Annotated in this window: 90 protein-coding genes; 38 read left to right on the top strand and 52 right to left on the bottom strand. The window is 74.1% G+C overall.

Going from position 1 to position 95,897, the window contains the following annotated elements; all coding sequences use genetic code 11:
• The 4 genes from ABZ719_RS22805 to ABZ719_RS22820 all read left to right on the top strand — a co-directional run.
• Positions 1 to 314: alpha-glucosidase C-terminal domain-containing protein (locus tag ABZ719_RS22805; protein ID WP_366727014.1), on the top strand; the 314-nt coding region annotated here is incomplete at its 5' end.
• 31 nt (positions 315 to 345) lie between these two features.
• The gene (locus tag ABZ719_RS22810; RefSeq protein WP_037853841.1) at positions 346 to 1,734 is read left to right on the top strand and encodes a maltokinase; all 1,389 of its coding nucleotides are present in this window, start codon (positions 346 to 348) and stop codon (positions 1,732 to 1,734) included.
• A 4-nt stretch (positions 1,735 to 1,738) separates the two neighbouring features.
• Positions 1,739 to 3,964, top strand: a complete 2,226-nt coding sequence (gene glgB, locus ABZ719_RS22815; protein WP_366727015.1) for a 1,4-alpha-glucan branching enzyme — start codon at positions 1,739 to 1,741, stop codon at positions 3,962 to 3,964.
• 129 nt (positions 3,965 to 4,093) lie between these two features.
• On the top strand, positions 4,094 to 5,182 hold the full coding sequence (locus ABZ719_RS22820; RefSeq protein WP_366727016.1) for a glutamate--cysteine ligase: 1,089 nt from the start codon (positions 4,094 to 4,096) through the stop codon (positions 5,180 to 5,182).
• A gap of 1 nt (position 5,183) precedes the next feature.
• Here ABZ719_RS22820 and ABZ719_RS22825 read toward each other — a convergent pair whose 3' ends face one another.
• Positions 5,184 to 5,417: a DUF6480 family protein gene (locus ABZ719_RS22825; protein WP_366727017.1), complete on the bottom strand. Its 234-nt coding sequence runs from the start codon at positions 5,415 to 5,417 to the stop codon at positions 5,184 to 5,186.
• Between the two features lie 219 nt (positions 5,418 to 5,636).
• On the opposite strand from ABZ719_RS22825, the gene ABZ719_RS22830 reads away from it, so the two are divergent.
• Positions 5,637 to 6,071 (top strand): ATP-binding protein, encoded by a 435-nt coding sequence (locus ABZ719_RS22830; protein WP_366727018.1) that lies wholly within the window; start codon positions 5,637 to 5,639, stop codon positions 6,069 to 6,071.
• Between the two features lie 37 nt (positions 6,072 to 6,108).
• On the opposite strand, the gene ABZ719_RS22835 is transcribed toward ABZ719_RS22830, so the two are convergent.
• Positions 6,109 to 6,483: a PRC-barrel domain containing protein gene (locus ABZ719_RS22835; RefSeq protein ID WP_366727019.1), complete on the bottom strand. Its 375-nt coding sequence runs from the start codon at positions 6,481 to 6,483 to the stop codon at positions 6,109 to 6,111.
• Positions 6,484 to 6,710: 227 nt separating this feature from the next.
• Here ABZ719_RS22835 and ABZ719_RS22840 point away from each other — a divergent pair, with 227 nt between their 5' ends.
• The 3 genes from ABZ719_RS22840 (at position 6,711) to ABZ719_RS22850 (ending at position 11,147) form a co-directional block, all read left to right on the top strand.
• Positions 6,711 to 7,091, top strand: coding sequence for an STAS domain-containing protein (locus tag ABZ719_RS22840; RefSeq protein WP_366727020.1), 381 nt, complete (start codon positions 6,711 to 6,713; stop codon positions 7,089 to 7,091).
• 228 nt (positions 7,092 to 7,319) lie between these two features.
• Positions 7,320 to 8,693, top strand: coding sequence for an NAD(P)/FAD-dependent oxidoreductase (locus tag ABZ719_RS22845; RefSeq protein WP_366727021.1), 1,374 nt, complete (start codon positions 7,320 to 7,322; stop codon positions 8,691 to 8,693).
• Positions 8,694 to 8,924: 231 nt separating this feature from the next.
• Entirely contained in the window at positions 8,925 to 11,147 is a 2,223-nt protein-coding gene (locus ABZ719_RS22850) for an FUSC family protein (protein ID WP_366727094.1), read from the top strand.
• A 40-nt stretch (positions 11,148 to 11,187) separates the two neighbouring features.
• Here the strand turns inward: ABZ719_RS22850 and ABZ719_RS22855 are convergent, their stop codons facing one another.
• The 3 genes from ABZ719_RS22855 to ABZ719_RS22865 all read right to left on the bottom strand — a co-directional run bounded on the left by ABZ719_RS22855 (position 11,188) and on the right by ABZ719_RS22865 (position 13,459).
• On the bottom strand, positions 11,188 to 11,628 hold the full coding sequence (locus tag ABZ719_RS22855; protein WP_037853856.1) for a hypothetical protein: 441 nt from the start codon (positions 11,626 to 11,628) through the stop codon (positions 11,188 to 11,190).
• 272 nt (positions 11,629 to 11,900) lie between these two features.
• Positions 11,901 to 12,767, bottom strand: a complete 867-nt coding sequence (locus ABZ719_RS22860; RefSeq protein ID WP_366727022.1) for a SigB/SigF/SigG family RNA polymerase sigma factor — start codon at positions 12,765 to 12,767, stop codon at positions 11,901 to 11,903.
• Positions 12,768 to 13,021: 254 nt separating this feature from the next.
• Complete coding sequence (locus ABZ719_RS22865) at positions 13,022 to 13,459, bottom strand: ATP-binding protein (protein ID WP_366727023.1); 438 nt, start codon at positions 13,457 to 13,459, stop codon at positions 13,022 to 13,024.
• A gap of 450 nt (positions 13,460 to 13,909) precedes the next feature.
• On the opposite strand from ABZ719_RS22865, the gene ABZ719_RS22870 reads away from it, so the two are divergent.
• The gene (locus ABZ719_RS22870; protein ID WP_037853861.1) at positions 13,910 to 14,362 is read left to right on the top strand and encodes a cyclic nucleotide-binding domain-containing protein; all 453 of its coding nucleotides are present in this window, start codon (positions 13,910 to 13,912) and stop codon (positions 14,360 to 14,362) included.
• Between the two features lie 14 nt (positions 14,363 to 14,376).
• Here ABZ719_RS22870 and ABZ719_RS22875 read toward each other — a convergent pair whose 3' ends face one another.
• Positions 14,377 to 15,684 (bottom strand): MFS transporter, encoded by a 1,308-nt coding sequence (locus ABZ719_RS22875; RefSeq protein ID WP_366727024.1) that lies wholly within the window; start codon positions 15,682 to 15,684, stop codon positions 14,377 to 14,379.
• 259 nt (positions 15,685 to 15,943) lie between these two features.
• On the opposite strand from ABZ719_RS22875, the gene ABZ719_RS22880 reads away from it, so the two are divergent.
• Positions 15,944 to 16,198 (top strand): WhiB family transcriptional regulator, encoded by a 255-nt coding sequence (locus tag ABZ719_RS22880; RefSeq protein WP_366727025.1) that lies wholly within the window; start codon positions 15,944 to 15,946, stop codon positions 16,196 to 16,198.
• A gap of 270 nt (positions 16,199 to 16,468) precedes the next feature.
• On the opposite strand, the gene ABZ719_RS22885 is transcribed toward ABZ719_RS22880, so the two are convergent.
• The 6 genes from ABZ719_RS22885 to ABZ719_RS22910 all read right to left on the bottom strand — a co-directional run bounded on the left by ABZ719_RS22885 (position 16,469) and on the right by ABZ719_RS22910 (position 23,969).
• Positions 16,469 to 16,918, bottom strand: coding sequence for a DUF6098 family protein (locus tag ABZ719_RS22885; RefSeq protein WP_366727026.1), 450 nt, complete (start codon positions 16,916 to 16,918; stop codon positions 16,469 to 16,471).
• Between the two features lie 245 nt (positions 16,919 to 17,163).
• Complete coding sequence (locus ABZ719_RS22890) at positions 17,164 to 19,029, bottom strand: HAMP domain-containing sensor histidine kinase (RefSeq protein WP_366727027.1); 1,866 nt, start codon at positions 19,027 to 19,029, stop codon at positions 17,164 to 17,166.
• Positions 19,026 to 19,739: a response regulator transcription factor gene (locus tag ABZ719_RS22895; protein WP_366727028.1), complete on the bottom strand. Its 714-nt coding sequence runs from the start codon at positions 19,737 to 19,739 to the stop codon at positions 19,026 to 19,028. Before ABZ719_RS22895 ends, ABZ719_RS22890 begins: the two co-directional genes overlap by 4 nt.
• 92 nt (positions 19,740 to 19,831) lie before the next feature.
• Positions 19,832 to 21,295 (bottom strand): M1 family metallopeptidase, encoded by a 1,464-nt coding sequence (locus ABZ719_RS22900; RefSeq protein WP_366727029.1) that lies wholly within the window; start codon positions 21,293 to 21,295, stop codon positions 19,832 to 19,834.
• Between the two features lie 335 nt (positions 21,296 to 21,630).
• On the bottom strand, positions 21,631 to 23,304 hold the full coding sequence (locus ABZ719_RS22905; protein ID WP_366727030.1) for an FAD-binding dehydrogenase: 1,674 nt from the start codon (positions 23,302 to 23,304) through the stop codon (positions 21,631 to 21,633).
• Positions 23,241 to 23,969 (bottom strand): TetR/AcrR family transcriptional regulator, encoded by a 729-nt coding sequence (locus tag ABZ719_RS22910; protein WP_366727031.1) that lies wholly within the window; start codon positions 23,967 to 23,969, stop codon positions 23,241 to 23,243. The genes ABZ719_RS22905 and ABZ719_RS22910 overlap by 64 nt, the downstream gene beginning before the upstream one ends.
• Positions 23,970 to 24,263: 294 nt before the next feature.
• On the opposite strand from ABZ719_RS22910, the gene ABZ719_RS22915 reads away from it, so the two are divergent.
• Positions 24,264 to 25,010 carry an MBL fold metallo-hydrolase gene (locus ABZ719_RS22915; protein WP_366727032.1) on the top strand — a complete coding sequence of 249 codons (747 nt, stop codon included), beginning with the start codon at positions 24,264 to 24,266 and terminating at the stop codon, positions 25,008 to 25,010.
• 377 nt (positions 25,011 to 25,387) lie between these two features.
• A complete protein-coding gene (locus ABZ719_RS22920; protein ID WP_366727033.1) occupies positions 25,388 to 26,623 on the top strand; it encodes a DUF4032 domain-containing protein in 1,236 nt (411 codons plus the stop codon).
• Positions 26,624 to 26,638: 15 nt separating this feature from the next.
• Here the strand turns inward: ABZ719_RS22920 and ABZ719_RS22925 are convergent, their stop codons facing one another.
• Positions 26,639 to 27,511 (bottom strand): universal stress protein, encoded by an 873-nt coding sequence (locus tag ABZ719_RS22925; protein WP_366727034.1) that lies wholly within the window; start codon positions 27,509 to 27,511, stop codon positions 26,639 to 26,641.
• Between the two features lie 248 nt (positions 27,512 to 27,759).
• On the opposite strand from ABZ719_RS22925, the gene ABZ719_RS22930 reads away from it, so the two are divergent.
• From ABZ719_RS22930 to ABZ719_RS22940, 3 genes are read left to right on the top strand one after another with little or no spacing between them, the layout of a single operon-like run.
• Complete coding sequence (locus ABZ719_RS22930; protein ID WP_366727035.1) at positions 27,760 to 29,436, top strand: FAD-dependent oxidoreductase; 1,677 nt, start codon at positions 27,760 to 27,762, stop codon at positions 29,434 to 29,436.
• Positions 29,433 to 30,908: an ATP-binding protein gene (locus ABZ719_RS22935; RefSeq protein WP_366727036.1), complete on the top strand. Its 1,476-nt coding sequence runs from the start codon at positions 29,433 to 29,435 to the stop codon at positions 30,906 to 30,908. The genes ABZ719_RS22930 and ABZ719_RS22935 overlap by 4 nt, the downstream gene beginning before the upstream one ends.
• Positions 30,905 to 31,267 carry a UBP-type zinc finger domain-containing protein gene (locus ABZ719_RS22940; RefSeq protein ID WP_366727037.1) on the top strand — a complete coding sequence of 121 codons (363 nt, stop codon included), beginning with the start codon at positions 30,905 to 30,907 and terminating at the stop codon, positions 31,265 to 31,267. The genes ABZ719_RS22935 and ABZ719_RS22940 overlap by 4 nt, the downstream gene beginning before the upstream one ends.
• A 78-nt stretch (positions 31,268 to 31,345) precedes the next feature.
• Here the strand turns inward: ABZ719_RS22940 and ABZ719_RS22945 are convergent, their stop codons facing one another.
• A complete protein-coding gene (locus tag ABZ719_RS22945) occupies positions 31,346 to 33,145 on the bottom strand; it encodes a M4 family metallopeptidase (RefSeq protein WP_366727038.1) in 1,800 nt (599 codons plus the stop codon).
• A gap of 324 nt (positions 33,146 to 33,469) precedes the next feature.
• Between ABZ719_RS22945 and ABZ719_RS22950 the strand changes: the two genes are divergently transcribed.
• From ABZ719_RS22950 to ABZ719_RS22965, 4 genes are all read left to right on the top strand, one after another.
• Positions 33,470 to 34,723: a serine hydrolase domain-containing protein gene (locus ABZ719_RS22950; protein ID WP_366727039.1), complete on the top strand. Its 1,254-nt coding sequence runs from the start codon at positions 33,470 to 33,472 to the stop codon at positions 34,721 to 34,723.
• Positions 34,724 to 34,774: 51 nt separating this feature from the next.
• The gene (locus ABZ719_RS22955) at positions 34,775 to 35,452 is read left to right on the top strand and encodes an AIM24 family protein (RefSeq protein ID WP_366727040.1); all 678 of its coding nucleotides are present in this window, start codon (positions 34,775 to 34,777) and stop codon (positions 35,450 to 35,452) included.
• A 131-nt stretch (positions 35,453 to 35,583) separates the two neighbouring features.
• Positions 35,584 to 36,543 carry a threonine/serine dehydratase gene (locus ABZ719_RS22960; RefSeq protein WP_366727041.1) on the top strand — a complete coding sequence of 320 codons (960 nt, stop codon included), beginning with the start codon at positions 35,584 to 35,586 and terminating at the stop codon, positions 36,541 to 36,543.
• A gap of 41 nt (positions 36,544 to 36,584) precedes the next feature.
• Entirely contained in the window at positions 36,585 to 37,556 is a 972-nt protein-coding gene (locus ABZ719_RS22965; RefSeq protein WP_366727042.1) for an LLM class F420-dependent oxidoreductase, read from the top strand.
• Positions 37,557 to 37,601: 45 nt separating this feature from the next.
• On the opposite strand, the gene ABZ719_RS22970 is transcribed toward ABZ719_RS22965, so the two are convergent.
• The 7 genes from ABZ719_RS22970 to ABZ719_RS23000 all read right to left on the bottom strand — a co-directional run bounded on the left by ABZ719_RS22970 (position 37,602) and on the right by ABZ719_RS23000 (position 43,775).
• Entirely contained in the window at positions 37,602 to 38,102 is a 501-nt protein-coding gene (locus ABZ719_RS22970; RefSeq protein ID WP_037853896.1) for a DUF6328 family protein, read from the bottom strand.
• 156 nt (positions 38,103 to 38,258) lie between these two features.
• Complete coding sequence (locus ABZ719_RS22975; RefSeq protein ID WP_366727043.1) at positions 38,259 to 39,242, bottom strand: aldo/keto reductase; 984 nt, start codon at positions 39,240 to 39,242, stop codon at positions 38,259 to 38,261.
• 125 nt (positions 39,243 to 39,367) lie between these two features.
• Positions 39,368 to 40,597 carry an FAD-dependent monooxygenase gene (locus ABZ719_RS22980; protein ID WP_366727044.1) on the bottom strand — a complete coding sequence of 410 codons (1,230 nt, stop codon included), beginning with the start codon at positions 40,595 to 40,597 and terminating at the stop codon, positions 39,368 to 39,370.
• A 152-nt stretch (positions 40,598 to 40,749) separates the two neighbouring features.
• Positions 40,750 to 41,457 (bottom strand): ribonuclease H, encoded by a 708-nt coding sequence (locus ABZ719_RS22985; RefSeq protein WP_366727095.1) that lies wholly within the window; start codon positions 41,455 to 41,457, stop codon positions 40,750 to 40,752.
• Between the two features lie 42 nt (positions 41,458 to 41,499).
• Positions 41,500 to 42,297, bottom strand: a complete 798-nt coding sequence (locus ABZ719_RS22990; RefSeq protein WP_366727045.1) for a VOC family protein — start codon at positions 42,295 to 42,297, stop codon at positions 41,500 to 41,502.
• Between the two features lie 85 nt (positions 42,298 to 42,382).
• Positions 42,383 to 42,946 carry a TetR-like C-terminal domain-containing protein gene (locus ABZ719_RS22995; protein ID WP_366727046.1) on the bottom strand — a complete coding sequence of 188 codons (564 nt, stop codon included), beginning with the start codon at positions 42,944 to 42,946 and terminating at the stop codon, positions 42,383 to 42,385.
• Positions 42,939 to 43,775, bottom strand: coding sequence for an alpha/beta hydrolase (locus tag ABZ719_RS23000; protein WP_366727047.1), 837 nt, complete (start codon positions 43,773 to 43,775; stop codon positions 42,939 to 42,941). Before ABZ719_RS23000 ends, ABZ719_RS22995 begins: the two co-directional genes overlap by 8 nt.
• 260 nt (positions 43,776 to 44,035) lie before the next feature.
• Here ABZ719_RS23000 and ABZ719_RS23005 point away from each other — a divergent pair, with 260 nt between their 5' ends.
• Positions 44,036 to 46,582 carry a beta-L-arabinofuranosidase domain-containing protein gene (locus ABZ719_RS23005; protein ID WP_366727048.1) on the top strand — a complete coding sequence of 849 codons (2,547 nt, stop codon included), beginning with the start codon at positions 44,036 to 44,038 and terminating at the stop codon, positions 46,580 to 46,582.
• Between the two features lie 128 nt (positions 46,583 to 46,710).
• On the opposite strand, the gene ABZ719_RS23010 is transcribed toward ABZ719_RS23005, so the two are convergent.
• Complete coding sequence (locus tag ABZ719_RS23010) at positions 46,711 to 47,193, bottom strand: VOC family protein (RefSeq protein ID WP_366727049.1); 483 nt, start codon at positions 47,191 to 47,193, stop codon at positions 46,711 to 46,713.
• Positions 47,194 to 47,433: 240 nt separating this feature from the next.
• Here ABZ719_RS23010 and ABZ719_RS23015 point away from each other — a divergent pair, with 240 nt between their 5' ends.
• Positions 47,434 to 48,072 (top strand): ATP-dependent Clp protease proteolytic subunit, encoded by a 639-nt coding sequence (locus tag ABZ719_RS23015; RefSeq protein ID WP_366727050.1) that lies wholly within the window; start codon positions 47,434 to 47,436, stop codon positions 48,070 to 48,072.
• A 2-nt stretch (positions 48,073 to 48,074) separates the two neighbouring features.
• A complete protein-coding gene (locus ABZ719_RS23020; RefSeq protein ID WP_366727051.1) occupies positions 48,075 to 48,677 on the top strand; it encodes an ATP-dependent Clp protease proteolytic subunit in 603 nt (200 codons plus the stop codon).
• 22 nt (positions 48,678 to 48,699) lie between these two features.
• Here the strand turns inward: ABZ719_RS23020 and ABZ719_RS23025 are convergent, their stop codons facing one another.
• Positions 48,700 to 49,254: a helix-turn-helix domain-containing protein gene (locus ABZ719_RS23025; RefSeq protein WP_366727052.1), complete on the bottom strand. Its 555-nt coding sequence runs from the start codon at positions 49,252 to 49,254 to the stop codon at positions 48,700 to 48,702.
• Between the two features lie 178 nt (positions 49,255 to 49,432).
• Entirely contained in the window at positions 49,433 to 49,888 is a 456-nt protein-coding gene (locus ABZ719_RS23030; protein WP_366727053.1) for an ATP-binding protein, read from the bottom strand.
• 309 nt (positions 49,889 to 50,197) lie between these two features.
• Here ABZ719_RS23030 and ABZ719_RS23035 point away from each other — a divergent pair, with 309 nt between their 5' ends.
• Positions 50,198 to 51,409, top strand: a complete 1,212-nt coding sequence (locus ABZ719_RS23035; RefSeq protein WP_366727096.1) for a streptophobe family protein — start codon at positions 50,198 to 50,200, stop codon at positions 51,407 to 51,409.
• A gap of 7 nt (positions 51,410 to 51,416) precedes the next feature.
• Here ABZ719_RS23035 and ABZ719_RS23040 read toward each other — a convergent pair whose 3' ends face one another.
• A complete protein-coding gene (locus ABZ719_RS23040) occupies positions 51,417 to 51,827 on the bottom strand; it encodes a hypothetical protein (RefSeq protein WP_366727054.1) in 411 nt (136 codons plus the stop codon).
• Positions 51,828 to 52,139: 312 nt separating this feature from the next.
• On the opposite strand from ABZ719_RS23040, the gene ABZ719_RS23045 reads away from it, so the two are divergent.
• Positions 52,140 to 52,523 (top strand): nuclear transport factor 2 family protein, encoded by a 384-nt coding sequence (locus ABZ719_RS23045; protein ID WP_366727055.1) that lies wholly within the window; start codon positions 52,140 to 52,142, stop codon positions 52,521 to 52,523.
• Between the two features lie 267 nt (positions 52,524 to 52,790).
• Here ABZ719_RS23045 and mgrA read toward each other — a convergent pair whose 3' ends face one another.
• Positions 52,791 to 53,783 carry an L-glyceraldehyde 3-phosphate reductase gene (mgrA, locus tag ABZ719_RS23050; protein WP_366727056.1) on the bottom strand — a complete coding sequence of 331 codons (993 nt, stop codon included), beginning with the start codon at positions 53,781 to 53,783 and terminating at the stop codon, positions 52,791 to 52,793.
• A 135-nt stretch (positions 53,784 to 53,918) separates the two neighbouring features.
• Here mgrA and ABZ719_RS23055 point away from each other — a divergent pair, with 135 nt between their 5' ends.
• From ABZ719_RS23055 to ABZ719_RS23065, 3 genes are all read left to right on the top strand, one after another.
• Positions 53,919 to 54,842 carry a LysR substrate-binding domain-containing protein gene (locus ABZ719_RS23055; RefSeq protein ID WP_366727057.1) on the top strand — a complete coding sequence of 308 codons (924 nt, stop codon included), beginning with the start codon at positions 53,919 to 53,921 and terminating at the stop codon, positions 54,840 to 54,842.
• Between the two features lie 68 nt (positions 54,843 to 54,910).
• Positions 54,911 to 56,413: a carotenoid oxygenase family protein gene (locus ABZ719_RS23060; protein WP_366727058.1), complete on the top strand. Its 1,503-nt coding sequence runs from the start codon at positions 54,911 to 54,913 to the stop codon at positions 56,411 to 56,413.
• 27 nt (positions 56,414 to 56,440) lie between these two features.
• Complete coding sequence (locus ABZ719_RS23065; RefSeq protein ID WP_366727059.1) at positions 56,441 to 56,956, top strand: DUF664 domain-containing protein; 516 nt, start codon at positions 56,441 to 56,443, stop codon at positions 56,954 to 56,956.
• Here ABZ719_RS23065 and ABZ719_RS23070 read toward each other — a convergent pair.
• The 7 genes from ABZ719_RS23070 to ABZ719_RS23100 all read right to left on the bottom strand — a co-directional run bounded on the left by ABZ719_RS23070 (position 56,938) and on the right by ABZ719_RS23100 (position 61,878).
• The gene (locus ABZ719_RS23070; protein ID WP_366727060.1) at positions 56,938 to 58,008 is read right to left on the bottom strand and encodes an adenosine deaminase; all 1,071 of its coding nucleotides are present in this window, start codon (positions 58,006 to 58,008) and stop codon (positions 56,938 to 56,940) included. The genes ABZ719_RS23065 and ABZ719_RS23070 overlap by 19 nt on opposite strands.
• Before the next feature lie 103 nt (positions 58,009 to 58,111).
• Complete coding sequence (locus ABZ719_RS23075) at positions 58,112 to 58,507, bottom strand: VOC family protein (protein ID WP_366727061.1); 396 nt, start codon at positions 58,505 to 58,507, stop codon at positions 58,112 to 58,114.
• 366 nt (positions 58,508 to 58,873) lie between these two features.
• Positions 58,874 to 59,803 carry a M48 family metalloprotease gene (locus ABZ719_RS23080; protein ID WP_366727062.1) on the bottom strand — a complete coding sequence of 310 codons (930 nt, stop codon included), beginning with the start codon at positions 59,801 to 59,803 and terminating at the stop codon, positions 58,874 to 58,876.
• On the bottom strand, positions 59,800 to 60,171 hold the full coding sequence (locus tag ABZ719_RS23085; RefSeq protein ID WP_366727063.1) for a BlaI/MecI/CopY family transcriptional regulator: 372 nt from the start codon (positions 60,169 to 60,171) through the stop codon (positions 59,800 to 59,802). Before ABZ719_RS23085 ends, ABZ719_RS23080 begins: the two co-directional genes overlap by 4 nt.
• A gap of 143 nt (positions 60,172 to 60,314) precedes the next feature.
• Positions 60,315 to 60,869: an NADPH-dependent FMN reductase gene (ssuE, locus tag ABZ719_RS23090; RefSeq protein WP_366727064.1), complete on the bottom strand. Its 555-nt coding sequence runs from the start codon at positions 60,867 to 60,869 to the stop codon at positions 60,315 to 60,317.
• Between the two features lie 337 nt (positions 60,870 to 61,206).
• On the bottom strand, positions 61,207 to 61,290 hold the full coding sequence (locus ABZ719_RS23095; RefSeq protein WP_366727097.1) for a putative leader peptide: 84 nt from the start codon (positions 61,288 to 61,290) through the stop codon (positions 61,207 to 61,209).
• 117 nt (positions 61,291 to 61,407) lie between these two features.
• Positions 61,408 to 61,878: an SRPBCC domain-containing protein gene (locus tag ABZ719_RS23100; protein ID WP_366727065.1), complete on the bottom strand. Its 471-nt coding sequence runs from the start codon at positions 61,876 to 61,878 to the stop codon at positions 61,408 to 61,410.
• 195 nt (positions 61,879 to 62,073) lie between these two features.
• On the opposite strand from ABZ719_RS23100, the gene ABZ719_RS23105 reads away from it, so the two are divergent.
• Positions 62,074 to 62,340, top strand: coding sequence for a GlsB/YeaQ/YmgE family stress response membrane protein (locus ABZ719_RS23105; RefSeq protein WP_037853935.1), 267 nt, complete (start codon positions 62,074 to 62,076; stop codon positions 62,338 to 62,340).
• Positions 62,341 to 62,459: 119 nt separating this feature from the next.
• On the opposite strand, the gene ABZ719_RS23110 is transcribed toward ABZ719_RS23105, so the two are convergent.
• From ABZ719_RS23110 to ABZ719_RS23120, 3 genes are all read right to left on the bottom strand, one after another.
• Positions 62,460 to 63,239: a GNAT family N-acetyltransferase gene (locus ABZ719_RS23110; RefSeq protein WP_366727066.1), complete on the bottom strand. Its 780-nt coding sequence runs from the start codon at positions 63,237 to 63,239 to the stop codon at positions 62,460 to 62,462.
• Between the two features lie 119 nt (positions 63,240 to 63,358).
• Positions 63,359 to 64,216: a GNAT family N-acetyltransferase gene (locus tag ABZ719_RS23115; protein ID WP_366727067.1), complete on the bottom strand. Its 858-nt coding sequence runs from the start codon at positions 64,214 to 64,216 to the stop codon at positions 63,359 to 63,361.
• A gap of 337 nt (positions 64,217 to 64,553) precedes the next feature.
• Positions 64,554 to 65,204 carry a chaplin family protein gene (locus ABZ719_RS23120; RefSeq protein ID WP_366727068.1) on the bottom strand — a complete coding sequence of 217 codons (651 nt, stop codon included), beginning with the start codon at positions 65,202 to 65,204 and terminating at the stop codon, positions 64,554 to 64,556.
• 275 nt (positions 65,205 to 65,479) lie between these two features.
• Here ABZ719_RS23120 and ABZ719_RS23125 point away from each other — a divergent pair, with 275 nt between their 5' ends.
• Both ABZ719_RS23125 and ABZ719_RS23130 read left to right on the top strand, forming a co-directional pair.
• On the top strand, positions 65,480 to 67,159 hold the full coding sequence (locus ABZ719_RS23125; RefSeq protein WP_366727069.1) for an alpha/beta hydrolase: 1,680 nt from the start codon (positions 65,480 to 65,482) through the stop codon (positions 67,157 to 67,159).
• Between the two features lie 206 nt (positions 67,160 to 67,365).
• Positions 67,366 to 67,950 (top strand): DUF4232 domain-containing protein, encoded by a 585-nt coding sequence (locus tag ABZ719_RS23130; RefSeq protein WP_366727070.1) that lies wholly within the window; start codon positions 67,366 to 67,368, stop codon positions 67,948 to 67,950.
• On the opposite strand, the gene asnB is transcribed toward ABZ719_RS23130, so the two are convergent.
• Entirely contained in the window at positions 67,940 to 69,781 is a 1,842-nt protein-coding gene (gene asnB / locus ABZ719_RS23135) for an asparagine synthase (glutamine-hydrolyzing) (RefSeq protein WP_366727071.1), read from the bottom strand. The genes ABZ719_RS23130 and asnB overlap by 11 nt on opposite strands.
• 590 nt (positions 69,782 to 70,371) lie before the next feature.
• On the opposite strand from asnB, the gene ABZ719_RS23140 reads away from it, so the two are divergent.
• Both ABZ719_RS23140 and ABZ719_RS23145 read left to right on the top strand, forming a co-directional pair.
• Positions 70,372 to 71,472, top strand: coding sequence for a chemotaxis protein (locus ABZ719_RS23140; protein WP_366727072.1), 1,101 nt, complete (start codon positions 70,372 to 70,374; stop codon positions 71,470 to 71,472).
• An 85-nt stretch (positions 71,473 to 71,557) separates the two neighbouring features.
• Complete coding sequence (locus ABZ719_RS23145) at positions 71,558 to 72,580, top strand: Gfo/Idh/MocA family oxidoreductase (RefSeq protein WP_366727073.1); 1,023 nt, start codon at positions 71,558 to 71,560, stop codon at positions 72,578 to 72,580.
• Between the two features lie 25 nt (positions 72,581 to 72,605).
• Here the strand turns inward: ABZ719_RS23145 and ABZ719_RS23150 are convergent, their stop codons facing one another.
• Entirely contained in the window at positions 72,606 to 73,019 is a 414-nt protein-coding gene (locus ABZ719_RS23150) for an SsgA family sporulation/cell division regulator (RefSeq protein ID WP_366727074.1), read from the bottom strand.
• 412 nt (positions 73,020 to 73,431) lie between these two features.
• On the opposite strand from ABZ719_RS23150, the gene ABZ719_RS23155 reads away from it, so the two are divergent.
• A complete protein-coding gene (locus ABZ719_RS23155) occupies positions 73,432 to 74,679 on the top strand; it encodes a SpoIIE family protein phosphatase (RefSeq protein ID WP_366727075.1) in 1,248 nt (415 codons plus the stop codon).
• 33 nt (positions 74,680 to 74,712) lie between these two features.
• Here the strand turns inward: ABZ719_RS23155 and ABZ719_RS23160 are convergent, their stop codons facing one another.
• Entirely contained in the window at positions 74,713 to 76,206 is a 1,494-nt protein-coding gene (locus ABZ719_RS23160) for a hypothetical protein (protein WP_366727076.1), read from the bottom strand.
• A 234-nt stretch (positions 76,207 to 76,440) separates the two neighbouring features.
• Here ABZ719_RS23160 and ABZ719_RS23165 point away from each other — a divergent pair, with 234 nt between their 5' ends.
• The gene (locus ABZ719_RS23165; protein ID WP_366727077.1) at positions 76,441 to 77,580 is read left to right on the top strand and encodes an aminoglycoside phosphotransferase family protein; all 1,140 of its coding nucleotides are present in this window, start codon (positions 76,441 to 76,443) and stop codon (positions 77,578 to 77,580) included.
• A 783-nt stretch (positions 77,581 to 78,363) separates the two neighbouring features.
• Positions 78,364 to 80,364, top strand: coding sequence for an N-acetylmuramoyl-L-alanine amidase (locus tag ABZ719_RS23170; protein WP_366727078.1), 2,001 nt, complete (start codon positions 78,364 to 78,366; stop codon positions 80,362 to 80,364).
• Between the two features lie 70 nt (positions 80,365 to 80,434).
• On the opposite strand, the gene ABZ719_RS23175 is transcribed toward ABZ719_RS23170, so the two are convergent.
• From ABZ719_RS23175 to ABZ719_RS23200, 6 genes are all read right to left on the bottom strand, one after another.
• Positions 80,435 to 80,932 carry a hypothetical protein gene (locus ABZ719_RS23175; protein ID WP_366727079.1) on the bottom strand — a complete coding sequence of 166 codons (498 nt, stop codon included), beginning with the start codon at positions 80,930 to 80,932 and terminating at the stop codon, positions 80,435 to 80,437.
• Positions 80,933 to 80,997: 65 nt separating this feature from the next.
• Positions 80,998 to 81,612, bottom strand: a complete 615-nt coding sequence (locus tag ABZ719_RS23180; protein ID WP_366727080.1) for an ABATE domain-containing protein — start codon at positions 81,610 to 81,612, stop codon at positions 80,998 to 81,000.
• Between the two features lie 120 nt (positions 81,613 to 81,732).
• Positions 81,733 to 82,638 (bottom strand): universal stress protein, encoded by a 906-nt coding sequence (locus ABZ719_RS23185; protein ID WP_366727081.1) that lies wholly within the window; start codon positions 82,636 to 82,638, stop codon positions 81,733 to 81,735.
• A gap of 202 nt (positions 82,639 to 82,840) precedes the next feature.
• Entirely contained in the window at positions 82,841 to 83,083 is a 243-nt protein-coding gene (locus tag ABZ719_RS23190) for a DUF397 domain-containing protein (protein WP_366727082.1), read from the bottom strand.
• Positions 83,084 to 83,235: 152 nt separating this feature from the next.
• On the bottom strand, positions 83,236 to 83,949 hold the full coding sequence (locus ABZ719_RS23195; RefSeq protein ID WP_366727083.1) for an alpha/beta fold hydrolase: 714 nt from the start codon (positions 83,947 to 83,949) through the stop codon (positions 83,236 to 83,238).
• A 37-nt stretch (positions 83,950 to 83,986) separates the two neighbouring features.
• On the bottom strand, positions 83,987 to 84,850 hold the full coding sequence (locus ABZ719_RS23200; RefSeq protein WP_366727084.1) for an alpha/beta hydrolase: 864 nt from the start codon (positions 84,848 to 84,850) through the stop codon (positions 83,987 to 83,989).
• Between the two features lie 165 nt (positions 84,851 to 85,015).
• Between ABZ719_RS23200 and paaK the strand changes: the two genes are divergently transcribed.
• Entirely contained in the window at positions 85,016 to 86,308 is a 1,293-nt protein-coding gene (paaK, locus tag ABZ719_RS23205; protein WP_366727085.1) for a phenylacetate--CoA ligase PaaK, read from the top strand.
• On the opposite strand, the gene ABZ719_RS23210 is transcribed toward paaK, so the two are convergent.
• Both ABZ719_RS23210 and ABZ719_RS23215 read right to left on the bottom strand, forming a co-directional pair.
• Positions 86,280 to 87,002, bottom strand: coding sequence for a GNAT family N-acetyltransferase (locus ABZ719_RS23210; RefSeq protein WP_366727086.1), 723 nt, complete (start codon positions 87,000 to 87,002; stop codon positions 86,280 to 86,282). The two genes, paaK and ABZ719_RS23210, sit on opposite strands and share 29 nt — an antisense overlap.
• A 209-nt stretch (positions 87,003 to 87,211) precedes the next feature.
• A complete protein-coding gene (locus ABZ719_RS23215; RefSeq protein ID WP_366727087.1) occupies positions 87,212 to 88,720 on the bottom strand; it encodes an acyl-CoA synthetase in 1,509 nt (502 codons plus the stop codon).
• A gap of 231 nt (positions 88,721 to 88,951) precedes the next feature.
• Here ABZ719_RS23215 and ABZ719_RS23220 point away from each other — a divergent pair, with 231 nt between their 5' ends.
• Complete coding sequence (locus ABZ719_RS23220) at positions 88,952 to 90,748, top strand: serine hydrolase (RefSeq protein ID WP_366727088.1); 1,797 nt, start codon at positions 88,952 to 88,954, stop codon at positions 90,746 to 90,748.
• Positions 90,749 to 91,069: 321 nt separating this feature from the next.
• On the opposite strand, the gene ABZ719_RS23225 is transcribed toward ABZ719_RS23220, so the two are convergent.
• The 4 genes from ABZ719_RS23225 to ABZ719_RS23240 all read right to left on the bottom strand — a co-directional run bounded on the left by ABZ719_RS23225 (position 91,070) and on the right by ABZ719_RS23240 (position 94,649).
• Complete coding sequence (locus ABZ719_RS23225; RefSeq protein ID WP_366727089.1) at positions 91,070 to 91,261, bottom strand: DUF2795 domain-containing protein; 192 nt, start codon at positions 91,259 to 91,261, stop codon at positions 91,070 to 91,072.
• Positions 91,262 to 91,385: 124 nt separating this feature from the next.
• Positions 91,386 to 92,963: an NAD(P)/FAD-dependent oxidoreductase gene (locus ABZ719_RS23230; RefSeq protein WP_366727090.1), complete on the bottom strand. Its 1,578-nt coding sequence runs from the start codon at positions 92,961 to 92,963 to the stop codon at positions 91,386 to 91,388.
• An 87-nt stretch (positions 92,964 to 93,050) separates the two neighbouring features.
• Positions 93,051 to 93,962 (bottom strand): oxygenase MpaB family protein, encoded by a 912-nt coding sequence (locus ABZ719_RS23235; RefSeq protein WP_366727091.1) that lies wholly within the window; start codon positions 93,960 to 93,962, stop codon positions 93,051 to 93,053.
• Between the two features lie 294 nt (positions 93,963 to 94,256).
• Complete coding sequence (locus tag ABZ719_RS23240; RefSeq protein ID WP_037853968.1) at positions 94,257 to 94,649, bottom strand: ferredoxin; 393 nt, start codon at positions 94,647 to 94,649, stop codon at positions 94,257 to 94,259.
• A gap of 218 nt (positions 94,650 to 94,867) precedes the next feature.
• On the opposite strand from ABZ719_RS23240, the gene ABZ719_RS23245 reads away from it, so the two are divergent.
• Complete coding sequence (locus tag ABZ719_RS23245; protein ID WP_366727092.1) at positions 94,868 to 95,269, top strand: ChaB family protein; 402 nt, start codon at positions 94,868 to 94,870, stop codon at positions 95,267 to 95,269.
• A 111-nt stretch (positions 95,270 to 95,380) separates the two neighbouring features.
• Here ABZ719_RS23245 and ABZ719_RS23250 read toward each other — a convergent pair.
• Positions 95,381 to 95,897, bottom strand: a 517-nt coding sequence (locus ABZ719_RS23250) for a transposase (protein ID WP_366727093.1), incomplete at its 5' end; no start/stop codon positions are given.

Here is a 95,897-nt window from a genome sequence, read left to right on the forward strand (position 1 = left end):
TCGAGATCCGCAAGCAGAACCCCGCCTTCGGCCTCGGCACCTACACCGAACTCCCCTCCTCCAACCCCGCCGTCCTCGCCTTCCTGCGCGAGTACAAGGACGACCTGGTGCTGTGCGTGCACAACTTCTCCCGCTTCGCCCAGCCCACCGAACTCGATCTGCGCACCTACGACGGACGGCACCCGGTCGAGCTGATCGGCGGCGTCCGGTTCCCCGCGATCGGTGAACTCCCCTACCTGCTGACCCTCGCGGGCCACGGCTTCTACTGGTTCCGGCTCACCAGAGCCGCATCCCGGATCGGCCGACGAGTCTGACCGTATGGCCGAGACGAAAGGAGGCGTGACCATGACGAAGACCGCATCCCTCCAGCCGAGCAGCCCCGGCGTCGCCGACCCCATGGCCTCGCTCGGGTCGCTGCTGCGCGCCTGGCTGCCGCGGCAGCGCTGGTTCGCCGGCAAGGACCGGCCCGTCACCGATCTGCGGCTGCTGTCGATGACGGAGCTGTTCCCGGGCTGTCTGCATCTGCTGGTCCACGCCGAACACGCCGGGCTCGCCACCGGTCACGGCGGCGTCCCCGCCCCGGCTGGCATCTCGGCGCCGCCGCCGGCCGACTGCTACCAGTTGCTGCTCGGCGTACGGCAGGAGCTGTCCCCGCGGCTGCACCGCGCCTTCATCGGCCGGGCCGCCGAAGGGCCGCTGGCCGGTCACGCGATCTACGACGCCCTGTGCGACCCGCGGTCGGCGCAACTGCTGCTCGAACGGCTGCGCCACCCCGGCAGCGCGGGTCCGCTGCGCTTCGAGGCGGACCCGTCCGCGCTCATCCCCGGCGGCCTGGCGCCCCGGCTGCTGGACGCCGAGCAGTCCAACTCCTCCATCGTGTACGGCGACGAGTTCATCCTGAAGGTGTTCCGCCGCGTCCAGCCCGGTGTCAACCCGGACCTGGAGGTGCCCTGGGCGCTGGCCCGGCAGGGCTGCAGCCGGGTCCCCGCCCCGGTGGCCTGGCTGCGCACCACCCGGCCGGAGGAGGCCACACTCGGCGTGCTCCAGCCGTTCCTGCCCGACGCGGCCGACGGCTGGACCCTGGCCCTGCGGGCGCTGGCCACCGGTGACGACTTCACCGCCCAGGCGCACCAGTTGGGGCAGGCCACGGCGGAGGTGCACCTGGCGCTGGCCGACGCCTTCCCGACCGCGGGGCACCGTGAGGTCGCCCGTACGGCGGTGGCGATGACCGAGCGGCTGGAGGCGGCGGCCCAGGCGGTGCCCGCGCTGCGGCCGTACACCACCCGGCTGCGCACCGCGTTCGCCGCGCTGGCCAGCTGCGACGCCGGACCGGCCGCGCAGCGGGTGCACGGCGACCTGCACCTGGGCCAGGTGCTGCGGGCCGGACGCGAGTGGTTCGTCATCGACTTCGAGGGCGAGCCCTCGCGTCCGCTCGCCGAGCGCCGCATCCCCGAGTCCCCGGTGCGGGACGTGGCGGGCATGCTGCGCTCCTTCGACTACGCCGCCCGCCAGCGCCGCCCCTGGCGGCCGGAGTGGGCGCGCCGCTGCCGGGAGGCGTACTGCGCCGGCTACGCCTCCCGGGCCGGCTGGGACCCCCGTAAGAAACACGCCCTGCTGCGGGCCTACGAGACGGACCGTGCCGTGTACGAAGTGCTGTACGAGGCCCGGCACCGCCCCGACTGGCTCGCCGTACCGATGGCGGCGATCGAACGTCTCGCCGTGAGAGGAGGCTGAACCGGTGGCACTGCGCGACACGTCACTTCCCGAGCCGTCCGGCCCCGTCCCGCCCGCGGCGGGCCGGGCCCAGGCGGCCCCGCCCCTGGACCCCGCCGACCGTGAGCGCCTGCTGCGCGGCGCCCACCACGACCCGCACGCGCTGCTCGGCGCGCACCCGGTGCCGGGCGGGGTCGCCGTCCGGGCACTGCGCCCGTTCGCCTGCGCGGTGAGCGTGGTGACCGACGGCGGGCGCACCCCGCTGGTCAGTGAGAGCGACGGCCTGTTCTCGGCCGTGCTCCCGCTGGACGCGGTCCCCGAGTACACCCTCGTGGTCGGCTACGGGCAGGAGGAGTACGAGGTCCACGACCCCTACCGTTTCCTGCCCGCCCTCGGCGAGCTGGACCTGCACCTGATCCGGGAGGGCCGGCACGAGCAGCTGTGGAAGGCGCTCGGCGCGGAGCCCATGACCCACGAGGGCGTGGCGGGCACCCGGTTCACGGTGTGGGCGCCCAACGCCCGCGGGGTGCGCGTCGCCGGTGACTTCACGTACTGGGACGGCACCGCGTTCCCCATGCGCTCGCTGGGCGCGGCGGGGGTGTGGGAGCTGTTCCTGCCCGGCGTCGGCGAGGGCGCGCGGTACAAGTTCGAGATCACCTCGCAGTACGGCGGCCGGTTCCTGAAGGCCGACCCCATGGCGCGGCGTACCGAGGTGCCGCCGGACACGGCCTCCGTCGTGACGGCCGCGCACCACGAGTGGGGCGACGCCGAGTGGATGGCGCACCGCGGGGACACGCCCGTGCACGAGGCGCCGCTGTCGGTGTACGAGGTGCACCTGCCGTCCTGGCGCAAGGGCCTGACCTACCGGGAGCTGGCCGAGGAGCTGCCCGCGTACGTCAAGGACCTGGGCTTCACGCACGTGGAGCTGATGCCGGTCGCCGAGCACCCCTTCGGCGGCTCCTGGGGCTACCAGGTGACCTCGTACTACGCGCCGACCTCGCGGCTGGGTTCACCGGACGACTTCCGGTACTTCGTCGACGCCTGCCACCGGGCCGGGATCGGCGTGATCATGGACTGGGTGCCGGCGCACTTCCCGAAGGACGACTGGGCGCTGGCCCGCTTCGACGGGGACCCGCTGTACGAGCCCGGGAACGCGCAGCGTGCCGAGCACCCCGACTGGGGGACGTACGAGTTCGACTACGCCCGTACCGAGGTGCGCAACTTCCTGGTCGCCAACGCCGTCTACTGGTGCGAGGAGTTCCACATCGACGGGCTGCGCGTGGACGCGGTGGCCTCCATGCTCTACCTGGACTACTCGCGCGACTCCGGCCAGTGGACGCCCAACCAGTACGGCGGCCGGGAGGACCTGGACGCGATGGCGTTCCTCCAGGAGATGAACGCCACCGTGTACCGGCGGGCGCCGGGGGTGGTGACCATCGCGGAGGAGTCCACCGCCTGGGGCGGGGTGACCGCGCCGACCGACTGCGGCGGGCTCGGGTTCGGGCTGAAGTGGAACATGGGCTGGATGCACGACTCGCTCCAGTACATGAGCAAGGAGCCGGTGCACCGCAAGTACCACCACCACGAGATGACCTTCTCGATGGTGTACGCCTACAGCGAGAACTACGTGCTGCCGATCTCGCACGACGAGGTGGTGCACGGCAAGCAGGCCCTGGTGTCGAAGATGCCCGGCGACTGGTGGCAGCGCCGCGCGAACCACCGGGCGTACCTGGGCTTCATGTGGGCCCACCCCGGCAAGCAACTGCTTTTCATGGGGCAGGAGTTCGCGCAGGGCGGTGAGTTCTCCGAGGAGCACGGCCCGGAGTGGTGGCTGCTGGACGAGGGCGCCAACTGCGGGGCGGGCGATCACCGCGGGGTGCGGGACCTGGTGCGGGACCTGAACAGGCTGTACCGGGACGTTCCGGCGCTGTGGCAGCGCGACACCCGGCCGGAGGGCTTCCGCTGGGTCGCGGTGGACGCGGCCGACGACAACGTCTTCGCGTTCCTGCGCCACGACGCGGCGGGCGCCCCGCTGCTGGCGGTGTCGAACTTCTCCCCCGTGGTCCGCGAGGGGTACCGCCTGGACGTGCCCGTCGACGTCACCGCCTGGTGCGAGGTCCTGAACACCGACGCGGCGCGCTACGGCGGCGGGGACGTCACCAACCCCGACCCGGTCAAGCCGGAGGACGGGCACGTCCGTCTCACGCTGCCGCCGCTGGCCACCGTCTGGCTGACCCCGTATCCCGCCTGACGGCGCGGGGTCACCGGCCGGCCGCCGGACTCCGTCCACCGCACCGGGTGTCCGGCGGCCGCCTCGGGGCAGTCGGGGTCGTACGACCCCGGCACCCGGCCGGTGTCACGGGACGAAGGGCGGCACGAGGTGCGGACCGTCGGAGTGGAGGAGGAACTCCTCCTGGTGGACCCGGACAGCGGTGAGCCGAAGGCCCTGTCGGCCGCGGTGCTCGCCCGCGCGGAGGCGGCCGACGCGGAACAGGACGTGTTCGAGAAAGAGCTGTACGGGCAGATGCTGGAGTTCGCCACGCATCCGCAGACGGACATGGCCGAACTGGGCGCCGAGATCGTGCGCTGCCGCAAGGAGGCGGCCCGGCACGCCGGGGAGATCGGCTGCGCGGTGGCCGCGCTGGCCACCTCGCCGCTGCCGGTGAGCCCGTCCATCGGCATGAACCACCGCTACCAGTGGCTGGCCGAGCAGTACGGCATCGCGACGCAGGAGCAACTGGTCTGCGGCATGCACGTGCACGTGGCCGTCGACTCCGACGAGGAGGGCGTCGCGGTCCTGGACCGCATCCGGCCGTGGCTTCCGGTGCTGGTGGCGATCAGCGGGAACTCGCCGTTCTGGCAGGGCAAGGACACCCGCTACGACAGCTACCGCAGCCGCGTGTGGGACCGCTGGCCCTCGGCGGGTCCCACCGGGCTGTTCGGATCGGCGGAGCGCTACCACCGGCTGGTGGCGGACATGGTCGCCACCGGGGTGATCCTCGACGAGAAGATGGCGTACTTCGACGCGCGCCTGTCCGAGCGGTACCCGACCGTGGAGATCAGGGTCGCGGACGTGTGCCTGCACGCCGGTACGGCCCGCCTGGTGGCCACGCTGGCGCGCGCCCTGGTGGAGACCGCCGCCCGTGAGTGGCGGGCGGGCGTCGCGCCGGTGGACCACAGCGTGAGCCTGCTGCGGCTGGCCGCCTGGCAGGCCGCCCGGACCGGGCCGGGCGCGGAGCTGCTGCACCCGCACACCATGCGGCGGCTGCCCGCGCGGTCGGTGCTGGGGGCGCTGCTCGACCATGTCTCCGACGCCCTCGCCGACACCGGCGATCTCGAACAGGCGCGCGATTTGCTGGACACCCTGCTCACCCGCGGGAACGGTGCCCGCACGCAGCGCGAGCTGTTGGAGCGCACGGGCAGTCTGCGGGAGGTCGTCACCGAGTGCGTGCGGCTCACCCAGGAGTGATTCAGAAGATCAGGGCGAGGGCGTAGGCCAGGAAGCCGGCGGCGACCAGCAGGACGAGGAGCAGGATGAGGGTGAGCGGGGTCTTCGCCCACCCCCGGGAGGTGGCCTCCGGCTCACGGGGACCGGCCTCGGGCATGCTGCTCTCGGCGGGCGGGGTCTCCCCCGGTGGCACACCGCCGCCCGGCTCGAGCCCGGGCGTCCGGTCCGGGTCGGGATCTGGATTGACGTGACTCATGCCCTCCGAGTCCCCACTCCTGCGCGCGGGGTACCACCGGATCCGCGGCCTGATGCCGCCGTGGCGGACGAGCGGGGAGGCGACCGATGGTGCCCCTGCGCTGAGACGCGTGCCATGGTGCGGCGACGCGTAGCCTCCCCGCGCACGGGAACTAGACAGGGGACGAACGGAAGGGACAAGGACGACGACGCCCTGCGCACGCCGGGCAGGGAAGGCGAGATGGCAACCGATCCGCATGGGGAAGACACACTGGCCACCGAGGGCATTCCGAGCCGCACCGCTCGCTTCGCGGGCGAGCTGCACCATGTGACGGGCGCGCGGCTGGCCGCGGAGGAGTTCCTGGACGATCTCGCGCGCAGCGCGCTGCCGGCGGCCCCCGAGCACTGGGACGACATCCTGCTGGTGGTCACCGAACTCGCGGCGAACGCCGTGCAGTACGCTCCGGGGCCGTTCGTGCTGCGGATGCGCCGGACCTTCGACGGGGTGCACGTGACGCTGAGCGACACCAGCACCACGCCGCCGGCGCCGCGGCCGTTCCATCCCAGCCGGGGCGGCGGCGGGATCGGCTGGCACCTGATCCACACGCTGAGCGACCAGGTCAGCGTCGTCGTCACCGACCACGGCAAGGACGTGCACGTCTTCCTGCCCTGGTGAGCCCGCGACCGCCGCCCCGCGGGGCGCGCGGGTCCGGTCAGGCGGTGTCCGCCTCCTGGCGCGGCGGCAGCCCGTGGTAGTACTCCCCCACCCGCGTCAGGTAGCCGCGGTCGCCGGTCTCGCTGTCGGTGCGGAAACGCGGCGCCGCCTTGATCTCCGCCCGCGAACAGGAGACCTCTATCCTGCGCCCGGCCGGGTCGATTCGGCGGACCACGCCCGCCGGGACCAGGACACTGCGGCCGAAGACCCAGACGCCGGTGTCCACGACCAGGTGCCGCATCCCGAAGGTGTCGGCCTCCCGGTCCACGTGGCCGATGGTGCCGTCACCCGCCACGACGGTGAAGCCGGTCAGGTCCATGTCCCCGGTGCGGCCGGCCCGCGGCGGATACGCCCAGATTCCCTCGATGGTCACGCTGCCCCTTCCTCTCTGCGGCCGCACAGCCCTCCGCGGGCGGCTCCGCGCCCCCGTGGCGGTCCCCCGGCCGTCCCGGCGGGCCCGCGGCCTTCCCGATCACTCCACCGCACCACCTACCCTGCGCCGACGTCCGCATTCGACGGCCGGGCCGCTCACCCCGCACGTGTGCCGGGCCGGTACGGGGGTAGGCGCGCAGGCGCAGTCCGCACTCGTTGGAGGTACTCGTGTCCGTTGCCCAGAACCCGCTGTCCGTCGAGGTCACCCTGATCCGGGAGGACGTGGCCCTGTTCGCGGTCGAGGGCTACCTGGACGTCGACACCGCGACCGAACTCCAGGCGCACCTGGCCAACCAGCTCCACCACGGCCGGCGGCACTTCCTGCTGGACCTGACGGGGGTGCCGTTCATGGACTCCTCCGGCATGAACATCATCCTGCGCGTGTACCAGGAGGTCCGCGACCGTCCGGGCAGCGTCCACATCATCGCGCCGGTTCCGGCGGTGCGGCGGATCCTCGACCTCACCGGGGTCAGCCTCACCGTGCCGGTGTCCGACACCGCCGAGGAGGCGCTGGCCCGGGTCGACGAGCCGGCCGCGCGGCCTGAGTGAAGGACGGGGCACCCGGCCCGTGCCGTGCCGCCCGGGGCGGCCGGTGCGGTCCTTTCTGGTGCGCGCACGGCCCGGGGCGGGCATGGTGGTGATCGACACGTGTGTGCGGCCGTCGTGCCCGGCCGGGCGGAGGAGGACCGGCGGCACGGCGGGAGCGAAGAGGTGCGAAGCAGCGATCCAGGGGCAGGCGCTTGACGTCGAGGCATACCGCCTGGAGCCGCAGAAGGGATGAACACCGTGACACGACCCAGGATCCTGGTGGTCGGCGCAGGTTTCGCCGGCGTGGAGTGCGTCCGCCGTCTGGAACGCACCCTCTCGCCCAGCGAGGCCGACGTCACCCTGGTGACGCCGTTCGCCTACCAGCTGTATCTGCCGCTGCTGCCCCAGGTCGCCTCCGGCGTGCTGACGCCGCAGTCGATCGCCGTCTCGCTGCGCCGCAGCAAGAAGTACCGCACCCGGATCATTCCGGGCGGCGCCATCGGCGTGGACCTGAAGGCCAAGGTCTGCGTCATCCGTACCATCACCGACCGGATCGTCGACGAGCCGTACGACTACATCGTGCTGGCCCCCGGCAGCATCACCCGCACCTTCGACATCCCCGGTCTCACCGACCACGCCTTCGGCATGAAGACGCTCGCCGAGGCCGCCTACGTCCGCGACCACGTCATCACCCAGCTCGACCTGGCCGACGCCAGCGACGACCCGGCGGAGCAGGCCGCGCGGCTCCAGTTCGTGGTCGTCGGCGGCGGCTACGCCGGCACCGAGACCGCCGCCTGCCTGCAGCGCCTGACGCACGCCGCCGTCAAGCGCTACCCGCGGCTCGACCCGTCGCTGATCAAATGGCACCTGATCGACATCGCGCCCAAGCTGATGCCGGAGCTGGGCGACAAGCTGGGCCGCAGCGCCCAGGAGGACCTGCGCCGGCGGGGCATCGAGATCTCGCTGGGCGTCTCGATCGCCAAGGCGGGCCCGGAGGAGGTCACCTTCACCGACGGCCGGGTGGTGCCCACCCACACCCTGATCTGGACGGCGGGCGTGGTGGCGAGCCCGCTCATCGCCACCCTCGGCGCGGACACGGTCAGGGGCCGGCTCGCGGTGACCGCCGAGATGTGCCTGCCCGGGTACGACGGCGTCTTCGCGCTCGGTGACGCCGCCGCCGTGCCGGACCTCGCCAAGGACGACGGCGCCGTCTGCCCGCCGACCGCCCAGCACGCCTCCCGGCAGGGCAAGCGCGTCGCCGCCAACCTCGTCGCCTCGCTGCGCCACCAGCCCATGCAGCCCTACGAGCACAAGGACCTGGGCCTCGTGGTGGACCTGGGCGGCGCGGACGCGGTCGCCAAGCCGCTGGGTGTCGAACTGCACGGGGTGCCCGCCCAGGCGGTGGCCCGCGGCTACCACCTGGGGGCGCTGCGCACCAACGTCGCCAAGGTGCGGGTCGGCACCAACTGGCTGCTCAACGCGGTCGCCGGCGACGACTTCGTCCGCACCGGCTTCCAGGCCCGCAAGCCGGCCAAGCTGAAGGACTTCGAGTACACGGACGCGTACATGACGGCACAGCAGGTGCAGGAGTACGTGGAGAAGTCGCGCAGCCGGGCGCTGTGACCCGGCCGCCGCGGGGCGGCCCCGCTCGCGCGGCGGCCCGCCCCGGGCGGGGTGAAGCCACGCGGGCGGGGTGACACCACGCGAGCGGCGCACCGCCGCGCCCGGCCGGGCCGCGAGGAGCGGTCCGGCCGCGGCGTGCGATGCTGGAGAAACGGATCATCACGAAGATCCACGGGGATCGGGAGAGAGTACGGCGGCGTGAGTGCAGCGGAGGGGTCGGTCTGGGCACGGCTGCGGGATCGCGTCGCGGCGTCCGATCCCGGGCTGCTGAGGCTGGCCGCGGGGTCAAGGACGGCCGGATCGATAGCGCTGACCCTGGCCGTGCTGGGCGCGCTGCGCGTGCCGGTGCCGCACCTGGTGGCCGGCGCGATCGCGTCGATGGCGGCCACCTTCGCCATCCGTGAGAAACAGCGCTCGCAGCAGGCCGTGACGCTCGCGCTCGGCCTCCCGGTCGCGCTGGCGTCCGTGTCCCTGGGGGCGCTGCTCAACTCGCGCGTGATCGCCGGCGACGTCTTCTTCGTCGCGCTGATCTTCTGCGCCGTCTACAGCCGCCGCTTCGGCGACCGCGGCAACGCGCTGGGCCTGATCGGCTTCCAGGTCTACTTCATGTCGCTGTTCGTGGGCGCCACCGCGCACACGCTGCTGTCCCTGTACGTCGTCGTCGCCCTCGCGTTCGCCTCCAGCGCCCTGATGCGCTTCGTGATCGTCTACGAGACCCCGGCGGGCATCCTGCTGCGGCTGCGCGAGGCCTTCCGGGTGCGGCTGGCCCAGTTGGTGTCCGCCCAGCTGGAGCTGCTGGACGCCGGTCCCGGCGAGGCGGACAAGGCCCTGGAGGCGGTGCGCGAGGGCACCGCCCGGCTGCACGAGACGGCCCTCATGATCCAGGGCCGGCTGGAGCAGGGCACCTCCGACGAGGCCGTGGCCCGGCTGGTGCAGCGGCGCATCGCGGGCGCCGAGATCGCCGCCGAGCGGCTGGGGCTGCTCCTGCTGAACGCCCGCAGCAGCGAACGCACCGACACGCTCACGCTCCACCTGCCCGGCGCCCCCGTCCCCTCGCACGGCAGACTGCCGGTGCGCGAGGAGGCCACGGACACCCTGCGCCGGGACCTGGGGGCGCTGCGCATGCTGGTGCTGCGGCCCGTCGGCGAGGGCGGCGGCACCGCCATGACGCATGTGCGCAACCGGCTCCTGGGCTACCGGGAGGAGGAGAACCTGCCTGCCGCGTCGGCCGCCGTGCAGGACGTCTTCCGCGGCATCGGCGAGGCCGCCCGCGCGGTACTGGGCCTGCGGACCGCGCTGGGCACACCGCAGGACGAGTCAGACGACACCCCGGCCACCACCCGCTCGCGGGAGGAGCTGGACGCCGAGGACGCCGCCATCGAGGGCGCCGAGGCGGGCGAGGAGGCCATGGAGGAGGCCGCCACCGGTCTGCGGCGGCCCACCACACGGGCCGCGGTGCAGGTGGCGCTCGGCTCGTCGCTGGCCATCGTGGGAGGCGAGTTCCTCTCCAGCCAGCGCTGGTACTGGGCGGTGCTGACCTGCTGGATCGTCTTCATCAACACCTCGTCCACGGGCGAGATCCTGGTCAAGGGCTACCGCAGGCTGCTGGGCACCGTGCTCGGCGTGGTGGCCGGTATCGTGCTGGCCGGTCTGGTCGGGCCGCACACCTGGCCGGCGCTGGCCCTGGTGCTGCTCTTCGTCTTCGCGATGTTCTACACCGCGCCGCTGTCGTACACGCTGATGTCGTTCTTCGTCACGGCGGCGCTGGGCCTGCTGTACACGCTGCTGCACACCTACAGCCTGTCGGTGCTGCTGCTGCGCATCGAGGAGACGGCGCTGGGCGCGGCCTGCGGGATCATCGCGGCGGCCGTGGTCCTGCCGGTGCACACCGGCCGGCGTACGGACGAACTGCTCGTCACGGTCCTCGAACGGCTCTACGACGTGACCGGCACCGCCGTGGACCAGCTGAGCGGCGGCCGGCAGGCCGACCTCCTCGACCAGGCGCGCGACCTGGACCAGGCGCTGAGCGATCTGCGGGGGGCCGTCCAGCCGCTGACCCACCCGATCACGCCGCTGCGGGCGCGGCGCAACACCGCCCAGTACCTCCTGGCCCTGCTGGAGACGTGCGCCTACCACGCGCGGTCGCTGGCGGCGACGGCCGAGCTGCTGCCCACGCATCCCTCGATAGCGGCGGATCCGCGGCTGCGCCAGGCCTGCCGCCGGATCACGCACAACATCGCGGCGCTCACCGCGCACGTGGCGGGTGAGCAGCAGGCCCCCGAGATCGAGACCGGCCCGAGCATCGCGTCCCTCCTGGAGTCGGGCGCCGCTCCCGGCACGCCCCGCTACGGCCGGATCACCGACCGGGTGCTGCGGCACCTCCAGCGCCTGGACGAGGCTGTGGTGGGCCTCGCCCGGCCGCTGGGTGTCAAGGTGCCGACCTCCCAGCGGTGAGGACGGCAGCGGGGGCGCGGGAAGCGGTCGGCGGCGGGTCTCAGAAGTCGGTCGGCAGGTCACTGGCGGCGGCGATGCCGCGCAGTTCCTCGGTCTCCCGGTGCCGGTCGCGGATGTAGTCGGCGATCTCCGTCAGGCGGGCCGGGTCGGCGGCGGTGGTGGCGTCGGTGACGACCCGGACGGGGCCGGTCTCCTCGATGTCCAGGACGACCAGCTCGTTGTCCAGACGCCCCGTGACCGCGGTGGCGATGACCAGGGCCGCCTCGTCGCGTATCTGCTGCGGCAGCCCCTGTGTCTGCGGCCCGTCCAGCGGGAAGTCCGTGGTGGGCACGCCTTGCTCTCCCTGTTCGTGTATGGCGCGCAGCACCGGGTCGACGACGGTGAGCAGAAGCTCGTAGTCGTCCTCGGGCATCCGGATCCGCAGCAGGTCGAGGTACACCTCCACGGCCCGGTCGTCGGGCGGAAGCTCGTCTTTGTCCATCTCCCCCGTGTTCCCCGGGCGGGCGCTCTCAGACGCGGCCGGCGCTTTCCGGCCCCTGGCCTGCGGGAAAGCCGGGCGCGACCGCACGGAGCACCGCGCAGCACCCCGACGCAGCACCACGCCGCACGGCTGCGGGCCGTGCGGCGTGTGGCCGGGGGTCGGCGGTCGGTGGGCAGTGCGGCGGGACGGCGCGGGCCGGCCGGTCCGGAGGGACGCGACGCGGTCCCCGGCCGGGCCGGAGGTGACGCGACGCGGCCTTCGGGTCCGGCCGGTCAGCGGGGGGCGCCGGGGCGGGGGCCGTGCGGACGGCGGGCGGTGCGTTCGGCGAGGACCTCGTCCCGGACCCGGGCGCAGCTGCGGCTGATGAGCCGGGACACGTGCATCTGCGAGATGCCGAGCCGGTCGGCGATGCGGCTCTGGGTCATGTCCTCGAAGAAGCGCATGTAGAGGATGGCGCGTTCGCGTTCGGGAAGCCTGCGCAGCCCCTCCTTGGCCGACTCGCGGTCGACGACGACGTCGTACGAGGAGTCCGCCGCGCCCAGGGTGTCCGCCAGGCTGTAGCCGTCGGCCCCGGAGGACATCTCCGCGTCCAGGGAGAGGGTGCTGAAGCTGTCCAGGGCCTCCATGCCCGTGCTGACCTCTTCCTCCGTCAGCCCGGTGTGGGCGGCGACCGCCGCGATGGAGGGCTCGGGGCTGCCGGGGTTCTGGGTGAGTTCGCGGCGGGCCACGCGCACCTTGTTGCGCAGTTCCTGGACCCGGCGGGGCACGCGCAGCGCCCACATCCGGTCCCGGAAGTGCCGCTTCACCTCGCCGGTGATGGTCGGCACGGCGTAGCTCTCGAAGGCGCCCCGGTCCGGGTCGAACCGGTCGATGGCCTTGACCAGGCCCAGAGCCGCCACCTGCCGCAGGTCCTCGATCGACTCGCCGCGGTCGCGGAAGCGGCCCGCGATGCGGTGGGCCATCGGGAGCCAGGCGGTCACGAGCTCGTCGCGGACCGAGTCCCGTTCGGGCCCCTCCGGCAGAGCCGCCAGGCGTCGGAAGAGGGCCTCGGTCTCGGGTGCGTCGTCGTGCTGCCGCCGTGTGGGAGCGGCCTGGTCCTCGGGAATGCCGGAACGGCTTGTCGATATGTCGATCAGCATGCGGAATCGCTCCTGAACGGTGGTTTCAGGGATGTACCGCGGGAGGCGGGGCACTCGCCCGGGGCGATCCGAAGGGCCTCCGGAGCACCCGTGCCGCTCCCGCTGGCGCGCCTCCGGTCCGAAGCACGAAATTCCGTCTGCCCTGGGGTGGGAGGAACAAACTCCGCTTCACGGATTTCTTTGCAGCGGGCAACGCTCCCGGCGTGCGCGGGCGCTTTCGGCGACGGCCTGCGCGCCTGCCGGGCCCCGCGCCTTCAGGTCAGGGGCACCAGGACGCTGATGCACTTCCCGCCGGCGGGCAGGTCGCGGACCTGCACGTCACGTGCCAGCCGGCACACGATCGGCCAGCCGTGCCCGCCGCTGCGGAAGCGGCCCTGCGGATCCGTCGGGGGCCGGGCCACCGGGAGCCGGTCGCTGCGGTCGCTCACACAGACGCGGACCTCGGGTCCGACGACGTCGACGTGGAAGTCGGTCACCCCGCCGCCGTGCAGGATGGCGTTGGTCGTGAGTTCGGAGGCGACGAGCTGGGCGTCGGAGACGGCGTGCGCGTCGCACGGTGGATGGCCGGCGCGGCAGCACGCGGTGATCACGTCCACCACGGCCTGCCGGGCGTCGGCCGGCCTGCACGCCTCGGCCCGGGCCGCGCCGGACTGCGGCTCCACGACCGGGGTGGTCCTGTGCTTCTCGGGCATCTCTCCGCTCCCCTGTTCCTCGCTCCCTGCGTGGTGAGGGTTCTCCGTGCGGTACGCACTCCGCCGGCCTCACCGTCCGGCTAGCCCTCGCGGGCCGGACCAAACATCCGGCGGCGACGGGCGACCGGCCGGGCGTCCCTGTCCTGCGCGGCGGGCGCGTGGCGTGAACGTGCGGGTCACCGGGGGGATGAAAACGAGTGAAACCGGTCACTCGGACCCTTCTCGACCGAGGAGAACGACCGAAAATGGTTTACTGTTCATGCATACGCGGCGCCGGGGTCGACCCCACTGCGGTCTCCTGGACGCCGCCGCATACGGCCCTGGCTGGCCTCCCCCGTCCAGCCAGGGCTTTTTCACGTCCTCGTCCGCCGAGGTGCCCCACGTGCCCGCAGCCGCTGAAATGGGCGTAGGCAGATGCGCGGAACCGAACGCCGGTGAGGAGTCCCGGTCATGACCAAAGCGATAAAACTGCTCACCGCCCTCCCCCACAAGCAGCGCGACCGCCTGATGGAAGTCGCGCGGGAGGTGTCCTTCCCGGAGGACACCAGGATCTTCGAGGCGGGAGGCACCGCCGACCGCTTCTGGGTGATCCGTTCCGGCGCCGTCCACCTCGACCAGCACGTCACACCGACCCGCAGGGTCACCGTGGCGAGCCTCGGCGCGGGTGATCTGCTCGGCTGGTCGTGGCTCTTCCCGCCCTACGAGTGGGACTTCGGCGCCGAGGCGTTCAGCCGGGTGCGCGCCTACGAGTTCGACGGTGCGGCGGTACTGGCCCTGTCCGTGGAGGACCCGCTGCTGGGACTGTCCCTGGTGCGCACCGTCGCGGAGATCCTGGCCAACCGGCTGGAGACGACCCGCGGCAGGCTGCTGGAGCAGTACACGATCCCCCGGCGGAACGTCTAGGACGGCCTCCCGCCTCAGATGCGGTAGCGGCGCAGCGCCGGCGCGGCGGCGGCCAGTCCCAGCATCAGGACGACGACCAGCAGCCCGCCGCCGGCCACGGCCGCGCGCGGTCCGAACGCCGAGCCGGCCGTACCGTGCAGGACGTCGGCCAGGCGCGGCCCGCCCGCCACGACGACCGTGAACACCCCCTGCATCCGGCCGCGCATCTCGTCGGTGGCGGCGGAGAGCAGGATCGCGCCGCGGAACACCATGGAGACCATGTCCGCCACTCCCGCGGCGGCCAGGAACGCCACCGCGATCCACAGGTTGCGGCTCAGGCCCGCCCCCGCGACGGCCACGCCCCAGGCGGTGACCGCGCCGATCACCATCCAGCCGTGCCGGCGCGCCCGGGAGAAGGTGCCGGAGAACAGGCCCCCGGCCACCGCGCCGATGGGGACCGCCGCGAACAGCAGGCCCAGCGCGAGACCTTCCCCGTAGGGGGCGAAGGTCTCGGCGGCGAGCTGCGGGAACAGGGCGCGGGGCATCCCGAGGACCATGGCGATGATGTCCGCGAGGAAGGACAGCAGCAGCACCTTGTGCCCCGAGATGTAGCGGAACCCGGCCGCGATCTCGCGCACCCCCGCGCGCCGCCGGTCCGTGCCCGTCAGCGGCGGCAGCGACGGCAGGCGCCACACCGCCCACACCGTGACGCACAGGGCCACGGCGTCGGCGAGGTACAGCTCGGGCAGTCCGATGACCGGTATCAGCGCACCCGCCAGCAGCGGTCCCGCCACCAGTCCGGTCTGCATGACGGTGGAACCCAGGGCGTTGGCCGCGGGCAGCTCCTCCTCGGGCACCAGGCGGGCGATGGAGGCGTTGCGGGCCGGGGAGTTGAGCCCGAAGAAGGCCTGCTGGAGGGCGAGCAGCACCATGAGGACCGCCACCGAGTCCAGCCGGGTCAGGGCCTGCACCCAGAACAGCAGCGAGGTGACGGCGATGCCGCAGTTGGTCACGAGCAGCAGCTTGCGCCGGTCCACGGTGTCGGCGACGGCGCCGCCCCACAGCGCGAAGACGACCATCGGCACCAGACCCGCGAGGCTCGCGTAGCCGACCCACGCCGAGGAGCCGGTGATGTCGTAGATCTGCTTGGGTACGGCGACGGCGGTGAGCTGGCTGCCGACCGCGGTGACGATGGTGGAGGACCACAGCCTGCGGTAGGCGGGGCGGCGCAGCGGACGGGTGTCCATCGCCCAGCGGCGCCAGCCCCGCCGGGCCTCGCCGGCGTCCGGGCCGCCGCCGGTCCGGGCCGGGCTGCTGCTGTCGGTGGTCTCGCTGGTGTCCACGGGCTTCCTGGTTGCTCGTTACATCTTTCTGGTCGGACCCACTATCGCAGCACCGGCCACGCCTCTCGCACACGCGTTCCGGGCGACGGACACGGCAGACGGTTCCGGCCCGGTGCCGTCCCCCGCTCGGCTGTGTGCGGATTGTGCGAAGGTCCGCCGCCGGGCCGCGCACGCTGTTTCAGCGCGCGGCGGCGGGTGACCCGACGGCGAGCACGAAGTTGACGAGGCACGGACGACTTTCGATCGCAGGTGACATTTCATGGAGAACTGGCGCGAACACGCCGCGTGCCGCCACGAGGATCCGGATCTCTTCTTCCCGATCGGCACCACCGGTCCGGCGCTGGTGCAGACCGAGCAGGCCAAGTCGGTGTGCCGGCGCTGCCCCGTCCGGGACGAGTGCCTGGAGTGGGCGCTGGAGACGGCCCAGCCCCTCGGCGTGTGGGGCGGGACCAGCGAGAACGAACGGCGCGCGCTCAGGCGGCGCCGCGCCACGGCCCGCCACCGTTCCGGATGACCGGCCCGGGACCCGGACCGAGACCTGAACCGGCCTCGGTCCGGGTCTCGTGATCCGGACCGGCGTCGGTCCCGGTCTCGTGACCCGGACCGGCGTCGGTCGCGGTTCCGGACCCGAACTGGTCTCGGCCCGGGTTCCGCAATCCGCACCGGCGGCGGTCCCGGTCTCGTGATCCGCACCGGCGTCGGTCCCGTTCCCGGAATCCGGACCGGCGTCGGAGCACCGAATCCCGGTCGCGGCCTCGGCAAGGCCGCCCGCACGGCCGGGACTTCACCCGCCCGAGCGGCGGAGCGTGCCCCAGCGGGCCTCCTGCCGGGAGACCTCCGCCCGCGCGGCGTCGATGACCTCGGCGTCGATCCAGCACAGCGGCCGCACGTCGACGACCAGCGGCTCGTTGTCCGGGCCCCGGCCCGTCTCCCGGCCCGTGAGGACCCAGGGGCGGACTCCGGGGCCCTTGTCGTGCGGCAGGTGCGCGTAGTCGTACAGGCGGCGGGCCACCCACAGCTCCACGGACCGGTCCTGCCACCAGTCCTCCACGTCGAGCGGGTTGGCCGACAGGCCGGGCATGCGGACGCCGGTCAGCTCGTCGACGCTGGAGGCAGCCCCCAGATCGGTCGCCGGGCCCCGGGACCAGCGCACGTACAGGCCGGTGTGCCGCCCGACGAGGGTGGCGAGCCCGGTCAGCGAATGCACGACGGGCAGATCGTCCGGCGCGCTCATGTCGTGGTCTCCCTCCTGCCCCGCCCGGGTGAGCACGGCCGCCTCACCCCGGCGGGCGTTTCCGCCACCTCGGCGGGCGTTTCCGTCCCACCCGGCGAGCGCTTCCGTCCCGCCTCCGCGGGCGTTTCCGCCACCTCGGCGGGCGCTTTCCCTCTGACCCGGGTGTGCCGGGCCGCCTCTCAGCGGGCTCCGGCTCGCCTCAGCAGGCCCTGCGGCCTCGAGTCCGTAGGCGGGGGTACCCGGGATCAGCCCACGGAATCGGCCGGCTCCTCGCCGGGTGCGCCGGCCGGGGCCGCGGGCAGCCGGAGCGTGAAGACGCTCCCGGCGCCGAGTTCGCCGGCCGCGGTGGCGGTGCCGCCGTGGGCGTCGACCAGCTGGCGGACGATGGCGAGGCCCAGCCCGCTGCCGCCGGTGCGGCGGCTGCGCGACTTCTCCGCCCGCCAGAACCGGTCGAAGACGTGCGGCAGGTCCTCGGGTGCGATGCCGGTACCGGTGTCGGTGACGGTGAGCACGACCTCGTCGCCGTCGGCGCGGGCGGTCAGGGTGACGGTGCCGCCCGACGGGGTGTGGCGCAGCGCGTTGGACACCAGATTGCCCAGCACCTGCCGCATGCGCACCGGATCGGCGTCCAGGCACAGCCCGTCCTCGCACGCGGTGCGCAGGGCGACGCCGGCGGTGCGGGCGGCGACCCGGTGGGCCGCGGTGACCTGGTCGAGCAGGTCGCCCGCGACGAGCGGTTCCCGGTGCAGGCGCAGGGTGCCCGCGTCGGCGGCGGCGAGGTCCTGGAGGTCGTCGATGACGCGCTGGAGCACCAGCGCCTCGTCGTGCAGCGAGGCGAGCAGGGCGGGGTCGGGGTCGACGAGGCCGTCGCGGGCCACCTCCAGCCAGCCGCGGATGTTGGTGAGCGGGCTGCGCAGTTCGTGGGCGATGTCGCTGACCATCGCCTTGCGCTGGGCCTCCAGGCGCTCGCGGCGTTCGGTCAGCTCGTTGAAGGTGCGGGCGAGCAGACCGGTCTCGTCGCGGGTGGTGACCGGGACCCTCACGTGCTGGTCCGGCGGCTGCCGGGCGGCCTCGGTCAGGGCGCGCAGCGGCCGTACCAGTCTGCCGGCGACCAGCGCGGTGACGGCGACGGTGACGGCCAGCACGAGTCCGGCGGCTCCGACGACCTTGGCCTTGTTGCCGGAGGACATGACGAAGCGGGGTGCCGTCCGGACGCCGCCGCCGAGGAAGAGCTGGGCGGCGGGCGCCACATAGGGGTCGAGCTGCTCGCGGTAGGCGTCGTCGGCGCACTGCTGTCCCTTGCGCACCCGCTCGTCGTCGCCCTTGACGACCTTGCTGAAGGGGTAGTGGCTGCCGGGGCCCGCGGACGAGGGGCCGAAGGACAGGAACCGGACCAAGCCCGGGTCCAGCCCGGCGCGCACGAGACAGCCGCCGGCCCGCCGCCGCAGCTCGTCCAGGGCCTTGTGCTCGGTGGGCGTGGGACTGTTGAGGGCGCCGTCCGCGCACTCGTCGGGCACATAGGTGTCCGCCGTGCCGTCGGCACCGACGAGGTAGGGACGTCCGCTCGGGGTGTGCCGGATCGTGGCGGGTACGCCGTTGGTCTCGAAGCAGCGCCTGCGTTTCTCGGCGATCCGGTCGATCGTCGCGCGTTCGCCGGCCGGCAGCAGATAGGGGCCGACCGCGCGCGGGTCGACGCCGCTGAGCTGGGCTCCGCGCTGGGTGTAGGTGTCGGTGTGCAGCGGGTCGACGGTGGCGGCGGGGCTCGGCGGCAGCGGGCTGCCGTGCGGTGCGGAGTCGGCGACGGGGGTGCGGTCGCCGGTGGCGAGGGCGATCCGGCGGCCGGTTCGCGCGGCCAGTTCGCGGACGGCGGGCCCGACTCCCTTCCAGTCGGGGTGGGTGGCGGCGTAGCCGCTGAGCCGGGCGAGGATGGCCACGTCGTCGGCGAGGTCCTGGCCCTGTTCCTGGCGCAGGGCGCTGGTGGTGGTCTGCACGGCCAGCCAGGCCGTCGCGGCCACGGAGCAGCCGGCGATGAGGACGGAGGCGATCAGCAGGCGCACCAGCAGCCGCTTGCGCAGCGGTATGCCGCCCTGCGCCCCGGCGCCCCCGCTCATGGAGTGCCGCCGCCCGGTTCGTGGCCGCCGCTCAGTTTGTAGCCGACACCGAAGACGGTCAGCAGCCGGGCCGGTCTGCGCGGGTCGGCCTCCAGCTTCTTGCGCAGGTTCATGATGTGCACGTCGACGGCCCGTTCGGTCGAGGCCCGCTCCAGGCCACGCGTGCAGCGCAGCAACTGCCGCCGGGTGAAGACCCGTTCGGGTTCGGCGGCCATGGCGAGCAGGATCTCGAACTCGGCCGGGGTGCACTCCACCGGTCGCCCTTCGCAGCGCACCTCGTGCCGTACCGGGTCGACGGCGAGCCCCGCGGCACGCACGACGGGGTCCTCGCGCCGTTCACCGGCCCGGCCGCTGCGGCGCAGTACGGTGCGGACGCGGGCCATGAGTTCGCGCGGGCTGTAGGGCTTGGTCATGTAGTCGTCCGCGCCGAGTTCCAGGCCGAGCAGGATGTCGTCCTCGGTGGAGCGGGCGGTGAGCATCAGCACCGGGACGTCGCCGTCGCGGCGCAGCGCCCGGCACACCCCGAAGCCGTCGATCCGGGGGAGCATCAGGTCCAGGACGACCAGGTCGGGCCGGTGCAGCCGGGCCGCGTCCAGGGCGGCCCGGCCGTCGTGGACCACGGTCGCGGTGTGCCCCTCCCCCACCAGGGAGCGGCGTATGAGTTCGGCCTGCATCTCGTCGTCCTCGGCGACCAGCACATGTGCGCACACCTGGCGGATCCTAAGCGGTCGGCGGGCCGGGGACGGCACGGCGTCGTCGGGTGATCATGCGTCGACCTTGGCCGACGCATGTGAGGAACTCGTCAGGGCCGTGAGGTGGCCGGCTTTCCGCGGGTGTCCAGCCAGGTGCGGAAGAGTCCGTCCAGGTCCTTGCCGGAGAGGCGTTCGGCGAGTGCGGTGAACTGTGCGGTGGTGCCGTGTCCGGCGCGGTGGGACGCGGCCCAGGTGCGCAGGATCCGGAGGAAGGCCCGGTCGCCGACGGCCCTGCGCAGCTGGTGCAGGGTCATGGCGCCGCGGGCGTAGACGGGGGTGGCGAAGATGTTCCTGCCGCTGCCCGGGTCGCCGGGCGGGAAGGCCCACAGTCCGTCGCTCGCCGGCCGGGCGTACAGCGCGTCGAACTCCTGCTGGGCGCTCGGGCCGCCGTGCTGCTCGGTGTAGAGCCATTCGGCGTAGGTGGCGAAGCCCTCGTTGAGCCAGATGTCCTGCCAGCGGGTGAGGGAGACGGAGTCGCCGAACCACTGGTGGGCGCTCTCGTGGACGAGGGTGCCGAGGTCGGGTGCGGAGTCGTACAGGGGGCGGGTCTGGGTCTCCAGCGCGTACCCGACGTCCGGTGCGTGGTCGACGATCGCTCCGGCGGCCCGGAAGGGGTAGGGCCCGAAGAGCCGGCTCTCCCAGTCCAGGACCGACGGCAGTTGCTTCAGTACGGGTGCGGCGGCGGCCGCCTCGCGCGGGTCGACGGCGTTGTAGACCTGGACGCCGTCGCGGGTGGTGTACCGCTCGACACGGAACCTGCCGACGGTGGCGGTGGCCAGGTAGGCGGCCATGGGCTCCGACTGGCGCCAGCGGTAGGTGGTGCGGCCGTGGGCGGTGCGGCTGCCGAGGTAGACGCCGTTGGCCACGGCGGTGTGCCCCTGGGGGACGGTGAGGGTGAAGTCGTACGTCGCCTTGTCCAGCGGGTGGTTGTTCGCCGGGAACCAGGTCATGGCGCCCTGCGGTTCCCCGGCGACGAAGGCGCCGTCGTCGGTGGGGATCCAGCCGTCCGGGGAGCCGTCGGGGTCGGTGACCGGCGCGGGGGTGCCGCTGTAGGTGACGGTGACCTGGAAGCGGTGGCCCGGGCGCAGGGCGGTGCGCGGGGTGACGAGGAGTTCCTGGCCGTCGCGCCGGTGAGTTGCCCGGGCGTGGTCGACGGTGACGCCGGTGACCTTCAGGCCCTTGAGGTCGAGGTCGAAGCGGGTGAGCGGCTGGGTGGCCCGGGCGGTGAGGACGGCGGTGCCGTCGAGCCGGCGGCTGCCGGGGTCGTACCGGAGCGTCAGGTCGTAGTGGGAGACGTCGTAGCCGCCGTTGCCGGCGAGCGGGAAGTAGGGGTCTCCCGCGCCGGGGGCACCGGTCGTCGCGGACGCGGCGGGCGCGGGACGGGCGGGCGCGGCGGGGGTGGCGACGGGGCCCGCGACAGCGGGTCCGCCGGCGGCCAGCAGCGCCGCGACCGCGACGGGGACGGCGGCGGTCACGGCGCGTGGGGCGGGGCGGTGCTTGCCGGTTGGCGTCACGGTGTCTCCTCGGAAGGGGGCTGGGGCGGCGCGTGATCAAGCGCCCCCAGAGTAGAACCCTCCTGACGCGTCACGGCAGTGCTGTGCGGCGGCCCGCCCGTCGCCCTGGGGGAGGGCGGGCCACCGAGCCCGGCCAGGCGGACTGCGGGCCCGCGGTCCCGGTTCGGACGATCCGTCGGTCCTGCCGCCGCGTTCAGGCGATCCGTCGGTCCTGCCGCCGCGTTCAGGCGATCCGTCGATCCTGCCGCCTCGTTCAGACGGCCCGTCGATCCGGCCCCGTCCGGACGACTCGTCGGACGGGCCCCGCTCGGACGACCCGCCGGGACGGCCCCCGCTCAGACGACCTGTCCGGCCGCGGCGCGGCCGGCCGCGCGGCCCGAGAAGAGGCAGCCGCCGAGGAAGGTGCCCTCCAGCGCGTTGTAGCCGTGGAGGCCGCCACCGCCGAACCCGGCGACCTCGCCCGCCGCGTACAGCCCCTCGACGGGCTGCCCGTCGAGGCCGAGCGCGCGGGAGTCGAGGTCGGTCTGGATGCCGCCGAGGGTCTTGCGGGTGAGGATGTGCAGCTTGACGCCGATCAGCGGCCCGGCGGCGGGGTCGAGGACGCGGTGCGGGACGGCGACCCGGCCGAGGCGGTCGCCGATGTAGCGGCGGGCGTTGCGGATGCCCTGGACCTGGGCGTCCTTGCTGTACGGGTTGGTCATCTGGAGGTCGCGGGCGGTGATCTGGCGGCGCACCTCGGCGGGGTCGAGCAGCGGGCGGTCGGTGAGCCGGTTCATCTTGCCGACGAGTTCTTCGACGGTGTCGGCGACGACGAAGTCCGCGCCGTGCCGCACGAAGTCCCGCACGGGCCCCGGCGCCCCCTTGCCGAGCAGCCGCTCGCGCAGCAGGGCCTTGCGGTCCTTGGCGGTGATGTCGGGGTTCTGCTCGGAGCCCGAGAGCGCGAACTCCTTCTCGATGATCCTGCGGGTCAGCACGAACCAGGAGTGGTCGTGGGCGGCGATGTCCTCGGTGGTGCGCAGGTACCGCAGGGTGCTCAGCGTGTCGTACCCGGGCAGGCAGGGGTCGGGCAGGCGGCGGCCGAGCGCGTCGAGCCAGAGGGGGGACGGCCCGGACAGGACGCGGATGCCGTGGCCGGGCCAGACGGGGTTCCAGTTGCGCACCCCCTCGGTGTAGTGCCACATGCGGTCGCGGTTGACCAGGCGCACGCCGGCCGCGGCGCTGATGTCGAGCATCCGGCCGTCGACGTAGGCGGGGACGCCCGTGACCATGCGGGCGGGCGGGGTGCCGAGCCGCTCGGGCCAGTAACGGCGGACGATGTCGTGGTCGGCGCCGATGCCGCCGCTGGTGACGATCACGGCCTGGGCGGTGAGTTCGAACGCGCCCGTCTCCTCGCGGTTGGAGGCGACACCGCGGGGCGAGTCGTCCGGGGCGAGGACGGTGCCCCGTACGCCGCGCGCCGCGCCGCCCTCAACGACGAGTTCGTCCACCCGGTGCCGGTGGTGGAAGGTGAGCAGTCCCTTCCCGGCCGCCTCCACGGCGTACCGCGCGAAGGGCTCGACGACTCCCGTGCCGCTGCCCCAGGCGATGTGGAAACGGGGTACGGAGTTGCCGTGGCCGTCGGCCCGGAGACCGCCGCGCTCGGCCCAGCCGACGGTGGGCAGCAGCGTGATGCCGTGTCCTTCCAGCCAGGACCGCTTCTCCCCGGCGGCGAACTCGACGTAGGCGCGGGCCCAGCGCATCGCCCAGGCGTCCTCGTCGTCCGCCCGGTCGAACCCCGCGCTGCCCTGCCAGTCGTTCCAGGCGAGTTCGAAGGAGTCCTTGACGCCCAGGCGCCGCTGCTGGGGGGAGTCGACGAGGAACAGCCCGCCGAACGACCAGTACGCCTGGCCGCCCAGATTGGCGGCGTTCTCCTGGTCGACGAGGGCGACCCGGCGGCCCCGGCTGGTCAGTTCGTGCGCGGCGACGAGGCCGGCGAGGCCCGCTCCGACGACGATGACGTCCGCGTCCATGGTGTCCCGTTCCCTTCTCGGTGGGTGCGTGCGGCGGTGCCGCTGCCGTCGGTGAGCAGTGCGGTGAGCAGGTGCCGCAGCCAGGCGCGGGCGCCGTCCACGTCCTTGTCCAGCAGCAGTTGGACCGTGACCCCGTCGTAGGCGGCGACGACCGCGTGGGCGGCGCCGTCCGCGTCACCGAGGACGGCGGGCAGCGGGGTGCGGGGGTGCGCGCGGGCCAGCCGTTCGGCGATCGCCCCGCGCAGCCGCGCCCGGTGCTCGCGCAGGACGTCCGCCACGGCGGGGTCGCGGGCCGCGTGCACCAGGAAGTCCGTCTTCACGAGCAGCCAGTCGCGGTCGAGCAGCAGGACGTCGGTGACCCGGTCGACGGCGGCGGCCACGTCGAGGTCCGGTCCGTCGAGGGCGAGCGCTGTGGAGACCTGGCGGGCGATCAGTTCGGCGCGCTCGCGGTAGAGGGCGAAGAACAGCTCGTCCAGGGTGGTGAAGTTGGAGTAGAAGGCGCCGCGGCTGTACCCGGCGGCCTCGCAGACCTCCTCGATCGACACGCGCCCGAAACCCTTGGCGGCGAAGACCTCGAACGCGGCCCGGAGGAGGTCGGCGCGGGTGCGCGCCCGGCGCTTCGTGGCGGCCGGCCGCGTTCCCGGCTCCGGCCCCTGCTGTGTCATGCCCCTGCCACCTCCGTCCCGATACGTGAATGTATCCGATGCACCGGTGTATCGGAAGGCCTCACGCACCGCCCCGGCCCACCGCGCCGCACCGCTGGGGCACCCCGGAGGCACCGCGGGGGCACCCCGGGGCCACTGCGGGGCACTCCGGGCGCACCGCGGGGGCACCGCTGGCGCCGGAACGCCCGTCGCGGGCACCGGCCGGGGCGGGCCCGCGGGTTCCCCGTCGCCGGGCCGGTGATCACATCTGGTTTGCTGTCCCCCGCGGGGGCCATCCACGGCTTGGGGAGATCGATGACTGCGGACGTGCGGCAAGTGGCCGACGGCACCTACCTGGTGCACGGCAACAACACCAACTGGGTGATCCTCACCGAGGGTGACGCGCTCACCCTCGTCGACACCGGCTACCCGGGCGACCGACAGGACCTGCTCGACTCGCTGGCCGCGGTGGGCGGTTCACCGGAGGCGGTGGCGGCCGTGCTGATCACCCACGCGCACAACGACCACCTGGGCTCCGCCGAGCACCTCCGGACCGTGTACGGCACCCCGGTCCGCCTCCATGAGGAGGAAGTCCCGCACGCCCGGCGGGAGTTCCTGCACCAGGTGAGCGTCGGGACGGTGCTGCGCAACGGCTGGCGGCCGGGGGTGCTGCCGTGGGTGGTGCACGCGCTGCGCGTCGGCGGCACCGCGCACCTGCCCGTCGCCGCCCCCGAGCCGTTCCCCGTGGCGGGTCCGCTCGACCTGCCCGGGCGGCCGGTGCCCGTGCACACGCCCGGCCACACCCGCGGCCACACGGTGTTCCACCTGCCCGACGCGGGCGTGGTGATCTCCGGCGACGCCCTGGTGAGCGGCCACCCCACCTCCCGGATCACCGGCCCCCAGCTGCTGCCCGACATGTTCCACCACGAGCGTGCCCGGGCCCTGGCCTCGCTGGAGATACTCGAAGGACTCGAAGCGGACGTGCTGCTGCCCGGCCACGGCCCCGTCCACCGCGGCCCGGTGGACGCGGCCGCCCGACGGGCCAGGGAACACGCGCTCTAGGGCTGCGGACAAAAGGGGAGTCCGATCGGCGCGCGGCGTCCGGTGCGTGCGATCGCAAGGCGCTGGAAGGTCCTTGTGGCGGAGCTGTCAGGGCCTTTCGGCAACGCCGCGAGGGTGCGTGCCGGGCGTCGCGAGCCGGACACCCCTTTTCGTTCGCAGCTCTCAGGTCCTGTCATCGCGTTCCCGCCCGCCCCGCGGCGCCTGGCACGCTCCCCCGGGCTCTTCGAGCAGGGGCCCCGCTCGCCGCACCGGACGAAAGCCCGAGCACGCCGGTACGTGGACTTCCGTCCGGCGCACCGAGAGCACGCACCGGACGCCGCAGGGCCGCCCTGCGGGCGGCGACGGGAATGTGAACGACAGGATCTAGAGTTTCCGCCATGGCTTTGCAGATCAGCGCCACCAACCCGGAGCACCCCGCGCTCCTGCTCGAACTGCCCTGGGAGACGCCGCTGGAGGAGTGGCCCGAGGAGTACCTCGTGCCGCTGCCGCGCGGCATCTCCCGGCACGTCGTGCGTTACGCCCGGGCCGGCGAGGAGGTGATCGCCGTCAAGGAACTGGCCGAGCGCCCGGCGCTGCGCGAGTACGAGCTGCTGCGCGACCTGGACCGGCTCGCCATCCCCGCCGTCGACCCGCTCGCCGTGGTCACCGGCCGCACGGACCGCGCCGGGGCGCCGCTGGAACCGGTGCTCATCACCCGGCACCTGGGCGGCTCGATGCCGTACCGCTCGATGTTCGAGACGACCCTGCGGCCGGCCACCATGCACCGGCTGATGGACGCCCTCGCGGTACTGCTGGTGCGGCTGCACCTGGCCGGGTTCGCCTGGGGCGACTGCTCGCTGTCCAACACGCTCTTCCGGCGCGACGCGGGCGCCTACGCCGCCTACCTCGTCGACGCCGAGACCGGTGAGCTGCACCCGCGGCTCAGCGACGGGCAGCGGGACTACGACCTCGACCTGGCCCGGGTGAACATCAGCGGCGAACTGCTCGACCTGGAGGCCTCGGGCGCGCTGCACCCCTCGGTGGACCCGATCGAGTTCGGCACCGAGATCTGCGCCCGCTACGACGGGCTGTGGCGGGAGCTGACGCGCACCTCCGTGTACCCGGCGGGCAAGTACCACTACATCGAGCGCCGCATCCGCCGCCTCAACGACCTCGGCTTCGACGTGGCCGAGATGCAGATCGAGCACTCCTCCAACGGCGACACGGTCACCTTCGTGCCCAAGGTCGTCGACGCGGGCCACCACCAGCGGCAGCTGCTGCGGCTGACCGGCCTGGACACCGAGGAGAACCAGGCGCGGCGGCTGCTGACCGACCTGGAGAGCTGGATGGCCACCCAGGACGACTACGCCCCGGGCGACCCCCTCTCCGCCCGGCCCGAGGTGCTCGCGCACCGCTGGGTGCGGGAGGTGTTCCGGCCCACCGTGCGGGAGGTGCCGCGCGAGCTGCGCGGCGCGATGGACCCGGCGGAGATCTACCACGAGCTGCTGGAGCACCGCTGGTACCTGTCCGAGCGGGCGCAGCACGACATAGGCCTGGACACGGCGGTCGAGGACTACGTCAGGAACGTCCTGCCCAAGGCCCGCACGACGCTGGAGCCCACCGCGCCCGAGTAGGCGCCCCGGCCCGGCTCACTCGTGCGGGACGACGGCCACCGGGCACCCGGCGTGGTGCAGGACGCCGTGCGCGACGGAGCCGATCCGGGCGCCGACCGCGGTGCGGCGGGCCCGGCGGCCCACGACCACGAGCTGGGCGTGCGCGGCCGCCGCCAGCAGCACCTGGCCGGCGCTGCCCATCTCCACGTGCTCGACGACGGGCACGTCGGGGAAGCGCTCCCGCCAGGGCCGCAGCGCCTCGGCGAGGCCCTTCTTCTCGTACGGTTCCAGGCCCCCGGCCTCGTCGAGCAGCTTGAGCGAGCCGGGGCTGTAGGCGAAGACCGGCGGCAGGGTCCAGGCGCGGACCGCCCGGACCGCGGCCCCGCGGGCGGCGGCCGTCTCGAAGGCGAACCGGAGGGTCTCGGCGCTGTCGTCTGCGGTGCCGTGCTGGCCGACGACGACCTCGCGTCCCGCGGCCTCGGCGGCGGGTTCGTCCCCGGCCCGGACCAGGACGACGGGCCGTGCTGCCTCGGCGATCACCTGCTGTCCGACGGAGCCGACGAGGAAGCCGACGAGGGCGCCCTGGCCGCGCGAGCCGAGCACCAGCGCCTCGGCGTCCGCGGCGGCGGCGGTCAGCGCGTCCGCGGCGCCGTCCTCCACGATGTCCGTGGTCACCGTCAGACCGGGATGGCGTCCGGTGAGGGCGGCGACCGCCTCCTCGACCACCTCGCGCGCCTGCTGCCGCTGCGCGTCACGGCCGCCCAGGTCGAAGGCGTCGTAGACCTCGAAGCGCCAGGCGTGGACGACGCGCAGCGGCAGCCCGCGGCGCTCGGCCTCCCGCCCCGCCCACGCCAGTGCGGCGAGGCTCTCCCGCGTTCCGTCCACACCCGCCGTGATCGGCCGTGTCATGCCGTCCGCCTCCCTGGATCGTGGGCCCGTAGGTCGGTCCCAGTCTTCCCCGCGCCCCGGACGATCCTGCCATGCGGCCCTGCCGGGCGGGGGCGCGGGCGGTGACGGCGGGGCCGGGCGGTCCGCGGCGGGCGGGTGTCCCGCGCTCGCCCGGGCGAACGGCCGCGGACGCACCTACGATGGGCGCAAGTGGGCTCGAAGACGGGGGCACCGGGCCGCCCGTCGCGACCGCACGGGGTGGGAGACACATGACACAGGCCGCGGAAACCGCGCGGACCGTCATCATGACCGTGGACGACGATCCGGGAGTCTCCCGTGCCGTCGCCCGCGATCTTCGGCGGCGCTACGGCGAGTCGTACCGGATCGTGCGCGCGGAGTCCGGCGAGTCCGCGCTGGACGCGCTGCGCGAGCTGAAGCTGCGCGGCGACCTCGTCGCGGTCATCCTGGCCGACTACCGCATGCCGCGCATGAACGGCATCGAGTTCCTGGAACAGGCCCTGGACGTGTACCCGGGCGCGCGCCGGGTGCTGCTGACCGCGTACGCGGACACCACGGCGGCCATCGACGCCATCAACGTCGTCGACCTGGACCACTACCTGCTCAAGCCGTGGGACCCGCCCGAGGAGAAGCTGTACCCGGTCCTGGACGACCTGCTCCAGGCGTGGCGGCACAGCGACCACCGGCCGGTGCCGAGCACCAAGGTGGTGGGGCACCGCTGGTCGGCGCGGTCCTCGGAGATCCGTGAGTTCCTGGCCCGCAACCAGGTGCCCTACCGCTGGTACTCCTCCGACGAGCCGGAGGGGCAGCGGCTGCTGCGGGCGGCCGGGCAGGACGGGCAGCGGCTGCCGCTGGTGGTCACCCCGGACGGCACCCCGCTGGTCGAGCCGGAGGCCCCGCAGCTCGCCGCCCACGTCGGTCTGGCGACCACGCCGGCGGCCGACTTCTACGACCTCGTCGTGATCGGCGGCGGCCCGGCCGGGCTGGGTGCGGCGGTGTACGGGGCCTCCGAGGGGCTGCGTACGGTCCTGGTGGAGCGTTCGGCGACCGGCGGGCAGGCCGGGCAGAGTTCGCGGATCGAGAACTACCTCGGTTTCCCGGACGGCGTCTCCGGTGCCCAGCTGACGGACCGGGCGCGCCGGCAGGCCGCGAAGTTCGGCGCGGAGATCCTCACCGCGCGCGAGGTGACCGCTCTGGAGGTCAACGGCGCGGCGCGCACGGTGCGGTTCTCCGACGGTTCGGCCGTCGCCGCGCACAGTGTGATCCTGGCGACCGGTGTCTCCTACCGGCAGCTCCCGGCCGCCGGGGCGGACGACCTGACCGGCTGCGGCGTGTTCTACGGTTCGGCGCTGACCGAGGCGCCCTCCTGCCACGGGCAGGACGTGTACATCGTGGGCGGCGCCAACTCGGCGGGGCAGGCGGCGATGTACCTGTCGCGGGGGGCGAAGTCGGTGACGCTGCTGGTGCGCGGCCCGTCGCTGTCGGCGTCGATGTCGCACTACCTCATCCAGCAGATCGAGGAGTCGCCCAACATCGCGGTGCGCACCGGCACGGTCGTCGAGGCCGCGCACGGCACCGGCCGCCTGGAGCAGCTCACGCTGCGCGACCTGGGCAGCGGGCGCGAGGAACGGGTCGACGCGCAGTGGGTGTTCGTGTTCATCGGCGCCGCGCCGCTGACCGACTGGCTGGACGGGACGGTGCTGCGTGACGAGCGCGGGTTCATCCTGGCCGGTCCGGATCTGACCGCGGACGGACGGCCGCCGGCGGGCTGGGAGCTGGACCGCCCGCCGTACCACCTGGAGACCAACGTGCCCGGGGTGTTCGTGGCGGGCGACGCCCGGGCCCAGTCCGCCAAGCGGGTCGCGTCGGCGGTCGGAGAGGGAGCCATGGCCGTGATGCTGGTCCACCGCTACCTGGAGCAGTCATGAGCGGGCGGGTGATGCCCTGCAGCCCCAGGGAGATCGGTTCGCTGTTCCTGTTCGAGAAGCTGTCGGACGAGCAGCTGGGGCGGCTGTGCAGCGCCGGCCGGGTGGAGCGGTTCGAGCCGGGCCCGGTGTACACGGAGGGTGATCCGGCCACCTGCTTCTACGTGATGATCGAGGGCACGGTGGTGCTCTCGCGCCGGGTCGGGGCGGACGACGTGGAGGTCGCCCGCACCTCGCAGCGCGGGGTGTACACGGGCGCGATGCAGGCGTACATCGGCGACCGGGTGCGGCAGGTCTACACCAACTCGATGCGTGTCACGGAGCCGACGCGGTTCTTCGTGCTGCCCGCGGACACGTTCGCGAGCATCATGCAGGAGTGGTTCCCGATGGCGGTGCACCTGCTGGAGGGTCTGTTCTTCGGTTCGAAGAACACCCAGGCGGCCATCGGGCAGCGGGAACGGCTGCTGGCGCTCGGCTCGTTGTCCGCCGGGCTGACGCACGAGCTGAACAACCCGGCGGCGGCGGCCGTGCGGGCGACGGGGACGCTGCGCGAGCGGGTGGCGAAGATGCGCCACAAGCTGGCGGTCATCGCCGAGGGGCCTTTCACCCGGGAGCAGTTGGCGGACCTCATCGAGATCCAGGAGCGGACGGCCGAGCAGGTGGGCAAGGCCGTGGCGCTCAGCCCGCTGGAGGCCGCCGACCGCGAGGACGCGCTCACCGACTGGCTGGACGACCACGGCGTGCGCAACGGCTGGCAGCTCGCGCCCACGTTCGTGCAGGCGGGGCTGGACGTCGACTGGCTGGAGCAGGTGGCGGCGGCGGTCGGCGAGGACATCCTGCCTGGGGCGGTGGGGTGGCTCAACTACACGGTGGAGACCGAGCTGCTGATGGACGAGATCGCGGACTCCACCGCCCGCGTCTCCCGGCTCGTCGACGCCGCCAAGCAGTACTCGCAGCTGGACCGGGCGCCGTACCAGATCGCCGACGTGCACGAACTCCTCGACAGCACGCTGCTGATGCTGTCGGGCAAGAGAGGGCCGCGGATCAAGGTCGTCAAGGACTACGACCGGACGCTGCCGCGGATCCCGGCCTATCCGGCCGAGCTGAACCAGGTGTGGACCAACCTGATCGACAACGCCGTCTCGGCCATGGACGGCGCGGGCGGCGAGGGCACGCTCACCGTGCGGACGGCGCTGCACGGCGACCGGCTGCTGGTGGAGTTCCGCGACACCGGGCCGGGGGTGCCGCCGGAGATCCGCGGCCGCATCTTCGACCCGTTCTTCACCACCAAGCCCGTCGGCCAGGGCACCGGTCTCGGGCTGGACATCTCCTGGCGGATCGTGGTCGACAAGCACCACGGCAGCCTCGCCGTGGAGTCGGTGCCGGGCGACACGCGCTTCCAGGTCCTGCTGCCGCTGACCGCCGCGGACGGCGACGGCACGGCATCTGATTCCCTCCCCGAGGAGAAGGCATGAGCAGCGGCGGTTGCGAGGACACGTTCGTCGACCCGGCCGTACCGCCCAGCGGTGCGGGCTGTGCCGAGTGCGAGGCGTCCGGCGGCTGGTGGTTCCACCTGCGGCGCTGTGCGCTGTGCGGGCACGTCGGCTGCTGCGACGACTCCCCCGGCAAGCACGCCGACGCCCATTACCGGGCCAGCGGGCATCCGGTGATCCGCAGTTACGAGCCGGGCGAGGAGTGGTTCTGGAACTTCGCGACCCAGGAGCTGTACGACTCCGGTCCGCGGCTCGCGCCCCCGGTGGCCCACCCGGACGACCAGCCGGTGCCGGGTCCGGCGGGCCGGGTCCCGCACGACTGGGCCCGCACCCTGCGCTGAGCGGGGGCCGGCCGGGGGCCTGACGGGACGAGGATGCCCCGCCGGGGGCGGGGCATCCAGGTCACCTCCGGTGGTCCGTCAGGGACGGGCCGCCGGGGTGTTGGCGGCGGTGACGTTGACCGCCGCCCAGGCCGTGTCCACCGTCCGGTACTCGGTGCTGTCCGCTCCGTAGAGGTCCTTGGCCGCCTGCAGCGTCGCGACACGCGCGTCGTGGAAGTCGGTCGTGGAGACCATGTAGCGAGTCAGCGCCCGGTAGAAGACGGCGGTGGCCTTGGTGCGGCCGATGCCCTGCACCGGCAGTCCGCCGTAGGTCGGCGAGTCGTAGGCGACGCCGCCGATCGTCTTGCGGCCGCTGCCCTCGGCGAGCAGGTAGTACGCGTGCGAGGAGACACCGGAACCGGCGTGCACCTCGGTGTAGTACACCTGCGGCGACCAGTAGTCGATCGCGCCTTCGAGCTGGTCCAGGGAGGGGTGGTCGAGCCGGCGCAGGAACTTCTGCGCGAGGCCCAGCTTCTCCCCGAGGAGGTAGTTCGGCGGGTTCTTCGGGTTGTTGGCGAAGAACTCGACGCTGGAGCCGAAGATGTCGGCGAGCGACTCGTTCAGCGACCCCGGTTCGCCGTACTGGTTGCCGGCGGCGTCCACGCGGGTGGGCTCCAGCCGTGCGGTGGAGTCCACCACGCCGTGGGTCAGTTCGTGGCCGGTGACGTCGAGGGCGACGAGCGGCTTCTTGAACATGTCGCCGTCGCCGTCGCCGTACAGCATGCAGTCGCACGTCGGGTCCCAGAACGCGTTCGCGATCCCGTTGCCGAAGTGCACCATGGCCTTGGCGCCCTTGGAGTTGTTCTCGATGCCCTTGCGCCCGAAGGTCTTCTTGTAGAAGTCCAGCGTCTTGCTGATGCCGTACTGGGCGTCGACGGCGGCGGTGACGCGGTTGGAGACGCTGCCGTTGCCCCACCTGTTGTTCGTGCTGGTGATCTTCGTGCCGCGCGCGAAGTTCTCCTGCAGCTGGTTCCTGGCGTCGCGGGTCTCGGTGCCGTAGCGCGTGGGGTCGGTCAGCACGAAGCCGGTCCGGGCCGTCTGCGTGGTGGTCAGGGAGACCGGGCCGACGAACAGGGACGCGCCGCTGCCCGCGGTGGTGCGCGGGTAGCGCCCGGAGGAGGCGGAGGTGCCGCTGATCGTGCCGAGCGAGCCGGCCGGCGGGACGCTGCCCCGCGACGGCAGGGTTCCGCCCTGGCGGCTCAGGGTGGCGAGCAGCTGCGGTGACAGGAACTCGTCGCTGTCGGGCGTGTTGCTGCGCACCTTGCCGGTGACGGCGTCGATGACGACCGTCCGGGAGCGGGCCCCCTCGGTGGTGGCGCTGCCGGTGACCCGCACCTGGTAGGCGAGCGCCGAGGCGCCGCCGCGGGCGTCCACCACGAGCTGGGCGGTGCCCGCGTCGCCCTCGGCCACGGCGGCGGCCTTGGCGGCGGCCTGCGCGGGCGTCACCTCGGCCCGTGTGGTGGCGGGCCTGACGGTCCGGTCGGCGGCCCGGGTGACGCCGGTGTACGCGAGCTTGCGGTCGAGGTGGACGACGAGGTCGCCACCGAGCACCGGCATGCCCTGGTGGGTGCGGATGAACCGGACGTGACGGGCGCCCTCGGGGTCGGCCATCACGTCCTGGGCGCGCAGTTCGTCCCCCTGGACGACGCCGGTCGCCGCCGCGTGGGCGAAGGCGGCGGCGCGGGCGGCACCCACCACCGAGGCGGTGGAGGTGCGGACGGCCGACACCGTGCGGCCCGGCCCCTTGGCGGGGGCGGCCAGTGCCGGGCCGGCCAGGCCCGTGGCGGCCGTCGTCGCGGCGACGACGACCGCCACGTTGCGTATGTGGGGTCTGTGCACTCTTGAGGGTTCCTTCGTGGGTGAAGGCGGCCGGATCGCCAACCGCCCCGACGCATGACGCGGTTGCGCCATGAGGGCTGGTCGGGCCCCGGGAAGAAACCCTTGTGGGCAGGACATGCACATGTAAAGCACGAATGATCCATTCCGTGCCGCCCAGGGCAATCCTTTGCCAATTCAGTCCCGCTCGGTGATCAAGGAGTGATCAGCGAGTGACCAACTGTGTGTCGTTCCTGGAGATGTGACGCGGTACGAGATGGTTGCGTTGCCCGGCTGTGATCAATCTCGCAACGGACCACGCGCCGACGAAGACGGGAGCGGAATCGTATGGCCTCACGCACGAGGGGCACGAGCGCGGTGCTCGGATCGCTGGTACTGACCCTGCTCGCGGGACCCGCGCACGCGCAGGCCCGCCGCCCGGGGCCCTCGGCGCCCGCCGCGGCGGCCCGTGCGTCCGCCGCGCTGCCCGCCCCGGACACCGCGGCGCTGGACGCCCTGCTGCGGACCGCGCTCAGCGAGGGGGCGCCCGGCGCGACGGCGCGCGTCGAGGACCACCGCGCGTCCTACGACGACCACCCCACCGTCCACCAGGCCACCGAGGGGACCGCCGACCGCACCGACGCCCGGGCGATGGACACCGCCGACCGCTTCCGCATCGGCAGCGTCACCAAGACCTTCACCACGGTCGTCCTGCTGCAACTGGAGGCGGAGGGCCGGCTGCGGCTCGACACCTCCGTCGACCACTACCTGCCCGGGCTGCTGCCCGACGAGCGCATCACCGTGCGGCACCTGCTGAGCCACCGCAGCGGCCTGTACGACTACACCGCCGACATGTTCGCCCGCACGGTCCCCGGCTTCGAGGCCGTGCGCACCAAGGTCTTCACCTACCGCGAGCTGCTGGCCGAGTCCCTGCGCCACCCGCGCACGAACGCGCCCGGCGCCGCCTACGCCTACTCCAACACCAACTTCGTGGTCGCCGGCCTCCTCGTCGAGAAGCTGACCGGTCATCCGGTGCGCACCGAGTACGAGAACCGCATCATCAAGCCGCTCGAGCTGACCGACACCTTCTACGTCCACCCCGACACGCAGATCCCCGGCCGCCACGCGCACGGCTACCTCACCCCGGACGACGCCGAGGGCGCGCTGGTGGACGCCACCGACCAGACGGCGTCGTGGGCGCAGAGCGCGGGCGCGCTCATCTCCTCCACCCGCGACCTGGACACCTTCCTGTCCGCACTGCTCGGCGGCCGGCTGCTGCCCGCCGCCCAGCTGGCCGAGATGGAACGCTGGATGCCGGCCGGCACCGCTCAGGCCTACGGTCTCGGACTGCGCCGGCGCGACCTGTCCTGCGGGATCTCCGTGTACGGCCACACCGGGACGGTCCAGGGCTTCTCCACCTACGCGTTCGCGAGCGAGGGCGGACTGCGCAGTTACGCCGCCGTCGCCACCACCTCCAACAACGACACGGTGCACCGGACGATGCTGCGCACCCTGGAGGCCGTGTTCTGCGGCAGGCAGGCCCCGGCGCGCGGCGCCGCCCCGCGTCCGCGCGCGGGCTCGGCGCACGAGCGCACCGGGTGAGTCCGTCCGCCGATCTTGGCGGAACGACCGGCTCCGGGCCAGGATGCCTCCATGAAGGGTGATCTCTTTTCCAGTGAGCACGTGGTGCGGCCCGCGACCGCACCCGGCATGTACGTCGAGAACGCCAAGTGCGTCCGCTACGTGGTGAACGGCGAGATGCTGGCGCGCCAGGGCGCCATGGTGGCCTGGCGCGGCAGCCTCCAGTTCGAGCGCAAGGGCCAGGGCGTGGGCGGCATGCTCAAGCGCGCGGTCACCGGGGAGGGTCTGGCGCTGATGGCGGTGCGCGGGCAGGGCGAGGCCTGGTTCGCGCACGAGGCGCAGAACTGCTTCATCGTCCAGATCGACCCCGGCGACGAGTTCACCGTCAACGGGCGCAACGTGCTGTGCTTCGACGCCTCGCTGTCGTACGAGATCAAGACGGTCAAGGGGTCGGGCATCGCCGGGGGCGGGCTGTTCAACAGCGTGTTCACCGGCCAGGGCCGACTGGGTCTGGCGTGCGAGGGCAACCCGCTCGTCATCCCCGTCACCCCCCAGCAGCCGGTCTACGTCGACACGGACGCCGTGGTCGGCTGGACAGCCCGCCTCCACACCTCGCTGCACCGCTCGCAGTCCATCGGGTCGATGCTGCGCGGCGGCTCGGGTGAGGCCGTGCAGCTGATGCTCCAGGGCGAGGGACACGTCATCGTCCGCCCCAGCGAGGCGACACCGCACAAGACCCAGCAGCACTGAGCGGCCGGCCGCCCGCAGGGCCCGGCAGCACCGGGCACCGGACCACCGGACACCGGTTGACCCCCGGTGCCCGCTCGGGTGAGGGTCTGGGTGGCGCGGATCCCCGCCCCGCGCCGGAAGGACGGACCGCCTTGATCGGCATCACACAGATCGAAACCACGGCCGAGCGGATCGCCGGTCACGTCGTGCGCACTCCGACCGTGCCGAGCCCGGGCCTGTCCGCGCTGCTCGGTGCCCCGGTGACCGCGAAGCTGGAGCTGCTGCAGCGCACCGGTTCCTTCAAGGCGCGCGGCGCGACGGCGAAGCTGCTCTCGCTCGGCGAGGCGGAACGGGCGGCGGGCGTGGTCGCCGTCAGCGGCGGCAACCACGGGATCGCGCTCGCGGTGATGGCTTCCGCCCTCCATGTGAAGGCCACGGTGGTCATGCCGCGCTCGGCCCCGGCCCGGTCGCTGCGGATCGCGGAGGAGGCCGGAGCCTCGCTGCGGCTGACCGACGGCATGGACGAGGCGTTCGCGACGGCGGCACGGCTGCGGGACGAGGGGCTCACCCTCGTGCACCCCTTCGACGACCCGGTCGTCGTCGCCGGCCAGGGCACCGTGGGGCTGGAGTTCGCCGAGGACGCCGGTCCGCTCACGGACGTGATCGTCAGCGTCGGTGGCGGCGGGCTGATCGCGGGCGTCGCCGCGGCGCTGCGCGCGCTGCGGCCGGGTGTGCGGATCTGGGGTGTGGAGACCGAGGGCGCGCAGGCCATGTCGCAGGCACTGGCGGCGGGCGGCCCGGTGCCGGTCCCCCTCTCCTCGGTCGTCACGACGCTGAGCGCCCCGGCGGTGTCGCGGCTGACGTACGAGCACGCCCAGGCCCTGGTCGAGGACGTGCTCGTGGTGCCGGACCGGGCAGCCGTCCAGGGTGTGCTCGACCTCGCCGAGCACGCCAAGGTGTGGACCGAGCCCGCCGCGGGCTGTCTGCTGCCGGCCGCCCGGCAGGTGCTCGACCGGGTCGGCCCCGGCGCCCGGCTGGGGCTCGTCGTGTGCGGCGGCAACGCGGCGCTCACCGACGTCCTGGACTGGGCGCGACGGTTCGGGCTGCGCTGAGAGGGCCGTTTCCCGGGGCGCCGGCCGGGGACTCGGCCGTCATGGTGCAAATCGGATACACGATGATGACCGAGCAGGCCGGTCCGCGGGAGCTGGTGGACCACGTCGTACGGGCCGAGGAGGTCGGTTTCGACTTCTCGGTCATCTCGGACCACTACTTCCCGTGGCTGCGTGCGCAGGGTCACGCACCGTACGCGTGGAGTGTGCTGGGGGCGGCGGCGCAGGCCACCTCCCGCATCCCGCTGATGACGTACGTGACCTGCCCGAGCTTCCGCTACCACCCGGCGGTCGTGGCGCAGAAGGCCGCGACGGTGCAGTTGCTGGCGCAGGGCAGGTTCCGGCTGGGGCTCGGCTCGGGCGAGAACCTCAACGAGCATGTGGTGGGCGGCGGATGGCCGTCGGTGGACGTGCGCCACGAGCGTCTGGAGGAAGCCGTCGAGATCATCCGGGCGCTGTTCGAGGGCGGCCACGTCACCCGGCACGGCGCCCACTTCGACGTGGAGTCGGCCCGGCTGTGGGACCTGCCCGACGAGCCGCCGCCGATCGGCATCGCGGTCTCCGGCGAGCAGTCCTGCAAGCTCGCCGGGCACCTCGCCGACCTCGTCATCGCCACCGAACCGAAGCCCGGGCTGCTGGAGGCCTTCGACCGGCACGGCGGCGAGGGCAAGCCCCGGGTGGGCCAGTTGCCGGTGTGCTACGACACCGACCGGGACGCGGCGATCGGCCGCGCGCACGAGCAGTTCCGCTGGTTCGGCAGCGGCTGGAAGGTCAACTCCGAGCTGCCGCACCCGGACTCGTTCGAGGCGGCCACCCAGTTCGTCACCCCGGACGACGTCGCCGAGTCGATTCCCTGCGGCGACGACCCGGAGGCGTTCGTGGAGGCCGTACGTCCCTACGCCGAGGCCGGGTTCACGGAGGTGGCGCTGGTCCAGATCGGCGGTGCGGCGCAGGAGCCGTTCCTGGACTGGTCGGCTAAGAGCCTGCTGCCGGCGCTGCGGGACGCCTTCGGCTGAACCCGCCCTCACCCGGGCGCCGGCGCGGGCCGCCCCGGCCGGCGCTCACCGGGAGGTGTGGCGGCGCCTGGCCCACAGGGGCAGCACGAACCAGCACAGCAGGTACCAGGCGACGACCGGCGCGACCAGCCAGGGGACGAACCCGTCGTGCGTGGCCACTCTGAGGATCAGCAGCAGGGAGGCGGTCATCGTGGCCAGCAGCAGGATCAGCCCGACGAAGGTCATCCTGGACGCCCAGCGGACCGCCTGGGGTTTGACCCGGCGGCCGGAGACCAGGCGGTGCAGGGAGACGGGCCCGATCAGCGCGCCGGTCGCGGCGGCGCCCAGGACGACCGTCACGATGTAGATGGTCCGGTCGGCGGGCGCGAGGGTCGCGTACTTGGGCTGGAAGACCACGGTGAGCAGGAAGCCGAAGAGGATCTGCACCCCCGTCTGGGCGACCCGCACCTCCTGGATCAGCTCGACCCACATGCGGTCGGCCCGCTCCTCCTCGGTCTCGTCACGCCCCCGGCGCCGCCGGTCCTCCGCCGCCCGCTCCGTCGCCATCACTGCGCCTCTCCTGTCCCTGGCCCCGCCCCCGACGGGCCGGGCCTGTGCCAGGACGTGTTCCCGGGGAGGCGCAAAACCTGCCGTGCGCGTCCGGCGGGCCCGGCGCGCACGGCAGGGCGGACCGCCCCCAGCGGTCCGGCGGCGGGCGGCGGTCTACCAGCGACCCTCCACCTGGTCCTTGATCCGCCGCTCGTACAGGTCGCGGACGGCCGCCATGGTCTCCTCGGGCAGCGGCGGCAGTTTGCCGACGGCGGCGTTGGCGCGGGCCTGCTCCGGGGAGCGGGCGCCGGGGATGACGGTGGTGACGCCGGGCTGCTGGATGATCCAGCGCAGGGCGAGCTGGGCCGGGGTGCAGCCCTCGGGGGCGAGCGCGGCGAACTCGGCGGCGGCCTCGACGCCCGTGGCGAAGTCCACGCCGGAGAAGGTCTCGCCCTGGTCGAACGACTCGCCGTGCCGGTTGTAGGTGCGGTGGTCGTTGGCGGGGAAGACGGTGTCCTCGGTGTACTTGCCCGACAGCAGACCGGAGGCCAGCGGGACGCGCGCGATGATGCCGACGCCCGCCTCCCGCGCGGCGGGCAGCACCTCGCGCAGCGGCTTCATGCGGAACGGGTTGAGGATGATCTGCACACTGGCCACGTTCGGCCGGGCGATGGCGGTCAGCGCCTCGGCGCAGGTCTCCACGCTGACGCCGTACGCGGCGATCCGCTCCTCCTCGACGAGGGTGTCGAGCGCGTCGAAGACCTCGTCGGTGGAGTACACGGGCGTGGGCGGGCAGTGCAGCTGCACCAGGTCGATGCGGTCGACGCCGAGGTTGCGGCGGGAGCGGTCGTTCCAGGCGCGGAAGTTGTCCAGGACGTAGTTCTGGGGGATCTGCTCGACGCGCCGGCCCATCTTGGTCGCGACCAGGACGTGGAGGTCGGGGCGCCCGGCGAGGAAGGCGGCGATGGTCTGCTCGCTGCGCCCGTCGCCGTAGACGTCGGCGGTGTCGAAGAAGGTCACCCCCGCCTCGGCGGCGGCCTCCAGTACGGCGAGGGCTTCCTTGTCGTCGACGTCGCCCCAGTCGGCGCCCAGCTGCCAGGTGCCGAGACCGACGACCGACGCGTGCTGGTGGGACCTGCCGAATTCACGTTCGTTCATGCCGTCAGTCTGTCACCCGCCGCCCGGCGGGACGGCGTTCGAGCGGCCCGCGCGAACGGACGGCTTCCCGGCCCGGCGTCCCGTGCCCGGCGTGACCCGGCCGCGCCGCGCCCCCGCTCGGCGGGTCACCGGATCTGCGGGCGCTCCTGCGCGCGTTCCAGCGCGCGGGCCTGCACCGTGCGCGCGACCTTCGGTCCGAGCCACCTCTTCAGCCGTCGCGCCGCGGCAAGCCGGCCGGCCGCCTTGTCGATCCCGTAGTACACCTGCGGGGGGACGTAGGGCAGCAGCGGTGAGTGGCGCTGGCCGAGCAGCGCGAACATCCGGTGCGGGGGCAGGTGGATGTAGCGGGGCAAATTCTCGTACCACTGGGCGCTGTGCCGGGCCGCGCTCTGCACGGACAGCAGGGCCGCGCGCCGTTCGCGTTCGTAGGCGGCGAGGGCCGGGCGCGGGCCGGGGTGCGCGCGCAGGGCGCCGGCCAGGCAGATCGCGTCCTCCAGGGCGAGGGTGGTGCCGGCGCCGACCGAGTAGTGCGTGGTGTGGGCGGCGTCGCCGAGCAGCACGAGGCGGTCGCGGGACCAGGTGCGGTTGGTCAGGGTGCGGAAGGTGAGCCAGGGGGCGCCGCCCTCGCCCGCGGCGCGGCCGATGAGCCGGTGACCGTCGAGCACACCGGCGAAGAGGGTCTCCAGCAGGGCCAGCGCGTCCGCCTGGCCGAGCCGGTCGAGCCCGAGACCGGTGAAGGTCTGCGGGGAGCACTCGACGACGCAGGTGCTGTGCCCGCCGCCGTAGGCGTAGCCGTAGCACCAGATCCAGCCGTGCCCGGTCTCGACGAAGGCGAAGGTGAAGGCGTCGAAGACCTTGGTGGTGCCCAGCCACAGGTAGCGGTTGCGGCCGAGGTGGACCCGGGTCCCGAAGTGCGCGGCGTGCCGGGTGCGCAGCGCGCTGTGCACGCCGTCGGCGGCCACCACCAGGTCGGCGGCCGGCAGGTCCTCGGCGCTGACCTCGCTCTCGTACTCCACCCGTACGCCCAGTGCGCGGGCCCGGTCGGCGAGGATCTCCAGGAGCCGGTGCCGGCCGATGCCGAAGCCCTGGTCGCCTCGGTGGCGGGCCGTCAGATCACCGACGTGGGCCACTCCGTCGCGCCACCGCACGGAGTGCGCTTCGACGGCGGCGGCCGACTCGGGGTCGTGGGCGTGCAGCAGGTCGAGCAGACCCTGCCAGTAGGTGACGCCCCAGCCGTAGGCCGAGCCCTCCGGGTTGCGCTCGTGGACGGTGATGTCGTGGGACGGGTCCTGCCGTTTGAGCAGGATGGAGAGGTACAGGCCCGCGGGCCCGCCGCCGGCGCAGACGACCTTCACGCACACCCCTGATGACTACACAGAGCGGTCGATGGGCCACGAACGGTAACAGATCGCGAGCGTCCGGCCACGCACCGTGAGGCCGCTCCCCCGCGCCGTGAGGCCGCTTGCGCCTCGGGCGGCGGCCCGTCCCGCGGCGCGCTCCCCGCCGGTCAGGCGTCCGCGGTGCGGCACTCCGGGTGGCCCCAGCCCTGGGCGTTCTTGGCGATGGACTCGCCGGCGGCGTAGGAGCGGCCGCACAGGCAGCGGCCGGGGAACTTGGCCTTGATGGTGCGCGACGAGGAGGACGACGAGGACGAGGCGGAGCCGGTGCGGCGGGGTGCCTTGCGGCGCGGCGCGGCGGCCTTGGGGGTGTCGGGCGAGGGCGGGGGCTGCGGGGAGCCGAGCGCGCTGCCGGCCGCTTCCTGCACCCGGGCCGCCTGGCTGGCGGCGCGGTCGGCGAAGTCGTTGAGCGGGTCGCCGTCCGCCTGGTGGGCGGGGACGTAGCGGAAGTCGACGGAGCGGCCGTCGAGGAGTTCGTCGATCCGGACGACGAGTTCCTGGTTGGCGACGGGCTTGCCGGCGGCCGTCTTCCAGCCGTTGCGCTTCCAGCCGGGCAGCCACGTGGTGACCGCCTTCATCGCGTACTGGGAGTCCATGCGGACCTCGAGCGGTGTGTCCGGGTCGGTCGCGGCGAGCAGCCGCTCCAGGGCGGTCAGCTCGGCGACGTTGTTGGTGGCGGTGCCGAGCGCACCGGCCTCCCAGCGGGCCGCGGTCCGGGCGTCGTCCGAGAGGACCCACGCCCAGCCCGCCGGGCCCGGATTTCCCTTCGAGGCCCCGTCGCACGCGGCCACCACTCGTTCACGCATGGGCTCGATGATGCCACGGTCCGGCGGCCGCCCGTGCCCTCGTGGGGCGACCCCCTACGGGACGTTCTCGACCTGCGGCTTCTCGCCCTGGGTGGTGGTGATGTCGATCACGGAGAAGTGGGCGCCCTGCGGGTCGCCGAGCACCGCGAGCCGGCCGAAGGGGGTGTCGACCGGGCCGTAGCGCAGGGCGCCGCCGAGGCGGGTCGCGGCGGCGACGGCGGCGTCGCAGTCGGCCACCGTGAAGTACACGTTGAGGTAGGAGGGCACCTCGGGCGGGAAGTCGTCGGTCATCCGCATCCGGCCGAGCACCGTCTCGTCGTCGAGGCCGAACAGCCGGAAGTCGATCGCCTCGTCCTCGATCCGCTTCGTGGTGTAGCCGAAGACCGAGGTGAGGAAGGTGTCCGCGGCGCCGGGGTCGCGGGTGAGGAGTTCGGCCCAGCAGTAGGCGCCGGGGGTCTCGGTGGCCTCGAACCCCTGGTGGGTACCGGCCTGCCAGACGCCGAACACGGCGCCGCTCGGCTCCCGGGCCAGGCACATGGTGCCGAAGTCACCGACCCTCATCGGCTCCATGAGCACCTCGCCGCCGTGGTCGCGGATGCGGCGCGCGGTGGCCTCGGCGTCGGGTGAGGCGAAGTACAGGCACCACTGGGACTGCCCCTCCTGGCCGGGCACCGGCGGGACGACGGCCGCGACCGCCTTGCCGTCCGCGTAGGCCTGGGTGTAGTTGCCGTACTCCGTGGACGACTCGCCGAAGGTCCAGCCGAGGACCTCGCCGTAGAAGGTCTTGGCCTGCTCCAGGTCGGTGAACATCGCGTCGGCCCAGCAGGGTGTTCCCTCACGTCGTACCGCCATGGCTGCGGCCCTTCCGGTCGGTGGCGTGCTCCGGTTACACACGCTAGCCATCCGTGCGGCGGGGCGCGCGCCGGAGGCGGCGGTCTCATCCGGCGCGCAGCCCCCGGTCGGCGAAGGCGATCAGCCACTCGAAGCTCTCGTCGACGTCGGCGCTCCACCGGAAGCCGCCCGCCGACTGCAAGGTGGCGAACCCGTGGCAGAGGCTGCGCAGCGCGCGCAGGGCGTGGTCCACGTCGGACTCCGCGATCGGGTAGCCGCGCAGGACCGCCATGAACGCCTCCAGCAGCCGCTGCCCGGCGGCGGCCAGCGGGTCGTCGGGGCCGGACGGTTCCACGCCGATCGTCGCGGCGTACCGGCCCGGGTGGTCCAGGACGAAGGCGCGGAAGGCGCGTGCCGCCGCCGCCAGGGCGTCGCGGCCGGCGTACCCCTGGACCGCGCTGCCGACGGCGTCGGCCGCCTGGCCGAGTGCCAGGGCGGCGATCCGGCGGTTGAGGTCCTCCTGGCCGCCCACGTGCTTGTACAGCGAAGGGGTGCGCACACCGAGCCGTTCGGCCAGCAGGCCCATCGTCAGGCGGGCGAGGCCCACCTCGTCGGCGAGGGCGGCACCGGCCGCGACGACGGCGGCGGGGTCGAGTCCTGCCCTAGGCACGGGCGGCCTCCGAACCGAGGAAGTCGAGCACGAGCGCGGCCACTCGACCGGGGAACTGATCGTGCGGGTAGTGCCCGGCGCCTTCGATCATCTCCAGGCGGCCGGTTCCGGGCGGCAGGGCAGCGACGATCGCCGCGCCCTCGGCGTGCGGGTCGGCCCAGTCGGGGTCGAGCGTGCCCATGATGACCAGGACCGGGCTGCGGACCTCGCCGAGGCGGGCGCCGGCGTCGGCGGGGGTGGTGCGGCCCATGGCCTGGAACGCCTTCATGCGGCCCGGTTCGCGCAGCCGGGCCTCGATACGGCCGATCCGCTCCTCCCAGTCGGCCGGCTTCGCCCCGGGGTAGGCGACGTCGAGGTACGAGCGCCACAGGGGCAGGCTGCCGAACACGCCCGCGCCGAGCAGCCGCAGCATGCCCTGGCGGAAGCGCTTGACCCGCAGGTCGCCGAGGCGGACCGCCTGTCTGCGGGTGAAGGGGGCCAGTTCGACGACCGCGGTGACCAGCGAGGGTTCGAGGGCGGCGGCGATCGTGGCGGCGCCGCCGGAGACCGAGTGGCCGACGAGCACGGCCGGGCCGCCCAGGTGCCGGATCACGGCGAGCAGGTCGCCGGCGATGGCGGTGCGGCTCCACTCCTGCCAGTCGGTCCCGGACTCGCCGCAGCCGCGGAGGTCGACGGCGGCGACCCGGTAGCCGGCCGCCACCAGCCGCGGGATGACCGCCCGGTAGGCGGCGCGGCTGTCGCCCATGCCGTGCGCGAGCACCATCAGCGGGCCGGATCCGGCCACCTCGTACGCGATCGTGCCGCCGTCGACGGCCAGGTACTCGGTCATGTCACCCTCCCGTGGCTAATTCTGTTAGCCAAAAGCTAATCGCATTAGCCATAACCCGTCAACACCGGAGCCGCCCGCGTTGCCGCGCCCGGCCGGGGCGCACGGCCGGCAACTCGTTTCCCGCACACCCCTGTTGACATCACGCGTCCGCCCCCTAGCGTGGGGGCTGCACAGCATGTCGCACGTCATTCGGTATCTCGAACATGAGGGGTGGGGCGGAGGGACACCGCCGCACCCGTCACCGGCATGCGGAGGACTTCGTGACCCCACCTCTCGGCAGACGCGGCTTCCTCGCCGCCACCGGCACCGCGGCCGCCCTGGCCACCACCGGCGCGGTGCCCGCCCACGCCGCCTCCCGGGCGGCACCCGCGGGCGCCGCCCGCACGCCCGTCTCGGCGACCCGCCCCTTCCCGCTCTCCGCGGTGACCCTGCTGGACGGCCCCTTCCGCGACAACCAGCTCCGCAACGCGGCCTATCTGCGCTTCGTCGACCTCGACCGGCTGCTGCACACCTTCCGCACCAACGCCGGCCTGCCCAGCACCGCCCGGCCGTGCGGCGGCTGGGAGGCGCCCGGCGTCGAACTGCGCGGCCACTCCACCGGGCACCTGCTCTCCGGGCTCGCTCTGGCCGCCTCGGCCGGCCCGGGCGACGCCGGGCTGCGCGACAAGGGGCGCCGGCTGGTCGCCGCGCTCGCCGAGTGCCAGGCCGCCGCACCGGCCGCCGGCTTCGGCGCGGGCTACCTCTCCGCGTTCCCGGAGAGCTTCTTCGACCGGCTGGAGGCCGGTACCGGCGTCTGGGCGCCGTACTACACCATCCACAAGATCATGGCCGGGCTGGTCGAGCAGTACCGCCTGGCCGGGAACGAGCAGGCGCTCGACGTCGTGCTGCGCCAGGCCGCCTGGGTCGACGCCCGCACCGCGAAGCTCGGCCACGAGCGGATGCAGCGGGTGCTGGAGACCGAGTTCGGCGGCATGAACGACGTACTCGCCGATCTGCACGCCCTCACCGGCGACGGGCGGTGGCTGGAGGTGGCCGAACGGTTCACCCACGACCGCGTCTTCGACCCGCTCGCCCGCAACGAGGACCGGCTGTCCGGGCTGCACGCCAACACGCAGATCCCCAAGATGGTCGGCGCGCTGCGGCTGTGGGAGGAGGGCCTGTCCGACCGCTACCGCTCCGTCGCCGAGAACTTCTGGCGGATCGTCACCGGCCACCACACCTACGTCATCGGCGGCAACAGCGACGGCGAGACGTTCCACGACCCGGACGTGATCGCCGGCCAGCTGTCGAACAGCACCTGCGAGAACTGCAACAGCTACAACATGCTCAAGCTGACCCGGCTGATGCACTTCCACGCCCCGCACCGCACCGACCTGCTCGACTACTACGAGCGCACCCTGTTCAACCAGATGCTGGGCGAACAGGACCCCGACTCCGCGCACGGCTTCAACATCTACTACACCGGCCTGGCGCCGGGCGCGTTCAAGCAGCAGCCCTCGTTCATGGGCCCGGACCCCGCGATGTACTCCACCGACTACGACAACTTCTCCTGCGACCACGGCACCGGCATGGAGACGCAGGCGAAGTTCGCCGACACGGTGTACTCGCACGACGACCGCAGTCTGCTGGTGAACCTGTTCGTGCCCTCGGAGGTGACCTGGCGGGAGAAGGGCATCGTCTGGCGGCAGACGACCCGCGTCCCCGACGGCACCACGACGGCCCTGACGGTCACCTCGGGCCGGGCCGCCCACCGGCTGCTGGTCCGCGTCCCCTCCTGGGCGGCGGGCGTCCGGGTCCGGCTCAACGGGCGGACGCTGCCCGACCGTCCGGAGCCGGGCAGCTGGCTGGTGCTGGACCGCTCCTGGCGTACCGGCGACCGGGTGGAGGTCACCCTGCCCATGCGCACGGTGGTGGAAGCGGCCCCCGACGACCCGGCCGTCCAGGCGGTGCTGCACGGCCCGGTGGTGCTGGCCGGGGCGTACGGCGAGCGGTCACGGCCGTGGATGGCCCGCCTGGACGTCGGCTCCCTGCGGCAGCGCTCGCGCGATCCGCTGCGCTTCACGGCCCGCGCCGACGACGAGGAGGTGACGCTGCTGCCGGTGGCACGCGTGCACCACCAGCACTACAGCGTCTACTGGCTGACCGGTGAACCCCCGCCGCCGCCCCCCGCGTTCGCCGCCTGGCACCGCTTCGACGAGACCTCCGGCGGCACGGCGGCCGACGCGACCGGCAACGGCCGCACGGCACGCCTGGCGGGCGGCGCCTCCTGGTCGGCGTCCGGCCGCGCGGGCGGGGCCGTGGCCCTGGACGGGACCGACGGCCATGTGGTGCTCGCCGAGGACCTGCTGGCGGGCGCGTCGGCGTACTCGCTGGCCGCGTGGGTGCGGCTGGAGGGGCAGCCCGCCGCCTGGAGCCGGATCCTGGACATCGGCACCGGCACCACCGCCAACCTGTTCCTCACCCCGCTCAGCGGCGACGGCACGCTGCGGTACGCGATCACCGCGGGCGGCGCCGAGGGCGAGCAGCGCATCGACGCCGGGCCGCTGCCGGCGGGGCGCTGGGCGCACGTGGCGGTGACGTACGGCGCGGGCACGGCGGTGCTGTACGTGGACGGCGCGGAGGCCGGCCGCAACACGGCCGTCACCGTGGAGCCCCGGCACTTCGGCAACCATGTGCGCACCGGGTACGTCGGCCGGTCGCAGTACGCCGACCCGTACCTGAAGGGCGCGGTGGACGATCTGCGGGTGTACGGCCGCACACTGGACGCCGGCGAGGTGGCGGCGCTCGCGGCGGCCCCGGCCGTATAGGCCCTGTCGTCACGTTCCCGCCTGCCCCGGGCCGCCGTGGCCGCACGAGGTCCGGATCGCCGCGCCCCGGAAGGTCCGGACGGCCGGCCCACTCCCCCGGACGGGTGGGCCGGCCGCACGGCCGCCCGCTACTCTCCCGCGTGGGCCCTTTTCAGGGCGGCGATGTCGAGCTTGCCCATCGAGAGCATCGCGCGGGTGGTGCGGGCCGCTTTCTCCTGGTCGGGGTCGGTGATCATGTCGATCAGTTCGTCCGGGACGACCTGCCAGGACACGCCGTACTTGTCCTTGAGCCAGCCGCAGGGGCCCGGCTCGCCGCCGTCGTCCGTGAGCCTGGTCCAGTAGTGGTCCACCTCCCGCTGGTCCGCGCAGTGGATCTGGAACGAGATCGACTCGTTGAACGTGAACTGCGGGCCGCCGTTCAGCGCGAGGAACCGGTGGCCGTCGGCGGTGAACTCCACGGTGACCACCGACCCGGCCGGGCCGGGCCCCGCCTCGTTGGACCGGCCGATCCGTCCGATGCTGGAGTTCTTGAAGACGGAGACGTAGTAGTGGGCGGCCTCCTCGGCCGTTCCGTCGAACCAGAGGCAGGTGGTGAATCCCTGGGTGGCCACGGGGTCCTCCTTGGGTGTGGGACGCGGTCATCCGTGTCGACCGGTCCACGCGGTCATCCGTATCGACCGGTCCGCGCGGCAGAACTCATCGCTCGCCGGGAAATCCGTTGCGGCGCCCCCGCCACCGGCGCCGCCGGCTCTGCCCGTGGCAGATCTGCCACGGGCAGAGAAACGGTCCGGGCCGCCCCGGCACGGCCGACAGTGGAGCCGACGGCAACCACGCATCGACGAGGAGACGCGATGACTTCACTCACCGCTCGGCCACCGCGCGCCGAGGAGGGCGAGACGCCGCCCAGCCGCTTCGACGACCACCTGGCGAGCCTGCTGCTCGGGCAGCGGATCGTGTTCCTGGGCACGCAGGTCGACGAGGTCTCGGCCAACCGCGTGTGCGCCCAGTTGCTGCTGCTGTCGGCCGAGGACCCGCGCGCCGACATCAGCCTGTACATCAACAGCCCGGGCGGTTCGGTCAGCGCCGGTCTCGCCATCTACGACACGATGCGGCTCATCCCGAACGACGTGTCGACGCTGGCCATGGGCTTCGCCGCGAGCATGGGCCAGTTCCTGCTCACGGTGGGGACGCACGGCAAGCGGTTCGCCCTGCCGCACGCGCGGATCATGATGCACCAGCCGTCGGCGGGGATCGGCGGCACCACCGCGGACATCGAGATCCAGGCGGAGAACCTGGAGCACACGAAGCGGACCATCGAACGGCTCACCGCCGAGCACACCGGGCAGAGCGTGGAGACGGTCTCGCGGGACGGCGACCGCGACCGCTGGTTCACCGCGGAGCAGGCCAGGGAGTACGGGATGGTGGACCAGGTGGTGGAGTCGCTGGCCGACGTGCGCCCGGCCGCCGCGCGCCGACGGGCGGGGTGGTGAACATGGGGTCGTACACGGTTCCGTACGTGGTCGAGCGGACCGCGCAGGGCGAACGGTCCTACGACGTGTTCAGCAGGCTGCTGAACGAGCGGATCATCTTCCTCGGCACGGAGATCGACGACGGTGTCGCCAACGTCGTCATCGCCCAGCTGCTCCACCTGGAGTCGGCCAACCCCGAGCAGGAGATCGCGGTCTACCTGAACTCCCCGGGAGGCTCCTACACCTCGCTGATGGCGATCTACGACACGATGACGTTCGTACGCTCGCCGATCTCCACGTTCTGCGTGGGACAGGCGGCCTCCACGGCGGCGGTGCTGCTGGCGGGCGGGGACCAGGGACGGCGGTTCGTGCTGGAGCACGCGCGGGTGCTGCTCGGGCAGCCGGCCGCGGGCGGCCGGCAGGGCACCGTCTCCGACCTGGCGCTCCAGGCCAAGGAGATGGTCCGCATCCGCTCCCAGGTGGAGGAGGTGCTGGCCCGGCACACCGGGCACGACACCGCGGCCCTGCGCGCCGACATGGACCGCGACAAGGTGTTCACCGCCCGGGAGGCGGTGGCGTACGGACTGGCCGACGAGGTGCTGAGCCGGCGCCTCACGACGGTCTGAGGCGCCGGCCGGGCCGGCGGTGTCAGGCGGCCAGGCACAGCCCGTCGAAACGGGAGGCGGGTGCGGGCGCGGCGGACGACGCCGAGGACGCCGAGGACGCAGAGGACACGGACGAGGCGGTCGTGCCCCGGCCCCGGCCCGCGATGCGGCTCGTGACCCGCACCAGCTCGCCCTGGGCCAGGGCCAGCAGGTCGGCGAGGCCCAGCCCGAGGGCCTGGGCGGCGGCCGCGAGGACCTCCGAGGAGGCCTCCTTGCGGCCGCGCTCGATCTCCGACAGGTAGGGCATGGAGATACGGGCCGCTTCGGCGACGTCCTTGAGCGTCCGCTCCTGCGCCAGGCGTTCGCGGCGCAGGATGTCACCGACGAGGTCGCGCCAGAGGGGTTCGCGGGCGGGGGCGGTCCGGCCGGCGGGAGCGCCCGCGGCCGGACGGCCGGGGGCGGGACGGCCCGACGCCGGGCGGCCGGGCGCCGGGCGGTCCGGGGAGGCGTGTCCCTGCGGGAAGTGGGCGGACGCTGGGCGCGCGGCCTGCGGGCGCAGCGGGATGACGCGGGCTTGGTTCGGCGCTTGGTTGCTCACCTCTTCAGCCTAGGAGCCGTGGGCGCCCGCGCCAGGGGGCGGCATTCCGCCCTGGGTGAAGCACCCGTCCGGGACCGGACCGAAAGGGTCTGAAGCGGGTGGAATCGGCACACAAGACCCAGAAAAGGAAACTGCACCGGGCGGAAGAACGCACAAGGGGCCGGAACCGGCGTCCGGTTCAGTCGCGTCCGAGGTGCACCAGGGCACGCACCCGCTTGCCCACCGGGACCCGTTCCGCGCCGATCTCGGCCGCGAGCGCGGACACGATCTCCAGGCCGTGCCGGCCGATCCGTTCGGGATCCCGCGGGAAGCGCCGCGGCAGTGCGGCGCTGCTGTCGTACACACACACGCTCACCGCGCTGTCCGTGCCCTCCAGTTCGAGGATGTACGGGCCCTGGCTGTGCCGGTCGGCGTTGGTGACGAGTTCGCTCACGACCAGGAGCAGCGCGTCCTCGGACCCGCTGCCGATCTCGGCGCACCACTCGGTCCTGAGCTGCTCGAGGAAGTGCGCGGCGAAGGAACGCGCGTCGGCGATACAGCCGGGTTCACCGGTGTAGTGGGTCGCGCGCCGCAGCGGCTGTACGGGGATGTCCACACCAGTGGGTATCACTGCCCCGCCCGGGTCATCGATCATGCGTTTCTCTCTCGGAAGCCGGTAAGACCGGACGCTACTGCATCACTGCTGTTACCCAGTGTCGCGCCTCCCAGTCCCCCCGCGGCCGCGGCGTGCGCGCCGGACCGTACCGGCGGCCCGGGCCGGCGGCGCGCGGGAGCCTGTGGGGCGGGCGAATCTCGCGGCGGACGGACCTTCCGGGGGGCGTACCGCCGTGGCGGTGCCTAGCGTGGCGGCGTGAGCCCCCCGCAAGGTACCTCGGCCCCGCCGTCCACCGCCGCGCGCCGCTGGGGACAGGCCCTGGTCACGGTGGTGGCCGCCCTCGCCGCCATGGGCGTGGTCGCCGCCCTGGGGCTGTGGGCGGCCGGGGCGGCCGACCTGCCCGGCAACGCCTTTCCCCGGGTGGTCGCGGCCACGGTGGTGACCGCGGTCGGCGGAAGCATGCGGCTGGCGGGGGACGCGGGGGTGCTCGCCGAGACGCACGCCGGTGTCACCGTGATGCCGCTGTCGGTCTCCCTCACCGGTGCGCTCGTGGTCGGCGCGGGCTTCCTGCGTCCCCTGCGGCACCGGGCGGCGGCCGGGGCGCGGGAGCAGGCCTTCGGCGCGGCGCGGATCGCGGTGCTGTGGACGGCGGCGCTGACCGGGCTCGCGTTCGCCGCCCGCCAGCGTTTCGCCGTGGACCTGGGGGACGGTGTGCTCGGCGCGGTCGGCGGGCTCTTCGGCGTCGAACCGGAGGTCGGCTTCACCACCGACGTGGGGCCGACGGCCGGCTTCGGACTGCTGTGGCTGGTGGGGGTGCTGGCGGCGGCCCTGCTGTCGGCCCGGACGGCGCCGGTTCCGGCGCGCCTGCCGTGGCTCGGGACCCGGGTGCGGCCGGTGGCGTACGCGCTGGTCGTGCTGCTGCTCACCTGCGTCGCCCTCGGGCTGGCCGTCGCCCTGGTCACGGCCGGGACCCGGGGCCACCCCGCCCGGACGTTCGCCCTGATCCTGCTGGGTCTGCCCAACCTGGCCTGGCTCGCCTTCACCATCGGTCTGGGCGCCACCTGGCACGGGCGGGTGGACGGGCCGTTCGGGTTGCCGGTGCCGCGCCTGCTCGACGAGGTGCTGCGCACACCGGACGTCTCCACGCTCGACCTCGGGACGCTCGCCGGCCACGACGGCCGCGTCTGGTGGCTGGTGGCCGTGGACGCGGTGCTGCTGACGGCCGCCGCGTTCCTGGCGGCGGTCCTGACCCCGGCCGCGACGCGTCCGTGGCGGCACGCCGTGCACATGGCCGCGGGGCTGGTCCTGACGGTCCTGCTCGTCTGCCTGTCGGGCCGCATCTCGGCCCATTACGGGCTGTCCCTGCTCGGCATCGGTGACGTGGGCGGCGGTCTGTCCGGGGAACTGCTGCTGCGGCCGAGTCTGTGGAGCGCCCTCGGACTGGCCGCGCTGTGGGGCCTGGTCACCGGTTTCCTGGGAGCGACGGCCGCCCGCCGGGTCCGGCGCCGCGACGGGGCACCGCCGCACCCGCCGGGCCCCGGCCGTGCCGAGCAGGGGTGACCGGCGCTCAGCCCATCGGCAGCAGGAGCGCCGGGAGGGTGCGCTGCATGCGCAGGGCGTCCACCGACTCGGCGAGCAGTTCGTACTCGGTGGTCTCGTCGCCCGCGGCGATCCGCACGAGCCGTCCGCCGGCCAGTTCGTCGGCGACCTGTTCCTGCCGGAGCGGGTCGGCGCACCAGGCGCGCAGGATGCCGGGGACATCGGGGACGGTGTCCGGCACCGGGACGAGGGCGCCCCGCGGGAGGTACGGGGTCCGGGGGCCGGGGTCGAGGCGTTCGGCGATCCAGGAGGCACGGTCGCGCAGCCACCACAGGGCCAGTGCCAGGGTGGGTGCCCGGTAGGTGCCGAGCGGCACGCCGATGCGGCGGCCGTCGCACACGCCGTACCCGGTGACATGGCACAGGAATTCGTCGTGCACTGCTCCTCCCCCGTCGGGTGTTCCGCGTGCTGTTCTTCCCTCGCTCCCCGTACGGCTCCTGTGCGGTGCTGCGCCCCCGAGGTCGAGTATGTTGACTCCTGAAACAGTGTCACCATGACTTTTTGGCCAGTCTCCTGGCATATTCCGCGGGCCATGTGGCCGGAATCGCGCGGGCCCGCCGCCTCGTCGGCATTACCCCGGCGGTAATCGACCTCTTCGCCGCAGCCCGGGCAAGGTGGAGCCATCGGATCACCGGTCACGGGGGTCCGGATCCCGTCCAGAACCGACGCCCTCGATGGAGGCTGATTTCCCATGTCCACGCAGACCGACCGTTACGAGAGCGCCGTCGCCCGCTACCTGGAGGCCTGGAACGCGCAGGGCGCCGAGGCGCTGGGCAAGGCGGTGGCCGCCGCATGGACGCCGGACGGCCGCTACACCGACCCCCTCGCCGAGGTCCGCGGCCACGAGCAGATCGCCGCTCTGATCACCGGGGCGCACGAGCAGTTCCCCGGGTTCGCCTTCCGGCTCTCCGGTGCCGTCGACGGGCACCACGACACGGCCCGTTTCTCCTGGGAACTGGTGAGCGAGGCGGACGGGTCCGCGCCGGTCGCCGGGTTCGACGTCATCACCCTGGACGGCGAGGGCCGGATCCGGTCCGTGCTGGGCTTCCTCGACCGGGTGCCGGCCGGGGCGTGAGAGGCGTGCCGGGGGCGCGCCCGGCACACGGCGAGGCGGCCGCCCACCTCCGGGGAGTGGACGGCCGCCTCGCGTCACCTGGCCCGCCCCGGACCGCGCACTCGGGACCGTGGCCCTGCACAGCCGGACGATCACGTCGAGCCGGGCTTGCGACCGCAGGACCGGTTCGCCGTGCTCGGCGGCCGAGCGGCCGGTTCCCCGCCGTTCGCGCCGGTCACGGCCGCCGCCGCGCCGGCACCGGCGGCCGGACGATCCGTTCGCCGCGCGCTACGGCCGTACGATCGCGTCGATCCGGGCCAGCTCGCCGGCGTCGAAGTCGAGGTCGCGGGCCGCGGCGACGCTGTCCTCCAGCTGCTGCGGGCTGCTCGCACCGACCAGGGCCGAGGTGACCCGGCCGCCGCGCAGCACCCAGGCGAGCGCCATCTGCGCGAGCGACTGGCCGCGCGACCTGGCGATCTCGTCCAGCGCGCGCAGCCTGCCGACCAGCTCCGCGGTCACCGCCTCCGAGTTCAGGAAGGGGCTGTCGCTCGCCGCCCTGGAGTCCTCGGGGATGCCGTCGAGGTAACGGCCGGTGAGCAGGCCCTGCTCCAGCGGGGAGTAGGCGATGGAGCCGACCTGGAGTTCGTCGAGGGCGTCGAGCAGCCCCTCGTCCTCCGGGCGGCGGTCGAGCATCGAGTAGCGGGGCTGGTGGATCAGCAGCGGGGTGCCCAGCTCGCGCAGGATCCGGGCGGCCTCGCGGGTCTGCTCCGCCGAGTAGTTGGAGACGCCGACGTAGAGCGCCTTGCCCTGCTGCACCGCCGTGTGCAGCGCGCCCATCGTCTCCTCCAGCGGAGTGTCCGGGTCGAAGCGGTGCGAGTAGAAGATGTCGACGTACTCCAGGCCCATGCGCTCCAGGCTCTGGTCGAGCGAGGACAGCAGGTACTTGCGCGAGCCCCATTCGCCGTACGGGCCGGGCCACATCAGGTAACCGGCCTTGGTGGAGATCACCAGCTCGTCGCGGTACGGCGCGAAGTCGGCCCGCAGCGCCTCGCCGAGCGCGGTCTCGGCGGAGCCGGGCGGCGGGCCGTAGTTGTTGGCCAGGTCGAAGTGGGTGACACCGAGGTCGAAGGCGCGGCGCAGGATGGCGCGCTGGGTGGCGGCCGGCCGGTCGGGGCCGAAGTTGTGCCACAGGCCGAGCGACAGCGCGGGGAGCTTCAGTCCGCTGCGGCCGGTGCGCCGGTAGGGCAGGGCGGCGTAGCGGTCGGGGTGGGCGGTGTACAACGCGACTCCATGAGGGGTGGGGCACGAGATGACCGGTTCCGTCGCATCCGGAACCGGTGTCCCACTCTCGCGCGGGGTGCGGGCAGCGGTCCAACGAAAGAATCCGATCGGATTCAACGGCTAGGCTTCTCAATCATGGAACTGCGTCATCTCCAGCATTTCGTCGCCGTCGCCGAGGACCGGCACTTCACCCGGGCGGCGGAGCGGCTGATGGTCTCGCAGTCGGGTCTGTCGGCCTCCATCCGGGCGCTGGAGCGGGAGCTGCGGGCGCCGCTGTTCGTGCGCACCACCCGCCGGGTGACGCTCACGGAGGCCGGGCGCGCGCTGCTCGGCGAGGCGGAGCGGATCCTCGCGCAGGTCCGCTCGGCGCACGAGGCGGTGGCGGCGGTGCAGGGCGTGCTGCGCGGCACCCTGTCGCTGGGCACCGAGCAGTGCATCGCCGGGGTGCATGTGGCGGGACTGCTCGCCGCGTTCCGCCGGCGCCACCCGGACGTGGAGGTCCGGCTGCGCCAGACGGGTTCGGGGGCGCTCGCGGAAGGGGTCGCGGCGGGCCGGCTCGATCTGGCGTTCGCCTACCGGACCGAGCCCGACAGCGACCGGTTGCGCTCGGTGGCGCTGGCCGGTGAGCCGATGACCGTGCTGTGCCATCCCGGGCACCGGTTCGCGGCGGCCGGGGCGCCGCTCACCCCGCGGGAGGTGTGCGGTGAGGTCTTCGTGGACTTCCATCCCGACTGGGGCCCGCGCCGGACCACGGACGCCGCCTTCGCCCTCGCCGGGGTGCGGCGCACCGTGGCGCTGGAGGTCAACGACGTGCACAGTCTGCTCGACCTGGTCGACGAGAACCTGGGGATCGCGGTGGTCCCGCGTCACTTCCGGCACAAGCGGCCCTCGCTCACCGCGCTGCCGTTCGAGGGCGCCGGCGGGACGGCGTACGAGACGGTGGTCCTGCTCCCCGCCGAGCAGGCCGCCAGTCCGGCCGCCCGCGCGCTGGTGGCCCTTCTCGGCACCTCGGAGACAGGGGGGCCGGCAACACCCCCGCAGGGGTGCCGGCCCTCCTGATCCGGCCGCCGTGCCGCAGCAGACTCGTGGACGTCCCTTCACGGCAACGGCGTTCAGGAGTACGGACGATGGCGGAGCACACACGGCGCAACGTCCTGCGCGGCGGCGCGGCGGTCGCGGCGGCGGCCGGGTTCCCCGGCGGCCCGGCCGGCCAGCAGGCGGCCACCGCCGCCCCGGGGCAGCCGGCCGAACCTCACCACCCCTTCCTCGAAGGCGCGTTCGCGCCGGTCACCGAGGAGCTGACGGCCTTCGACCTGCCGGTCACCGGCCGCATCCCGCACGAGCTGAACGGCCGCTTCCTGCGCAACGGTCCCAATGTGCTCGGCCTGGAGGACCCGCGCGCGCACCACTGGATGCAGGGCGAGGGCATGGTGCACGGCGTGCGGCTGCGCGACGGGCGCGCGGAGTGGTACCGCAACCGGTGGGTGCGCTCCTCGCAGGTGGCCGGGAAGCTCGGCGAACCCTACCCGCGTCCGGTGCCGCCGGACGACTTCCCGTCCAACACGCACGTGATCCCGTACCGGGGCCGGATCCTCGCCCTCCAGGAGAGCGGACCGCTGCCGTACGAGCTGGACGGCGAGCTGAACACCGTGGGGACGTACGACTTCCGGGGCACCCTCAAGGGCGCGTTCGCGGCGCACACCAAGTTCGACGCGCACGCCGGGGAGCTGCACGCCATCGCGTACTACCCGACCTGGGACCATGTGCGCCACCTGGTCGTGGACCCGGCCGGCCGCGTCTCCCGCACGACGCGGATCCCAGTGGCGGACGCGCCGATGCTGCACGACTTCGCGCTCACCGAGAAGTACGTCGTCGTCATCGACGCGCCGGTCACCTTCGACCCGGCGGGCGCCGAGCGCGGCGACCTGGTGCCGTACGTCTGGAACCGGAAGCATCCGATGCGGGTGGGGCTGCTGCCCCGGGCGGGCGGCACGGTCCGCTGGATCGAGACGGACCCGGCGTACTACTCGCACACCCTCAACGCCTACGACGAGGGTTCGCGCGTGGTCGTCGACCTGACCACCTACCCGGCGCCCTTCTACGTCGCCGGGCGCGGCTCGGGCGGCCCGTACGGCGCGGGCCATCCGGTGCTGGAACGCTGGACGATCGATCCGCACCACGGCCGGGTCGGCAAGGTGACGATCGACGGCCGTCCGCAGGAGTTCCCGCGGGTGAACGAGGCGCTGGTGTCACGGCGGCACCGCTACGGCTACTCGGCGGCGGCGGCCGAGATGACGCTGGCCTACGAGACGGCCGACGGCAATCCACCCGACCGGGCGTTCTCCAACGCGCTCATCAAGCACGACCTGCTGCGCGGCCGCACCCAGGTGCACCGGCTGCCGACGGGCGCGGCGGCGGGCGAGGCGGTGTTCGTGCCGCGCGACGCCGGCGACCGGCGGGCCGCCGAGGACGACGGGTACACCCTGGCCTACGTCCACGATCCGGAGCGGGGCGCCGCCGACCTGGTGATCCTCGCCGCGCAGGACTTCACCGGTGAGCCGGTGGCCCGGGTGCACCTGCCCGGCCGGGTGCCGCTCGGCTTCCACGGAAGCTGGATTCCGGACGCGTGAGAGCGCCCGATGCGCGATGGTGGACGTATGCATGCGAAGGACATCCTCATCGACGGCTACGGCCGCATCCAGGAAGAAGTCCACGCCGTCGTCGACGGCCTGCCGGCCGAGCAGCTCAACGCCCGGCCCGCCGCCGACGCCAACTCGATCGCCTGGCTGGTCTGGCATCTGACCCGCGTCCAGGACGACCACCTCGCGGACGCGTTCGGCCTCGACCAGGTGTGGCTCGCGCAGGACTGGGAGAAACGCTTCGGCCTCGACCTGCACGCGCGCGAGACCGGCTACGGGCACACCCCGCAGAAGGTGGCCAAGGTGCGCGTCGACTCCGGTGACCTGCTGACGGGGTACCACGACGCCGTCCACGAGCAGAGTGTGCGGGCGCTCGGGCGGATGGCGGCCGCCGACCTCGGGCGCATCGTGGACGAGCGCTGGGATCCCCCGGTCACGCTGGGCGTGCGCCTGGTGAGCGTCCTGTCCGACGATCTCCAGCACGTCGGACAGGCCGCCTACGTCAGGGGGCTGCTTCAGAGCGCGGAGGCGTAGCCCGGCAGCACCACGTCCTCGATGAGGGCCCTGCGCTCGTCGAACGGGATGAACGCGCTCTTGACGGCGTTCACCGTGACCGTGCGCAGGTCCTCGACGCTCCAGCCGGCCTCCTCGACCAGCAGGGACATCTCCCGGGTCATCGTCGTCCCCGACACCAGACGGTTGTCGGTGTTGACGGTGACCCGGAAACCGAGGTCCTTCAGGGCGGTGACGGGGTGCTCGGCGATCGAGGTGGCCGCGCCGGTCTGCAGGTTGGAGGTCGGGCACATCTCCAGGGCGATGCGGCGGTCGCGCACCCACCCGGCGAGCCGGCCGAGCTTGCCGTCGACGATGTCCTCGGTGATGCGCACGCCGTGGCCGATCCGCTGGGCGCCGCAGACCTGGAGGGCCTGGTGGATGCTGGGCAGGCCGTGGGCCTCACCGGCGTGGATGGTGAACGGCACGCTCTCGCCGCGCAGGTGCTCGAAGGCGGCGAGGTGGTCGGCGGGCGGGAAGCCGTCCTCGGCGCCGGCGATGTCGAAGCCGACGACGCCCGCGTCCCGGAAGGCCACCGCGAGGCCGGCGACCTCCCGAGTGCGGTCGAACATCCGCATGCCGCACAGCAGGGTGCCGACCCGGACGGGGGTGCCGGCCGCCGCCGCCTTGGCCATGCCGGCCGACAGCCCCTCCTGCACCGCCTCGACGACCTCGGCCAGGCCCAGCCCGCCGTTCACCATCAGTTCGGGCGCGTAGCGGACCTCGCCGTAGACGACGCCGTCCGCGGCCAGGTCGAGCACGTACTCCTCGGCGGTGCGCAGCAGACCCTCGCGGGACTGCATCACCGCGAGGGTGTGCTCGAAGGTGGCTATGTAGCGGACCAGGTCGCCGGAACCGGCCGCCTCGACGTACCAGGCGGCCAGTTCGTCGGGATCGGTGGTGGGCAGGGTGTGGCCGGCCTCCTGTGCGAGTTCCACGACGGTGGCGGGGCGCAGGCCGCCGTCGAGGTGGTCGTGCAGCACGGCCTTGGGCAGCCGGCGGAGGGTCTCGGTGTCGATGCGCGGGGCGGTCATGTGCGGTCTTTCCTCGGCGGGTGAACGGGTGAAGGAGCGGGCCCCTCGGCGGGCGAGGGGCGGGCCGGTCAGGGGGCGGCGGGCCGACAGGTGACGGGCCGGGTCAGGGGGCGGCGGGCTGGAGCAGGTCCCAGCGGTTGCCGTACAGGTCCTCGAACACGGCGACGGTGCCGTACGGCTCGTGGCGCGGTTCTTCCAGGAAGGTGACGCCGGCGGCCCGCATCCGGGCGTGGTCGCGGGCGAAGTCGCCGGTGTGCAGGAAGAACCCGACGCGCCCGCCGGTCTGGTCACCGACCCGTGTCCGCTGCCGGTCCCCCTTGGCGCGGGCGAGCAGCAGCGCGCTGCCGTGGTCCTCCTCGCCCGGGGCGACGACGACCCAGCGGGACCCGTCCGGGCGCGGGGCGTCCTCGACGAGGCGGAAGCCGAGGGCGCCGGTGTAGAAGCGGATCGCCTCGTCGTAGTCGTCGACGACGAGGGTGACCAGGGCGATATGTCTCATCGAGGCCTTTCGGGGCGGGCGGATGACCGGTGAGGTTATACGTAAAACCTCTGCCGCGCCAGTCGCCCCGGCCGAAGCGCCGGGGACGGCGGGCGGGGGCGACGGAGCGGGATCAGCGGACTCTCGGCAGGGGCCGCGGCGGGCTCTCGGCAGGGCGGTTCCGAGGGCCCTCGTCAGGGAGAGCGGCGGGCTCTCGCCCTCGGGTCCGGCGGGCTGTCCGCCCTCGGAGTCCGCAGGCGCCCTCGGCCCGGGGGGCAGCGAGCTCCCGCCTCGGGCCCGCGCACTCCCCACCCGGAGTGAACAGGCGCCCGCACTCCGCTCCAGCAGGCTCTCGCTCCCGGGGTCAGCCGTGTCTCGCCCCCGGCGTCAGCGCTGTTCTTCGCCCTGGGCGATCTCCACCCGGTGGTGGAAGTCGAGCACGCCGGTGGCGGAGGCGCCGCAGGACAGGGCGGTGCAGGCCAGCAGCAGCCCGGCGATCCAGGCAGCGGCACGGCCCGGAGCCTGGGGCGTCGCGAGGAGTGCCTTGACCCGGCGCGGCACCGGTCCCGAGGTGGCGGCGGGCGCGCACTCCGGACGCGCCGAACGGGCCTCCTGCCCGGCCAGCGCGGCACGGGCGATGGCGCGGGCGGTGAGCCGCCGGTCCCCCACGGCCGCCGCGGCGGCCTCGTCGGCGGCCCGTTCGGCGGCCAGGCGGATGCTGCCGCGCACCGGGCGCAGCGCGGGATGGCAGTGGGCTGCGAGTTCGGCGGCGGCCAGGAAGTAGTGGTGGCCGCCGCGGTTGTGCGCGCGCTCGTGGGCGAACAGGGCCTCGCGCTCGGCGGCGTCGAGGCTGCGCAGCATCGCGGTGGTCACGACGATGCGGTGCGGGCGGCCGGGCAGGGCGTACGCGTCGGGGTGCGGGGAGTCGACGACGCACAGGTCACCGGCGGCCGGCCTGCGGTCGGCCTCCGTGCGGGCGCTGCGAAAGGCCCTCACCTCCCGGACCGCCGCCCGTCCGAGCGTGCCGGCGCACACGGCGAGCCCACCGACGGAGACCGCCGCCGCGGGCATCACCACCAGGTCGGAGGCGGTGTGCAGCGGGTGCACCAGTTCGCCCAGGCCGGCGAAGGCGGGCAGCTTGAGCAGGCCGGTCAGGACGAACCCGCCGAGTGCGGCGAGGGAGCAGCCGGCGAGCACGACCGCCGAGACGGTGATCACCCACAGCGCGGTCACGGGCGCGAGCCGGTCCGGTGCGCGCCGGGCCAGCGGCGGCACGGCGAACGGCAGCAGCAGCGGCAGGAGCAGCAGGGCGGTCATCGCTCGTCCGGTTCGAGCAGGTCGCGCAGGATGCGCTCGTCGTCGGCGCTGAGCTGGGCGACGAAGCGGGCGAGGACGGTCTCCCGGTCGGTGTCGCGGTCGAGTTCGCAGTGCATGCGGCGGGCGGTCAGCCCGTGGGCGTCCTGCACGGGGTAGTAGGCGTAGCCGCGCCCCTGGCGGCGCCGCTCGACCATGCCCTTCTCGTGCAGCCGGGTCAGGATCGTGGTCACCGTGGTGCGGGCCAGGTCGGCGGCCAGTCCCGCCTGCACCTCGCCCGGCGTCCGGGGCGCGTCGGCGGCCCACAGGACGGCCATCACACCGGCCTCCAGCTCACCGGCCGGTCTGCGTTCGTCCTTCGCGTCGGTCATGGGAACGTCCCTCACCCCGTCCTCACCTGCATTCCAGTGGACCGTCTACACAAGAGTAGTCAACCGGGTGCGGCGCCGCCGTCCCGCCTCCCCTGCGCGCGGGCGGGCGGGGCACGGCGGCGCGGGGAGGGGACGGGACGGGTTCAGCGCGCTGCGGCCGGCAGCAGCACGCGGCCGAGGGCCCCGGAGAACTGGTCCACCACCTGGGTGAGGGCCTCGCCGGCGGCCGGTGCCACGGTCAGCGTGCCGTCCTCGCGCACGGTGATGTCCTTGTCCAGGGTGAACCAGCCCTGCACGACGTGTGCCGCGCCCATGGAGGTGAGGACGGGGCGCAGTGCGTAGTCGATGGCGAGGACGTGGGCGACGGACCCGCCGGTCGCCAGCGGCAGCACGGTCTTGCCGGTGAGGGCGTACTGCGGGAGCAGGTCGAGGAGTGCCTTGAGGACACCGGCGTACGAGGCCTTGTAGACGGGGGTGCCGACCACCACACCGTCGGCGCGGGCGAAGAGTCCGGCGGCCTCCACTATGGCCGGGTGGCGCGGGTCCGCCCCGAGGAGCGCCTCGGCGGGGACGGTGCGGACGTCGAGCGGGATCACGTCGTGGCCCTGGTCGACCAGTCGCTGGTCGAGGTGGCGCAGCAGGCGGTGTGTGCGGGAGGAGGCGGAGGGGCTGCCGGACACGGACAGGACGGTGGCCATGGGTCCTCTTTCTGGTACGACGGACGGGCCCGACGGCAGCCGTGACGGACGAGTTCGGCAGGCGCGACGGGTGGGTGCGGAGGGCGCGAGGGGGTGCGGGCGCGGCGGCGGGAAGCGGGACGTACGGCGGACGCGCGGGCGCACGCCGGCGGGGGCGGGACGGCGAGGTCGGCGGACCTGCCGACGACCGGCTCGACGACTGCACGACCCGGCGACTCGAACTCGACGGGAAAGGCGGGACCTGCCCGACGGAGGAACAGACCTGCGCGGCCGCCGCCGCGGTGTCCGGGCGGTGGGGCGGGTCAGGAGAGCGGCGCGGGGACGCGCGGCGGGCCGGTCAGGCCGCGGTGCGACAGGCTGCGCTGGAGACGCGGGCGAGGTCGACATGGCGTCGCCGCGTGAGAGCCGGTCGCATGTTCATGCCGACGATCGTGGCAGCCGCCGGTGGGGCAGTCAAGGAGAGGCCGGCCGGGTCTCGTATGACGGACCGGCGCCGTGGGGCGGCCGGTCGCGGGCGGGGCCGGTGAGGGCCGGAGCGTCACCCGTCGGGCATCAGCCAGGGGTCCTGGGGAAGCGGCCGGCCGGTCTCGAGCAGGGACTTGAGGTTGGACAGGACCGCCGGCCAGCCCCGCGCCGCGGCGGCGAGTTCCGCGGCGTCGCGGAGGTGCTCGTGGGTGACGGTGAGCCGGACGATGTCGTGACAGGGCCGGACGTCGAAGGTGACCCGGGAGTGGCGGGCCGGCCGCGCCTGGTCCTCGGGCGCGGACCAGGTGAGGACCAGCCGGGTCGGGCGGTCGGACACGACGACGGTGCCGACCACGTCGGCGACGCCGGAGCCGTCCGTCCGCACGTGCTTCCAGCGGGAGCCCGGACGCCAGTCCGAGACGTTGCCGTGTCCCCAATACGCGGCGGTCACGTCGGCGTCCGTCAGGGCGTCCCAGACCGCCTCGGCGGTGCTCGCGAGGTAGGTGACGCAGACGTGGCTCGGCCGGTCGCTCGGGGCTCGCACCCTCACAGTCACCCAGGCGGTCCCCCGCCTGTCAAACGGGGCCCGCCCCTTCCGGGGGCCGTCCCGGTGGGGTGCCGTCGCGGCGGGTTGCCGGCCCGGTGGGGCGGCGTCCGGTGGAGCGGCGGCCCGGTGGAGTGCCGGCTCGCGCAGCGGGCATCCGGACAACCGCGGGGACCACGACACGGAGAGGCGAAGATGGAGATCAGCGGCATCATCAGTGCCATCGTCATCGGCATCATCATCGGTGTCCTGGGACGGCTCGTCGTTCCGGGCCGGCAGCACATAGGCATCCTCTGGACGATCGTCATCGGCATCGTGGCCGCGCTGATCGGGGCGGCGGTGGCCTCCGCGCTCGGCGTGGCGGACACCAAGGGCGTCGACTGGATCGAGTGGCTCATCCAGATCGCGCTCGCCGCGGTGGGTGTGGCCGCACTGGACCGGGCGAAGGCGCCCCGGCGCTGAACCGGCCCCCCGCCCACGGCGCCGCCCGGCCATCGCCCCGCGTTCCCGGGCAGCGCCGGAGTCTCCGCCCCCGGTGACGGGGGGGGGCGGACGCACGCCGCCCCCGCCCGTCGCCGCAGTCACGGCTCGTAGACGTACGGCGTCGTCGTGGTCAGCGGGACGAAGCCGAGCCGTTCGAGGATGGGGCGGCTCTCGCTGCCGGCGTCGACGTGCAGGTAGCGGTAGCCGCGGTCGGCGGCGATGCGGGCGCGGTGGGCGACCAGCGCCCGGTAGATGCCGCGGCCGCGCCACTGTTCGGCGGTGCCGCCGCCCCACAGACCGGCGAAGCCGGTGTCCGGCGGCATCTCCATGCGGGCCGCGCTCACCGGCTCGCCACCGGCGAGGGCGACGACGGCGACCAGGGTGTCCGGGGCCGTGGTGAGCTGGGCGAGCAGGCGGTGGCGCAGAGCGCCGCCGTCGGGACCGAAGGCCTTGTCGTGGACGGCGACCATCAGGTCCACACCCGCCTCGTCGGTGACGGTGTGCAGGCGCACGCCCTCGGGCAGCGCCGCGTCGAGCGTCAGGCCCGTGACCTCGGCGACCATGAGCGTCTCCTCCGGTTCGGCCGTGAACCCGGCGGCCGTCAGCCGCCGCCCGAGGTCCGCCGGCCGGTCGTGCCCGTACAGCTTCCATTCGAAGGGGTGGCCCAGTGCGGAGAAGTGGGCCACCTGCTCGGCGATCGCCGCGTCGGCGCCGTCGGCGTCCAGGGCGGACCACAGGACGCCGTTCCAGTCCTGTGCGGTGCTGCCGACGTGACGTATCACGTCCCCCGCCCGTTCGACGCGGGCGGCGGGGGAGTCGGGACGGGCGCGTTCGCGCAGTTCCCGGTCGTAACGGGCGAGTACCGTGGCATGATCCATGCGCCGGACCCCATCAGAGGCGGCCGCCCGGGGCAACTTCTTTAAACCCCGGCCCCCCTGGGGCGGGCCCTCCGCCGCCCGCGGCCGGCACCCTCGCGGCCCGGGCCGCCCCGGCCCGGCTAGCCCAGTTCCAGGGTGGTGACGCCGAAGACCCGTTCGCGGGCGTGCTCGCGCACCGGTCCCGTGTACATGCGGGCGGTCTCGAACGACGGCGTGAGACCGGCCTCCTCGGCCAGGGCGACGCCGGCCGCGTTGGTCTCCGGGACGTCCACGGCGATGTCCTGCCCCTGGGCCGCGGCGCACAGCGCGGCGAACAGGGCGCGCGCGTCCTCGGGGGTGTCGGCGAACAGCGGACCGATGCGCAGGCTGTCGCGGGCCGGGCGGAGCACGCCGTAGCCGGTGAGGCGGCTTGCGGCGGCGCGGCGCACGAAGGTCCGGTGGCCCGGCGTGGTCAGCCAGCGGCCGAGGAAGCGCGGGCGGTCGGCCGGGTGGCAGAGCGCGTCGTAGGCGACGAGGTCCGGCAGGTCAGCGGTGGCGGCGGGCCGCACACCGGCGGGGGCCTCGGCTGCGGGGGCGGCTCCGGCGAACCGGACGGTGCGGTGGGCCGGTCGGAAGCCCGACTGCCGGTAGTTGTCCTGCTGGGCGACGACGCCGTCGAGACCGACCGTGCGGCTGCCCGCGTGCGCCAGGGCGGTCTTCCAGGTGGTCAGGCCGTGTCCGCGGCCGCGCAGGTCGGGGCGGACGAGGTAGCAGCCCAGGAAGGCGAAGCCGGCGCCGTGGTTCACTACCGAGATCGCGGAGACCGGCTCGCCGCCGATCAGGCCGAGGAAGAAGCCGTCCGGGTCCTGGGCGAAGAAGGCTGGACCGTCGGACAGCCCGGGGTTCCACCCCTCCTCGGCCGCCCACCGGCTGATGACCGGCCAGTCCTCCAGGGTCGCCTGGGTGACGACGAGGTCTTCACGGGCCTCCAGGACCATCGGTGCGCTCCATTCCGTGGCGGGCGGGTGCGCGCAGCATCCTCGCGGATCACGCCTCCGGGCGCCACGGCGGGATCAAGCCGCGCACCGCGCCGGACGACGGGAAGCGGGACGCAGGAGGGGTGACGACCAGGCGGGGGGCGAGGTCGGGTCGTGCTCGAAGCGGAGGGTGCGCCGGGCAGGCGCCGGCGCGTGTGCGTGGGGCCGTGCGCCGGGCGGGACGACGCGGAGGGGGCCTGGGGCGGAGGGGACCTCGGGCGGAGGTCCCACCGGTGGGGGACCGGCTGCGGTGGGGGGACCGGCTGCGGTGGGACACTCCCCTGCGGCCGGGCCGGTCTCAGCGGTCCGTGCCGGGCCGGCGGCGCCGGTAGAGGACGGCTCCGCCGAGCAGGAGGGCCGCGCTCGCGGCGAGGGCGGCCGTCGTCCCGTCCGCACCGGTGTGGGCGAGCGACGTGCCGGTGCGCGGTACGGCCACGGGGTGCGGCGCGGGCTTGGGCGCCGGGCGCGGCGTGGAGCGCGCGGGGGGCGTGACGGGGTGCGGCGCGGGCCGCCCGGCGGAGGTGTTGCCGGTGGCCGGGTTGCCGATGCCCACCACGTTGACCGAGTTGCCGCTGACGTTCACGGGCACGTGCACCGGAAGCTGGATGCCGTTGCCGGAGAGCACGCCCGGCGAATCCTTTCCCCTCTCGCGTGCCGTCGCTCCCCCGGCGGACGGCGCGCCGCCCCGGCCGCCGGAGACGTCGGCGCACCGGTTGCCCGCCGCGGGGTTGAGGAGACCGACGACGTCCACCGTGTCGCCGCACACGTTCACCGGGACGTGCACCGGGAGCTGAAGGGTGTCGCCGGCGAGCAGTCCGGGCGAGCCGGCCGCGGCGCCGTCCGCGGTGGCACCCCCGTCGGCCGCGAACGCGGCGGACACCGGCACGGCCATCGCCAGCGCGCCGGAGGCGGCGACGGCGATCACACCATTTCGGGTAACCCGTTTCATAGGTCCTGTGCCTTCCAGACGTGGTCGCGGGCGCTTGCCCGCACCGGGTAGAACGCGGGTCGGCCAACCGGGTTATGGCCGGTCCGTGATTCACCCCTCCGGGTGGTGCGCCGACCGGCTCCCGGCGGCCTCTTCTCGAACGGTGCGGGGAGCGTCGTACGTCTGACGGAACGGTCCTGCACCGGCATTCCACCGGGAGGCGCGGGGCACGGGGGCCGCTTATGGTGAGCGAGGGCGTTGTCCCGGTCCGCGGCGGAGCGCCCCTGGAGGCATCCATGCTGGCCAAGCCGTCGACGCGGTCCGCGGCCCGGCGCTGTGTCTGCGTCGGGGCCGTCGCTCTGGCCCTGTGCGGTGCGGGGCCGCCCGTGGCCGCCACGGGCGGGGGACCGGCGGCCCTGGACCGCTTCTACCGGCAGAAGGTGACGTGGACGGCGTGCGAGACGGGCGCGCCGAAGGACCTGCAGTGCGGCAAGGTCACCGTCCCGGTCGACTACGCCCGCCCGGCCGCCGGCACCCTCGACCTGGCGCTGGCCCGGTACCGGGCCACGGGGCGGTCGCGGGGCTCGGTGGTGCTGAACTTCGGCGGCCCCGGCGGCTCGGGCGTGTCCGAACTGGCGCTCGGCGGACGGCAGTTCATGGACCTGACCAACGGCTACGACGTGGTCAGCTTCGATCCGCGGGGTGTGGGCCGGTCCTCCCCCGTCAGCTGCGGCGTCGACGCCGGCGGCTCCTCCGGTTCTGGCGGTGACACCGGTGCCGCGCAGGCCGACCTGGGCGACGCGCGGGCCGCGCGCAAGGCGCTCGCCGAGTGGAAGAAACTGGCGGCCGAGTGCACGGGCCACGCCGGTCCGGTCCTGCGCCACATGGGCACCGTCGACGCGGCCCGGGACCTCGACGTGATCCGGCAGGCCCTCGGCGACGGAAAACTCAACTACCTGGGCTTCTCCTACGGAACCCGGCTCGGGGCGGTGTACGCGGCCGAGTTCCCCGGCAAGGTCGGGCGGATGGCCCTCGACGGGGTGGACACGCTGACCGAACCGCTGGCGGAGCAGGGCCTGGTCGCGGCGGAGGGCCAGCAGACCGCTCTCGACGACTTCCTCGACTGGTGCGTGCAGGACATCGCCTGCCCGTTCGGCCAGGACCGGCGCCAGGCCGGCGACCAGGTCGTCCAGCTCGTCAGGTCGCTCGACGAGAACCCGGTGCCGACGGGCCTCGGCGGCCGGCTGACCGGCCAGCAGCTCGTCGGTGCGATCGGCCAGGCCCTGTACAGCAAGGCGATGTGGCCGTCGCTGGAGCGGGCGGTCGCCTCGCTGGTGCAGGACGGCGACACCCGCCCCGTCCAGTCCCTCGCCTCCGGCGGCATGGCACTTCCGGGCCGGCCGCGTCCGCAGCTCCCGCCCAACCGGCAGGACCGGCCGCACCCGGCGGCCCGGCGGAGCACGCGCGACGCCCCGCGACCGCACGGCGGCGGGCTGGTGAACGGCGCGGACGTCCCGCTGGACAACGCGCCGGCCGCGATGATGGCGGTCAACTGCGCGGACGACCCGGACCGCCCGAGCGCCGAGCAGCTCACCAAGGACCTCGGGCGGCTCAGCGCGGAGTACGCGCAGGCCTCGCCGGTCTTCGGACACTACCGGCTCAACGAGCTGCTGATGTGCTACGGCCGTCCCAGGGGCACCGACTACATCCGCACGAAGGTCCGCGACGTCGACACGGCGAAGATGCTCCTCGTCGGCACCCGCGGCGACCCGGCGACCCCGTACCGCTGGACCGTGGAGACGGCGCACCGTCTGGGCTCCTCCGCGGTGGTGCTCGACAACCGCAGCGACGGCCACACCGGCTACGGGTCGTCCTCGTGCGTGCACCGCAAGGTGGACGACTTCCTGCTGTACGGCTCGCTGCCCGCCGACGGCAGTTCGTGTCCGGCGGACCCGCAGCCCGGCACGAGCGGGTGAGGGGCCGGCCGCTCCCCCCTCCCCCGCGCGCGGCGTCCCCCGTACGGAGCAACGAGGGACGACGGGGCAACCGTGCGGCCCGCCCGGTGGTCACACTGGTCGGGCGCGGGCGAGGAGGCGCGCGGCCGCCCGGCGGCGGTCACCGCGCCCGGCCCCGACCACGCGCCCCGCACGCGTACGACCACGGACGTCACCCTGGGGGATCCATGCGTATCCGTACCGCCGTCGCCCTTTCGGCCGCACCGGCCGCCGTCACCGCCCTGCTGCTGTCCGCCCCGGCCGGGCAGGCGGCCGCCGCGCACACCGTCGCGAAGCCTGCCGCTCCCGCCTGTGCCGGGGCGCGGCTGACCGTCCGGGCACGGGCCGTGCCCGCCGACCGGACCGTGGTCCGCGTCCAGATCACCAACCACGGCCGTGCGTGCGCCGTCGACCGCGTCCCCACGGTCACCTTCGGGGACCTGGACGGCGCGGCGCAGCCGGTTCCGCCGGGCGGGAGCGGCCCGTACCGGCTCGGCGCCGGCAGGACCGCGTACGCGGCGGTGCGCACGGTGGCGCACCCGGAGGACCCGGAGGTCCGCCGGGTGGGCTCGCTGACCGTCTGGGCGAACCCGTCGGGACCGGGCCGCGTCTTCACCGCGGCCGGGCTGGGCGCGGGCGGCCCGATCAGGGTGTGGGAGCCGGTGACGACGTGGTGGCAGCCGTCGGCCGCCGCCGCGGACCGGGCGATCGGACTCGGAGCCGCGAACGAAACGGGCACCCGGCTCGCGGCGTCCGCAGCTGTCAGCCGGTGACGATCTCCGGGCGGTAGAGGTCGAGCCACACGGCCAGGTCGAGGGTCTTCTCCAGGCCGCGCCGCGCCGCCTGCGTGCTGACGGGGGTGTCCCGGTGCGCGGCGCGGCGCACCCGCTCCCGGTCGACCAGTTCGAACACCGGGTGGTCGGGCCGGGCGAGCAGGTCCTTGACGTGGTTCTGCAGGGCGGTCGCGTAGGCGGGGTCCTGGGTCGACGGGTAGGGGCTCTTGACCCTGTCGTACACGGACTTGGGGAGCAGGTCCGCGGTCGCCTCCCGCAGCAGGCTCTTCTCCCGTCCGTCGAACGACTTCAGCGACCAGGGCGTGTTGTAGACGTACTCCACGAGCCGGTGGTCGCAGAACGGCACGCGGACCTCCAGGCCGACGGCCATGCTCATCCGGTCCTTGCGGTCCAGCAGGACGCGGACGAAGCGGGTCAGGTGCAGGTGGCAGATCTGCCGCATCCGGTACTCGAAGTCGCTCTCGCCGTCGAGGCGGCGGATGGCGGAGACGGCGGTGCGGTAGCCGTCCGCGACGTACGCCGGCAGGTCCAGGGCGCGGGCGAGTTCCGGGCGCATGACGTCGCCGTCGTCGCCGAAGTCGCGGGTGAAACGCACCAGCCAGGGGAAGGTGTCGGCGCGGCGGGCCTCCTCGTCGAAGAACTGGAGGTAGCCGCCGAAGACCTCGTCGGCGGACTCGCCGGACAGGGCGACGGTGGAGTGGTCGCGGATGCTGCGGAACAGCAGGTACAGCGAGGCGTCCATGTCGCCGAAGCCCATGGGCAGGTCACGGGCCCTCAGCACCCGTGCCCGCACCTCCGGGTCGGCCAGTGACTGCGCGTCGAGCACGATGTCCTGGTGGTCGGTGTCGGCGGCGCGGGCCAGGTCGTGCACGAACGGCGTGTCGGGCGTGCCGCGCAGCTCGTCGGCGACGAACCGGTCGGTCTGGCCGACGAAGTCGACGGCGAAGCTGCGCACCTTCTCGCCCTGCTCGGCCAGTTGCCGGGCGGCCAGGGCGGTCATCGCGGACGAGTCGAGGCCGCCGGAGAGCAGGGTGCAGCGGGGCACGTCGGCGACGAGCTGGCGGCGCACGATGTCGTCGAGGAGGGAGCGCACGGTGGTGATGGTGGTGTCGCGGTCGTCGGTGTGCGGCCGGGTCTCCAGCTGCCAGTAGACGCGGGTGCGCAGCCCGCCCCGTTCGACGGTGACGACCGTGCCGGGCTGGACCTCGTGCATGCCGTCCCACACGGCGTGGCCCGGTGTCTTGACGAAGGCGAACAGCTCACGCAGGCCGTCGAGGGTCACGCGGGGGCGGACCAGCGGGTTGGCGAGGATCGCCTTGGGCTCGGAGCCGAAGAGGACGCCGTCGGGCGTCGGGTGGTAGTAGAACGGCTTGATGCCCATGCGGTCGCGGATCATGACGAGCTTGTCGTGCCGGCCGTCCCAGACGGCGAAGGCGTACATGCCGTTGAGCCGCTCGGCGACACCGTCGCCCCATTCCAGGTAGCCGCGCAGCACGACCTCGGTGTCGGAGTCGGTGGTGAAGCGGTGACCGCGCGCGACGAGGTCGGTGCGCAGCTCCGTGAAGTTGTAGGCCTCGCCCGAGTAGACCATCGCGACGGTGCCGTCCGGGGTGGTCTCGCTCATCGGCTGGCGCCCGCCCGGCAGGTCGATGATCGCGAGCCTGCGGTGACCGAGCGCCGCGGGTCCCTGGGCCCACGTCCCCCGGTCGTCGGGGCCGCGGCAGGCCATCGTCTCCGTCATCGCGTCCAGCGTCGCGGCCTCGGAACGCAGGTCGCGGTCGAAGGAGACCCAGCCGGTGATGCCGCACATGTCGTACCTCCAGCGAACCAGTTGTACCCAGCACCTATATGACGAGCGTGTTTCACCCCGCCCGGGACCGTCAACGCGGCCGTGACCCGCGCGGCCGCGCGGCCCCCGCGCTTTCGGCCGGACTTTGCCTCCCGGAGATCCGCCGGCCGGCCGCCGACCGGGAGCGGCCCCGGGTGGTTCCGCTCCGATCCGGCCACCGGCAAAGACTTGTCCAACGGACGCCGTCCCTCCGCCTCCGTACACGATCTCCGGAGACGACGCGCGCCGCCTCCGGACGACGTGACGCCCGGACGGGCATGGCCATCCGGACCGACGCGGTCCGTGGGACCCGGCGCGCCTGCCTGACCGGCGTCCGCCCGTCGGACCGCCGTGACTCACCGGACCGCCGCGGCCCGCCGGACCGGCACGGCCCGTCGGAGAGGCGTGGCCCGTCGGACCGGCATGGCCTTCCGGGCCGGCATGGCCTTCCGGGCCCGTACGGCCCTCGGACCGCGTACCGGCAAGCGAGCGCCCGCAGCAACCAGTTACCCCGCTCGCGGCGACCGATTACTCCAAATGCCCGATATGCGAATCCGCCCTATGGTGCTGTCATGGAGCACGATCTGAGTCCCGCGACCCTCGCCGAGCTGCGGCGCCCGCGCAGCTATCCCGCGGTGTCCGTGCTGACGCCGACACATCGCAGGGAACCCGACAACACCCAGGACCGGGTCCGGCTGCGCAACGCCGTGGCCGAGGCCAAGAAGCAGCTGGAGACCGACCCCGCGGTCACCCGGGAACGCCGGACCGACGTCGAACGCCAGCTCGATCAGGCGCTGTCCGAGGTGGACCTGACCTACGCCGAGGACGGGCTGCTGATCCTCGCCGCGCCGGGGGAGCACCAGGTGTGGTCGCTGGGCCGCAGCGTGCCGGAGCGGGTGGTTCTCTCGGACACCTTCCTCACCCGCAACCTGGTCTCGGCGAACGCGGCCGAGCGGCCCTTCTGGGTGCTGTCCGTCTCCGCCGACCGCATGACCCTGTGGAGCGGCGGCGGAGGCCGGATCGCCGAGGACCGCACCGGCGGCTTCCCGCTGACCCGGGATCTCGACGAGAACTTCGACGCCGAACGGCAGGAGCGGATCGGTGACGCGCCGAGCACCTTCCGCGACGAGCGCACCCGCCAGTTCCTGCGGGAGGCCGACATCGCGATGGGCGCCGTGCTGCGCGAGCACCCGCGCCCGCTGTACGTCACCGGCGAGCCGGGCGCGCTGGCGGTCCTCGACGAGAGCGGCGGTGTCGCCCGCGACGCGGTGCACGTCCCGCACGGCGGTCTGGCGCACGGCACGCCCGAAGCGGTGCGGCGGGCACTCCGGCCGGTGCTTCAGGCGCGGGCCCGCGAGGACACCGAGGCCGTCGCCCGGGAGCTGGAGGCGGCACGCGGGCGCAAGGCGTTCGCCGCGGGCGTCGACGAGTTGTGGCGCAGCGCCCGCGAGGGCCGCGTCCGGCTGCTGGCCGTCGAGGAGAACTACCGGGTGACCGTGCGCGACGACGCCGGCGACCACCTGGTCCCGGCCGAGGGCGGCGACCTCGACGCCCGCGAGGACATCGTGGACGAGATCGTCGAGCAGTGCCTGGAGACCGGGGCCGAGGTCCGCTTCGTACCCGACGGCACGCTCGGCGAGGAGCAGGGCATCGCCGCCGTGCTGCGCTACTGAGCGCGCCGCCTTGGCTCCCGGCCCCGGCCGGCCCTCCTCGTCGGCGTCTACGCTACGGCGCAACCGTCGACGAGGAGGAACGCACGTGGGTGAGCTGCTGGGTGTGGCGGTGCTGGGCGCCGGGCACATGGGGGCCGATCACGTACGGCGCCTGGACCGGGTGGTGAGCGGCGCCAGGGTGGCCGCGGTGGCCGACCCCGACACGGCACGGGCCGAGGAGGCGCTGGGCGGCATCGCGGGGGCGTCGGTGCACGCCGATGCGGTGGCCGCCCTCGACGCGCCCGGCGTCGACGCGGTCCTGATCGCCTCCCCCGGGCCCGCGCACGAGGAGGCGCTGCTCGCGGCCTTCGCGCGCGGGCTGCCGGTGCTGTGCGAGAAGCCGATGGTGCCGGACTCGGCCGGTGCGCTGCGGGTGGTGGAGGCGGAGGCGCGGCTGGGCCGGCGGCTGGCGCAGATCGGCTTCATGCGGCGCTACGACACGGGATACCGGCAGCTCAAGTCCCTGCTGGACAGCGGGGAGCTGGGGCGGGCGCTGATGCTGCACTGCACCCACCGCAACGTCTCCTCCCCGCCGCACTTCACCAGCGCCATGCTGATCAACAGCTCGGTGTCGCACGAGATCGACGCGGCCCGCTGGCTGCTCGGGCAGGAGCTGACCGCGGTCACCGTCCTGCGTCCGGCGGCTTCCGCCGCGGCTCCCGAGGGGCTGCTCGACCCGCAGTTCGTGCTCTTCGAGACGGAGCGGGGCGCGCTGGTGGACGTGGAGGTCTTCGTCAACTGCGACTTCGGCTACCAGGTGCGGTGCGAGGCGGTGGGCGAGCGGGGCAGCGCCCGGATCGGCGACGACCACGGCATGGTCGTCACCCGGCGGGGCGGCGCGCGCGAGCAGGTGCCGCAGGACTATCTCGTGCGCTTCGCCGACGCCTACGACCGCGAGGTGCAGGCCTGGGTCGACGCCACCCGGAGCGGGCGCGTCACCGGGCCCGGCGCGTGGGACGGCTACGCCGCCTCCGTCGTCGCCGAGGCGGGGGTGCGTTCACTGGAGCACGGCGGCCGGGTGCCGGTCGGCCTGGCACCCCGCCCGGACCTGTACGCCCCCGCCGCCTGAGCCCGGGTACCGGCCGCGGGCTCCGTCACACCGCACCGAACAGGGCGCTCAGGCCGCGGTCGACGGCGGCGCCGACGTCCTCCCGGCCGGGCGCGACGACGGCGTAGCTGCGCAGGAGGAAGCGGCGCAGCGCCGGGGTGTCGAACTGGAGGAGGGCCATGCCCGACCGGGAGTGCAGTTCGATCGCCGTACGGGAGCCTCCGCAGGGCCAGAAGTGCACGTCGCCCGTCCCGGCCGGCTGTTCGAGGCCCTCTTCCAGCAGGATGCGGGAGAAGGTCCAGGTGACCTCCTCCCCGTCGAGGGAGGCCTCGGGCGGGAAGTCGAGGTGCACGGCCAGCGGGTCCGCGGAGGCGTAGCGGAGCATGGCGGGCACGGTGAGTTCCTGTCCGTCCGCGGTGATCAGACGGGCGCGGGCGGACTGCTCGAGAGTGGTGTCCATGGTCGGTCTCCCCTGCGGGTCGGAGGTCGGCCGGTTCTGCCGTGTGTTCTTAGGAGCCCGCAGGTGCCGTTTGCATTACGCCTGACCCCCCACCAATTCATGTGACCTGCATCACCCTGCCGGTCCCGGGGTGTCACACCCCCGCCGACGGGAACACCGAGCCGTCGAACACACGCATGAACGCCGGCGTGGATCGCCCGCGATTCCGTCAATTCCCGTAGTCCGCCTACGCCTTGACCGTCCCGCGCAGTAGGCCGAAGGCGCAGTCGAGTCACCCCGCGAAGACTGTGGCATATGCCAGAAGCACCACCGTATCGTGTGTCGCCGAATCCCTTACGGGCCGTCGCCGGCTGTGCCACAGTCGTAGCGGTCCCACCGCCCCACGCGACCCGTCCCCTCATCGGAGTCCGTCATGCCCTCCCCCCTCTTCGCGGACCGCCCGCCCGGCCGGCCGGCCGGGCGCGGTGCGGTCGACGCCCCGGCCTCCCGGGCGCGCCGGTCCGAGGGCGAGGGCGGCGCGGTGCGCCGGGAGGCACGGGAGGGCTCCCCGCTCGGCCGGGTCGGCAGCGCGGAGTGGAACCTGCTGACGGGGGTGGCCGACTGGTCCGCCGCACTGCACCGGATCCTCGGCCGTGACCCCGCCGCCCCCGCACTCACCCTGGACGAACTGCCCTCCGTGGCGCACGAGGAGGACAGGGCCCGGCTGACCGCGATGGTCACCGGCTGCCTGGTCGACGCGAAGCCGGTCGACGGCGAGTTCCGCGTCGTACGGCCGGACGGCACGGTCCGCACCGTGCACATGAGGAGCGAACCGGTGCTCGGCGCCGACGGCGGAACCGCCTCGATGCGGGCGGTGCTGCGGGACGTCGGCGCACGGCGCCGCGGCCGGACGGCACTGCGCGAGACCCGTGACTCGCCGCAGCGCCGGCGGCATCCGGCGCAGGCCGGGCACCGGCTCGCGGTCGAGCCGCGGGAGACCGCGCCGCCCCCGTGGCGCGGCTCCCCGCGGCTCCCGCACCGGGGCGGCCCGGGGCTCGACCTGGCCGCCCGTCATTTCCCCGCCGCCTCGGGCCCGGTCACCGGCGGCGACTGGTACGAGACGCTGGAGCTGCCCGGCGGCGACACCCTGCTCGGCGTGGGTCACCTCACCGGAGGCGGACCCGGCGCCGCCCGGCTGCTGAGTGCCCTGCGCGGGACGGCCGGGACGGGCCCCGGACCGGCCCTACTGCTGTCACGGCTCCCCCAGTTGCCCGGCACCGCCGGCCGGACCGGCCCGGTCGGCGCCGTCTGCTGCCGCTACCGGCCCGCCGGGCGCACCCTGACCTGGGCGCGGACGGGCCTCCCCGCCCCCCTGCTGTTCCGCGACGGGAGGGGGCGGACACTGGACACGCCGGACCGCGTGCTGCCCGGCGCCGCTCCGGCCACCGGTCACGGGCAGGCCGAGGAGACCCTCCGGGCGGGCGATCTGCTCCTGCTGCACTGCGGCGCCCTGGGGCCCGGACGCGACACGACGGCAGCCGTGACCCGCCTGCTGGATCTCGCCCCGCGGTTCGCCTCGGCGCGCAGCGCGCGGGACGGTGTGCGCACGGTCCTGGAAGAGTTCGGCGCGGCGCAGCGCGAGGACGACGCCGGTGTGCTCGTCGCCAGGGTGACGCCGTGACCGGATGACGCCGCAACCGGCGCCTCGGCTCCTCTACGCCGGTGCGCTGCCCGCGCCCTTCGTCCTCGGCCGGGGCAGGGCGAGGCGGATCTCCTCCCGCAGTTCGTGGATCTTCGGGTAGGTGGCGTACTGCGCGGTGAGCCGGTACATCTCGCGCAGCCGGTCCCAGGTGCGCCGGGAGGAGTTCGACCCCATCGACATCAGCGCCAGCCGTGCGTAGCGGTCCGCCTGTTCGGGATCGTCCGCGATGAAGCAGGCGGAGGCCATGGACAGGTGATCGAAGATCTTCGACCGCTCACGGCCGTCGACCCGCAGGGCCAGCGCCTTCTGCGCGTAGTGCTGGGCGTGCGCGGCCGCGTCCGGGTCGAACTCCGCCAGCGTGCGGTACGCGAGCGCCTGCATGCCGTACAGGTCCTCGTCCTTGAAGGTCTGCATCCAGGGCAGCGGCTCGTGGTCGCCCTTCTCCGAGACGAACAGGTCCTCCGCCCGGCCGAGCGTCCGGCGCATCGCCTGGCCCTTGCCCATGGACGCCTGGGCCCAGGCCTCGATGGTGTGGAACATCGCCTGGGTGCGCGGCTGCAGTCCCTCACCGGAGCCGGACTGGGCGAGTTTCATGAGGTCCAGTGCCTCGTCGGGCCGGCCCAGGTGCACCATCTGGCGGGCCGCGCGCGAGAGCGCCTCGCCCGCGCGGGGCCGGTCACCGCCCTCGCGCGCGGCATGGGTGGCGATGACGAAGTACTTCTGGGCGGTGGGCTCCAGGCCGACGTCGTGGGACATCCAGCCCGCCAGGACGGCGAGGTTGGCGGCGACGCCCCACAGGCGGCGCTGGAGGTGGGCGGGATGGCGGTAGGCGAGCATGCCGCCCACCTCGTTGAGCTGGCCGACCACCGCCTTGCGCTGGAGCCCGCCGCCGCGGGCCGCGTCCCAGGCCCGGAACACCTCCACCGAGCGTTCCAGCTCCTCGACCTCCTCCGCGCCCACCGGGGCGGCGTCGTAGCGGTCGAACCCGGCGGGGTCGGCGTGCAGGGGGTGGTCGAGGTCGGGGGCGTCGGCCTTCAGGGTCGGATCGGTGTGCAGCCAGTCGCGCATGGCGCCGGTGAGTGCTGATCCCGCGGTGAGCGCGGCACCCGCGCCCACCAAGCCGCGTCGGTTGAGCATGAGGTCCATTCCCGTGAATTCGGTGAGGACCGCGGCGGTCTGCTCGGGCGCCCACGGCATGCCGTCGGGATGTTCCACGTCCCGCTCGCCCTGCCGTTTCCCCGTACGCCCTTGCCGCACCAGACCGAGGTCCTCGATGGTCACGACACGGCCGAGACGCTCGGTGAACAGGGCCGCCAGCACCCGCGGCACGGGATCGCGCGGGATCTCTCCCATGTCGATCCAACGCCGCACCCGGGAGGTGTCGGTCGCCAGCTGGGGGTGGCCCATGGCCGCCGCCTGCCGGTTGACCAGCCTGGCCAGCTCCCCCTTGGACCAGCCGGCCAGGCCGAACAGATCCGCGAGACGGGTGTTGGGTTGTCCTGTCACGTCAAGCCCCCAGGTACTCGGCTGAGTTGACAGTAGACCCGGTGAGAGTTGCCGGGCGACTATTCGCCAGGGTTCGCCAGGGTGCGCCAGATGGTGTGCCACGGGGCCACGGGTGTCAGGTAGGAAAGCGCCACCCCGACCCGGTCGCCGAGGGACATTCCCCAGGGTGCACCCGGGCGACCGGGCCGGGCAGCGCACTCGAGCAGCAGGCACACGAAGGGATCTGTCTCGCCCATGTACGCAGCATCGTCCTCCGTGTCCGCCCCGCCCCGGCCGCTGCGCGCCCGTCCGGGCACCGGCGGTCCTTACCTCGACCCCGCGCGTCCGGCGGCCCCCGTGCTCGGTGTGGGCCGGCCGCGGCGCGCCCCGGGGCTCGGCACACCACCGCTCAGCGGGAGGCTCGATCTGTCCGGCCCGCAGGGCGCCCAACTGCGCACGGCGCTCGCGTCGGTGCAGCGGATCTGCCCGGAGTTCGCTCCCGTGCAGGTCCTGCGCCGCAGCGCCCGGTCGGTTCTCCTGGTCGGCACGACCGGGCGCAGCACGGCCGTCGCCAAGTGTTTACTGGACCCGTCCCGTGAATGGGCCGAGCGGTACCGGCACGAAATAGCGGCCTACCGTTCGTTCGTCCGGCACCGGCCCCCGGTCCGCGTGCCCCGGCTGATCGCGGCGGACCCGGACAACTGCACGCTGGTGATCGAGCGGGCGCCGGGCCGGGTGGCGGCCCTCCAGCGGCACCCGTCGCAGACCCCGCCGCGGGCGGACATCAAGGCGGCCCTCGGCGCGATCTGCCGGCTCAACCGGTGGCGGCCCCCGGCGGGCACGTTCGACGCCCCGCTGGACTACGCCGCCCGGATCTCCCGCTACCACGAGCTGGGCCTGCTCACCGACCGCGACATGGGCGACCTGCAGAAGCTGCTGCACGGCATCGCGCACGCGGCGGGCCGCCAGGGCATGGGCCAGTTCTGCCACGGGGACGCGCTGCTCGCCAACATCCTGCTCTCACCGGCCGGTCCCGTCCTGGTGGACTGGGAGCACGCGGGGTGGTACCTGCCGGGTTACGACCTGGCGACCCTGTGGTCGGTGCTCGGCGACGCGCCCACGGCACGGCGGCAGATCAGCCAGCTGGCCCAGGCGGCCGGTCCGGCGGCCCGGGACGCGTTCCTGGTGAACCTGATGCTCGTCCTGACGCGGGAGATCCGCACCTACGAGACGGCCGTGCAGCGTTCGATGCACGACGCGGCCCCGACGGCACCGGGCACGGCCCACCCGGCCGCCGTGCCGACCGGTGAGGAGCAGCGGCTGCTGCTGAGGCGGCTGCACGACGACTGCCAGCTGGCCCGCAGGGCCGTACGCGCGGCGGTCGGCACTCGCTGACGGGGGCGGAGGGCCGCGGCGCGCCACCCCAGCGGGCGCACCGCGGCCCTCCGCCATGGACACCGCCGGTCTTCCGCCGGGGCACCGCGCGGTCTTCCGCCGTGACACCGCCGGTCTTTCACCGTGACACCGCGGCCCTCCGCCGTGGCACCACGGCCGTCCCCTGCGGCACGCCACGCTCCTCTTCCGCCGCCTCGGCAGTCGTCCTCGCGCGCCACGGACCCTGGCGGCCCCTCCCCCGGCGGGACCCGCGCCGCCACGCGCGCCTTCTCCCCCGCGGTCCGCGGTCCGCGGGCCTCTCGCCGTCGCGTCGCCGACCGCCCTCACCGTCTCCTCGGCACCGCGGACTCGCCCCCGCCGCCCTGCCGGCCTTCTCCGGCTCGCCGGGACCCCTTTCCTCGTCCCGGCGCGGCCTTCGCCCCGGCGGGCCCTCGTCGTCGCGCACCGCCGGCGCTCGCCGCCCCGCACGCTTCGTCCACGGCGCCCGCCACCCTCCCGTCCTCCCCGTCGGCGCACCCTCAGCGTCCGCCCCGGGGCCTCGGCCGCCGGCCCGTCGCCCTTCCCTGGGCCCGGCGGGGCGCGGGCGGCAGGCGTGGGCACAGGTGTATGCCACTGACGCCCCGCAGGCCCGTGCGGTGTCGCCGCGAAACTCGCCGGAACCCCGGCTGACATGGGAAATCGCCTGGCCGCGCGCATGATTGACGGATCGTCGGACAGCCGGTACCACTGACCCCACGCCGGCCCCGCACGCCCCGTCACGCCCGAGTGCCCCAGGAGGCAGCCTTGCGAGGATCCGTCACCGACTCCAGAGCCACGCCGGGCCGCACCCGGGCGCGTACGGCGGCGGGTGCCGTCGCCTGTGCCGCGCTGCTGCTGCCGCTGCTCGGCGCCGCGCCGTCCGCCGGTGCCGCGGACGGCACCGGTGCGCCCGGCGACAGCGGCCGGCTGCAACGGGCGTTCGCCTCCGCGGCGGCCGAGTACCACGTGCCGCTCAGTGTGCTGCTGGGCGTCTCCTACCTTCAGTCCCGCTGGGACGCACACGCCGGTGCCCCGAGCGTGACCGGCGGCTACGGGCCGATGCACCTCACGAACGCGCACACGGCGCTGGCCCGCGCCGAGCACCACGGCGAGGGCACCGAGGACCCGCGCGGTGACAGCGCCCGCCCCGCCCTGCACCCCGTCGCGCGCACGGCCGTACCGGCGGACTCGGCGCTGCCCGACCGGCTCAAGACCCTGCCCCGGGCCGCCGGCCTGACCGGGATCCCCGCCGAGCGGCTGCGCGACGACGCCGCGGCGAACATCGCGGGCGGCGCGGCCCTGCTGGCCGCCGCGCAAAAGCGGCTCGGCGAGCCGCTGAGCGCGGATCCCGCCGACTGGTACGGGGCGGTGGCCCGGTTCTCCGGCGCGGACGACAGCGCGACGGCGTCGGCCTACGCGAACGACGTGTACGACGTGATCCGCTCCGGCGAGCGGCGCACCACCGACGCCGGACAGCGCGTCGTCCTGGCCGCCCGGCCGCGCCTGGCCCCCGACACCGCGCAACTGGCGCGGACGGGCCTCGCGCGCCTCCCGTCGGCCGGCACGGAGTGCCCGGCCTCGGTGTCCTGCGAGTGGGTCCCGGCGCCGTACCAGCAGTTCGGCACCGACGACTACGGCAACCACGACCTGGGCGACCGGCCGGGTTCGCAGCGCGTCCGGTACATCGTCATCCACGACACCGAGGGCCGCTGGGACGGCGTCCTCAACCTCGTCCAGGATCCGACCTACGTGTCCTGGAACTACACGCTGCGCTCCACCGACGGCCACATCGCCCAGCACGTGAAGGGCGCGGACGTGGCCTGGCACGCCGGGAACTGGTACGTCAACGCCGCCTCGGTCGGACTGGAGCACGAGGGCTTCCTCGCCGAGCCGGACGCCTGGTACACGGAGGCGATGTACCGTTCCTCGGCGCGGCTGGTGAAGTACCTGGCCCGGAAGTACGGCATCCCGCTGGACCGGCAGCACATCCTCGGCCACGACACGGTGCCCGGCCCGACCAGCGGGACGATCCCGGGCATGCACACCGACCCCGGTCCGTACTGGGACTGGCGGCACTACTTCGAGCTGCTCGGCCGCCCGTTCGAACCGACCGCCGGGAGGAACGGCGGGCTGGTGACGATCCGTCCCGACTACGCGGCCAACCAGGTGGAGTACACCGGCTGCACCACGGCCGGCGAGGCCTGCGCGGCACACGGCTCCAACGAGGTGCGGCTGTACACGCGGCCCGACACGTCCGCGCCGCTGGTGAAGGACACCGGGCTCAGGCCGGACGGCGGCGACTCCACGACCGACGTCAACGACGTGGCGTCGCGGGCCGAGACCGGGCAGCAGTACGCGGTCGCCGGCCGCCAGGGCGACTGGACGGCGATCTGGTACCTGGGCCAGAAGGCCTGGTTCCGCAACCCGGCCGCCCGGCCCACCGCGGTGAACGCGGCCGGCCTGGTGGTGACACCGAAGGCCGGGGCGGACAGCGTGCCGGTGTACGGGCGGGCGTACCCGGAGAAGGAGGCCTACCCGGCCGGGGTGCCGGTGCAGTCGGTGTCACCGCTGCCGTACAAGCTGCTCGCCGGGCAGAAGTACGTGGTCGGGGACGCGGTGCCGGGTGAGTACTTCTACTCGGTCACGTTCACCACGGACTCGCACCGGGTGGTCGTGGGCAAGGACCTGTACTACGAGATCCAGTACGGCCACCGGGTGGCGTTCGTGCGGGCCGCCGACGTGCGGGTGCAGCCATCGGGTCTGTAGGGGCACGCGGTGCGCCCCTCGCGGGTGCCGGCCACGGGGCCGGCACCCGCGTCCGCCCGGCCGCGCCCGTTCAGCCCTGCTGGAACAGCTCGGGGGGCAGCGGCTTGAGGAGGGCGTACAGGTCGTCGGTGATGGGACGGTCCCAGGCGGCGATGGTGACCAGGACGCCGTCGCTGCGGTCGAACTGCACACAGGAGATCCGGCTCTCGGAGAGCTTGAGCCGGCGCACGATCAGCAGGTTGTCGCCCTGCAGCACCGGCATGTCCTCGGTGCCGACGACGGTGACCTCCTCGTCGTTCTCCAGGGCGAGCAGCAGCTGGGCCACCTCGAAGGGCACCTCGCCGTCGGGGACCTCCCGGGCCGGGGAACCCTCGGGGAGGTTGCCGATGATCATTGCGGTACCGCGGCCGCCGAAGAGGTCGTAGCGCAGGAACACACCCTGGCAGGTGCCGTCGGGCGCGGGCAGCAGCCCGGCACCCAGATTGCCGGGCCAGTCGCCCGGGTCCATGGCCAGTACGTCGAAGTCGGGCCCGGCGGGCGTGGCGCTGCGGCGACGGAGGAACGACATGCCGCCATGGTACGTGTCCCGGCCTGCCGCGCGACGTGCGGGCGGCCTCCGGCCGGGGCGGGAATTCACCCGGAGCCGGCCCCTTCGGCGGTGCGGTGCCGCTCGTGGTGGCGGGCGACGCGGGCCCGGTTGCCGCAGGAGGGCCCGCACCACTGCTGGCGCGGGTGCTCCTTGAGGAAGTACCGCACGCAGCGGGGGGCGTGGCAGGCGCGCAGCCGCTGCCGGTCGGGGCCGGCGAGGAAGGCGACGGCGGCCTGGGCGAGGGCCGCGGTGAGGTCCCCGGCGCCGTGGACGGGCCGTCGCTGGAGCACCGGTTCGGCGGACCCCTCCCAGCGCAGCACGGGCACGGTGGGCGTGCGGGCGGCGGCCGCGTTGAGCCGGTCGACGGCCTCGGGCACGGGCATCAGGCGGGCGGCGTCGGCGGCGCTGGGCGCGCCGGGGCGGACGGCGTGGGCGAAGAGCGCGCGGACGGCGGCGCGCAGTTCACGGACCGCGGCCAGTGCGGCCGCGTCCGCGGTGCGGGGCTCCGCGCCGGGCAGGATCTCCGGGCGTGCACGCAGCCAGGCGGTGAGTCCGGCCGGGTCGGCCAGGTCGTCGGCGACCCCGCCGGCGCCGTCGTGGCGGAGGGTCAGGGCGAGGTCGAGCGCGAGACGGGCGTCCCTGCCCGGCGAGTCCTGCATGCGCCCGATGGTAGTCACACCGCCGCCCGCCGGCGCCGGAGCCCGGTCCCCCGCACAGCGAGCGTGGGACGGCGGACCGGAGGGCTCGCGGGCGGGGCGGCGCAGGCGCCGCCGGGGCCGTCACTCCTGGGGCGGCGACGGGGGCACCACCGCGATCGGGGCCGCCGCGTGCAGCAGGACCGCCTGGGTGACGGAGCCCATCATGCGGGCCGGGGCGAGCAGGCGCCGGCGGTGGCGGCCGACGACGACCAGTTCGGCACCGCCGGACGCGGCGACCAGCCGGCCGGCCGCGTCGCCGGGCAGCACGTCCGCGGCGGCGGGCACCTCCGGGTGCCGGGCACGGTGCGGGGCGAGGAAGCCCTCGGCCAGGGTGCGGATCTCGCTCTCCACCTTCCCCTGGTCGATCATCAGCGCGGGAATCTCCCCGGCCGCCGCCCAGCTCCGGGCGGGCCAGGGGTAGGCCGCGACCGCCTGGAGCCGGGCACCGCGCCGGGCGGCCTCGGCGAAGGCGAACGCGAGCACCGCGTCGTCGGGGCTGTCCACGTCCAGGCCGACGGCCACCCTGGGGCCGGGGCCGGCCGGCACGCCGTCGTGGACCTCGCGTCCGGGCCGGGGCACCACGACGACGGGGCACTCGGCGTCGCGGGCTGCGGCCAGGCCGTTGGAGCCCAGCAGCAGGCTCGCGAACCCGCCCCGGCCGCGCGAGCCGAGCACCAGGAGCTGGGCCGTCGCGCCCAGCCCGGGCAGCAGGGCGCCCGGCACGCCGTCCAGCCCGGCGTACTCGACGGCGGTGCCGTCGCCGCCGTGGGCCGCGAGACGGGCGCGGGCCGCGTCGAGCACGGCGTCGTCCGCTCCCGCGGGCGGTCCGGCGGCCAGCACGCCGGGCTGGGTCCAGGCCGCGTACTGCCGCACATGGACCACCCGCAGCGGTGCCCGGCGCCGCCGGGCCGCGTCCAGGGCCCAGTCCAGGGCGCGCAGGCTGTCTTCGGAGCCGTCGACCGCTGCGACGACCGGCGGAGCGCTCATGGGGTACCTCACCTCCGGGGGCGGCCTTGCCCGGCCGGACCGGCCCGGTTCGGGCGGCGGCGCCGGCGGGGCCCTGGAGGCCGCGTGACCGTGAAACGCGGCGGCCACACCCCCGAAGCGGCCTCCAGTGCGCCGGCCGGACGGGAGGACGGTCCCGACAAGGTCCGTTCCTCCGCCGCCGTCCCGCGGCCGCGAGCCCCGCTCAGGTCAGGTCGAACTCCCCTTCCCGTGCTCCCGAGACGAACGCGCCCCACTCCGCGGGCGTGAAGATCAGCGAGGGACTTTCCGGGCGACCGCTGTTGCGCATCGCGACGAACCCCTCGACGAAGGCGATCTGCACATCCCCCCGGCCCCGGCTGCTGGACTGCCACTCGGCGTTGCTGAGGTCCAGCTCCGGCTTGTCCCACCCCGCGAGCGGGTGCTGCTGGACAGTGCTCTCGGCCACGTCCGTGCTCCTCCCGTTTCCGTCGTCCGCGGGTCAGCCTAGCGAGCGGCCGCCACCGCCGACAGGCCGTCCGGAAGGGACCTTCGCGGGATCGGCCCGCCGCGGTCCGGGAGGTCCCGCGCGGGCCCGCCGGGACCGTCGGGACGGCGGGATCAGTGCGCGAGGAAGGGTTCCACGAGGGCTAGGAACTCCTCGGGCCTGCTCTCGTGCACCAGGTGCCCCGCGTCGACGGTGACGACGCGGGCGTCCGGGATCAGACCGGCCAGGTCGGCGATCTGCCGCGGCGCGACGAAGCTGGACGGGCCGCCCGACACCAGCAGGGTGGGCGCGGTGATCCGGTGCATGTGCGCGCCCCAGGCGGGATCGGGGGCGTTGCGCTGCTCGTCGGTGGCCCGGATCATCGCCCAGTCGTAGGGCAGGTCCCCGGCGGGGCGCGGCGCGGGCGGTCGGGGCGGGTCCAGCGGGACGGGCGCCGGTACGTCCTCCAGGACGAGCCGCCGTACGAGCCCGGGCGCCCGCTGGGCGATCAGGCAGGCGACGGCGCCGCCGAGGGAATGGCCCACGACGTCGGTACGGTCCACGCCGAGCACCCGCAGCAGGGCGAGCACGTCGTCGCGCAGGGCCTCGTGGGCGTAGGCGCCGGGGCGGTCGCCGAGCCGGCTGCTGCGGCCGTGGCCGCGCAGGTCGGGGGCGTAGACCCGGCGTGGGCGCGGGCCGCTCGCCAGCCGCCGGGCGATCGGTGTCCAGTCGGAGCCGTCGGCGCCCCGGCAGTGCAGCAGGAGGACCGGCGGTGCGTCCGCTTCGCCCCAGGCGCGGTAGGCGAGGGTGATGCCGTTGACGTCGACGAGGTGGGGTCCGCTGTCCATGCCGGCACGTTAGGCCCGGTCCGTGCCGTGCCGCCGGTCATTCTGCCGACGGCAGAGCGGTCCGCGCCCGGCCGAGGAAGTCCGTCAGCCGTCGCACGAACCACTGCGGGTCGTCGAGCCACGGATAGTGTCCGGCGCCGGGCTGCACCGCGAACTCGGCGCGCGCGAAAGCCGCGGCGGCGCGGCGGGCCAGTTCCGGGCGGGGGCCGCCGTCGAGCTCCCCGGCCAGGACGAGGACGGGCGCGGTCAGCTCGCGGAGCGCGGCGCGGGTCGCGGCGGGGTCGAACTCCGCCTCCGCGAAATAGCGGTCGGCGGCCTCCTCGTTGGTCTGCTCCTCGTCGGCCTCGGCGTGCGCCCGGGCGGCGTCGTCCCAGCGGCCGTAGAAGAAGGGGGCGAGCGCCGCGCTGTACTCGCTGCCGCCCGCGAGCCAGGCCTCCAGCCGCGGGTAGGCCGCAGCGAACCACGGCTCGCCGTCGCGCAGCCGGGCGGCGGCGAGCCGGTCCCCGGGCGTCGCGCTCAGCCCGAGGGGGCGCAGGGCGGTGGTGATCAGCGCCAGCCGCGCCACCCGGTGGGGGCGGCGGGCCGCGTAGAGCGCCGCGAGGCTGCCGCCCGCCGAGTGCCCGAGGAGGTCGACGCGCTCCAGGCCCAGATGGACGCGGAGCGCCTCCACGTCCTCGACCTGCCGGTCGCAGCGGTACGTCGACGAGTTCGCCGGGATGCCGGAGCCGCCGGTGCCGCGCAGGTCGAGGAGGACGAGCCGGCGGTGGGCGGCGAGCCCGCCGAGGTCGCCCAGGTAGGCGGAGGCCCGCATCGGCCCGCCGGGCAGCACGAGCAGCGGTTCGCCCTCTCCGCGCAGGTGGTAGGCGAGGCGGGTCCCGTCGGGTGCGGTGAAGTGCGGCATGCCGCCGATCCTGGCCGAGGGCGCCGCGGACCGGCAAGGAATTTCGCCGCCGCCTCTTGCCTGCGGCCCGATGGCCTGGATTACTGATCTCCGGGTTCTCGACCGAATGATCGGTCGACGAACCGGACCGACCGTATTGTTCGTGGCAGGTGAGGGAGAGTCCCGATGGCGGATGCGGCACGGCTGCTGGACTCGGGGGAACGGCTGGGCACCGACGAGCTGCGGGCGCTCCAACTGGAGCGGCTGCGTGCCTCGCTGCGGCACGCCTACGAGAACGTCCCCTTCCACCGCGCGTCCTTCGACGCGGCCGGCGTGCACCCGGACGACTGCCGTTCGCTGGCCGACCTGGCGCGTTTCCCGTTCACCGACAAGGCGGACCTGCGCGCGGCCTATCCGTTCGGGATGTTCGCGGTGCCCCGCGAGCGCATCCGCCGCATCCACGCCTCCAGCGGCACCACCGGGCTCCCCACGATCGTCGGCTACACGGACGGCGACCTGTCGGTGTGGGCGGACATGGTGGCCCGCTCGCTGCGCGCGGCGGGCGCCCGGCCCGGCGACATCGTGCACGTGGCCTACGGGTACGGGCTGTTCACCGGAGGTCTGGGCGCCCACTACGGCGCGGAGCGGCTCGGCTGTACGGTCGTGCCCGCCTCCGGCGGCATGACCGCCCGCCAGGTGCGGCTGATCCAGGACCTGGAGCCCCGGATCATCATGGTCACGCCGTCGTACATGCTCACCCTCCTCGACGAGTTCGAGCGGCAGGGCGTCGATCCGCGCTCCACCTCCCTGCGCGTCGGTGTCTTCGGCGCGGAGCCGTGGACCGAGGAGATGCGGCGGGAGATCGAGGAGCGGTGCGGGATCGACGCGGTCGACATCTACGGGCTGTCGGAGGTGATCGGGCCGGGTGTGGCGCAGGAGTGCGTGGAGACCAAGGACGGCCCGCACATCTGGGAGGACCACTTCTTCCCGGAGGTCGTGGACCCGCTCACCGGTGAGGTGCTGCCCGAGGGCGCGGAGGGGGAACTGGTGTTCACCTCGCTCACCAAGGAGGCGATGCCGGTGATCCGCTACCGCACCCGGGACCTGACCCGGCTGCTGCCGGGCACGGCGCGGGCCTTCCGGCGGATGGAGAAGATCACCGGCCGCTGCGACGACATGGTGATCCTGCGCGGGGTGAACCTCTTCCCCACCCAGATCGAGGAGATCGTGCTGCGCACCCCGGGCGTCGCGCCGCACTTCCAGCTCCGGCTCACCCGTGAGGACCGGCTCGACGCCCTCACGGTCCGCGCCGAGGCCCGGCCCGGCGCCGGGCCCGAGGTGCGGGAGGCGGCCGCCCGGTCCATCGGGGCGGCGGTGAAGGACGGCATCGGGGTGTCGGTCGCGGTGGAGATCGTGGAGCCGGAGTCGCTGGAGCGGTCGGTGGGCAAGATCAGGCGGATCGTGGACCTGCGCCCGTGATCCGCGTGCGGGTGTGGACGTGCCCGTCGAGCGGGTGGGCGGGCGGCGCGGCCGGGAGGGTCCCGGTCAGCTCGTAGGCGCACTTGTGCGCGACGCGGCAGGACGCCGTGTTGTCCGCCTGGTGCACGAGTTCCAGCCGGGTCAGCCCCTGCGCGGCGAACGCCGCGAAGGCCCAGCCGGTCAGCGCCTCCAGCGCGCGGGGGGCCACGCCCCGGCCGCGCGCGTGGGCCGCGGTCCAGTACCCGACCTCGGCGGCCGGGGAGCCGGGGGCGACGCCTTTGACGACGGCGTGTCCCGCCAGGCGCCCCGCGGCGTGCGGGGCCGCGCGTTCCACGACGGCGAAGGCGAACCGGCCGCCCGCCCGCCGGTCCTGCCGCTGCCGTTCGATCCAGCGGGCGGCGTCCGCCTCGTCGGCGATGGAGTGGCTCAGGAAGCGGCGCAGCGCCTCGTCCTGGTACAGCTCGGCGAGAGCGGCGGCGTCCGCCGGTTCCCACGGCCGCAGCAGGAGAGCAGGCGCGGTCGCGGTGGCCGGCGCCTCCAGCCGGGCGGTGCTCTCCTGCGGCGGCAGGAGAGCTTCGGTGCTCTCCTGCGGCGGCAGAGGCGTCTCTGCGGTCTCGTGCGGCGGCAGAGGGTCCGGCTTCTTCCCGGTCCGGTGCGCGGGCGGGGGGACCGTCGTTCTCTCGTGCGTCGGCATGGGACCCATCGTGCCCCATGCATTCGCCGGCCCCCTGGGCACCGTCTGCCCGATCCTTCGCCGCCTCATGGGCACCCTAGTGACCCACGCCGGGCCGGTTCAGGTCCGCGCCGAGCGGCGCCGGTTCAGGTCCGCGCCGAGCGGTTCACCGTCCACACGGGGCCGGCTCGGGTCCGCTCCGGGCCGGTTCGGATCCGCGCCGGGTCGGTTCACGTCCGCGCGGGGCCTGTGAGCCGGTCGCGCAGTTCCCGCTTGAGGATCTTGCCGCTGGCGTTGCGCGGCAGTTCCCCGACGAGGACGACCCGTTTCGGCGCCTTGAAGTGCGCCAGACGGTCGCGGGCGTGGGCGATCAGCTCGTCCTCGGTGACCTCGCCGCGCGGGACGACGACGGCCGTGACGGCCTCGATCCACCGTTCGTCGGGCAGGCCGACCACGGCCACCTCGGCGACGCCGGGATGGGTGTACAGCACGTCCTCGACCTGGCGCGAGGCCACCAGCACGCCCCCGGAGTTGATGACGTCCTTCACCCGGTCGACGACCGTGTAGTACCCCTCGGCGTCGCGCACCGCGAGGTCTCCGGAGTGGAACCAGCCGTCCCGGAAGGCCTCGGCGCTCTCCTCGGGCTTGTCCCAGTAGCCCTCGCACAACTGCGGCGAGCGGTAGAGGATCTCGCCGGGCGTCCCGTCGGGCACGTCCGCGCCGTGCTCGTCGGCGAGGCGGGCGTCCACGAACCGCACCGGCCGCCCGCAGGAGTCCATCCGCCCCTCGTGCTCGCCGGGACCGAGCACCATGGCCAGCGGACCGATCTCGCTCTGGCCGAAGCAGTTGTAGAAGGCGAGGTGCGGCAGCCGGGCGCGCAGCCGTTCCAGGACGGGCACCGGCATGATCGAGGCGCCGTAGTAGGCCTTGCGCAGTCCGTCGAGGTCCCGGCCGGCGAAGTCGGGGCGGTTGGCCAGGCCGATCCAGACCGTGGGCGGCGCGAAGAGGCTGTCGGCGCGGCCGGCCTCGACCAGGTCGAGGATGCGGTCGCCGTCGGGTGCGTCGAGGAGGATGTTCGTCGCGCCGACGGCGAGGTAGGGCAGCAGGAAGACGTGCGTCTGCGCCGAGTGGTAGAGCGGCAGCGCGTGCACGGGCCGGTCGTCCGCGTCCAGGTCGAGGGCGGCGATCGCGCTCAGGTACGCGTGGGCCAGGGCCCGGTGGGTCATCATCGCGCCCTTGGGCAGGGCGGTCGTGCCCGAGGTGTACAGCAGTTGCACCAGGTCCCCGCCGCGCGGTGCGGGGCCGTCGTGGGGCGTGGCGGTGGGGAGGGCGGCGAGCAGGGAGTCTTCGGTGTCGCGCAGGGCGAACTGCCGCACTCCGGCCGGGAGCCGGCCGGCGAGGCCGGGGTCGGTCAGGACCAGGGCGCTGCCGGACTGGCCCAGGACGTAGGCGAGGTCGTCGCCGGTGAGGTTCTGGTTGACGGGCACGTGGACGAGGCCCGCGCGGGCGCACGCGAGGAAGGCGATCAGGTAGGCGTCGGAGTTGTGTCCGTAGGCGGCGACGCGGTCGCCGGGGGCGAGGCCCTGTCCGAGCAGGACGCTCGCCGCGCGCGAGACGGCGTCGTCGAGTCCGGCGTACGTCCAGGAGCGGTCGCCGTACTCCAGGGCGGTCCGCGCGGGCGTGCGCCCGGCACTGTGCCGCAGCACTCCGTCGACCGTGCCGGCGTGTCCAGGCGTCATGACACATGATCCTGGGTCCGCCGCCCGAGGAGGTCAAGCGTCCGGCGCGCCTCACCGGCCGGGGAGCGACCGGAGTTCGGCGGCGGACGCGGACCCCGGGGCCGACTCGCGTCCGTGCGGGCGCCGTTCGCGCACGCCCCGTTGACAAGGACCCGCTCTGACACGAAAGTTTCACCCCGCACGGCAACGTACGAAAGATACTTTCAGACGGCGCGGCGGGGAGGCCTCACGATGACCGACGGCAGGGCAGACAGGGACGGACGCGGGATCACCCGCCGCCAACTGGGCCGGGTCTCCCTGCTCCTGGGCGGTGCACTGGGCATCGGCGCCCTCCCGGTGGCGCCGGCCGCCGCGTCCGACGGCGCGCGCCGCCCCGCCGCCCCCACGACCCTGCGGCACGGCAGCGCGCACCGCGCCGGTCTGCTCCCCGGTCCGCTGCGCCGACTGGTCACCGACGCCGAGGCGTTCCTCGGCCCCTCCCCCGCACACCCGTGGTACGCGGGCGCCGTCCTGCTCGCCGGCCGCGGCGGCACCGTGGCGCTGCACGAGCCGATCGGCATGGCGGTGCGCTACGCGTCGTACGACGAGAAGACCGACACCGGTGTGGAGTTCCCGCCGGACGAGCAGCTCCCGATGACCCGGGACACGGTCTTCGACCTGGCCTCCCTCTCCAAGCTGTTCACCTCGATCCTGGCCGTGCAGCAGATCGAGCGGGGCGCGCTGGAGCTGGAGGGCAAGGTCGCCTCCTACCTCCCGGACTTCGGGCGGGCGGGCAAGCAGGACGTGACGGTGCGTCAACTGCTCACGCACACCTCCGGCTTCCGGCCCGACCTGCCGCTGTACGACGCGCCGGCGTACGAGCAGAAGCTGGAGATGATCTGGGACGAGGCGCCGCTGAACCCGCCCGGAACCGTGTACCTGTACTCCGACCTGAACATGATCTCGCTCCAGCTGGTCCTGGAGCGGATCACGGGCCGCACCCTGGACGTACTGCTGGCCCAGGAGGTCACCGGACCGCTCGGACTGCACAGCACCCGCTACAACCCGCCGGCCTCCTGGAAGCCGCGGATCGCCGCCACCGAGGTCGCCCGCAGACCCTGGTCGGCCCTGGACCGGGGCCTGGTGTGGGGTGAGGTGCACGACGAGAACGCGTTCAGCCTGGGCGGGGTGGCCGGGCACGCGGGCGTGTTCTCCAGCGCCTGGGACCTGGCCGTACTGGGCCGGACCCTGCTCAACGGCGGCGCCTACGGGCACGCGCGCATCCTCCGCCCGGAGTCGGTGGAGCTGATGTTCACCGACTTCAACACCGCCTTCCCCGGCGACGAGCACGGCCTCGGCTTCGAGTTGTACCAGCACTGGTACATGGGCGCGATGGCCACCCCGCGCACCGCGGGCCACACCGGCTTCACCGGGACGTCGCTGGTCCTGGACCCGACGACCGACTCCTTCCTCGTGGTCCTCGGCAACTCCGTGCATCCGGTGCGCACCTGGCGTTCCGGCTCGGCTCCCCGGGTCGCGGCGGGGAACAACCTGGCACGGGCCGTCGCGGTCCGCCCCGAGCAGGGCCGCACCGCCTGGTTCTCCGGGATGGCGAGCGCCGCCGGCGCGACCCTCGCGCTGCCCGCGCTCGACACCTCCGCGGGCGGCGCACGGCTGGGCTGCTCCCTGTGGTGGGACACGGAGCCGCAGTCGGACGTGCTCGTCCTGGAGTCCTCCGCCGACGGGGGCACGACCTGGCAGCCGGTGCCGTACACGGCGACCCGCCGCGGCGAGCAGCCGCAGCAGCACCCGGCGGGGACCGCCACCGGCTTCTCCGGGCGCGTGTGGCACCGGGTCGCGGCCGACCTGCCGGCGGCCCGGCAGCTGGTGGTGCGCTGGCGGTACACGACCGACCGCCTCTACGTGGGGCGCGGCGCGTACGTCGACGGTCAGCGCGTCGAGTCGCACCGGCGCGTCCTGTTCGACGAGGTCCGCCCGGCGGACGCGTCCCGCGTGACGGCGCAGGGGTGGACCGCTTCCGCGGACTGAGCGACCGGCGAGACGAGCGACTGACGACCGGGCACGGTCGGGCGATCGGGCGCGGCCGGACGAGCGGCCACCGCCGGTCGACCGGCCACCGCCGGACGAGCGGGCTCGACCACGCAACCGGGCTCGGCCCTGCGACCGGGCTCGACCGGGCAACCGGGCGTCCGGTGGGACCGCGTGCATGCCGTGGCGTACTTGCCGTGGCGCACATGGCCGTGGGCCTGTCTCCGGGAACGGCACGGCAGGCCCACGGCGGGCGCACGGGCGCCGGCGGATCGACGGGCGCCCGCGGACGGTCACCCGTCACCCGTCACCCGTCACCCGTCACTCGTTGAAGACGGCCTTCTGTACCTCGTTGGGGCCGTCGAAGTGGTCCTGGCTGAGGCCGTCGAGCCGGCTGACGATCTTCTCGTTGGCCTTGTTCTGCCGGGCGCGTTCCACCAGGTGCTGCTTGTCGGTGGGATAGTCCGCGCCGCTGAGGGCCTTCTGCAGGTCGATCGGGCTGAGGTCGGCCATGGGAGCCTCCGGTGGGGGGTTCGTCCTGTTTTGCCTCGCCTGTCGGGGTGCCCCGGGACGGCGGGGGCATTCAACCGCCCTGCCGCTCATCGCCTTCGGTCGCCCCCCTGCCCCCACGTCGCCCTCAGCCGTCCTGCCTCCGGGTCCCCTCCAGCACCGCCATGGCCGCGTTGTGCCCGGGCACGCCGCTGACCCCGCCCCCGCGCACCGCGCCGGCGCCGCACAGCAGCACATTCGCATGCCGGGTCTCCACACCCCAGCGGCCGGTGCCCTCCTGGGCGTACGGCCAGCTCAGTGCCCGGTGGAAGATGTTGCCGCCGGGCAGGCCGAGGTCCCGTTCCAGGTCCAGCGGCGTCTTCGCCTCGATGCACGGCCGGCCCTCGGCGTCGGTGGCCAGGCAGTCGGCGAGCGGTTCCGCGAGGTGGGCGTCGAGCTGGGCGAGCGTCGCCTTCAGCAGTTCCTCCCGTACGGCGTCGTTGTCCCGGGCGAACAGCCGGGCCGGGGTGTGCAGGCCGAACAGGGTGAGCGTGTGGCAGCCCCGCTCGATCAGCTCCGGGCCGAGGATCGTGGGGTCGGTCAGGGAATGGCAGTAGATCTCCGAGGGAGGCGCGGCGGGCAGGTCGCCGGCGGCGGCCTGCGCGTGGGCCGCCGCCAGCGCCCGGTAGCCCTCGGCGATGTGGAAGGTGCCGGCGAACGCCTCCCTCGGGTCGACGGAGGTGTCGCGCAGCCGGGGCAGCCGGCTGAGCAGCATGTTCACCTTCAGCTGGGCGCCCTCAGCGGGCTCGGGCGGCTCCTGGCCGGTCAGCTCGGCCAGGACCTGCGGGGAGGCGTTCACCAGCACGTGCCGGGCGCCGACCGTGCCCTCGCCGTCCGCGGTCCGGTAGGTGACCTCGGCGCTCAGCCCGTCGGCGTCCACGCGGACGGCCTCGTGCCCGGTGAGGAGACGGGCGCCCGCGGCGCGCGCCGCGTCCGCGAGGGCGTCGGTCAGGGCGCCCATGCCGCCGACCGGGACGTCCCAGTCCCCGGTGCCCCCGCCGATCACGTGGTAGAGGAAGCAGCGGTTCTGCGGCAGGGCCGGGTCGTGGGCGTCGGCGAAGGTGCCGATGAGGGCGTCGGTGAGCACCACTCCGCGGACCAGGTCGTCGGCGAAGAAGTCCTCGACGGCGACGCCGACGGGCTCCTCGAACAGCATGCGCCAGGCCTCCTCGTCGTCGACGCGGCGGCGCAGTTCCGCACGGCCGGGCAGCGGTTCGGTCAGCGTGGGGAAGACCCGCCGGGCGACCCGCCCGGTCATGGCGTAGAAGCGCTGCCAGGCCCGCCACTCGCGGTCGGATCCGGTGAGCCGGGCGAAGGCCTCCCGGGTGCGCTCCGGGCCGCCGCCCACGAGCAGTCCGGTGTGCCTGCCGTCCCGCACGGCGGGGGTGTACGACGAGACGGTGCGCGTGCGCAGCCTGACGTCCAGGCCCAGTTCCTGGACGATCTTCGGGGGCAGCAGACTGACCAGGTAGGAGTAGCGGGACAGCCGCGCGTCCGTCCCGGCGAACGGGCGGGTGGAGACGGCCGCCCCGCCGGTGCGGTCCAGCCGCTCCAGCACCAGCACCGACCGGCCGGCGCGGGCCAGGTAGGTCGCGGCGACCAGGCCGTTGTGCCCGCCGCCGACGATCACCACGTCGTAGCTGCCCTGTGCGTCGTGTGCGCTCATGGCTCTTGGTAGCACGCGGGCGTCCGGGCGGCCAGGGCCGCGACGGGGGCGCCGTGCCGGTGGCCCGGTGCCTGCCCGGCGGGGAGCCTACGGAGCGGCTCTGCGGGGGGCGGGGCGTGCGGCTCTGCGGGGGGCGGGGCGTGCCGCCGGACCCAGCCGTGCCACGGCGCGGAGGATGTGCTTGGGCGGCAGTTGCCAGCGCACCTGGGCGGGCACGCACCGCAGCAGGGTGCCGGTGGCCCGCAGCCGGCGGGTGACGACGCCGGGCGCGGGGGCGGGCCGGCCGTACAGTTCGTGCGCGTACGCCGGCAGGCAGGCGTAGGCCAGGTGGGCCACGTGCCGCCAGAGCAGCTCGCGCGCCGGCACGAGCGTCAGGGGCACCGGCGGGCGGCGTAGGAAGTCGTCCACCGCGCGGGCGTCGGCGCCCGCGGCGAGCCGGGGCCGCACGGAGTCGAAGTAGGCGGCCAGTTCCGACCGGCTCGCGGGCACCGTGTCCGGGTCGAGGCCGATCAGCCGGGCGCTCGCGCGGTGTTCGGCGACGTAGCGGTCGGCGCGTGCGCGGGTGAGCGGGAAACCGGACCGCCACAGGACGTTCAGGTAGGAGTCGATCTCCGCGCAGTGCACCCACAGCAGCAGCTCGGGCGCGTCGACGGCGTACCGTTCGCCCGTGTCCGGGTCGGTGGCCGACAGCAGGCGGTGGATCCTGCGGACCCGGGCGCCCGCCTTCTCCGCGGCGTCCGTGGTCCCGTAGGTGGTCGTGCCGACGAAGTTCGCGGTGCGCATCAGCCGGCCCCAGGCGTCGCGCCGGAAGTCGGAGTTCTCCATCACCGCGCGCACGGCACGGGGGTGCAGTGCCTGGAGGTACAGCGCCCGGATGCCCGCGACCCACATCATCGGATCGCTGTGCACCTGCCAGGTCACCGAGTCCGGCCCGAAGAGCCCCGCGTCCCCGTCATCCGTCTCCGTGGGCACGGTCGCGGCCGTGCGTATGGTCTCCACGTCCGGCAGGCTAACGCGGGGACCGGGGCACGTCGACGGGCGCCCCACGCGCTGTGCACCGCCTCGCGCGCCGGCGCGCACGCGGGGCGCCGGGCGCACGCCGCGCGGGGCACGCCGTGCCAGGAGGGATGCCGCGCGGGGCGCACGCCGTGCCGCGAGGGATGCCGTGCGGGGTGAGGCGGGCGGGCGCGAGGCGCGCGTCGTCACCCGGGCCGCTCGGAGCGCGCACGTGCTGCCGTGCGGCGCGTGCCCCGTCGGGCGGGGCCGTGCCGGTGGTGCCGGGCCGTCCCGTGGTCAGTCCAGGACCGCGGTGAACTCCCCGCAGGCCTTGGCGCAGGTCCGGCAGGCGTCCGCGGCCTGCTCCGCGCCCGGGTGCCGGTCGAAGACGTGGGCGGTCTCCAGGCAGACGGTCACACACCACTCCAGCTGGGCGCGGATACCGGCCTCGTCCTGGCTGTTCTGCTCGGACAGCACCCTGCAGGTGGCGTCGCAGACCTCCGCGCACATGATGCCCCTGCGCCGCAGGAGGTCCTGCTCCTCACCCCCGCCCACATCCACCAGGCTCGCGCGCAGCGCACAGGCCCGCGCGCACTCCGTGCACGCCTGCGCACACGCGAAACGGTCCTCCAGGAACTGGACGAGTTCCTGTTGCGAAGGCGTCGATGATGTCGTATGCGTCGTGGTCACATCTCGCGAGTAGCCGGTGCCGTACCCGCCAAACCCCGTGCCACCACGGGCCTGAGCGGTTTTCCGGCCACCCTGCCGGGGCACCCGTGCGGCGCCCCGGAAAGCACCCAGTAGCAAAGAAAGGCACCGGATGACCCCGCAGAGCACCGGAACGCAGGAAAAGGATCCGGAAAGCCGCGGGGCACCGGGGAGCGAGCGCACCACGGAGGTGGATGTCCGTGCCCGGACGACAGGAGCTGCCGTCGACGCTGGAGCGCTCCTCCCGGGACGCCCAGCGCACCTGGATCAAGGCCCACGACTCCGCCGTCGAGACGTACGGCGAGGGCGAGCGGGCCCACCGGGTGGCGTACGGCGCGCTGAAGCACATGTACGAGAAGGTCGGCGACCACTGGGAGCGCAAGGAGGGCGGCCGGAAGGGCCCCTCCGACCCGCGGTCGGCCCGGCCCCGCGGAAGCGGAGGGCGCAGCGGCGAGGGCGTCGACGAGAGCGCGTCCAAGGAGCACCTGTACGAGGTGGCCAAGCGCCTGGACATCGAGGGACGCTCGCGCATGACCAGGGACGAACTCCTGACGGCGATCCGCAAGGCGAACCGCTCCCGGACCCGCCAGGCGCGCTCCTAGTAGTGCTTGGTCAGGTTGGTATCGGTTCTGGCATGTCGCGGTGACAGGTGGGACAGGCGCCGGTCCATACCGCGAGGAGTAGCTGCAGTTCGCGGGCGACTTGGTAGAGGCTCAGGCCGGCGCCGTCTCTTTTGGGGACCGGGTCAGTCGCTGGAGGGTGCAGAAGGCGTGTGCGACGGAGACGAGGGTGACGTGGTGGTGCCAGCCTCTCCAGGTGCGGCCTTCGAAGTGGGCCAGGCCCAGGGTCTGCTTCATCTCGCGGTAGTCGTGCTCGATCCTCCAGCGCAGCTTCGCGGTGCGCACGAGGGTTGCCAGCGCCGTGTCGGCGGGCAGATTGGACAGCCAGAACTGCACGGGTTCGGGCTGGTTGGCGGGCCATTCGGCCAGCAGCCAGCACAGGGGCAGTTCGGGTCCGGCGGTGTTCTTCCGGATCTCGCGTCCGGCGGGCCGGATCCGCAGGGCCACGAACCGTGAGTACATCCGCTTCAGACCGCTGCGGCCGCTGCCCGCGCGGGAGCCTTCCCGCCACTGCACCGGCCGGGCCGCCTGTTTCCCGGCCTCAATGACCAGCTTCTTCACCGTCTGGGCCGGCTCGGGGTAGGCAGGCTGGGGCCTTGGGCCGCGCCCG

This window comes from Streptomyces sp. NPDC006743 (assembly GCF_040703815.1).
GTDB lineage: Bacteria > Actinomycetota > Actinomycetes > Streptomycetales > Streptomycetaceae > Streptomyces.

Bases quoted from the DNA above. Each gene is read 5' to 3' on its own strand.
- ABZ719_RS22975 (WP_366727043.1), bottom strand. From the start codon at position 39,242: ATGAACGAACGTGAATTCGGCAGGTCCCACCAGCACGCGTCGGTCGTC.
- ABZ719_RS23115 (WP_366727067.1), bottom strand. From the start codon at position 64,216: ATGGTCCTGGAGGCCCGTGAAGACCTCGTCGTCACCCAGGCGACCCTG.
- ABZ719_RS22990 (WP_366727045.1), bottom strand. From the start codon at position 42,297: ATGGCGGTACGACGTGAGGGAACACCCTGCTGGGCCGACGCGATGTTC.
- ABZ719_RS23220 (WP_366727088.1), top strand. From the start codon at position 88,952: ATGACCGACGGCAGGGCAGACAGGGACGGACGCGGGATCACCCGCCGC.
- ABZ719_RS23065 (WP_366727059.1), top strand. From the start codon at position 56,441: ATGCATGCGAAGGACATCCTCATCGACGGCTACGGCCGCATCCAGGAA.
- ABZ719_RS23130 (WP_366727070.1), top strand. From the start codon at position 67,366: ATGCGTATCCGTACCGCCGTCGCCCTTTCGGCCGCACCGGCCGCCGTC.
- ABZ719_RS23015 (WP_366727050.1), top strand. From the start codon at position 47,434: ATGACTTCACTCACCGCTCGGCCACCGCGCGCCGAGGAGGGCGAGACG.
- ABZ719_RS22920 (WP_366727033.1), top strand. From the start codon at position 25,388: ATGGCTTTGCAGATCAGCGCCACCAACCCGGAGCACCCCGCGCTCCTG.
- ABZ719_RS23080 (WP_366727062.1), bottom strand. From the start codon at position 59,803: ATGACCGCCCTGCTGCTCCTGCCGCTGCTGCTGCCGTTCGCCGTGCCG.
- ABZ719_RS23210 (WP_366727086.1), bottom strand. From the start codon at position 87,002: ATGCCGACGCACGAGAGAACGACGGTCCCCCCGCCCGCGCACCGGACC.
- ABZ719_RS23070 (WP_366727060.1), bottom strand. From the start codon at position 58,008: ATGACCGCCCCGCGCATCGACACCGAGACCCTCCGCCGGCTGCCCAAG.
- ABZ719_RS23225 (WP_366727089.1), bottom strand. From the start codon at position 91,261: ATGGCCGACCTCAGCCCGATCGACCTGCAGAAGGCCCTCAGCGGCGCG.
- ABZ719_RS22935 (WP_366727036.1), top strand. From the start codon at position 29,433: ATGAGCGGGCGGGTGATGCCCTGCAGCCCCAGGGAGATCGGTTCGCTG.
- ABZ719_RS23140 (WP_366727072.1), top strand. From the start codon at position 70,372: ATGGAGCACGATCTGAGTCCCGCGACCCTCGCCGAGCTGCGGCGCCCG.
- ABZ719_RS23180 (WP_366727080.1), bottom strand. From the start codon at position 81,612: ATGCAGGACTCGCCGGGCAGGGACGCCCGTCTCGCGCTCGACCTCGCC.
- ABZ719_RS22925 (WP_366727034.1), bottom strand. From the start codon at position 27,511: ATGACACGGCCGATCACGGCGGGTGTGGACGGAACGCGGGAGAGCCTC.
- ABZ719_RS23055 (WP_366727057.1), top strand. From the start codon at position 53,919: ATGGAACTGCGTCATCTCCAGCATTTCGTCGCCGTCGCCGAGGACCGG.
- ABZ719_RS22830 (WP_366727018.1), top strand. From the start codon at position 5,637: ATGGCAACCGATCCGCATGGGGAAGACACACTGGCCACCGAGGGCATT.
- ABZ719_RS23120 (WP_366727068.1), bottom strand. From the start codon at position 65,204: ATGAAACGGGTTACCCGAAATGGTGTGATCGCCGTCGCCGCCTCCGGC.
- ABZ719_RS22855 (WP_037853856.1), bottom strand. From the start codon at position 11,628: ATGGACAAAGACGAGCTTCCGCCCGACGACCGGGCCGTGGAGGTGTAC.
- ABZ719_RS23200 (WP_366727084.1), bottom strand. From the start codon at position 84,850: ATGCCGCACTTCACCGCACCCGACGGGACCCGCCTCGCCTACCACCTG.
- ABZ719_RS23030 (WP_366727053.1), bottom strand. From the start codon at position 49,888: ATGATCGATGACCCGGGCGGGGCAGTGATACCCACTGGTGTGGACATC.
- ABZ719_RS23000 (WP_366727047.1), bottom strand. From the start codon at position 43,775: ATGACCGAGTACCTGGCCGTCGACGGCGGCACGATCGCGTACGAGGTG.
- ABZ719_RS23060 (WP_366727058.1), top strand. From the start codon at position 54,911: ATGGCGGAGCACACACGGCGCAACGTCCTGCGCGGCGGCGCGGCGGTC.
- ABZ719_RS22885 (WP_366727026.1), bottom strand. From the start codon at position 16,918: ATGAGCGCGCCGGACGATCTGCCCGTCGTGCATTCGCTGACCGGGCTC.
- ABZ719_RS22810 (WP_037853841.1), top strand. From the start codon at position 346: ATGACGAAGACCGCATCCCTCCAGCCGAGCAGCCCCGGCGTCGCCGAC.
- ABZ719_RS22950 (WP_366727039.1), top strand. From the start codon at position 33,470: ATGGCCTCACGCACGAGGGGCACGAGCGCGGTGCTCGGATCGCTGGTA.
- ABZ719_RS22880 (WP_366727025.1), top strand. From the start codon at position 15,944: ATGGAGAACTGGCGCGAACACGCCGCGTGCCGCCACGAGGATCCGGAT.
- ABZ719_RS22955 (WP_366727040.1), top strand. From the start codon at position 34,775: ATGAAGGGTGATCTCTTTTCCAGTGAGCACGTGGTGCGGCCCGCGACC.
- ABZ719_RS23125 (WP_366727069.1), top strand. From the start codon at position 65,480: ATGCTGGCCAAGCCGTCGACGCGGTCCGCGGCCCGGCGCTGTGTCTGC.
- ABZ719_RS23105 (WP_037853935.1), top strand. From the start codon at position 62,074: ATGGAGATCAGCGGCATCATCAGTGCCATCGTCATCGGCATCATCATC.
- ABZ719_RS22870 (WP_037853861.1), top strand. From the start codon at position 13,910: ATGACCAAAGCGATAAAACTGCTCACCGCCCTCCCCCACAAGCAGCGC.
- ABZ719_RS23215 (WP_366727087.1), bottom strand. From the start codon at position 88,720: ATGACGCCTGGACACGCCGGCACGGTCGACGGAGTGCTGCGGCACAGT.
- ABZ719_RS22825 (WP_366727017.1), bottom strand. From the start codon at position 5,417: ATGAGTCACGTCAATCCAGATCCCGACCCGGACCGGACGCCCGGGCTC.
- asnB (WP_366727071.1), bottom strand. From the start codon at position 69,781: ATGTGCGGCATCACCGGCTGGGTCTCCTTCGACCGCGACCTGCGTTCC.
- ABZ719_RS23150 (WP_366727074.1), bottom strand. From the start codon at position 73,019: ATGGACACCACTCTCGAGCAGTCCGCCCGCGCCCGTCTGATCACCGCG.
- ABZ719_RS22930 (WP_366727035.1), top strand. From the start codon at position 27,760: ATGACACAGGCCGCGGAAACCGCGCGGACCGTCATCATGACCGTGGAC.
- ABZ719_RS22865 (WP_366727023.1), bottom strand. From the start codon at position 13,459: ATGCCCGAGAAGCACAGGACCACCCCGGTCGTGGAGCCGCAGTCCGGC.
- ssuE (WP_366727064.1), bottom strand. From the start codon at position 60,869: ATGGCCACCGTCCTGTCCGTGTCCGGCAGCCCCTCCGCCTCCTCCCGC.
- ABZ719_RS23155 (WP_366727075.1), top strand. From the start codon at position 73,432: ATGCCCTCCCCCCTCTTCGCGGACCGCCCGCCCGGCCGGCCGGCCGGG.
- ABZ719_RS23165 (WP_366727077.1), top strand. From the start codon at position 76,441: ATGTACGCAGCATCGTCCTCCGTGTCCGCCCCGCCCCGGCCGCTGCGC.
- ABZ719_RS22965 (WP_366727042.1), top strand. From the start codon at position 36,585: ATGGTGCAAATCGGATACACGATGATGACCGAGCAGGCCGGTCCGCGG.
- ABZ719_RS23195 (WP_366727083.1), bottom strand. From the start codon at position 83,949: ATGGACAGCGGACCCCACCTCGTCGACGTCAACGGCATCACCCTCGCC.
- ABZ719_RS23045 (WP_366727055.1), top strand. From the start codon at position 52,140: ATGTCCACGCAGACCGACCGTTACGAGAGCGCCGTCGCCCGCTACCTG.
- ABZ719_RS23230 (WP_366727090.1), bottom strand. From the start codon at position 92,963: ATGAGCGCACACGACGCACAGGGCAGCTACGACGTGGTGATCGTCGGC.
- ABZ719_RS23035 (WP_366727096.1), top strand. From the start codon at position 50,198: ATGGGCGTGGTCGCCGCCCTGGGGCTGTGGGCGGCCGGGGCGGCCGAC.
- ABZ719_RS22910 (WP_366727031.1), bottom strand. From the start codon at position 23,969: ATGACACAGCAGGGGCCGGAGCCGGGAACGCGGCCGGCCGCCACGAAG.
- ABZ719_RS22905 (WP_366727030.1), bottom strand. From the start codon at position 23,304: ATGGACGCGGACGTCATCGTCGTCGGAGCGGGCCTCGCCGGCCTCGTC.
- ABZ719_RS23075 (WP_366727061.1), bottom strand. From the start codon at position 58,507: ATGAGACATATCGCCCTGGTCACCCTCGTCGTCGACGACTACGACGAG.
- paaK (WP_366727085.1), top strand. From the start codon at position 85,016: ATGGCGGATGCGGCACGGCTGCTGGACTCGGGGGAACGGCTGGGCACC.
- ABZ719_RS23175 (WP_366727079.1), bottom strand. From the start codon at position 80,932: ATGTCGTTCCTCCGTCGCCGCAGCGCCACGCCCGCCGGGCCCGACTTC.
- ABZ719_RS22890 (WP_366727027.1), bottom strand. From the start codon at position 19,029: ATGAGCGGGGGCGCCGGGGCGCAGGGCGGCATACCGCTGCGCAAGCGG.
- ABZ719_RS22940 (WP_366727037.1), top strand. From the start codon at position 30,905: ATGAGCAGCGGCGGTTGCGAGGACACGTTCGTCGACCCGGCCGTACCG.
- ABZ719_RS23110 (WP_366727066.1), bottom strand. From the start codon at position 63,239: ATGGATCATGCCACGGTACTCGCCCGTTACGACCGGGAACTGCGCGAA.
- ABZ719_RS22970 (WP_037853896.1), bottom strand. From the start codon at position 38,102: ATGGCGACGGAGCGGGCGGCGGAGGACCGGCGGCGCCGGGGGCGTGAC.
- ABZ719_RS22915 (WP_366727032.1), top strand. From the start codon at position 24,264: ATGACTGCGGACGTGCGGCAAGTGGCCGACGGCACCTACCTGGTGCAC.
- ABZ719_RS22860 (WP_366727022.1), bottom strand. From the start codon at position 12,767: ATGCTGATCGACATATCGACAAGCCGTTCCGGCATTCCCGAGGACCAG.
- ABZ719_RS23020 (WP_366727051.1), top strand. From the start codon at position 48,075: ATGGGGTCGTACACGGTTCCGTACGTGGTCGAGCGGACCGCGCAGGGC.
- ABZ719_RS22845 (WP_366727021.1), top strand. From the start codon at position 7,320: ATGAACACCGTGACACGACCCAGGATCCTGGTGGTCGGCGCAGGTTTC.
- ABZ719_RS23085 (WP_366727063.1), bottom strand. From the start codon at position 60,171: ATGACCGACGCGAAGGACGAACGCAGACCGGCCGGTGAGCTGGAGGCC.
- ABZ719_RS23185 (WP_366727081.1), bottom strand. From the start codon at position 82,638: ATGAGCGCTCCGCCGGTCGTCGCAGCGGTCGACGGCTCCGAAGACAGC.
- ABZ719_RS23095 (WP_366727097.1), bottom strand. From the start codon at position 61,290: ATGAACATGCGACCGGCTCTCACGCGGCGACGCCATGTCGACCTCGCC.